115 protein-coding genes, 2 tRNA genes, 1 other RNA gene and 1 pseudogene (2 of these 119 running past the window's edge) are annotated in these 114,924 nt (G+C 53.1%); 69 read left to right on the plus strand and 50 right to left on the minus strand.

Going from position 1 to position 114,924, the window contains the following annotated elements:
* The 3 genes from AC2FAP_RS02990 to AC2FAP_RS03000 all read right to left on the minus strand — a co-directional run.
* Positions 1–13: transfer RNA gene (locus AC2FAP_RS02990), tRNA-Ser, on the minus strand (it extends 75 nt beyond the left edge of the window).
* A 147-nt stretch (positions 14–160) separates the two neighbouring features.
* Positions 161–838 (minus strand): isochorismatase family protein, encoded by a 678-nt coding sequence (locus AC2FAP_RS02995; protein ID WP_020884707.1) that lies wholly within the window; start codon positions 836–838, stop codon positions 161–163.
* Between the two features lie 20 nt (positions 839–858).
* Positions 859–1,719, minus strand: coding sequence for a pirin family protein (locus tag AC2FAP_RS03000; RefSeq protein WP_020884706.1), 861 nt, complete (start codon positions 1,717–1,719; stop codon positions 859–861).
* A 109-nt stretch (positions 1,720–1,828) separates the two neighbouring features.
* Between AC2FAP_RS03000 and AC2FAP_RS03005 the strand changes: the two genes are divergently transcribed.
* Positions 1,829–2,734 carry a LysR family transcriptional regulator gene (locus AC2FAP_RS03005; protein WP_047744312.1) on the plus strand — a complete coding sequence of 302 codons (906 nt, stop codon included), beginning with the start codon at positions 1,829–1,831 and terminating at the stop codon, positions 2,732–2,734.
* A gap of 93 nt (positions 2,735–2,827) precedes the next feature.
* Here AC2FAP_RS03005 and AC2FAP_RS03010 read toward each other — a convergent pair.
* A non-coding RNA gene (locus tag AC2FAP_RS03010) (RtT sRNA) lies at positions 2,828–2,964 on the minus strand.
* A gap of 45 nt (positions 2,965–3,009) precedes the next feature.
* Positions 3,010–3,097, minus strand: a tRNA-Ser gene (locus AC2FAP_RS03015).
* A gap of 232 nt (positions 3,098–3,329) precedes the next feature.
* Here AC2FAP_RS03015 and ghrA point away from each other — a divergent pair.
* From ghrA to AC2FAP_RS03035, 4 genes are all read left to right on the plus strand, one after another.
* On the plus strand, positions 3,330–4,268 hold the full coding sequence (gene ghrA / locus AC2FAP_RS03020; RefSeq protein ID WP_250368772.1) for a glyoxylate/hydroxypyruvate reductase GhrA: 939 nt from the start codon (positions 3,330–3,332) through the stop codon (positions 4,266–4,268).
* An 84-nt stretch (positions 4,269–4,352) separates the two neighbouring features.
* Positions 4,353–5,090 (plus strand): phosphatase, encoded by a 738-nt coding sequence (locus AC2FAP_RS03025; protein ID WP_014169516.1) that lies wholly within the window; start codon positions 4,353–4,355, stop codon positions 5,088–5,090.
* Positions 5,091–5,110: 20 nt separating this feature from the next.
* On the plus strand, positions 5,111–5,665 hold the full coding sequence (locus tag AC2FAP_RS03030) for a TorD/DmsD family molecular chaperone (RefSeq protein ID WP_020884703.1): 555 nt from the start codon (positions 5,111–5,113) through the stop codon (positions 5,663–5,665).
* A 96-nt stretch (positions 5,666–5,761) separates the two neighbouring features.
* A complete protein-coding gene (locus AC2FAP_RS03035; RefSeq protein ID WP_262105449.1) occupies positions 5,762–6,244 on the plus strand; it encodes a DUF1097 domain-containing protein in 483 nt (160 codons plus the stop codon).
* A 43-nt stretch (positions 6,245–6,287) separates the two neighbouring features.
* Here the strand turns inward: AC2FAP_RS03035 and csgG are convergent, their stop codons facing one another.
* The 4 genes from csgG to csgD are packed head-to-tail and all read right to left on the minus strand — an operon-like array spanning position 6,288 to position 8,629.
* The gene (csgG, locus tag AC2FAP_RS03040) at positions 6,288–7,121 is read right to left on the minus strand and encodes a curli production assembly/transport protein CsgG (protein WP_014169519.1); all 834 of its coding nucleotides are present in this window, start codon (positions 7,119–7,121) and stop codon (positions 6,288–6,290) included.
* A gap of 26 nt (positions 7,122–7,147) precedes the next feature.
* Positions 7,148–7,561, minus strand: a complete 414-nt coding sequence (csgF, locus tag AC2FAP_RS03045; RefSeq protein WP_014169520.1) for a curli production assembly/transport protein CsgF — start codon at positions 7,559–7,561, stop codon at positions 7,148–7,150.
* A gap of 23 nt (positions 7,562–7,584) precedes the next feature.
* A complete protein-coding gene (gene csgE, locus AC2FAP_RS03050) occupies positions 7,585–7,974 on the minus strand; it encodes a curli production assembly/transport protein CsgE (RefSeq protein WP_041162532.1) in 390 nt (129 codons plus the stop codon).
* 4 nt (positions 7,975–7,978) lie between these two features.
* Positions 7,979–8,629 (minus strand): biofilm master transcriptional regulator CsgD, encoded by a 651-nt coding sequence (csgD, locus tag AC2FAP_RS03055; RefSeq protein WP_020884699.1) that lies wholly within the window; start codon positions 8,627–8,629, stop codon positions 7,979–7,981.
* A 766-nt stretch (positions 8,630–9,395) separates the two neighbouring features.
* On the opposite strand from csgD, the gene csgB reads away from it, so the two are divergent.
* From csgB to ymdB, 5 genes are all read left to right on the plus strand, one after another.
* The gene (gene csgB / locus AC2FAP_RS03060) at positions 9,396–9,851 is read left to right on the plus strand and encodes a curli minor subunit CsgB (RefSeq protein WP_020884698.1); all 456 of its coding nucleotides are present in this window, start codon (positions 9,396–9,398) and stop codon (positions 9,849–9,851) included.
* 41 nt (positions 9,852–9,892) lie between these two features.
* Positions 9,893–10,348 carry a curli major subunit CsgA gene (csgA, locus tag AC2FAP_RS03065; RefSeq protein ID WP_014169524.1) on the plus strand — a complete coding sequence of 152 codons (456 nt, stop codon included), beginning with the start codon at positions 9,893–9,895 and terminating at the stop codon, positions 10,346–10,348.
* Positions 10,349–10,407: 59 nt separating this feature from the next.
* The gene (gene csgC, locus AC2FAP_RS03070) at positions 10,408–10,740 is read left to right on the plus strand and encodes a curli assembly chaperone CsgC (RefSeq protein WP_014169525.1); all 333 of its coding nucleotides are present in this window, start codon (positions 10,408–10,410) and stop codon (positions 10,738–10,740) included.
* Positions 10,741–10,899: 159 nt separating this feature from the next.
* Positions 10,900–11,220 carry a fimbrial protein gene (locus AC2FAP_RS03075; protein ID WP_014169526.1) on the plus strand — a complete coding sequence of 107 codons (321 nt, stop codon included), beginning with the start codon at positions 10,900–10,902 and terminating at the stop codon, positions 11,218–11,220.
* A 106-nt stretch (positions 11,221–11,326) separates the two neighbouring features.
* Positions 11,327–11,869, plus strand: a complete 543-nt coding sequence (gene ymdB / locus AC2FAP_RS03080; RefSeq protein ID WP_014169527.1) for an O-acetyl-ADP-ribose deacetylase — start codon at positions 11,327–11,329, stop codon at positions 11,867–11,869.
* 34 nt (positions 11,870–11,903) lie between these two features.
* Here the strand turns inward: ymdB and mdoC are convergent, their stop codons facing one another.
* Positions 11,904–13,043, minus strand: coding sequence for a glucans biosynthesis protein MdoC (mdoC, locus tag AC2FAP_RS03085; protein WP_014169528.1), 1,140 nt, complete (start codon positions 13,041–13,043; stop codon positions 11,904–11,906).
* Positions 13,044–13,298: 255 nt separating this feature from the next.
* On the opposite strand from mdoC, the gene mdoG reads away from it, so the two are divergent.
* The 3 genes from mdoG (at position 13,299) to AC2FAP_RS03100 (ending at position 17,682) form a co-directional block, all read left to right on the plus strand.
* Positions 13,299–14,852, plus strand: coding sequence for a glucans biosynthesis protein MdoG (mdoG, locus tag AC2FAP_RS03090; RefSeq protein ID WP_025204472.1), 1,554 nt, complete (start codon positions 13,299–13,301; stop codon positions 14,850–14,852).
* The gene (mdoH, locus tag AC2FAP_RS03095; RefSeq protein ID WP_032681268.1) at positions 14,845–17,373 is read left to right on the plus strand and encodes a glucans biosynthesis glucosyltransferase MdoH; all 2,529 of its coding nucleotides are present in this window, start codon (positions 14,845–14,847) and stop codon (positions 17,371–17,373) included. Before mdoG ends, mdoH begins: the two co-directional genes overlap by 8 nt.
* 81 nt (positions 17,374–17,454) lie before the next feature.
* The gene (locus AC2FAP_RS03100) at positions 17,455–17,682 is read left to right on the plus strand and encodes a YceK/YidQ family lipoprotein (protein ID WP_020884695.1); all 228 of its coding nucleotides are present in this window, start codon (positions 17,455–17,457) and stop codon (positions 17,680–17,682) included.
* Between the two features lie 6 nt (positions 17,683–17,688).
* Here the strand turns inward: AC2FAP_RS03100 and AC2FAP_RS03105 are convergent, their stop codons facing one another.
* The 4 genes and pseudogenes from AC2FAP_RS03105 to AC2FAP_RS03120 form a co-directional block, all read right to left on the minus strand.
* Complete coding sequence (locus AC2FAP_RS03105; RefSeq protein WP_449541556.1) at positions 17,689–18,078, minus strand: MysB family protein; 390 nt, start codon at positions 18,076–18,078, stop codon at positions 17,689–17,691.
* Positions 18,079–18,660: 582 nt separating this feature from the next.
* Positions 18,661–19,780, minus strand: a pseudogene (locus AC2FAP_RS03110) (IS3 family transposase).
* A 294-nt stretch (positions 19,781–20,074) separates the two neighbouring features.
* Positions 20,075–20,701, minus strand: a complete 627-nt coding sequence (locus AC2FAP_RS03115) for a DUF6216 family protein (protein ID WP_149376678.1) — start codon at positions 20,699–20,701, stop codon at positions 20,075–20,077.
* Positions 20,702–20,952: 251 nt separating this feature from the next.
* On the minus strand, positions 20,953–21,789 hold the full coding sequence (locus AC2FAP_RS03120; protein WP_449541557.1) for a DUF4238 domain-containing protein: 837 nt from the start codon (positions 21,787–21,789) through the stop codon (positions 20,953–20,955).
* A gap of 46 nt (positions 21,790–21,835) precedes the next feature.
* Here AC2FAP_RS03120 and AC2FAP_RS03125 point away from each other — a divergent pair, with 46 nt between their 5' ends.
* Positions 21,836–22,027, plus strand: a complete 192-nt coding sequence (locus AC2FAP_RS03125) for a class I SAM-dependent methyltransferase (RefSeq protein WP_449541558.1) — start codon at positions 21,836–21,838, stop codon at positions 22,025–22,027.
* Between the two features lie 652 nt (positions 22,028–22,679).
* Here the strand turns inward: AC2FAP_RS03125 and mdtG are convergent.
* Together mdtG and AC2FAP_RS03135 are read right to left on the minus strand one after the other, a co-directional pair.
* Positions 22,680–23,909 (minus strand): multidrug efflux MFS transporter MdtG, encoded by a 1,230-nt coding sequence (gene mdtG, locus AC2FAP_RS03130; RefSeq protein ID WP_032681267.1) that lies wholly within the window; start codon positions 23,907–23,909, stop codon positions 22,680–22,682.
* 141 nt (positions 23,910–24,050) lie between these two features.
* Positions 24,051–24,977, minus strand: a complete 927-nt coding sequence (locus tag AC2FAP_RS03135) for a Kdo(2)-lipid IV(A) acyltransferase (RefSeq protein ID WP_252069586.1) — start codon at positions 24,975–24,977, stop codon at positions 24,051–24,053.
* A gap of 222 nt (positions 24,978–25,199) precedes the next feature.
* Between AC2FAP_RS03135 and trhO the strand changes: the two genes are divergently transcribed.
* The gene (gene trhO, locus AC2FAP_RS03140) at positions 25,200–26,249 is read left to right on the plus strand and encodes an oxygen-dependent tRNA uridine(34) hydroxylase TrhO (RefSeq protein ID WP_032677865.1); all 1,050 of its coding nucleotides are present in this window, start codon (positions 25,200–25,202) and stop codon (positions 26,247–26,249) included.
* A 41-nt stretch (positions 26,250–26,290) separates the two neighbouring features.
* Here the strand turns inward: trhO and AC2FAP_RS03145 are convergent, their stop codons facing one another.
* From AC2FAP_RS03145 to mdtH, 9 genes are all read right to left on the minus strand, one after another.
* On the minus strand, positions 26,291–26,869 hold the full coding sequence (locus AC2FAP_RS03145; RefSeq protein WP_020884691.1) for a YceI family protein: 579 nt from the start codon (positions 26,867–26,869) through the stop codon (positions 26,291–26,293).
* 1 nt (position 26,870) lies between these two features.
* The gene (locus tag AC2FAP_RS03150; RefSeq protein WP_032670551.1) at positions 26,871–27,437 is read right to left on the minus strand and encodes a cytochrome b; all 567 of its coding nucleotides are present in this window, start codon (positions 27,435–27,437) and stop codon (positions 26,871–26,873) included.
* A 228-nt stretch (positions 27,438–27,665) separates the two neighbouring features.
* The gene (locus AC2FAP_RS03155; RefSeq protein ID WP_032670549.1) at positions 27,666–27,779 is read right to left on the minus strand and encodes a DUF2770 family protein; all 114 of its coding nucleotides are present in this window, start codon (positions 27,777–27,779) and stop codon (positions 27,666–27,668) included.
* A 59-nt stretch (positions 27,780–27,838) separates the two neighbouring features.
* Entirely contained in the window at positions 27,839–28,957 is a 1,119-nt protein-coding gene (solA, locus tag AC2FAP_RS03160) for an N-methyl-L-tryptophan oxidase (RefSeq protein WP_020884688.1), read from the minus strand.
* 116 nt (positions 28,958–29,073) lie between these two features.
* On the minus strand, positions 29,074–29,328 hold the full coding sequence (gene bssS / locus AC2FAP_RS03165; protein ID WP_008500827.1) for a biofilm formation regulator BssS: 255 nt from the start codon (positions 29,326–29,328) through the stop codon (positions 29,074–29,076).
* A gap of 272 nt (positions 29,329–29,600) precedes the next feature.
* A complete protein-coding gene (gene dinI, locus AC2FAP_RS03170) occupies positions 29,601–29,846 on the minus strand; it encodes a DNA damage-inducible protein I (RefSeq protein WP_020884687.1) in 246 nt (81 codons plus the stop codon).
* Between the two features lie 74 nt (positions 29,847–29,920).
* The gene (pyrC, locus tag AC2FAP_RS03175; RefSeq protein ID WP_020884686.1) at positions 29,921–30,967 is read right to left on the minus strand and encodes a dihydroorotase; all 1,047 of its coding nucleotides are present in this window, start codon (positions 30,965–30,967) and stop codon (positions 29,921–29,923) included.
* Positions 30,968–31,093: 126 nt separating this feature from the next.
* Positions 31,094–31,654: a lipoprotein gene (locus AC2FAP_RS03180; protein WP_020884685.1), complete on the minus strand. Its 561-nt coding sequence runs from the start codon at positions 31,652–31,654 to the stop codon at positions 31,094–31,096.
* 124 nt (positions 31,655–31,778) lie between these two features.
* On the minus strand, positions 31,779–32,987 hold the full coding sequence (mdtH, locus tag AC2FAP_RS03185; protein ID WP_252069585.1) for a multidrug efflux MFS transporter MdtH: 1,209 nt from the start codon (positions 32,985–32,987) through the stop codon (positions 31,779–31,781).
* 236 nt (positions 32,988–33,223) lie between these two features.
* On the opposite strand from mdtH, the gene rimJ reads away from it, so the two are divergent.
* The 4 genes from rimJ (at position 33,224) to murJ (ending at position 37,121) form a co-directional block, all read left to right on the plus strand.
* On the plus strand, positions 33,224–33,808 hold the full coding sequence (gene rimJ, locus AC2FAP_RS03190) for a ribosomal protein S5-alanine N-acetyltransferase (protein ID WP_013097146.1): 585 nt from the start codon (positions 33,224–33,226) through the stop codon (positions 33,806–33,808).
* A gap of 9 nt (positions 33,809–33,817) precedes the next feature.
* Positions 33,818–34,468 carry a YceH family protein gene (locus tag AC2FAP_RS03195; RefSeq protein ID WP_020884684.1) on the plus strand — a complete coding sequence of 217 codons (651 nt, stop codon included), beginning with the start codon at positions 33,818–33,820 and terminating at the stop codon, positions 34,466–34,468.
* Positions 34,469–34,470: 2 nt separating this feature from the next.
* Positions 34,471–35,394 (plus strand): Gfo/Idh/MocA family protein, encoded by a 924-nt coding sequence (locus AC2FAP_RS03200; RefSeq protein WP_252069583.1) that lies wholly within the window; start codon positions 34,471–34,473, stop codon positions 35,392–35,394.
* Positions 35,395–35,585: 191 nt separating this feature from the next.
* Positions 35,586–37,121, plus strand: coding sequence for a murein biosynthesis integral membrane protein MurJ (murJ, locus tag AC2FAP_RS03205; protein ID WP_020884681.1), 1,536 nt, complete (start codon positions 35,586–35,588; stop codon positions 37,119–37,121).
* 59 nt (positions 37,122–37,180) lie between these two features.
* On the opposite strand, the gene flgN is transcribed toward murJ, so the two are convergent.
* The 3 genes from flgN to flgA form a co-directional block, all read right to left on the minus strand.
* On the minus strand, positions 37,181–37,606 hold the full coding sequence (flgN, locus tag AC2FAP_RS03210; RefSeq protein ID WP_025204463.1) for a flagella biosynthesis chaperone FlgN: 426 nt from the start codon (positions 37,604–37,606) through the stop codon (positions 37,181–37,183).
* 4 nt (positions 37,607–37,610) lie between these two features.
* On the minus strand, positions 37,611–37,904 hold the full coding sequence (gene flgM, locus AC2FAP_RS03215) for a flagellar biosynthesis anti-sigma factor FlgM (RefSeq protein ID WP_014169554.1): 294 nt from the start codon (positions 37,902–37,904) through the stop codon (positions 37,611–37,613).
* 93 nt (positions 37,905–37,997) lie between these two features.
* Positions 37,998–38,657 (minus strand): flagellar basal body P-ring formation chaperone FlgA, encoded by a 660-nt coding sequence (gene flgA, locus AC2FAP_RS03220; RefSeq protein WP_047366234.1) that lies wholly within the window; start codon positions 38,655–38,657, stop codon positions 37,998–38,000.
* Between the two features lie 157 nt (positions 38,658–38,814).
* On the opposite strand from flgA, the gene flgB reads away from it, so the two are divergent.
* The 11 genes from flgB to flgL all read left to right on the plus strand — a co-directional run bounded on the left by flgB (position 38,815) and on the right by flgL (position 48,669).
* Positions 38,815–39,231, plus strand: a complete 417-nt coding sequence (flgB, locus tag AC2FAP_RS03225; RefSeq protein ID WP_014169556.1) for a flagellar basal body rod protein FlgB — start codon at positions 38,815–38,817, stop codon at positions 39,229–39,231.
* 3 nt (positions 39,232–39,234) lie between these two features.
* Entirely contained in the window at positions 39,235–39,639 is a 405-nt protein-coding gene (flgC, locus tag AC2FAP_RS03230; protein WP_013097138.1) for a flagellar basal body rod protein FlgC, read from the plus strand.
* 11 nt (positions 39,640–39,650) lie between these two features.
* Entirely contained in the window at positions 39,651–40,361 is a 711-nt protein-coding gene (flgD, locus tag AC2FAP_RS03235; RefSeq protein ID WP_014169557.1) for a flagellar hook assembly protein FlgD, read from the plus strand.
* Between the two features lie 26 nt (positions 40,362–40,387).
* Positions 40,388–41,596, plus strand: coding sequence for a flagellar hook protein FlgE (gene flgE / locus AC2FAP_RS03240; protein ID WP_014169558.1), 1,209 nt, complete (start codon positions 40,388–40,390; stop codon positions 41,594–41,596).
* 20 nt (positions 41,597–41,616) lie between these two features.
* Positions 41,617–42,372, plus strand: coding sequence for a flagellar basal body rod protein FlgF (locus AC2FAP_RS03245; RefSeq protein ID WP_014169559.1), 756 nt, complete (start codon positions 41,617–41,619; stop codon positions 42,370–42,372).
* An 11-nt stretch (positions 42,373–42,383) separates the two neighbouring features.
* The gene (gene flgG, locus AC2FAP_RS03250) at positions 42,384–43,166 is read left to right on the plus strand and encodes a flagellar basal-body rod protein FlgG (protein WP_008500810.1); all 783 of its coding nucleotides are present in this window, start codon (positions 42,384–42,386) and stop codon (positions 43,164–43,166) included.
* A gap of 57 nt (positions 43,167–43,223) precedes the next feature.
* Entirely contained in the window at positions 43,224–43,922 is a 699-nt protein-coding gene (gene flgH, locus AC2FAP_RS03255) for a flagellar basal body L-ring protein FlgH (RefSeq protein ID WP_023311139.1), read from the plus strand.
* A gap of 12 nt (positions 43,923–43,934) precedes the next feature.
* Positions 43,935–45,032 carry a flagellar basal body P-ring protein FlgI gene (locus AC2FAP_RS03260; protein ID WP_014169561.1) on the plus strand — a complete coding sequence of 366 codons (1,098 nt, stop codon included), beginning with the start codon at positions 43,935–43,937 and terminating at the stop codon, positions 45,030–45,032.
* Positions 45,032–45,985: a flagellar assembly peptidoglycan hydrolase FlgJ gene (gene flgJ / locus AC2FAP_RS03265; RefSeq protein ID WP_063214591.1), complete on the plus strand. Its 954-nt coding sequence runs from the start codon at positions 45,032–45,034 to the stop codon at positions 45,983–45,985. The genes AC2FAP_RS03260 and flgJ overlap by 1 nt, the downstream gene beginning before the upstream one ends.
* 75 nt (positions 45,986–46,060) lie before the next feature.
* Entirely contained in the window at positions 46,061–47,701 is a 1,641-nt protein-coding gene (gene flgK / locus AC2FAP_RS03270) for a flagellar hook-associated protein FlgK (protein WP_020884676.1), read from the plus strand.
* 14 nt (positions 47,702–47,715) lie between these two features.
* Positions 47,716–48,669: a flagellar hook-associated protein FlgL gene (gene flgL / locus AC2FAP_RS03275; RefSeq protein WP_014169564.1), complete on the plus strand. Its 954-nt coding sequence runs from the start codon at positions 47,716–47,718 to the stop codon at positions 48,667–48,669.
* Positions 48,670–48,744: 75 nt separating this feature from the next.
* On the opposite strand, the gene AC2FAP_RS03280 is transcribed toward flgL, so the two are convergent.
* Positions 48,745–49,959: an MFS transporter gene (locus AC2FAP_RS03280; RefSeq protein ID WP_086463322.1), complete on the minus strand. Its 1,215-nt coding sequence runs from the start codon at positions 49,957–49,959 to the stop codon at positions 48,745–48,747.
* Positions 49,960–50,068: 109 nt separating this feature from the next.
* Here AC2FAP_RS03280 and AC2FAP_RS03285 point away from each other — a divergent pair, with 109 nt between their 5' ends.
* Entirely contained in the window at positions 50,069–51,004 is a 936-nt protein-coding gene (locus AC2FAP_RS03285) for a LysR family transcriptional regulator (RefSeq protein WP_179193671.1), read from the plus strand.
* Between the two features lie 40 nt (positions 51,005–51,044).
* Here AC2FAP_RS03285 and rne read toward each other — a convergent pair whose 3' ends face one another.
* Positions 51,045–54,155, minus strand: a complete 3,111-nt coding sequence (rne, locus tag AC2FAP_RS03290; protein WP_485452838.1) for a ribonuclease E — start codon at positions 54,153–54,155, stop codon at positions 51,045–51,047.
* 572 nt (positions 54,156–54,727) lie between these two features.
* Between rne and rluC the strand changes: the two genes are divergently transcribed.
* Entirely contained in the window at positions 54,728–55,675 is a 948-nt protein-coding gene (gene rluC / locus AC2FAP_RS03295) for a 23S rRNA pseudouridine(955/2504/2580) synthase RluC (protein WP_014169568.1), read from the plus strand.
* A gap of 63 nt (positions 55,676–55,738) precedes the next feature.
* Here the strand turns inward: rluC and AC2FAP_RS03300 are convergent, their stop codons facing one another.
* On the minus strand, positions 55,739–56,323 hold the full coding sequence (locus AC2FAP_RS03300) for a Maf family protein (protein ID WP_214578767.1): 585 nt from the start codon (positions 56,321–56,323) through the stop codon (positions 55,739–55,741).
* A 140-nt stretch (positions 56,324–56,463) separates the two neighbouring features.
* Between AC2FAP_RS03300 and yceD the strand changes: the two genes are divergently transcribed.
* From yceD to ptsG, 14 genes are all read left to right on the plus strand, one after another.
* A complete protein-coding gene (gene yceD, locus AC2FAP_RS03305) occupies positions 56,464–56,985 on the plus strand; it encodes a 23S rRNA accumulation protein YceD (protein WP_014169570.1) in 522 nt (173 codons plus the stop codon).
* A gap of 16 nt (positions 56,986–57,001) precedes the next feature.
* Entirely contained in the window at positions 57,002–57,175 is a 174-nt protein-coding gene (gene rpmF / locus AC2FAP_RS03310) for a 50S ribosomal protein L32 (protein WP_003857964.1), read from the plus strand.
* A gap of 80 nt (positions 57,176–57,255) precedes the next feature.
* The gene (gene plsX / locus AC2FAP_RS03315; RefSeq protein WP_014169571.1) at positions 57,256–58,290 is read left to right on the plus strand and encodes a phosphate acyltransferase PlsX; all 1,035 of its coding nucleotides are present in this window, start codon (positions 57,256–57,258) and stop codon (positions 58,288–58,290) included.
* Positions 58,291–58,296: 6 nt separating this feature from the next.
* Positions 58,297–59,250, plus strand: a complete 954-nt coding sequence (locus tag AC2FAP_RS03320) for a beta-ketoacyl-ACP synthase III (RefSeq protein WP_014169572.1) — start codon at positions 58,297–58,299, stop codon at positions 59,248–59,250.
* 15 nt (positions 59,251–59,265) lie between these two features.
* A complete protein-coding gene (gene fabD, locus AC2FAP_RS03325) occupies positions 59,266–60,195 on the plus strand; it encodes an ACP S-malonyltransferase (RefSeq protein WP_014169574.1) in 930 nt (309 codons plus the stop codon).
* Positions 60,196–60,207: 12 nt separating this feature from the next.
* Positions 60,208–60,942: a 3-oxoacyl-ACP reductase FabG gene (gene fabG, locus AC2FAP_RS03330; RefSeq protein ID WP_014169575.1), complete on the plus strand. Its 735-nt coding sequence runs from the start codon at positions 60,208–60,210 to the stop codon at positions 60,940–60,942.
* Positions 60,943–61,096: 154 nt separating this feature from the next.
* Positions 61,097–61,333, plus strand: coding sequence for an acyl carrier protein (acpP, locus tag AC2FAP_RS03335; protein WP_003857954.1), 237 nt, complete (start codon positions 61,097–61,099; stop codon positions 61,331–61,333).
* Positions 61,334–61,422: 89 nt separating this feature from the next.
* Complete coding sequence (gene fabF / locus AC2FAP_RS03340) at positions 61,423–62,664, plus strand: beta-ketoacyl-ACP synthase II (protein ID WP_014169576.1); 1,242 nt, start codon at positions 61,423–61,425, stop codon at positions 62,662–62,664.
* 121 nt (positions 62,665–62,785) lie between these two features.
* Positions 62,786–63,595, plus strand: a complete 810-nt coding sequence (pabC, locus tag AC2FAP_RS03345; protein ID WP_047744338.1) for an aminodeoxychorismate lyase — start codon at positions 62,786–62,788, stop codon at positions 63,593–63,595.
* Between the two features lie 2 nt (positions 63,596–63,597).
* Positions 63,598–64,620 (plus strand): cell division protein YceG, encoded by a 1,023-nt coding sequence (gene yceG / locus AC2FAP_RS03350; protein ID WP_014169578.1) that lies wholly within the window; start codon positions 63,598–63,600, stop codon positions 64,618–64,620.
* On the plus strand, positions 64,610–65,251 hold the full coding sequence (gene tmk / locus AC2FAP_RS03355; RefSeq protein WP_252069582.1) for a dTMP kinase: 642 nt from the start codon (positions 64,610–64,612) through the stop codon (positions 65,249–65,251). The genes yceG and tmk overlap by 11 nt, the downstream gene beginning before the upstream one ends.
* Entirely contained in the window at positions 65,248–66,252 is a 1,005-nt protein-coding gene (gene holB, locus AC2FAP_RS03360) for a DNA polymerase III subunit delta' (protein WP_252069581.1), read from the plus strand. The genes tmk and holB overlap by 4 nt, the downstream gene beginning before the upstream one ends.
* A gap of 10 nt (positions 66,253–66,262) precedes the next feature.
* On the plus strand, positions 66,263–67,057 hold the full coding sequence (locus AC2FAP_RS03365) for a metal-dependent hydrolase (RefSeq protein WP_252069580.1): 795 nt from the start codon (positions 66,263–66,265) through the stop codon (positions 67,055–67,057).
* Positions 67,058–67,354: 297 nt separating this feature from the next.
* Positions 67,355–68,788 (plus strand): PTS glucose transporter subunit IIBC, encoded by a 1,434-nt coding sequence (gene ptsG, locus AC2FAP_RS03370; RefSeq protein ID WP_014169582.1) that lies wholly within the window; start codon positions 67,355–67,357, stop codon positions 68,786–68,788.
* Positions 68,789–68,846: 58 nt separating this feature from the next.
* Here ptsG and fhuE read toward each other — a convergent pair whose 3' ends face one another.
* On the minus strand, positions 68,847–71,036 hold the full coding sequence (gene fhuE, locus AC2FAP_RS03375) for a ferric-rhodotorulic acid/ferric-coprogen receptor FhuE (RefSeq protein WP_252069579.1): 2,190 nt from the start codon (positions 71,034–71,036) through the stop codon (positions 68,847–68,849).
* A 350-nt stretch (positions 71,037–71,386) separates the two neighbouring features.
* Here fhuE and hinT point away from each other — a divergent pair, with 350 nt between their 5' ends.
* The 8 genes from hinT (at position 71,387) to AC2FAP_RS03415 (ending at position 77,474) form a co-directional block, all read left to right on the plus strand.
* The gene (gene hinT, locus AC2FAP_RS03380; RefSeq protein WP_014169584.1) at positions 71,387–71,746 is read left to right on the plus strand and encodes a purine nucleoside phosphoramidase; all 360 of its coding nucleotides are present in this window, start codon (positions 71,387–71,389) and stop codon (positions 71,744–71,746) included.
* A gap of 1 nt (position 71,747) precedes the next feature.
* On the plus strand, positions 71,748–72,122 hold the full coding sequence (locus AC2FAP_RS03385) for a YcfL family putative periplasmic lipoprotein (protein WP_014169585.1): 375 nt from the start codon (positions 71,748–71,750) through the stop codon (positions 72,120–72,122).
* Between the two features lie 10 nt (positions 72,123–72,132).
* The gene (gene lpoB, locus AC2FAP_RS03390) at positions 72,133–72,780 is read left to right on the plus strand and encodes a penicillin-binding protein activator LpoB (RefSeq protein WP_014169586.1); all 648 of its coding nucleotides are present in this window, start codon (positions 72,133–72,135) and stop codon (positions 72,778–72,780) included.
* A complete protein-coding gene (gene thiK / locus AC2FAP_RS03395) occupies positions 72,761–73,585 on the plus strand; it encodes a thiamine kinase (RefSeq protein WP_252069578.1) in 825 nt (274 codons plus the stop codon). Before lpoB ends, thiK begins: the two co-directional genes overlap by 20 nt.
* Positions 73,586–73,596: 11 nt before the next feature.
* Complete coding sequence (gene nagZ / locus AC2FAP_RS03400; protein ID WP_020884661.1) at positions 73,597–74,622, plus strand: beta-N-acetylhexosaminidase; 1,026 nt, start codon at positions 73,597–73,599, stop codon at positions 74,620–74,622.
* A 34-nt stretch (positions 74,623–74,656) separates the two neighbouring features.
* Entirely contained in the window at positions 74,657–75,199 is a 543-nt protein-coding gene (gene ycfP, locus AC2FAP_RS03405) for an alpha/beta hydrolase YcfP (RefSeq protein WP_013097106.1), read from the plus strand.
* A gap of 238 nt (positions 75,200–75,437) precedes the next feature.
* Positions 75,438–76,742 carry an NAD(P)/FAD-dependent oxidoreductase gene (locus AC2FAP_RS03410; protein ID WP_014169589.1) on the plus strand — a complete coding sequence of 435 codons (1,305 nt, stop codon included), beginning with the start codon at positions 75,438–75,440 and terminating at the stop codon, positions 76,740–76,742.
* A 192-nt stretch (positions 76,743–76,934) separates the two neighbouring features.
* Complete coding sequence (locus AC2FAP_RS03415; protein ID WP_008500779.1) at positions 76,935–77,474, plus strand: glycine zipper 2TM domain-containing protein; 540 nt, start codon at positions 76,935–76,937, stop codon at positions 77,472–77,474.
* A gap of 59 nt (positions 77,475–77,533) precedes the next feature.
* On the opposite strand, the gene comR is transcribed toward AC2FAP_RS03415, so the two are convergent.
* Complete coding sequence (comR, locus tag AC2FAP_RS03420; protein WP_014169591.1) at positions 77,534–78,169, minus strand: TetR family copper-responsive transcriptional repressor ComR; 636 nt, start codon at positions 78,167–78,169, stop codon at positions 77,534–77,536.
* Positions 78,170–78,413: 244 nt separating this feature from the next.
* Here comR and bhsA point away from each other — a divergent pair, with 244 nt between their 5' ends.
* The gene (bhsA, locus tag AC2FAP_RS03425) at positions 78,414–78,671 is read left to right on the plus strand and encodes a multiple stress resistance protein BhsA (RefSeq protein WP_013097102.1); all 258 of its coding nucleotides are present in this window, start codon (positions 78,414–78,416) and stop codon (positions 78,669–78,671) included.
* 79 nt (positions 78,672–78,750) lie between these two features.
* Here the strand turns inward: bhsA and ldtC are convergent, their stop codons facing one another.
* The 3 genes from ldtC to AC2FAP_RS03440 form a co-directional block, all read right to left on the minus strand.
* Positions 78,751–79,716 (minus strand): L,D-transpeptidase LdtC, encoded by a 966-nt coding sequence (ldtC, locus tag AC2FAP_RS03430; protein WP_485452839.1) that lies wholly within the window; start codon positions 79,714–79,716, stop codon positions 78,751–78,753.
* A gap of 149 nt (positions 79,717–79,865) precedes the next feature.
* Positions 79,866–83,312, minus strand: coding sequence for a transcription-repair coupling factor (gene mfd / locus AC2FAP_RS03435; protein WP_113656783.1), 3,447 nt, complete (start codon positions 83,310–83,312; stop codon positions 79,866–79,868).
* A gap of 148 nt (positions 83,313–83,460) precedes the next feature.
* Positions 83,461–84,534 (minus strand): acyltransferase family protein, encoded by a 1,074-nt coding sequence (locus AC2FAP_RS03440; protein ID WP_047366428.1) that lies wholly within the window; start codon positions 84,532–84,534, stop codon positions 83,461–83,463.
* Between the two features lie 256 nt (positions 84,535–84,790).
* Here AC2FAP_RS03440 and lolC point away from each other — a divergent pair, with 256 nt between their 5' ends.
* From lolC to cobB, 5 genes are read left to right on the plus strand one after another with little or no spacing between them, the layout of a single operon-like run.
* A complete protein-coding gene (gene lolC, locus AC2FAP_RS03445; RefSeq protein ID WP_032681244.1) occupies positions 84,791–85,990 on the plus strand; it encodes a lipoprotein-releasing ABC transporter permease subunit LolC in 1,200 nt (399 codons plus the stop codon).
* A complete protein-coding gene (gene lolD, locus AC2FAP_RS03450) occupies positions 85,983–86,684 on the plus strand; it encodes a lipoprotein-releasing ABC transporter ATP-binding protein LolD (protein ID WP_020884656.1) in 702 nt (233 codons plus the stop codon). Before lolC ends, lolD begins: the two co-directional genes overlap by 8 nt.
* Complete coding sequence (lolE, locus tag AC2FAP_RS03455) at positions 86,684–87,928, plus strand: lipoprotein-releasing ABC transporter permease subunit LolE (protein WP_014169597.1); 1,245 nt, start codon at positions 86,684–86,686, stop codon at positions 87,926–87,928. The genes lolD and lolE overlap by 1 nt, the downstream gene beginning before the upstream one ends.
* A gap of 54 nt (positions 87,929–87,982) precedes the next feature.
* On the plus strand, positions 87,983–88,894 hold the full coding sequence (gene nagK, locus AC2FAP_RS03460; protein ID WP_025204444.1) for an N-acetylglucosamine kinase: 912 nt from the start codon (positions 87,983–87,985) through the stop codon (positions 88,892–88,894).
* 14 nt (positions 88,895–88,908) lie between these two features.
* Positions 88,909–89,730, plus strand: coding sequence for a Sir2 family NAD+-dependent deacetylase (cobB, locus tag AC2FAP_RS03465; RefSeq protein WP_014169599.1), 822 nt, complete (start codon positions 88,909–88,911; stop codon positions 89,728–89,730).
* 46 nt (positions 89,731–89,776) lie between these two features.
* Here the strand turns inward: cobB and AC2FAP_RS03470 are convergent, their stop codons facing one another.
* On the minus strand, positions 89,777–91,708 hold the full coding sequence (locus tag AC2FAP_RS03470) for a methyl-accepting chemotaxis protein (RefSeq protein ID WP_032681242.1): 1,932 nt from the start codon (positions 91,706–91,708) through the stop codon (positions 89,777–89,779).
* A gap of 237 nt (positions 91,709–91,945) precedes the next feature.
* Here AC2FAP_RS03470 and AC2FAP_RS03475 point away from each other — a divergent pair, with 237 nt between their 5' ends.
* On the plus strand, positions 91,946–93,175 hold the full coding sequence (locus tag AC2FAP_RS03475) for an EAL and HDOD domain-containing protein (RefSeq protein WP_047955370.1): 1,230 nt from the start codon (positions 91,946–91,948) through the stop codon (positions 93,173–93,175).
* A gap of 47 nt (positions 93,176–93,222) precedes the next feature.
* Here the strand turns inward: AC2FAP_RS03475 and potD are convergent, their stop codons facing one another.
* Genes potD through potA form a run of 4 tightly spaced genes read right to left on the minus strand, consistent with a single transcriptional unit; the run spans position 93,223 to position 97,034 of the window.
* Positions 93,223–94,257 carry a spermidine/putrescine ABC transporter substrate-binding protein PotD gene (potD, locus tag AC2FAP_RS03480; RefSeq protein WP_410384039.1) on the minus strand — a complete coding sequence of 345 codons (1,035 nt, stop codon included), beginning with the start codon at positions 94,255–94,257 and terminating at the stop codon, positions 93,223–93,225.
* Positions 94,254–95,045, minus strand: a complete 792-nt coding sequence (potC, locus tag AC2FAP_RS03485; protein ID WP_014169603.1) for a spermidine/putrescine ABC transporter permease PotC — start codon at positions 95,043–95,045, stop codon at positions 94,254–94,256. The genes potD and potC overlap by 4 nt, the downstream gene beginning before the upstream one ends.
* Positions 95,042–95,899 (minus strand): spermidine/putrescine ABC transporter permease PotB, encoded by an 858-nt coding sequence (potB, locus tag AC2FAP_RS03490; protein WP_020884651.1) that lies wholly within the window; start codon positions 95,897–95,899, stop codon positions 95,042–95,044. Before potB ends, potC begins: the two co-directional genes overlap by 4 nt.
* Positions 95,883–97,034 carry a spermidine/putrescine ABC transporter ATP-binding protein PotA gene (potA, locus tag AC2FAP_RS03495; protein ID WP_449541777.1) on the minus strand — a complete coding sequence of 384 codons (1,152 nt, stop codon included), beginning with the start codon at positions 97,032–97,034 and terminating at the stop codon, positions 95,883–95,885. Before potA ends, potB begins: the two co-directional genes overlap by 17 nt.
* 233 nt (positions 97,035–97,267) lie before the next feature.
* Between potA and pepT the strand changes: the two genes are divergently transcribed.
* Complete coding sequence (pepT, locus tag AC2FAP_RS03500) at positions 97,268–98,491, plus strand: peptidase T (RefSeq protein WP_410384040.1); 1,224 nt, start codon at positions 97,268–97,270, stop codon at positions 98,489–98,491.
* 58 nt (positions 98,492–98,549) lie between these two features.
* Here pepT and AC2FAP_RS03505 read toward each other — a convergent pair whose 3' ends face one another.
* The 8 genes from AC2FAP_RS03505 to rluE form a co-directional block, all read right to left on the minus strand.
* On the minus strand, positions 98,550–99,671 hold the full coding sequence (locus tag AC2FAP_RS03505) for a ribosomal protein uL16 3-hydroxylase (protein ID WP_032677894.1): 1,122 nt from the start codon (positions 99,669–99,671) through the stop codon (positions 98,550–98,552).
* Between the two features lie 91 nt (positions 99,672–99,762).
* Positions 99,763–101,226 carry a two-component system sensor histidine kinase PhoQ gene (phoQ, locus tag AC2FAP_RS03510; RefSeq protein ID WP_032681238.1) on the minus strand — a complete coding sequence of 488 codons (1,464 nt, stop codon included), beginning with the start codon at positions 101,224–101,226 and terminating at the stop codon, positions 99,763–99,765.
* Entirely contained in the window at positions 101,227–101,898 is a 672-nt protein-coding gene (phoP, locus tag AC2FAP_RS03515) for a two-component system response regulator PhoP (RefSeq protein ID WP_032670531.1), read from the minus strand.
* 122 nt (positions 101,899–102,020) lie between these two features.
* On the minus strand, positions 102,021–103,391 hold the full coding sequence (purB, locus tag AC2FAP_RS03520) for an adenylosuccinate lyase (protein WP_449541560.1): 1,371 nt from the start codon (positions 103,389–103,391) through the stop codon (positions 102,021–102,023).
* Positions 103,392–103,410: 19 nt separating this feature from the next.
* Positions 103,411–104,040, minus strand: coding sequence for a high frequency lysogenization protein HflD (gene hflD, locus AC2FAP_RS03525; protein WP_014169611.1), 630 nt, complete (start codon positions 104,038–104,040; stop codon positions 103,411–103,413).
* 27 nt (positions 104,041–104,067) lie between these two features.
* The gene (mnmA, locus tag AC2FAP_RS03530) at positions 104,068–105,180 is read right to left on the minus strand and encodes a tRNA 2-thiouridine(34) synthase MnmA (RefSeq protein WP_032670452.1); all 1,113 of its coding nucleotides are present in this window, start codon (positions 105,178–105,180) and stop codon (positions 104,068–104,070) included.
* Positions 105,181–105,220: 40 nt separating this feature from the next.
* Positions 105,221–105,694, minus strand: coding sequence for an NUDIX hydrolase (locus tag AC2FAP_RS03535; protein WP_049023567.1), 474 nt, complete (start codon positions 105,692–105,694; stop codon positions 105,221–105,223).
* Between the two features lie 9 nt (positions 105,695–105,703).
* Positions 105,704–106,357, minus strand: a complete 654-nt coding sequence (rluE, locus tag AC2FAP_RS03540; protein WP_032681233.1) for a 23S rRNA pseudouridine(2457) synthase RluE — start codon at positions 106,355–106,357, stop codon at positions 105,704–105,706.
* 117 nt (positions 106,358–106,474) lie between these two features.
* Here rluE and icd point away from each other — a divergent pair, with 117 nt between their 5' ends.
* The 5 genes from icd to AC2FAP_RS03565 all read left to right on the plus strand — a co-directional run bounded on the left by icd (position 106,475) and on the right by AC2FAP_RS03565 (position 111,172).
* Positions 106,475–107,725 (plus strand): NADP-dependent isocitrate dehydrogenase, encoded by a 1,251-nt coding sequence (gene icd, locus AC2FAP_RS03545; RefSeq protein WP_014169617.1) that lies wholly within the window; start codon positions 106,475–106,477, stop codon positions 107,723–107,725.
* A gap of 589 nt (positions 107,726–108,314) precedes the next feature.
* On the plus strand, positions 108,315–109,361 hold the full coding sequence (locus tag AC2FAP_RS03550; protein ID WP_309162167.1) for a glycosyl hydrolase: 1,047 nt from the start codon (positions 108,315–108,317) through the stop codon (positions 109,359–109,361).
* Positions 109,362–109,560: 199 nt separating this feature from the next.
* Complete coding sequence (locus tag AC2FAP_RS03555; protein ID WP_020884453.1) at positions 109,561–109,911, plus strand: DUF1304 domain-containing protein; 351 nt, start codon at positions 109,561–109,563, stop codon at positions 109,909–109,911.
* A 76-nt stretch (positions 109,912–109,987) separates the two neighbouring features.
* Entirely contained in the window at positions 109,988–110,233 is a 246-nt protein-coding gene (locus tag AC2FAP_RS03560) for a YmjA family protein (protein WP_449541561.1), read from the plus strand.
* Positions 110,234–110,476: 243 nt separating this feature from the next.
* The gene (locus AC2FAP_RS03565) at positions 110,477–111,172 is read left to right on the plus strand and encodes a hypothetical protein (protein WP_148575879.1); all 696 of its coding nucleotides are present in this window, start codon (positions 110,477–110,479) and stop codon (positions 111,170–111,172) included.
* Here AC2FAP_RS03565 and AC2FAP_RS03570 read toward each other — a convergent pair.
* Complete coding sequence (locus AC2FAP_RS03570) at positions 111,169–112,680, minus strand: EAL domain-containing protein (RefSeq protein WP_047366431.1); 1,512 nt, start codon at positions 112,678–112,680, stop codon at positions 111,169–111,171. The genes AC2FAP_RS03565 and AC2FAP_RS03570 overlap by 4 nt on opposite strands.
* Before the next feature lie 237 nt (positions 112,681–112,917).
* On the opposite strand from AC2FAP_RS03570, the gene AC2FAP_RS03575 reads away from it, so the two are divergent.
* Both AC2FAP_RS03575 and AC2FAP_RS03580 read left to right on the plus strand, forming a co-directional pair.
* Positions 112,918–114,438, plus strand: a complete 1,521-nt coding sequence (locus AC2FAP_RS03575) for an EAL domain-containing protein (protein ID WP_449541562.1) — start codon at positions 112,918–112,920, stop codon at positions 114,436–114,438.
* A 180-nt stretch (positions 114,439–114,618) separates the two neighbouring features.
* On the plus strand, positions 114,619–114,924 hold the beginning of the coding sequence (locus AC2FAP_RS03580) for a sensor domain-containing diguanylate cyclase (RefSeq protein ID WP_032679672.1). The gene runs 1,167 nt beyond the window's last position; 306 of the gene's 1,473 nt are visible here — the first part of the coding sequence; it begins with the start codon at positions 114,619–114,621; the stop codon falls past the right edge of the window.

Consider the following 114,924-nt stretch of genomic DNA (forward strand, 5'->3'; position numbering starts at 1 on the left):
CGGACACCTCACCATATTGTTTTGCTGCCTGACCGCTTGGGGGGCAACGGGGCGCTACTATAGGGAGTTGCGCTAAAACGGTCAAGCAGATTTTCTGCTTTAGTGCTTGTTCGGTTAAGCAATAATCAGCTCCACGTCTTTTTGACCGTGGAGCCGGTGATTAACGCTGTGAATCGAGCACTTCGCTGTTTGTGATCACCTCTTGTGCTCTGGTATAGCTTTCGATCAGCAACTGATAGGCAGGGAAGATATGGGTATACACTTCAGCCCACTCGGCTGCATCTTCCCGGTTCCATGTCCGCTGGATCTCAGAGGCAACCGCCGCGGTATCCATTGGTACCACCCCGGCCTGGACCACGCGCGCCAGGGTGATCTCCTGAGCCATTTTGCTGTAGGTGCCGGAGGCATCAATAACCGCAAACACTTTATAACCCTCCGCGACTGCGCTAATAGAGGGAAACGCCATGCAGACGCTGGTGATGGTGCCGGCGATGATCAACGTTTTGCGCCCCGTGGCTTTCACCGCAGCCACAAACTCCGGGTTATCCCAGGCGTTGATCTCACCTTTACGTGGAACGTATTGCGCATGTGGCGCATTAGCGTGGATCTCCGGGATAAGGGGGCCATTCGGTCCCTGCGGAACAGAAGCGGTGGTGATCACAGGGATCTTCGCCAGGGTAGCGATTTTTGCCAGCGCCGCAGCACGTGCGCGCAACTCTGGCATTGGCATATCCCCCACGGTCTGGAAAAGTCCGCTCTGGTGATCGATAAGTAACATCACCGCATCGTTTACATCAATAACCGGGCGTGAGCCGTTAAAATTTGCAGGTGCAGACATCTTCTTCTCCTTTATTACCATCAGATCTGGCCGAAGCGGCCGGAGTTGAAATCACGAATGGCTTCCGCGATTTCGGTTTTACTGTTCATCACAAACGGCCCATAGCCCACGATGGGTTCATTCAGCGGTTCGCCGGCCATCAGCAGGACTTTGGCATCGAGGCTCGCTTCCAGATGGAGTGTGTCGCCTTGCTGGCTTAATACAACCAGCTGTGCCTCGCCTGCCTGGGCTGTTCCGTTCACCGTAATGGTGCCTTCCATCACAACCAGCGCCGTGCTCCAGCCCTCCGGCTGACTGAGCGTGAGATGGCTACCCTGATTGAGCGCGATGTCCCAGACGTTTAGCGGCGAAAAGGTGTGCGCGGGGCCAGCAACATCCTCGTAGCGACCTGCGATAACCCGCAGCGAGCCGCTGTTATCCGGCAGCGTGACCACGGGGATATCCGCCTTAGTGATGCTCTGGTAGCCCGGCGTCGCCATTTTGTCTTTGGCAGGCAGGTTGACCCACAGCTGCATCATTTTCAGTTCACCGCCTTTCTGCGCGAACGCGCTGGAGTGGAACTCCTCGTGCAAAATGCCAGCGCCCGCCGTCATCCATTGCACGTCCCCGGGGCCTATTACGCCGCCTCTGCCGGTGGAATCGCGATGTTCAACTTCGCCGGAATAGACGAGGGTGACCGTTTCGAAACCCCGGTGCGGATGCTCGCCGACGCCGCGCTTTGCCCCATCCGCCGGGAAGGTGTATGGCCCGGCATAGTCCAGCAGTAAAAACGGGCTGAGCGGTTCGCCGTGCGTCTGGTAAGAAAACATTGAACGTACCGGGAAACCATCACCAACCCAGTGTTGACGGGGAGCGGTATACACGCCTGTTACGTTTTTCATGATGAACTCCTGAAGCGTTGTTGATGTAATTAGCTTATATTCAGCGTTAATATCCCGGTAGATAGTGAAAATGGCATTCACTGTTCTGAAAATAGAACGATGAGGATTTATGCAGGATCTCAATGACTTCGTCTGGTTTGTGAAGGTGGTCGACTACGGTGGTTTTGCTGCAGCGGGGCGTGCGCTCGATTTGCCGAAGTCCCGGCTAAGCCGCCGGATAGCTCAGCTGGAAGAGCGGCTTGGCGTGCGGTTAATACATCGCACAACGCGGCAGTTTACGGTGACAGAAGTTGGCCAGACCTTCTATCAGCACTGTAAAGCGATGATGGTGGAAGCAGAAGCTGCTGAGGAGGCGGTGGCCGCGTTACAGGCTGAGCCGCGCGGTATTGTCAGGATCACCTGCCCGATAACATTGTTGCATGTCCATGTTGGCCCGATGCTGGCGAGATTTATGGCGCGCTATCCAGGGATCGCGCTGCAGCTTGAGGCAACCAACCGGCGGGTAGACCTGGTGGGGGAGGGGATTGATGTCGCGATCCGTGTGCGCCCGCGTCCGTTCGATGACAGCGATCTGGTGTTAAGGGTACTGGCTGACCGGGGACATTGCCTGGTCGCTGGACCGGCGTTGATTCAAAGGATGGGTAAACCGTTGGTGCCCTCTGAACTCAGTGCCTGGCCTGGATTAAGCACGAACGAGGGTAAACACATCCATAAATGGGAACTGAGCGGTCCCGAAGGGGCGAAGGCGGAAATCCATTACCATCCTCGCCTGATCACTACCGATATGCTGGCATTGCGTGAAGCGGCTATAGCGGGTATCGGCGTGGTGCAGTTGCCCATATTAATGGTGAAAGAGCAGCTTGCGTCAGGGGACCTCATTCGCGTACTTGATGCCTGGGAGCCACGACGTGAGGTGATTCATGCTGTGTATCCTTCAAGACGCGGGTTACTCCCGTCTGTCAGGGCACTGGTGGATTTTCTTACCGAAGAGTATGCGCGGATGGTGGAAGATTAATCTTTCGGGAGAGGGGCTCAGGGCGCATGCTGCACTGGCGGAGAATATAAAAGAAAAAAGCCCGTACTTTCGTACGAGCTCTCATCTTAAATATGGCGGTGAGGGGGGGATTGACTCGCTTCGCTCGCCCTGCGGGCAGCCTGTTCGCTGCGCTCTCAGTCTGTCCAACTGGCTGTCGCCCGTTGTCGAACCCCGGTCGGGGATTCTCACCCCCCCTGTCCGGGGAATATAAAAGAAAAAAGCCCGTACTTTCGTACGAGCTCTTATCTTGAATATGGCGGTGAGGGGGGGATTCGAACCCCCGATACGTTGCCGTATACACACTTTCCAGGCGTGCTCCTTCAGCCACTCGGACACCTCACCATATTGTCATCCCGTTGTTGCCGGGACGGGCGCTAATGTAAGGAAAAGCCGAACTGGCGTCAACTCACTTTTTCAGTAAATCAGCGCATTTAGACAAACTTCAGTCAACATGGCTTTTAAATGTGCTGAAAGCGCCTTTTTTATCAACAACGCGGTGGCGGGAAAAATTTGTTATGCTGGCAATCCAGTTGAAAATGAACACAAAACAGCGCAATAAAAGGCAGGAATGACTATGGATATAATCTTCTATCACCCCACTTTTGATACTGCTTACTGGATTAAGGCACTTTCGTCGGCGTTGCCCGGGGCGCGCGTGCGTGAGTGGAAACGTGGTGATAACGAACATGCTGACTACGCGCTGGTCTGGCATCCGCCGGTAGAAATGCTCCAGGGCCGTAAACTGAAGGCCGTTTTTGCGCTGGGCGCCGGCGTGGATTCGATTCTGAGCAAACTGAAAGCACACCCTGAAATGCTGCCGGAAGAGATCCCTCTTTTCCGTCTGGAAGATACCGGCATGGGCCAGCAAATGCAGGAGTATGCTGTCAGCCAGGTGCTGCACTGGTTCCGCCGCTTCGACGACTATCAGGCACTAAAACAGCAATCCCACTGGGAACCGCTGCCGGATTATCAGCGCGAAGATTTTACCATTGGTATCCTCGGGGCTGGCGTGCTCGGCTCAAAAGTCGCTGAAGCACTTGCCCCGTGGGGCTTCCCACTGCGTTGCTGGAGCCGTAGCCGCAAGGATTATCCGGGCGTAGAAAGTTTTGCCGGCGCTGATGAGCTTCCTGCGTTCCTGAACGGTACGCGCGTGCTCATCAACCTGCTGCCAAATACGGCCGAAACGGTGGGGATTATCAATGGTGCACTGCTAAATCAACTGGCTGACCAGAGTTACGTAATGAACCTGGCGCGCGGGGTACACCTTGTTGAGTCCGATCTGCTGCAGGCGCTGAACAGCGGAAAACTGAAAGGGGCGATGCTGGATGTGTACAGCCGCGAGCCGTTACCGGCCGAAAGCCCGCTGTGGGCACATCCGCGTGTGGCGATGACGCCGCACATTGCAGCGGTCACGCGTCCGGCGGAAGCTGTGGCCTATATTACCCACACCATCAGTGAGATGGAGCAGGGCCATCCGGTAACCGGACAGGTCGACAGACAGCGCGGCTACTGAGTGAAACCCGGCGTTAGCCGGGTTTTTGCTAATATTCGCTGCAGATAACTGCTATCCTTTGGAAAAACCGCAGAGGAGAGAAAGATGTATCCCGTTGACCTGCATATGCACACCGTCGCCAGTACCCACGCGTATAGCAACCTCCATGATTATATCGCGCAAGCGAAACGCAAGGGCATTACGCTTTTTGCGATTACCGATCACGGCCCGGACATGGCAGATGCGCCGCACTACTGGCATTTTGTGAATATGCGGATCTGGCCACGTCTGGTGGACGGTATTGGGATACTGCGCGGCATCGAGGCAAACATTAAAAATACAGACGGTGAAATCGACTGTACCGGACCGATGCTGACCTCTCTGGATCTGATCCTTGCCGGTTTCCACGAGCCGGTTTTCGCGCCGCAGGATAAAGAGACGAACACCCGAGCGATGATTGCTGCCATAGCCAGCGGCAACGTGCACATTATTTCTCATCCGGGTAATCCTAAATACCCGATTGATATCGAGGCTGTTGCCCAGGCGGCAGCGAAACACCGCGTGGCGCTGGAGATCAATAACTCTTCTTTTGTTCACTCGCGTAAGGGCAGTGAAGCAAACTGTCGCGCCGTGGCAGCTGCGGTACGGGATGCAGGCGGCATGGTGGCGCTGGGTTCTGATTCCCATACCGCGTTTACGCTGGGTGATTTTAGTGAATGCCTGAAAATACTGAATGACGTGGATTTCCCGGAAGACAGGATCCTTAACGTTACCCCACGCCGCATGCTTGATTTCCTCGAGTCACGCGGAATGGATCCGATTGATGAATTTGCCGATCTTTAATTGTGTAATGGAATAAAAAAATGAATGAGTTTTCCATCCTTTGCCGCGTGCTGGGTACGCTGTTCTATCGTCAGCCGCAAGACCCGCTGTTGGTTCCACTCTTTACCCTGATTCGTGAAGGGAAACTGGCGCAAAACTGGCCGCTGGAACAGGATGAGTTGCTGGAGCGTCTGCAAAAAAGTTGCGATATGCAGCAGATTTCAACGGATTACAACGCACTGTTTATTGGCGACGAATGCCGCGTTTCGCCGTACCGTTCAGCCTGGCAGGAAGGGGCGACGGAAGCGGAAGTGCGCGCGTTTCTCTCTGAACGCGGAATGCCGCTGACGGATACCCCTGCGGACCATATCGGAACGCTGCTGCTGGCTGCGTCCTGGATTGAAGATCACGCCGCTGATGATGAGAACGAGGCTATCGAAACGCTCTTCGAAGCGTATCTGCTGCCGTGGTGCGGTACTTTCCTCGGCAAAGTTGAAGCACATGCGACCTCGCCGTTCTGGAGAACGCTGGCTCCGCTGACCCGCGACGCCATTGCGGCAATGTGGGATGAGCTGGAAGAAGAGGATGAAGAGTGATTTAGGTCACATAAATTCTGCAACCATACATTTCACCTTGCACGTAATGTGCATCTGATCGCATTTCCATGGCGCGCTTCTGCTAAGATGCGCGCCATGAACATATTACTGTGTATTGCATTCACGACAGGCATTCTCTCCGGACTATGGGGATGGGTGGCGGTCTCTCTCGGGTTGCTCAGCTGGGCCGGGTTTCTGGGTTGTACGGCCTACTTTGCCTGCCCGCAGGGCGGCATAAAAGGGCTTTTCATCTCTGGCTGTACCCTGATGAGCGGTGTTATCTGGGCACTCGTGATTATGAAGGGCAGCGCGCTGGCCCCGCATCTGGAGATCCTGGGCTATATCATGACCGGCCTAGTCGCGTTTTTGATGTGTATCCAGGCAAAGCATATGCTGCTGTCGTTTGTACCCGGTACCTTTATGGGCGCATGCGCGACGTTTGCAGGGCAGGGGGACTGGGCGCTGGTGCTTCCCTCGCTAATGCTGGGGTTGGTGTTTGGCTATGCCATGAAGAACAGCGGCCTCTGGCTGGCCGCCAGACGGGATAAAGCGCAAAACATCAGTGCGGTAAGTGAATAAAAAAAGGCGAGATGATGATCTCGCCTTTTTTATGCGCTTCCTGTCAGGATTCCGGAGGCACTGACATATCGCGGTATTTAACCAGTATCGGGTTTTGCGCCTCTGCTTTGTTCTGCAGGTCCCACAATCCACGATCGATACCATCATTAATCAGGAAGATTACCCCGGTTTCTATGGCTGACATCAGACACATCATGACCGGTTCGTTAGAGGTATACCCGATTTCACCCTCCAGCAAACGCTGGTAATCGATGAAGCGGAAAACCCCGGCCTGCACTTCATAAGAAAGAATGGTTTTGCTGGTCGTTACCGAAGAGAGCACTTCGCCCGTGCTGACGTTGACGACACGCAGGTTTACGGCGATTTGGTCGAGCTGATATTGCGTATCAGCACCGATACCAAAGTAACGCGCGCCCACACCACCCGATTTAACGTTGCTTTCATAACCGATAATCGATCCCTCGATCATGACGTTCGCCGCAGCCAGTGATTCCAGCGGCATGCGGTTATTATTCGCAACGGTGCCATTTTCCTGCGCAGCGCGAATAATTTTCCGTTCATTTAACAGGTTCTGCAGACCCTGACGTTCCAGAGGAATAAACCAGTGCGAATCTTTCAGGGCGGTCACCAGCATGGCGGTGGCGCTCTGTGGCACTGCCGTAGAGAAGTTACTTGCCGGATAAGGTTTAAATTGTCCCGTTTCATCCTGAATGTTGTAAACCGAGACAAATATTTTACCGGTCGGCGCAGGTAAATGTGTTAAATCTCGATAGCTTTGAGCCCGAGGCATTAATGTTGGTTTTGCAGCTTCTTTAGGTGGAGCAGTTAAACAACCGCTCAATAAGCACACTGCAACAAATATCAGGAAGCGCTGCATGATCGTTGTCCTTATTTCGTTGTTGTTTAAAAGTTCGTTGAATCACTTTGTAGACCGGAAACCTGAATGGTGGAGGTTTTCCCGGTTTTTCGATCGGTAACGTTCAACTGGAGTTGTCCGTCCTTGTTGGCGATGTCGACAATGAAGTCGTTGGTCACCATTCGGCCGGGTTTGCCGGTATTAATGTTGGTCAGCAACCCTCCCAAAATCTGCGACTGGATAGCCTGCGTGAAGTTGTCCAGTGCCGATGGGGTATCGACGCTAAAATCCTTAAAGCTGGGATCCTTATAGGAGTTTTGCGCCTGGGCTTCGTTCAACAGAAACGCCCCATTATTGGGATTACCGCCAAAGTTAGGGTTACGGAACTGGAACGTCATATTTCCGGCCCAGCTTAAAGGGGTTATTAGCATTATCGAAACAACTGCATATGCAATACGCATGACAGCCTCCGGATATAGGTTCGCTAGAATTCGTCTTTTGCTAAATCGCTGGTGCTTAATAGCGCTTTATCAATTTGCAGGCGATTAATAGCATCTTCTGATTGAGCCAATGCTAAGGCTACGTTTTTATCGAAGTCTATTTTCGTGGGGAATAAAAATGTTTGATAAATAACGTCCTGATTAGCCGTTATTGTTATCCAACTTCCCCATCGTGCACTGGGCCGCTCGTTGATTGTAATATTTCCAGTAAATGTACTGTCCCATTTGTCACTGAATGCACGATAAAAATTGTGCCCGACCGAGGAGACAGTGTGGTCTGTTAACAATCCGGGAACTTCGACCTCGACGGCCCGTCCGTTCCCGGCAGCGAGCATGAAACTCGCTGCGGCGATCCAACTCAACGTGCGTTTCATTTGATTAACGCCTGAGGTTATCGTTTGCCCATGAAACAGCCTGAGTTCGGTTCTTAACAGCTATCTTCTTGAAAAGATTATAAAGGTGCGTCTTTACCGTATTTTCGCTGATAAATAACGAACGGGCGATTTCAATATTTGAAGCACCAATGCGCAATTTGTTCAGGATCTCTTTCTCACGGTGCGTTAGCAGCGCTGACTCTGAACTGTTATAGCGGTAATTTCCGGAGTGCGTGATGAGGTAGCTGGCAAGTTTTTGCGAAAAATAACACTCGCCACGCAATATACCCTGCAGACCTTCGACCAGCCGATCTTCTTCTTCCGTGATATAGAACACACCATTGATATGCGGCCAGCTTTCAATATCTCTGAAGGGATACTCATCAGGGGTATTCAATAATAACACGCGGATATTATTGTTTTTCCTGCTTAAATTATCTTGCCAGTAATGGATAAGCTTTTTATCTGCTTCCATCATATCAATCAGAATGATACTGCCAGGTGCAATATCATCAAAAGAACGTTGAATATTATGTAATTTCCCGTGCAGAGACAGCGATTGCTTTAAATGTTGTAATAAAGCGGTCGCTTGCAACGAAGGTTTTGTGATCAACAGTAACGTATGACCATGTAAACTTTGGACTTCATTATACATGATGAAACCCCACTTTTTTATGACACCTGACAGCGGTCCTCCAGATAAAAAAGAGGACCCCAGAAGTACTGACAGATGTTGCACTGCTGTGTGAAGAAAAAAACCATAACCTCCAGCAGGAGGTAAATATAAAACAAATTTCGTACATCTGATTTCAATCTAGCTATTACTAACTTTAAAGCAAGTGTTAAACGTGTAACAGGATGTAAAAATCAATATTAATTTGTGAAAATGGACTCTTTTAAATGTTGTGGAATGATAAGAAAGTTGTACATGTAAATAACCCTGCACAGATTTTAAAAATCATACAAATATTTATAATTGTTTGATTTTTATGAATATTAATTATTTATTTCTTCCCGTAAAGAGGTATGAGTCACAGAGATTTTCTAAGTCCTGGAATGAACGATGCTGCGTCTTAAGAAAACAGGTCTCGTGTCACGTGTTGTGTAAAATGTCCTCCTGGCGTTTCGTTTAGCGTCCGTTGCATGGGGGCTTTACCCCTCTCGTCCCGCTGCACAATCGATTATTAAGAAAGGCTTAATAGAAAAATAAGAACCCCGATCTATAACGTTTTTTTGCATGGAATTACTACTTTGAGGTGACGTGATAAATAAAAATAAGCCACGCGGGTGAGATATTTAAAATGTTTCGGCAGACATACTCATCACCGTAACGACGCGTTAACAAATTACGAGTCGTTCTAACACGAAGTCACAGTAACAAGGTTATGGCGTTATCAAATAGCCAGGTCCAGGGTGACAACATGAAAAATACATCGTTATTTATGATGTTTACATTACTGGGTGCGCCTGGATTTGTAATCGCGGCTGATTCAGATTTGGCTAACGCTGAATATAACTTCACGGTTAATGAATTAAGTCGTTCATCATTAAATCAGGCAGCCATTATTGGTCAGCAGGGCATGTTAAATGATGCTCAGGTTCGCCAGGACGGGTCAAAATTATTGTCCATTGTTTCTCAGGATGGAGCAGGCAACAGAGCGAGAGTTGATCAATCAGGGACTTATAATATTGCCTGGATCGATCAGAGCGGTAGCGCGAATGATGCAGGTATTACGCAAGATGGATATGGTAATAGTGCGAAAATTATCCAAAAAGGGTCGGGTAATAGAGCAAATATTACGCAGTACGGTACGCAGAAAACCGCAGTTGTAGTGCAGAGACAGTCGCAAATGGCGATTCGCGTTATTCAGCGTTAGTTATTTAGCGGCGACTTTAATCAATCCGATGGGGGTTTACCATGAAATTTATCAAAGTGGCAGCAATTGCAGCAATCGTAGTTTCTGGTAGTGCTATGGCCGGTAGTATTAATCAAGGCGGTTGGGGTAACGGGCATGGCCACGGTGGTCATGACAGTGGTCCAAATTCAACGCTGAGCATTTACCAGTACGGTGGCGGTAACTCGGCTCTCGCTTTGCAAACCAGTGCGAGAAATTCCACACTGACCATTAATCAGAGTGGCGGCGGTAACGGTGCTGACGTTGGTCAGGGCTCTGATGACAGCTCAATTAGTCTGACTCAGAATGGTTTCGGTAACAGCGCAACGCTTGACCAGTGGAATGGTAACCACTCGGTGATGAACGTTAGCCAGTACGGTGGTGGCAACGGTGCTGCTGTTGATCAAACCGCATCCGGATCCACTGTGACTGTTCAGCAGGTTGGTTTTGGCAACCACGCGACTGCACATCAGTATTAATTTCCAGTCTGTGCTACAAAAAACAGGGCATTTGCCCTGTTTTTTTTCGGGAGTTCATCATGAATACCTTAATTCTCCTCGCGGCGCTTTCCAGTCAGATCACGTTTAAAACATCGCAACAGGGAAATATGACCACCATTATTCCGCAGGTTATTCTGACGGAACCGTGTGAATGTCAGGTGCAGATTGTCTCTTTGCGACAGGGGCAGGGGGGGCAAAGTTCTTCACGGCAACAAAACACACTTTTTATTCCCGCTAATCAGACGATTGATTTAATGCGGCTGAGTTTAAATATAGATTCCGGAGACAAGGTGAACATTACTGTCACTGTCTCTGACGGGAAATCGCTTCATTTATCACAGCAATGGTCCCCGGCGGGAAGTGCGCTCTAATGATTATGAAATCAAGACGTTGTGGATATGGCGGGCGTGCGCGGTTGAGCTATGCTGTTATCAGGAACTGTGCAGTGCTGTTCCATAACGTGATGCTTTGTTTCCCCTAACGGAGCGCGTTTACCCCTCAAGGACGACTTTCATTGAGGAGTACATATAGTGACCAAATATTTAGCCCGACGGGTTTATGGTTTAGGTTTGATCCTCTCTGCATTTATTACTCCCGCTTTTTCAGCCACGATTGTCGATGGTGGTGTGATTCATTTTCGCGGCGCTATTGTCGCAGACCCCTGCGTGGTGACACCGCATCATGACGCGTTTGCAATGACATGTCCGGATAATAATCGGATGCAAACGCGCAGGGTCAGCTATGAAGATGTACTTAACGGTCAGGTCAACGATTCCAGCCTCGCAACTCTCAGCATGAAGTACCTTAATCCCGAAAAAACGCTCGCGGTTGTTCAAATTCAGTATCGTTAATTCTCGCTCTTCCGCTCCCCGGCGGAAGAGGTTTTTCCCCGATAGTTTTTTATCCATACCTCCTCTGCGATACACTTAAGAAAAAGGCGGGTAGCAGAGGGTACGTATGAAACCGCAAATTGAAGTCATTCATGGCGATATTACGACGATGCACGTCGACGTGATCGTTAATGCGGCCAATCCATCACTGATGGGCGGGGGCGGTGTTGACGGCGCAATCCACCGGGCTGCAGGACCGCAGCTCCTTGAGGCCTGTAAAGCTGTGCGTCAGCAGCAGGGTGAATGTCCCCCGGGTCATGCGGTGATTACCCTCGCGGGAGATCTTCCTGCCAAAGCGGTGATTCACGCTGTGGGGCCTGTATGGCATGGCGGCGATCGGCATGAGGCGAGTATTCTGGAGGAGGCGTACCGCAACTGCCTGCGCCTGGCAGCGGATAACGGCTATAAGACGATGGCTTTTCCGGCTATCAGCACTGGGGTATACGGATATCCAAAACCTGCCGCTGCCACGATCGCGGTAGAGACCGTTTACCGATACCTCTCCCTCAAGCCGATGCCTGAAAAGGTGATTTTTGTCTGTTTCGACGAAGAAACCACGCACCTTTATCAGCGGCTTCTCACGCAGCGTGGACAGGACGTAGAGAGCTAAAACAAACGCGGCGCACTCAGTGCGCCGCGTTTGTTTATGAGGCTTTAGCCTGTGGTTTTCCTGAAAAGAGGAAACGCAGGAGCGGGATCCGCAGATGGATTTCATAGAGCACGATGGCAATCCCAATCACAAAGACCAGTCCGGTAAAGAAACCCAGCGTGTTGGACGCAATATGTGGCGTGATATAAGCGCCGAAGAATAGCGTCAGCGGGTGGTGCACCAGGTAAATAAACAGTGAAGCATTGACGAAGTAGGTCACGCGGCTGGACTTAAAGTTCAGCAAGCGGTGTCCCAGCGCGAAGACCACATTCACCATCCACAGGCCCAGCAGCATGGTGATCACGCTTTCTGTTTCATACATCCAGCCATCGCCGCTGCCATAGCGCTGATTTAATAGATAGGCCGCAAACGCGATAGCGGCACCCAGGGCGCACCATGGCGACGGGGTGGTAAACAGCGATTTAAGTTTGGGATGAATAAATGCCAGCGCACCGGCTAAAAAGAAGGGGATGTAAAACAGCGACTGCATCACGACGAAATTGAACAGCCCGTCACTCAGTATCGGCGGATACACGATAAATAGCGTGCGTCTCACGGCCGCATAGGCGATACCCAGCAGCAAAAAGAGCAGAGACAGTTTACCCAGCGTAATATTGGCGAAGAAGGTATCGGCCTGGGTACTCAGGCGATGGCGCAGGCGGCTGAAAATGACCAGGCTGACCGTGGTGAGCACCACCAGGACCAGCAGGAACCACAGGTGAGACACCAGTTCCCAGACCAGGGTATTGTACTTTTCATACAGCGTCAGATTTGGCCAGTTCTCCGCCTTGCCTTTGACGTACTGCAACATAATAAACTGCGGCAATGTCAGCAGGGGAATGGCGGTCAACATCGGAATGCCCACACGCTCCACGCGCACTTTCCACCAGCGTTTTACCGGGTAGCGTAAGAACAGCATGTAGGAGAAATAGCCGGATATGACAAAAAACACCTGCATACGGAAGGCATGGATAAAGTCATTAAACAGCGTGAGCCACCATGAGGGCATCTGGCTATTCACATGCCAGGTGTGGCTGGAGTAAATCAATGAAATGTGAAAGGGGATCCCCAACAGCATCAGCCATGCCCGGATCGAGTCGAGGAAATATTCACGTTCTACAGGTGTTGAGCTCATATAACTTTGTGCATTCTCAGACTTTTCGCCTTATCCCTAAGACTCATAATGGTTACATTCGAAGCCAACCCTACACCAAGACCGACACCCTGTCTCCAGGATAAGCACGCAAAGTGAAAAGCGGGTTCTTTCATTTGCTTAATCCATGAGCCAGCGAGCTGAACAAAGCAGTGATAATGTTGTCGGATTGCCTGAGTTTCCATTAAAATGGATCGGATCGATATAAGCACACAAAGGGGGAAGTGCTTACTTATTATGAAACATAAACCACAGATGATGAAAATGCGTTGGTTGGGTGCTGCAGTGGTGTTATCTCTGTATACCTCATCGGCACTGGCCTTTAACATCGACGATGTCGCAAAACAGGCAAAATCGATGGCAGGCAAGAGCTACGAAGCGCCAAAAAGTAACTTGCCCTCCGTTTTCCGCGACATGAAGTATGCGGACTATCAGCAGATCCAGTTCAACCATGACAAAGCGTACTGGAACAACATTAAAACCCCGTTCAAGCTTGAGTTTTATCATCAGGGAATGTACTTCGACACGCCTGTTGCCATTAATGAAGTGACGGCGACCGCGGTACGTAAAATCAAGTACAGCCCGGATTACTTCAATTTTGGCAATGTTCAGCACGATAAAGATACGGTTAAAGACCTGGGCTTCGCTGGCTTCAAGGTGCTTTACCCGATCAACAGCAAAGATAAAAACGACGAAATCGTCAGCATGCTCGGTGCCAGCTACTTCCGCGTGATCGGGGCAGGGCAGGTGTACGGGCTTTCTGCGCGTGGCCTCGCCATTGATACCGCGCTGCCATCAGGTGAAGAGTTCCCGCGTTTCCGCGAGTTCTGGATTGAACGTCCAAAACCAACCGACAAACGCCTGACTATTTATGCACTGCTGGATTCCCCGCGTGCGACCGGTGCTTATCGCTTTGTGATTATGCCTGGCCGTGACACGGTCGTTGACGTGCAGTCCAAAGTTTACCTGCGCGATAAAGTCGGCAAACTGGGCGTTGCACCGCTGACCAGTATGTTCCTGTTTGGGCCGAATCAGCCGTCACCGGCGACGAACTTCCGCCCGGAACTGCACGATTCCAACGGTCTTTCTATTCATGCAGGTAATGGTGAGTGGATCTGGCGTCCGCTGAATAACCCGAAACATCTGGCTGTTAGCAGTTTTGCGATGGAAAACCCGCAAGGTTTCGGCCTCCTGCAGCGTGGCCGTCAGTTCTCCCGATTTGAAGATCTGGATGACCGCTATGACCTGCGCCCAAGTGCCTGGGTCACGCCGAAAGGTGACTGGGGTAAAGGTAAAGTTGAGCTGGTTGAAATTCCAACCAATGACGAAACCAACGATAACATCGTTGCTTACTGGACGCCGGATCAGCTGCCGGAAGCCGGTAAAGAGATGAACTTCAAATACACCATTACCTTTAGCCGCGACGAAGACAAACTGCATGCGCCGGATAACGCGTACGTCATGCAGACTCGCCGTTCTACGGGTGATGTGAAGCAGTCTAACCTGATCCGTCAGCCTGATGGCACCGTGGCCTTTGTTGTGGACTTCGCGGGCCAGGACATGAAAAAACTGTCCCCGGATACCGCCGTTGCGGCTCAGGCCAGCATCGGTGATAACGGTGAAATCGTTGAGAACACCGTACGCTATAACCCGGTAACGAAAGGCTGGCGTCTGACGCTGCGCGTGAAAGTGAAAGATCCGAAACAGACCACTGAAATGCGTGCTGCGCTGGTCAGTAACGATCAGCCGCTGAGTGAAACCTGGAGCTATCAGCTACCTGCCAATGAATAATACATCTGAATATATTGATGCCATGCCGCTGACGGACATTGAAAAAGCGGCGCTGCCTAAAAGCGACATCCGCGCGGTGCATACCGCGCTGGATGGCGAACATCGTCCGTTTTCCCGTGACGATGATACGCCGCTGGGGTCAGTAAAGGCGCGTCTGGAGCAGGCATGGCCAGACTCGCTGGCAGAAGGGCAGTTGATTAAAGACGACGAAGGACGCGATCAGCTTCAGGCAATGCCGAAAGCCACGCGTTCCTCAATGTTCCCTGACCCGTGGCGCACCAACCCGGTTGGACGCTTCTGGGATCGCCTGCGTGGGCGTGATGTTACGCCGCGCTATCTGTCGCGCCTGACGAAAGAAGAGCAGGCCTCCGAACAGAAATGGCGGACCGTGGGGACCATTCGTCGCTACATTCTGCTGTTACTGACGCTGGCGCAGACCGTGGTCGCCACCTGGTACATGAAAACCATTCTGCCTTACCAGGGCTGGGCACTTATCAACCCTGCGGACATGATGGGCCAGGATATCTGGGTCTCCTTCATGCAGCTGCTGCCGTATATCCTGCAGAGCGGCATTCTTCTGCTGTTTGCCGTTCTCTTCTGCTGGGTGTCAGCCGGTTTCTGGACCGCGCTGATGGGCTTCCTGCAGCTGCTGATGGGACGGGACAAATACAGCATTTCAGCCTCAACGGTCGGGGATGAACCCCTTAATCCTGAGCACCGTACGGCGCTGATCATGCCTATCTGTAACGAAGACGTTGACCGCGTATTTGCGGGTCTGCGTGCGACCTGGGAGTCCGTAAAGGCAACCGGTAACGCGGCGCATTTTGACGTCTATATCCTGAGTGACAGCTACAACCCGGATATTTGCGTTGCCGAGCAAAAAGCCTGGATGGAACTGATCGCGGAAGTGCAGGGTGAAGGCCAGATCTTCTACCGCCGTCGTCGTCGTCGCGTGAAGCGTAAAAGCGGAAACATCGATGACTTCTGCCGTCGCTGGGGGAATCAGTACAGCTACATGGTCGTGCTGGATGCTGACTCCGTAATGAGCGGCGACTGCCTGAGCGGTCTGGTGCGTCTGATGGAAGCCAACCCGAACGCGGGGATCATCCAGTCTTCGCCAAAAGCGTCCGGTATGGACACGCTTTATGCGCGCTGCCAGCAGTTCGCAACCCGCGTCTACGGGCCGCTCTTTACTGCCGGTCTGCACTTCTGGCAACTGGGTGAGTCTCACTACTGGGGCCACAACGCCATTATCCGCGTGAAGCCGTTCATTGAGCACTGTGCGCTGGCTCCGCTGCCGGGTGAAGGTTCGTTTGCGGGGTCTATTCTGTCGCACGACTTCGTGGAAGCGGCGTTGATGCGTCGTGCTGGCTGGGGCGTCTGGATTGCTTACGACCTGCCGGGATCTTACGAAGAGCTGCCGCCGAACCTGCTGGATGAGCTCAAGCGTGACCGCCGCTGGTGTCACGGTAACCTGATGAACTTCCGCCTGTTCCTTGTTAAAGGGATGCACCCGGTTCACCGTGCTGTGTTCCTGACTGGCGTAATGTCTTATCTCTCCGCACCGCTGTGGTTTATGTTCCTTGCGCTCTCTACTGCGCTACAGGTGGTGCATGCTCTGACGGAACCGCAATACTTCCTGCAACCGCGCCAGCTGTTCCCGGTGTGGCCGCAGTGGCGTCCGGAGCTGGCGATTGCGCTGTTTGCCTCCACCATGGTGCTGCTGTTCCTGCCTAAGCTGCTCAGTATCATTCTGATTTGGTGCAAAGGCTCGAAAGAGTACGGTGGTTTCTGCCGCGTGACGCTCTCGCTTCTGCTGGAAGTGCTGTTCTCCGTGCTGCTGGCGCCGGTGCGTATGCTGTTCCATACCGTGTTTGTGGTCAGCGCGTTCCTCGGCTGGGAAGTGGTCTGGAATTCTCCGCAGCGTGATGATGACTCCACGCCGTGGGGGGAAGCCTTCATGCGTCATGGCTCGCAGCTGCTGCTGGGTCTGGTATGGGCAGCAGGTATGGCCTGGCTGGATCTGCGCTTCCTGTTCTGGCTGGCACCGATTGTCTTCTCGCTGATCCTGTCACCGTTTGTGTCAGTGATTTCGAGCCGCTCAACGGTGGGGCTGCGTACCAAACGCTGGAAACTGTTCCTGATCCCGGAAGAGTATTCGCCGCCACAGGTGCTGGTGGATACCGACACGTATCTTGAGCAGAACCGCAAACGTTCGCTGGAAGATGGTTTTATGCACGCGGTGTTTAACCCGTCATTTAACGCTCTGGCGACGGCCATGGCGACAGCGCGTCACCGTGCAAGCCAGGTACTGGAGATTGCCCGCGATCGTCACGTTGAGCAGGCGCTGAACGATACGCCGGAAAAACTCAACCGCGACCGTCGTCTGGTGCTGTTGAGCGATCCGGTTACGATGGCACGCCTTCACTACCGTGTGTGGTCTGCGCCGGAAAAATACTCTTCGTGGGTCAGCCACTATAAAGAGATTAAAATTAATCCACTCGCGCTGAAGGCGAAGTAAGCCTTCTGTGCCCGGCGGCGTTATGCTACCCGGCAAATAAAAATACCGGCTGAAAAGCCGGTATTTTTTTAGAGGTCATTGATGAAAATAATCCTCGCCGTGATGATGGCGTGTTTACTCAGCGGCTGTGGCAGCATCATCAGCCGCACCATTCCAGGGCAAGGCCACGGTAATCAGTACTACCCCGGGGTAAAATGGGATGTACGTGACTCAGCGTGGCGCTATCTCACCGTGCTCGATTTACCGTTTTCACTGGTATTCGATACGCTATTGCTGCCGATCGACGCTCAGCACGGCCCTTATGAATAGGGGAAATTAACGCTCATCCCACTCATCGGCTGCGGTCTGTCCTTCTTCCGTATCCAGCGGCGGCTCGAGCTGAAATTCGCCCTCATCCCACTCGTGCAGGGTGTTTTCTTCAAGCCATTCCTGCCGTAGTTCGATTTCGTCATAGTCGCCATCAAAGACGGCCTGCGCACCTTCTCCGCTCAGGACCGGCAAACATTCTCCTTCCTCGCTATCATCAGCAAAGAATTCGGCCTGCCACATAATATCCCCGTCCTGCAGAACGTATTTCTGGATATTAAGTTGTTGCACGTCAGCATTTTCTTCCTCAACGCCGGGATTATCGGCGAGGAACTCTTCACGAGCGGCATCAATAGCTTCTTCCAGCGTACTATAGAATACATATTCTTTATCGGACATAATGAGTTCCTCAATGATTATGTTTATCAAATGTATAGGTGCATGAATGCGAACTGTCAAAGCCTACATTTATAGTAGGGTATCGATCTTGTAGTAGGTTGATGCTTTTGGCTTAGATCGCCAGATTAGTACAGTATTAGACTTCCTCGAAAACGCTAAACTGCCCCCCAATTAGGGTATCAACTCGATCCAAGCATTTACGAAGTACTAGAAAGTGATAAAGGTCTGTCAGGGCACAAAGGGCATAACTTCACCAAAGGTTCTTTAGGTCAGTTTAAGCAGCGTGTAGAGGCTGGGGAGATTACCGAGGGTTGCTTGCTAATCGAGACTGTAGACCGCTTTTCACGTAAGTAAGGCTACGAAGCTATCGATGAGTTTACTTTTTTGATCAAACGTAACATTGATATTGTAGGGGTTGAGACAGGACAAATTTACAGCTACAAACTCGACCACAAATTATCCGCATTATCCACTACTATCGAACGTGCTCACCAGGAGTCGAAAAGAAAAGCCCGTATCAGTAAAAAATCATGGAACAGACGCAAAGAAGAATTGACCTGCCCCCAAGATTAGATACAACCTTCAGCTAGTAATGTCGGTTGTTTTTTCTTCATATTTCCCGTTTCTCCAGTCCGCTGCAAATTCAGCCGGAGTCTGGTAGTTCAGCGAAGAATGTGGACGGCACTCGTTATAATCCTGTCGCCAGTCATTAATCGTTTTCCTGGCATGAACAATATCGCTGAACCAGTGCTCGTTCAGGCACTCATCTCTGAATCGTCCGTTAAAACTCTCAATAAATCCGTTCTGAGTCGGCTTGCCGGCTGGATAAGACGCAGTTCCACGCCATGCTCAAAGGCCCATTGATCCAGTGCGCGGCAGGTGAACTCCGGTCCCTGATCGGTTCTTATCGTAGCCGGATAACCACGAAACAGCGTGATACTGTCCAGAATACGCGTGACCTGCACGCCTGAAATCCCGAATGCGGGGGTAATCGTCAGGCACTCCTTCGCGAAATCATCCACACAGGTCAGGCACTTGAACCTGCGACCGTTGGTCAATGCGCCCATAACAAAATCCATCGACCAGGTCAGGTTCGGTGCATATGGGCGCAGAAGCGGAAACCGTTCGGTCGCCAGCCCTTTACGGCGTCGCCTGCGTTTTACGTTCAGTCCATTAAGGTGGTAAATGCGGTATACCCACTTGTGATTGACGTGAAGATCCTCCCGACGCAGTAGCTGCCAGATGCGCCGATAACCAAAACGTCGGCGTTCAAACGCCAGCTCAGTGATACGCTCTGATAAATGCGCATCAGAAGATGGACGCTGAGCATCATAACGGCAGGTCGACAGAGACAAACCTGTAAGCCTGCAGGCACGACGTTTCGACAGACCGGTCGCATCACACATCATCACCACGGCTTCCCGTTTCTGGCCTGTCGTCAGTACTTTCGCCCAAGAGCCACCTGAAGCGCCTCCTTATCCAGCATGGCTTCGGCAAGTAACTTTTTGAGTCGGCGTTCTCCTCTTCAAGCGACTTAAGCCGCTTCACCTCAGGAACTTCCATTCCACCAAACATTCTTGCGCCAGGTGTAGAAAGTGGCGTCTGAAATAGCGTGCTTACGGCAGAGTTCCCGGGCAGAAACACCGGCTTCTGCCTCGCGGAGAATACTGATGATCTGTTCGTCGGAAAATCGCTTCTTCATAGGGATGTCCTCATGTGGCTTATGAAGAAATTACTAACATCACGGTGTATTAATCAACGGGGAGCAGGTCAGAACATGTAGTACAACCTGAAGCGAACAAGAAGCTAACAGCGTTTCTTGATAAACATGAAGGTGGTAGTACTTCTGGTGATGTGATCATTAACGCACCGTTGATCATTCAAGGTGATGTAGTTGGTGATGATAAGAAATTCAATGAAATGTTGAATAAACACTCTAATAGTGTTGCTCAGGCTGTTAGAAGCTCACAGAAACGTAATACATAAGAAAGCCCAACTAGGGCTTTCTATTTCTCATATATTCTTTTTTGATTTTATATACAACTTTACGCATTCTATTTGCTTTTATCTTTCTAAGTAATTCACTGAAACTGAATATTGTGCTAATCGCTATGAGAAAAGTGTACACGAAAAGATTAATTAACTTTCCGCTTTCAAAGTCCCAAAAAGGTTTAAATATGAAAACCCCAACAAATAGCGGAAGTAAAAAGCATCCAATCAATAAGCTAACAACAGCAACACTAAGAATATCACCTTTTGAACTTTTCTTGATTTTACCATTCTTTGGATTGTAAGCATCTCGTAATCCTTTATACATTTTCAGTTCTAAGTTGAATTTCTCCAATTGAGAATAAAAATTCTCAATTTGTTTGATGGTTGTGAATTTTAAATTCGTTTTGAAGTTAAATTTTGCTATGTCATGTTCAGCTTGCTCTATTTTAGCTAATTTTTCATTGAAATATTGCTTTTCACCAATGAATATACCCCATATTTTATTAGCGACTATAGCCATGCTTCCACTACGATAGACAATATAAAGTGTGACCACAACAATCATCACATTAAGTAGTATAGCGGTTATTGCTGGAAATGATTTTATAAAAAGTTCAAAAGAATCTTTCATGGATAAATACTCTAAGCAAGGACGTAGAGGACATTATGGCATCTTTTTCAAATAATGTGAAGGTAACAAACTTTCAGATTAAAAGTACTGGACTGATTTATTCAAATCAAACTTGGACAGGTCAGCGTATTATGCGATCTACAGGTATTCAGTACTACAATATTCAATTCGCACTTAATTTCAATCCTTCAGTATTAACTGAAGTTAATAGCTTTTTAGCTCAGTAAGTACAAGGTAAACCATTTACTTTCTTACTCGGTGTGGTTCGGATATTTTATGACATCATCTTCATTATCAAGAATATAGATATGGTCATTATTCGAATATATTTTTTCATTAGCGGAAGCCATTATCATTGTGTTCAAATTTGCAATTTCCCAAATGGTTACTTTGCGTAAAGCCGGGAGTTTAATTTCTTTACTCCCAATAATATAAGTTGATTTGTTGAGGGGTGCAATTATCATTGTACCTTTAGATTCAAAGCCGAATATTTTTTTATTAAGGCTATTGGCTAAAATCATTGGGGCATCGCTGGTTATTACATTAATTCCATCGGGTGCTTTCAATATACAGTAGTTGTATAAAGGCAGGTATTTAGATAGTGCTTTTGTTTGTTGAATTTCATATTCGATAATGTCATCTTTGCTATAGCTTATCCATTCAATATGTAAATTTATTCCTTTTTCTTTATGATCTTCTTGCATTGATTTAACTACTCGCTCTGCATGAATTAGTGGTGATTCTATCATTTCCCTATGTTGTGGGTTTCTTAATAATAGTGAAGCTAACAACCATGCAAGCCCTTCATTCTGAGAATCGATTTCATTGAGTTCATCTACTTGTTTTAAAAAATCACCAATTTTAGGTTCGACTACACTGCCGTACCAATTCTCTATTAAAAGAGAGTCGTTAATATTTTCAACTTTGTAGTAATTATTTTTTACGCAAGAGTCATTAGGACTGGCTCCATGTTTTTTACCAGGTTTATTGATCGGGAACGCCCAAAACAATGACGTGCGTTTGCCGCCATTAGTGAAACCCTTTAAATAACATGCAGGTATAAAATGATGCTTTTTAGATATAGACATTTTTTTATTCCTAAATACCCGTACAACTACTGTACAAGAGTATCTTATGGCAAGAATTACTAAAAAGGAATCAGCATTACACATTCAGGTTATGGATCTCATTCACTCTGATAAGCAACTCACACAAGACAATAAAGAGTTTATCTTCAACGACTACAAAGGTGATGGGATAGGTGCTACTGGTGCTTTCTTCACACCTGAAATGCTCGCATGGGATTTGATACTTGATGCTGGCTGAACTGGTCAGTGTATCGAACTATGTGCGGGTATCGGTCGTCTCAGTTACTGCCAGTACTTGAGGAATAAACCAACACACATCACATGTGTAGAACTTAATCCTGAATACGTAATGATCGGGAGGAGGGTACTGCCAGAAGCGGAATGGATCACTGGTGACGCTCTACAGTGCTTACCAGACCGCTTCTATGACGTTGCTTATGGCAATCCCCCAACACATCATAAGCGTATGCAGGGCGTTATACAGCCTCAGAATTCGAATACAAGGTGATTGAACCTGCGAGTACTTTCGCGTCCTATGGGGCATGGATAGTTCCTCAGGGTTCAGCAGGGGTTAAGTATTCTGGACATAGGTACTATGACACTTCAGTACAAACAGCTAAGTACCAGAAGTTTGTTAATGATACTGGCTATGAGTTACATCCGGGAGTTGGCATCGATACGATTATCTACCGCGATGAATGGAATGGTACAAAGGTGATTTGTGAAAGCGTTTCTGTTGACTACGACGGAACAAATTTATGATGTATTTTGCTTTACGCTGCTTCCAGTGTGGCGTACATGGTCATTGGTGTCTCCCTGTTTTCCTGAAGGTTTCAGGGAAAGAATAGCTGAATATCGGGTTCTGCAAGTATGAATGCAAAAATAAGCTGTCACGCGTTTGTCTTATTAACGACCGGTCGTAAAGCCCTCGATAAACTGAACCACGAATAAATCGCATTAAACAGCACCACGCCCGCGGTGACGATAAACACGGCGCGGAAACCAAAACTGGCGGAAATCCCGGCTCCGACAAGCGGTCCGGTGACGTTGCCGATATCGCGAAATGACTGGTTATAGCTAAAAATGCGGCCGGCTATCTGGTTCGTTGAGTTGTAAACCAGCAGGGTCTGAACCGCAGGCAGTAACGCGCCGTCTGCCGCTCCCAGTAAGAAACGCAGCAGGCCAAGCTGCCACGGTGCTTGTACCATTGACATCGGAATAAGGAGCAGAACGGAAATCACCAGGGCGCATATCAGGATTTTTTCCGGGCCCACGCGGTCCCCCAGTTTTCCCAGCCTCGGGGCGCTGAGCAGCGCTGCCACGCCGGGTACCGACGCGATAAGCCCGCTGATAAACGCAATATTACTGACGTCACCGGCCAGATCGCGAACGTAGAGCGTCAGAATAGGGGCAATCGACCCGGTTGCTACCTGAATAATCAGGGTCGTGACGAACAGGCTTAGCACCAGCCTGGGATTTTTAAGCGAGGTCAGCACATCCCGTGCGTGGAGCATCTCTTTTCGGGGGACCGGGGTGAAACGTTCACGGATACAGAGCAGCGTGACGATAAAGCAGAGAAAAAGGACGCTGGCAGTAATAAAAAAGACCGGACGCAGGCCGTAGTTATCCGCCAGCAGTCCGCCTGCCAGCGGTCCCAGCAATGCGCCGCTCACGCCACCGGTGGAGAGCGTGCCGAGCGCCCAGCCGCTTTTGTGTCGCGGAATTTGGGTGGCGATGAGCGCATTTGCGTTAGGAATAAAGCCCCCCAGCAGGCCCAGTAACGCGCGCAAAATCAGAAATTGCCAGACGTTCTGCGCAAGGCCCATCAGCGCCATGATGATGGCCATCCCCAGTGCCGAACGCAGCAGCATGATCTTTCGTCCTTTGCGATCGGCAAGGCCACCCCAGAAGGGCGAAGCAATCGCGGAAAAGAGAAAGGTGATACTGAAGACCAGGCCAGACCACATATTGAGCGCACTGTGACCGGTGACGCCAAGTTGTTCAACGTAAAGCGGCAGGAAGGGCATCACCAGGCTAAACGCCGCACCGGTGAGAAAACAACCAAGCCACGCAACCGTGAGGTTACGCTTCCAGTTTATGGGGGCATCTGAGGGTGACATAACAATCCGCATAATGAGGTGCAGAGCACCATAGGCCTGAAGTAATAAGCCTGCTAAGTATGCGCCTGGGTTATGATCGCTGCAATGCGGAGGCGCTTTTAAAGCTAAATGAGCGTGCGGCCCTGATGGCCGCACGGAAAATTAATAGCGCGACGGCATACCCTCTGGCCGCGTTTTGAAGCGACGATGGAGCCACATATACTGCTCCGGCGCGAGCATGATGCATTTCTCAACCACTCTGTTCATCCAGCGAGCGGTCGTTTCCGCATCGTCCAGCGGCGGTGCGAGTTCCGGCTCGAGCATCATTAACTCGTAGCCTGAGCCATCCGGCTTGCGACGCGGGACAAACGGGACGATCGCGGCTTTGGACATTTTCGCCAGCATCCAGGTACCGGTGGTTGTGGCCGCCTCTTCAACGGCGAAGAACGGGACAAATACGCTGGATTGTGGGCCATAATCGTGGTCAGGGGCATACCAGATCACTTCACCTGATTTCAGCGCGCGGATCATCCCCTTCAGGTCTTTACGGTCGATCATATTTTTGTTGGAGCGCATACGGCCGTTGGTCTGGATTAAATCGATCACCGGGTTATCGTTAGGGCGATAAACACCAATACCGGGTGCCTGCATGCCAAACATACGCGCACCGATCTCCAGCGTCAGAAAATGCACGCCAATCAGCAGTACGCCTGTCTTATTGGCCTGAAGCGTATGCACAGGCTCCATACCTGTCCCGGTGACTTCACTCCAGCGGGCCATGCGTTTGTCTGGCCAGAACCATGCCATACCGGTTTCCATCAGCCCCATGCCAACGGATTCGAAATTCCTGGTAACCATCTCATGACGTTCCGCCTCGCTCATCTGCGGGAAGCACAGCTCAAGGTTGCGGTAGGCAATCCTGGCGCGGCGTTTCATGAATTTTTGACCAATACGACCCACACATTTGCCCACACGGAAAATCACAGGGTAAGGGAGTTGGACCATCAGCCATAAAAAACCAATGCCAAGCCAGGTCAACCAATAGCGGGGATGCAAAAGGGCGACAGTAAATTTCGGTAACTGGGTCATGTCTTTCCTGTGTTCTAACGTCCTGTTTAGCTATTGTCTCATTTTTTGAGGCGTAGCCAAAATGTCTGTCTTCGAAACGTGTACGAATGCAGCAATTGTTAAGTCTGACTAACTAGGGTGTGTGAAATGTAGCGTAAATTGTGTGGATGTAAATTGTCATTGTTTGCTATATGATGCCGACCGATTTTTCATTCTCTCTAACGATTGCAGGACTTGTACACCATGCCAGTGTTACACAACCGCGTTTCGAATGAGATGTTAAAGGCGCGTATGTTGGCTGAAACCGAACCGCGCACGACAATCTCATTCTACAAATACTTCACCATCAACGATCCACAAGCGACCCGCGATGCGCTTTATCAGGCCTTCACGACGCTGAATGTTTTCGGGCGCGTCTATCTTGCCCGTGAAGGCATCAATGCCCAGATCAGCGTACCGGAAAGCAAAGTAAACGCCTTCCGCGACCTGCTTTACGGGTTCGATCCGGCTCTCAACGGTGTACGCCTGAACATTGCCCTGGATGATGACGGTAAATCATTCTGGGTGCTGCGCATGAAAGTGCGTGAACGCATTGTCGCGGACGGTATTGACGATCCGGCGTTTAACGCCGCTGATGTCGGGGAATACCTGAAAGCGGCGGAAGTGAATGCGATGCTGGACGATCCGGATGCGGTGTTCATCGATATGCGTAACCACTATGAGTATGAAGTGGGGCATTTCGAAAACGCGATGGAAATTCCGGCTGATACCTTCCGCGAGCAACTGCCAAAAGCGGTTGAGATGATGCAGGAACATAAAGATAAAAAGATCGTGATGTACTGCACCGGTGGGATCCGCTGTGAGAAGGCCAGCGCCTGGATGAAGCACAACGGGTTTAATAAGGTCTGGCACATTGAAGGCGGCATTATTGAGTACGCCCGTCGTGCCCGTGAGCAGGGTTTACCGGTGCGTTTTATCGGTAAGAACTTTGTCTTTGACGAACGAATGGGCGAGCGTATTTCAGAGGATGTGATTGCCCACTGTCACCAGTGCGGTACGCCGTGTGATACTCATACCAACTGCAAAAATGACGGATGTCATTTGCTGTTTATTCAGTGTCCGACCTGTGCCGAGAAATTTAACGGATGCTGCAGCGAACTGTGCAGTGAAGAGAGTATGCTGCCGGAAGAGGAGCAGCGCCGTCGTCGTGCAGGACGGGAAAACGGTAACAAGATTTTTAATAAATCCCGTGGCCGTCTGAACACCAAACTGGGTATTCCCGACCCTGAATAAGGCTGATGCCCGGCAGTGTGAAAGCCTGCCGGGCGTCGTTATTAAGACTTCTGCTGAACGCCTTCAACGGAAATAATCAGTTCGACATCCTGAGATGCCGGGCCCAAATCGGTAGTAATATTAAAGTCTTTCAGGTGAATTTTACCTGCGGCTTCAAATCCGGCACGTTTACCCCCCCACGGATCGTCACCCTGGCCCATTAATTTTGCATTCAGCGTAACCGGTTTTGTCACGCCGTTGAGCGTCAGATTGCCGGTAATATCCAGCTTATCGCCATCTTTTTTCACTTCCGTGGAGGTGAAGGTGGCCTGTGGAAATTTAGACACGTTCAGGAATTCCGCACTGCGCAAATGTTTATCGCGTTCTGCATGATTGGTGTCGACGCTGTTGGTATTAATGGTCACGTTGACTTTATCGGCGGCAGGATTTTTTTCGTCAAAGCTGAATGTGCCGTCAAAATCATTAAAGGTGCCATACAGCCAGCTATACCCGAGATGCTGAATACGGAAATTGACGAAAGCATGTTGGCCCTCTTTATCAATTTTATAGTCAGCAGCAACGGCTGAGCCAGTGGTAAATAACAGAGAACCCAGTGCGATACCCAGCAGGTGTTTTTTCATTTTAAGCTCCAGAGTCAACTGACGAGCGGCCAAGCATGCGCTTTAGCGTATCGTCTTTATCGATGAAATGATGTTTAAGGGCGGCAAGCCCGTGCAGCACGGACAGGATAACCACGCTCCATGCCAGCCAGAGGTGAATCACCCCGGCAATATCGGCCTGTGATCCCGCATCGGCAAGCGTTGCCGGGACATCAAAAATGCCAAAAACGCTTATTGGCTTACCCTCTGCTGTCGAGATGAGATAGCCGCTGATCAGAAGCGCGAAGAGCAGCGCATAAAGCGTAATATGCGCGGCAACAGCGCTGATACGGGTAAATTTACTGTGGGTCTTTGGCGCGGCAGGCGGCGGTGAAATGTGTCGCCAGATCACGCGAATAACCAGCCCCATCATCAGCAGCACGCCGATGCTCTTATGCAGCTCCGGGGCCTGGTGATACCAGCCATCGTAATAGCTGAGCGTCACCATCCAGAGGCCAAGTCCGAACATGGCATAGACCGCAATAGCAAATATCCAGTGCAAGCTTATGGATATTATTCCATAGCGCCGGGAGGTGTTACGCAATTGCATCAGGATTACCATTATCAAATAAACAGAGCAGTAAAAATGAACGGGAAGGAATGATATTGCAACTGAAATAAGTCGATATTGATTTTTATTTTATTTATTTCAGCGGTTTTGAAAATGATCCGCAAAGGTAATTCAATGTCTTCGTGCAAGACTTAACAAAGGGCTAATTGAGGAATTGTTCTAACTTAAGTAAATATAAAGTAATGTCAATAAATGTCAGGCAGGCTTTCAGTAAAATACAATGTAAATAAAATCAATGATGGCCAGCAGCGCCCACAATAAGATATAGAGCATCAAATGCTCACGAATATTATTGATGAGAAAACCCACAACTTTGCGCATAGCGCCCCGCAAACCGTAACAAAAAGACGGGCTCCGGAACGTCCGAAGCCCGTGGTGGATTATCCGTTAAAACGTGAAAGAGAGAAGGGCGTCAGATCAAACTGCGGTGTAATACCCTGGGCAAACTGCGCGGCAATTTCACCCAGCACCGACGCGAACTTAAAGCCGTGACCGCTCAGACCGGTGATGAGCAATGTGTTCTCATGCCCGGGCAGCGTGTCGATAATAAAGTCTTCGTCCGGCGTGTTGTCGTAGGTGCATGCCGCGCCATAGAGTAAGCCACCGACGCCCGGCAGAATATTTCGCAGGAACGAGAAGGCTTCAGAGCCATCCTGTGGGTAGGCGCCAAACGGTTTACGTTCTTCAGGAGAGGAGATAATTTGTCCCCCATTGTGTTTCCCGATTTTGAGCGCGTCTTTATCCGAAGGGAAGCCGTAGAACTGATCGCCGTTGGGTAACTCGCCGGTGAACGCCGGGAATTTATTCTGCGTACTGTAACGGCCATCAGACTGGAACCAGGAGAAGACCTTGCGCACCGGCTGTACGGGCAGGTCTGGCAGCAGACGGGTTACCCAGGTACCCGCACTGATGAGCAATCGGGAGGCCGTGTATTCTCCGTCCAGGGTTGTCACCGTGACGCCGTCAGCGTCATGTTTAATGGCCTCGACCGGGCAATTGAAAAGCTGGGCGCAGCCTGCTTTCGCGGCCAGCGCTATCCATGTTTTTATTGCTGTTTCGCAATGCAGCACGCCGGAATGGGCTTCAAAGAGACCAACATAATCGTCCGGGACGGTGATTTCCGGCCAGCGTGACATGATCCCCGCCGCGTCGAGCTTCTCAACGTCCAGGTTAAATGTCTTCGCGCTGCGTTCGACGCTGGCGAGAAAATCAGAGCGGGCAGGACCAAGGTTAATGATGCCCGTGCGTTCGAAAATGCGCTCCTCAGTCTGTTTAGCCAGTTCGTCCCAGAGCGCTTGCGCGCGAAGTACCAGCGGGACATAGCGCTCGCCTTCACCATAGGCGTGACGAATGAGGCGAGTATCGCCATGATGGCTTCCCTCTGAATGAGGGGGAAGATGGGCATCTATCATCAGAACCTTGAGGCCAGCCTGGGTGGCATAATATCCGGCGGCAGAACCAACGGAGCCGCTACCAATAATAATCAGATCATATTTCATGGGCATCTCTTAAACTAACGCTTTGTTAGCAGAGTAATTAACATCGGGGGCTTATACAAGGGAGAAATAAATAAGGCACCCCGAGGGTGCCTGTAGAGTGAAAAGTGGGCTAAACGCTAATGCCGTTTATACTCATTTTCCTGGTAGTCGCCAGATTCTATTTTTGCGATGCCTGCTTCCAAAATAGAAATAAACTGACGGGCGACGTCTGTCGTAAGCCACAGCGTCTGTCCAACTTCCGCTTCTTCACGGTTCAGCTGATTTGGGGTCTGGTAGTGCAAACGCAGCATCAGTGCATCGTAGCTGTCTACGGTACTGATATCCCAGCCAACGAGTGGGTGGGTCTGGATGACTTCGCTATTCTTTTCCATTATAACCCCCATAATGCGTGTTAGAAGACAACGACTTCGAGGTTCAATGCATGTTTTTCTGAAGCAACTTCAGTATACAAGTAATAAGGGTTCCTAAGGGAAAAATAAACAGCTAGCAACACATTTTTCTGCTTTTTAGGATTGTTCGAACAATAAAACACCATGTTGTTCACGATTTTTAAAGAAGTTGCCGAATTAATTTGAACTTTCTGGATTTTCAGGCGAAAAAAAGCCGGGGCGACCCGGCAAAAAAACACAATGAGGGAGCAGTGTTAATCTGTGATGAACCAGTCGTCGGCGCTTTCCCACGTTTCCTGCAGGATTTCGGTGATACGCGCTTTATCTTCTTTCGCGCCGCCAATGACGGAGAGGTTGTTTGCGGCCGCATAACGCACCGTTACGGCACCGTCGTTTTCGGGAAAGGTGTTGTTAATACGACGGGATAATTCGCCTGCAAGCGCATCAAGCGCGCCGGCAGGCAGAACAGTAGTTTTGGCTATGGTGACTTCAATACGCATAAATGCCCCCTGTGTAATATACTGTTTATTTATACAGGTATATTATCGGTTTGACAACAAGGGGCACTGATTTTTTAGCGTTTTACCGTCCAGCGAACGGTTTCACCTGCCAGGAATGGGATCAGCGTGTCATCGGTCAGTGGAATGGCTTCCTCAACCTGGCTCTCTTTACGTTCCAGCTCAATGAAGGTCTCATTGACCGGCAACCCATAAAAACGGGGGCCATTGAGTGAGCAGAACGCCTCGAAATGCGGCAGGGCATTCATCTCTTCAAACACGGTTGCATAGCTGGCGAGAGCGGTTGGGGCATTAAAGCAGCCCGCACAGCCGCAGCTTGCTTCTTTGCGATGACGCGCATGAGGTGCGGAATCCGTGCCCAGAAACGCGCGGGAGAAACCGCTGGCAACCAGTTCGCGCAGCGCCTGCTGGTGAATGTTACGCTTGAGGATCGGCAGGCAGTACAGATGCGGACGTACACCGCCAACCAGCATGTGGTTACGGTTAAACATCAAATGCTGTGGCGTGATGGTGGCGGCGATAAGCTCGTTACCGTCGCGGACATACTCAGCGGCATCTTTGGTGGTGATGTGCTCGAAGACCACTTTGAGCGCGGGAAGGCGCTGACGCAGGGGCTCCATCACGGAGTCGATAAAACGGGCTTCACGGTCAAAGATGTCGATCTCGGCATGCGTGACTTCACCGTGAACCAGCAGCGGCATACCCAGTTTCTGCATACGCTCCAGCACCGGCATGATGGCATCAATGCTGGTAACGCCGTGGCTGGAGTTGGTGGTGGCATTGGCCGGGTAAAGTTTCGCAGCGGTGAATACGCCTTCGTTAAACCCGCGCTCCACTTCGTTTGGATCCAGGGAATCGGTCAGGTAGCAGGTCATCAGCGGGGTGAAATCATGGCCCGCCGGGACGGCATCCAGAATGCGCTGGCGATACGCCATTGCGGCATCGACGGTGGTGACTGGTGGCACCAGGTTAGGCATGACAATCGCGCGGCCATAAATTTCGCTGGTATAAGGCACGACGGTTTTGAGCATATCGCCATCGCGCAGATGGATATGCCAGTCGTCAGGGCGGCGGATTTTAAGAACCTGGGGTTGTGCAGTCATGGAAGCTCCGGCTTGTCAGGAATCAGTCATTCGGATGGCTGTTTTTGCCGGACACAAATCATAAGCGGAAACGTTTTCGTTTGCACACTTTTCCGTAAAAAAAAGGGCGCCTCGGCGCCCTACGGATTAATCAGTGAAGGGAATAATGATTTCTCCCGGTTTCACCTCTATCCCTTTAGCATACTTTTTCGCAAGCGCTTCACCCTTGCTCTTGTCTTCACTTAAGACATAGGCTGGCTGCTGATTAAAATAGTTACGCAGCGACTGATTCAGATAAGGCATCAGGGTTTGCAGCACAGATTTCATCTTGTCCGGCGTGACTTCCGCATCGACGACTTCCATCTCCTGCAGGTAAATAGCCCCTTTCTCTTTGTTAAAGACCGGCAGCGCTTTTAGCTTCAGCTTGATATTGGCTTTCTGGTTGCCGAAGAGGGAGGTCATATCGAGGTTCGCATCCCCGTTCAGCGTCACTTTGTTTGGCTCTTCACGTCCTATCTGGCTGGTCAGGTTGCTGAGGACGATATGCGCATCGGCAAGCCCGGGCACGCCGATGTCTTTTGAAAAGTTGTTATGTTTTTCCAGCGCCTGATTAATTTCCTGTTCACTGACGGTGTATTGCGTAAGCTGGTTACAGCCCACCAGCAGACCGCTGACAATGAATGCAGCGGCAATGACAATTTTCTTCATAGTGTTCCTCAACGAAAAATCGGCGCTTCTGTCCTGTTACGTCAGTATGTCAGTGTGAAATGGCAGAAACCAGCAGAAAAAACTGAGAAGTGAGGCGGGAGGGACCTCCCGCCAGAGGGAAGGGCTACGCGCCCGGTTCGAGCATGCCGCTTGCGCTGCGCTTCTGGCTGAACTGCCACCAGAGGGCCAGCAGCGTCATAAAGCCCACCGCGCCGAGCATCATCCACGGCAGTTCCGGTTGATTCAGCGCTTTGCCTGCATCAAACAGCCAGCCGCCGCCGGCGTAACCCAAAGCCCCACCAAAGGCCAGACCGAGTCGGCTGAACCCCATATAGCTGCCGCGGGCACGCGCATCTGCAAGCGAGGCGCTCAGCGTCTCACGAGCCGGCTCGGCGATGATAGAGCCGATATAGAAGGTGCAAATCAGCGTAAACAGCTGCTGGAGAGAATTCACCAGACCGATGGGCATCATGCTCAGCGTCATTAAAAACAGCCCGGCCATCAGACGATGCTCCAGGCGAAAACGCCGTTCGCTCCAGCGGGCAATCGGATAGAGCAGCGTCAGCGAAAGCGCGGTTTCGATGGCGTACATCCATTTCACGGCGGCCGGGGTTCCCGCAATATCATTCACCATGATAGGCAGCATCAGCATCACCTGCACGGCAAGCATGTAGTAACCCGTCAGGGTCAATACGTAGGTGACAAAACGTTTGTCGTGCAGGACGCGGCCCAGCCCTTCGCGTACCGGTGCTTTTACCGTCGACAATTTCCATGCTGGCAGATACAGGCCATTAAAGAGGGCGCACAGAATAAAGAGCACCGCGCCAGCCGCGCAGACCAGACGGAAATCGTACTGCAGCAACCAGCTCCCCAGAAGCGCGCCAATTACCGCGCCCGCGCTGTCCTGCATCATCAAAATCGAGAAGAAACGTCCGCGGTGCTGCGGGCGAATTAACTTCACCACCAGCGCGGTACGCGGCGGGTCAAACAGGGTTCCGCCGATCCCGGAGAGAAAGCAGGAGAACCACAGAAGCCAGGGCTCATGGGCAACCGCCATCGTGGCAAAGCCTGCCGCACGAAGCAGCATACCGGTCACAATCATCGGTTTCGCGCCGAAGCGGTCAGCAATGGCGCCGCCAAACACCCCAAGGCCTTGCTGGACAAACTGGCGTAAACCCAGCGCGATGCCAACCATCAGCGCCGCCCAGCCCATTTGATCGACAAAGCGGATCGAGATAAGAGGAAACACGACAAAAAAGCCGAGCACGACCAGCATGTTATCGACTAGCAGGAAATATTTACCCAGGCTCCTCGCCTGTGATACGCGGGACATTTTCCCTCCAGGGAAAACAGGATGGTGAGCACGCTAACATTCTGCGGGGTTACTGCGCGTTTTCCCACCCCTGGGCGTGACAATATTTTTTTATCAAAAGAGCGCTTTGATAGAGAGTTCTCATCGAAAAATGTGAAAAGAGGTCAAAATGGTATGTCACTGTTTTCACAGACGGCGCAGGCACAGGTATAGTAAAGCTAATGGGTCAGCAGAAGTGACGGGAAGGAGTGGTATCGATGTTTGGCTATCGCAGTAATGTGCCAAAAGTGCGTCTGACAACGGACAGGCTGGTCGTTCGTCTGGTGCATGAGCGTGATGCCTGGCGTCTGGCGGATTATTACGCCGAGAATCGCCAGTTTTTAAAACCCTGGGAACCCGTTCGGGATGAGAGCCATTGTTACCCATCCGGCTGGCAGGCGCGCCTCAGTATGATTGCGGAATTTCATAAGCAGGGAAGTGCGTTTTATTTTGCGCTGCTGGATCCCGAAGAAAAAGAGATTATCGGCATCGCCAACTTTTCAAACGTCGTGCGCGGATCGTTTCACGCCTGCTACCTCGGCTACTCCATCGGTCAGAAATGGCAGGGGCAGGGGCTGATGTATGAAGCATTAACGGTGGCGATCCGTTATATGCAACGCACGCAACATATCCATCGTATTATGGCGAACTATATGCCGCATAATCAGCGTAGCGGTAATTTGCTGGCGCGTTTAGGGTTTGAGAAAGAGGGTTACGCCAAAGACTATCTGCTGATAGATGGAGAATGGCGCGACCATGTCCTCACGGCATTAACCACCCGGGACTGGACAGCGGGTCGCTAAGGAGAAGAGATGAAATATCAGTTAAGCGGTGCAGAAGCGCGCGTCGTCGGATGCCTGCTGGAAAAACAGGTCACGACGCCGGAGCAATATCCGCTCTCTGTCAACGCCGTCATGATGGCCTGCAATCAAAAGACCAACCGCGAGCCGGTAATGAACCTCAGTGAGCATGACGTTCAGGATGTGCTGGATGAACTGGTGAAACGCCATTATCTGCGCACCGTCAGCGGCTTCGGAAATCGCGTCACCAAGTACGAACAACGTTTTTGTAATTCCGAATTCGGCGACCTGAAGTTGAGCGCCGCGGAAGTGGCGGTGATCACGACCCTTTTACTGCGCGGGGCACAAACTCCCGGCGAGCTGCGCACGCGGGCTTCCCGTATGCATGAGTTTGCGGATATGCAGGAAGTGGAACAAACCCTGGAAGGGCTTGCAACCCGCGAGGATGGCCCTTACGTGGTGCGTCTGGCACGCGAACCGGGCAAGCGTGAGAGCCGCTATATGCATCTCTTCAGTGGCGAGGTGGATACCGCGACGCTGGCAACGGAACAAGAGTCCACTGTTGTCAGCGGCAGCCTGACGGCGCGCGTGGACGCGCTGGAAGAGGAGGTCGCTGGGCTGAAACAGCGCCTGGACGCACTGCTGGCACATTTGGGAGATTAACAGTGAAAAAATTACGTGTAGGCGTGGTGGGGCTTGGCGGTATTGCGCAGAAAGCCTGGTTACCGGTATTAGGCGCGGCAACGGACTGGACGCTTCAGGGCGCGTGGTCACCTACCCGCGAGAAGGCTGAACGCATCTGCGCAACCTGGCGGATACCATACGCCGCTTCGCTGTCTGATCTTGCCCGCGAGTGCGATGCGGTATTTGTGCATACCTCAACGGCAACGCACTATCAGGTGGTCAGCGAACTGCTGAATGCCGGTGTTCACGTCTGTGTGGATAAGCCCCTGGCGGAGAACGTTCAGGATGCCGAGCGACTGATAGAGCTGGCGGCACGCAAGAACCTGACGCTGATGGTGGGCTTTAACCGCCGCTTCGCTCCGCTTTATCAGCAGCTGAAGGCACAGCCGGGCGCGCTGGCCTCTCTGAGGATGGATAAACACCGTACCGACAGCGTCGGGCCAAACGATCTGCGCTTTACGCTTCTCGATGATTATCTGCACGTGGTGGACACGGCGCTCTGGCTGACAAACGGCCAGGCTCAGCTGAAAAGCGGGACCCTGATGACCAACGATCTGGGCGAGATGGTCTACGCCGAGCACCACTTTGCGCTGGAACATCTGCAGGTGACCACCAGCATGCATCGTCGTGCGGGCAGTCAGCGGGAGTTTGTCCAGGCCGTCACTGACGGTGCGCTGTATGACATCACCGACATGCGGGAGTGGCGTGAAGAGAAGGGCAGCGGTGTGGTCACGCTTCCGGCGCCGGGCTGGCAGAGCACTCTGGAGCAACGCGGCTTCGCGGGATGCGCCCGTCACTTCATTAGCTGTGTGCAAAATCAGACGGTTCCGGAAACCGCCGGTGAACAGGCCATCATGGCGCAACGCATCGTGGAACGGCTCTGGCGAGAGGCCATGAGTGAATAACCCTCTGTAACATCTGCCGATAGTAATTCCCTTAAATCCGGGTAGACTAAGCGCCGATTGTTGGTTTCGCCGGGAGGCGTTTCGCCTACCCGGCCTGCAAATCCGAAGGCCTGCGCAAGCGCAACGCCGTCGGGCATTCATTACGCCTGCTCTGCAGGCGTTTTGCCGTATGGTTGTGGAAATTCACATTAATGAACTTATTAAAATCGCTGGCAGCCGTCAGCTCGATGACCATGTTTTCTCGCGTACTGGGTTTTGCGCGCGATGCCATTGTGGCAAGGGTTTTTGGTGCTGGGATGGCAACGGACGCCTTTTTCGTCGCGTTCAAACTGCCGAATTTATTGCGCCGTATTTTTGCTGAGGGGGCTTTCTCGCAGGCCTTCGTTCCAATTCTGGCGGAATATAAAAGCAAGCAGGGCGAAGATGCTACGCGGGTGTTTGTCGCCTATGTCTCCGGGCTACTGACGCTGGCGCTGGCTATAGTGACAGTCCTGGGGATGCTGGCTGCGCCCTGGGTGATTATGGTGACCGCGCCGGGGTTTGCCGACACCGCCGATAAATTTGCGCTTACCACCCAGCTGCTGCGCATTACCTTTCCTTATATCCTGTTGATCTCGCTGGCCTCGCTGGTGGGGGCAATCCTCAATACCTGGAACCGCTTCTCCGTTCCGGCGTTTGCGCCGACGTTTTTGAATGTCAGCATGATCGGCTTTGCCCTGTTTGCCGCACCGCATTTCAACCCGCCGGTACTGGCGCTGGCCTGGGCGGTGACCGTGGGCGGCGTCCTGCAGCTGGCATATCAGCTGCCGCATCTGAAGAAAATTGGCATGCTGGTTCTGCCGCGCATTAATTTCCGTGATGCCGGCGCAATGCGCGTCATGAAGCAGATGGGACCTGCAATCCTCGGGGTTTCTGTCAGCCAGATCTCACTTATCATCAATACCATCTTTGCCTCTTTCCTGGTGTCCGGTTCGGTCTCCTGGATGTACTACGCTGACCGTCTGATGGAGTTTCCTTCTGGCGTACTGGGCGTCGCGCTGGGGACGATTCTGCTGCCGTCGCTCTCTAAAAGCTTTGCCAGCGGCAACCATGATGAGTATTGCCGCCTGATGGACTGGGGCTTACGCCTCTGTTTCCTGCTGGCACTGCCAAGCGCGGTGGCGCTGGGGATCCTCGCGAAACCGCTGACCGTCTCGCTGTTCCAGTACGGTAAATTTTCAGCCCATGATGCGTCCATGACTCAGCAGGCGCTGGTGGCGTACTCGGTGGGATTGATGGGGCTGATTGTTGTTAAAGTGCTGGCACCAGGGTTCTACTCCCGTCAGAACATTAAAACGCCGGTGAAGATTGCCCTGGTGACGCTGGTGATGACCCAGTTGATGAACCTGGCGTTTATTGGCCCGCTGAAGCACGCGGGTCTGGCTCTGTCTATTGGTCTGGCGGCCTGTCTGAATGCCGGGCTGTTGTACTGGCAGCTGCGTAAGCAGGATATCTTCACGCCGCAGCCGGGCTGGGCGAGTTTCCTTGTGCGACTGGTTATCGCGGTGCTGGTGATGGCAGCGGCGTTGCTCGGCATGATGCACGTGATGCCGGAGTGGTCGCTCGGCACCATGCCTTATCGTCTGCTGCGACTGATGGCCGTGGTGGGTGTTGGGGTTGTGGCTTACTTTGCCACCCTCGCCGTGTTGGGCTTCAAAGTGAAAGAGTTTGCCCGCCGTACGGCATAAACGCCAAAAGGGGAGTTCACCTTATGGTGCTCCCCACTGCTTGATTTGTCGCTTATGCTTCAAATCGAAATCTTTTTCCCGCCCGTAATACGTGCCGTCGCTGTCTGCCCATCCGCACCGTACAGCCCGGTTTCTTTATGCGGTTTTAACACCTCAAGCGCTTGCTGATTACGCTCTATCTGACCTTCAAGCAGCCAGCCGTTATGCTGGTTGAGATCGCGAAGGTGCTGGGTTTTTTCTGTAATAGTCTGCCAGCGCTCAACGATATCGTCGTTAGCACTGCGCTTAGGATCCTGCTCAGCGCGACGTTGCTGCTCAAGGTAATCCAGCGTCGCCAGAAGCGAGCTTTTGTCTTCAGTAATACGCTGCAACGCGCTGCCGTTGATGTGACCGGAAGAGAGGTGCTGTTGCTCAGCGTCCATTACCGTTTTCAGGTCGTTCAGGACAACCGTCATTTGATCCAGTATTTCTGACAGTCGACTCATACGGTTAGTTACTCTGTAAGAAACTCTGCGCTTCCTGAATCAGGGCGTCAGCAATTTTGCTGGTGTCCATTTTCAGCTCGCCGTTACGAATAGCCGTTTTCAGCGCTTCAACGCGTTCCATGTTGATATCGTTGCCGCCTGGCTGCATCAGTTTTGCCTGGGCATCGCTCAGGGTTACGCTGGTGCTGTTAGACGTTGACGGTTTTTCCAGACGCGTTTTCTGCGGCGTAGCGTCATTCGTTTCGCGAGGTTGTACAGCGCTTACCGGCTTCAGGGCTGATGTACGATCAATGCTCATAGTGTTGTCCTCATCGAGGGTTCGCGGCGTTGGCGCCTGACATCATCAATAGTTGAATATTTATCGGCAGCTGCAGCGAAATCTTTAAAAAGATTATAGGTTAATCAGAATATTCCCATCAGAATCGACGGTTCCGCTAACCACCTGCCCTGAGGACATTCTGACGCGGGCATTTTGCGCCACCGCGGCATTGTTTAACGCTTTCCCTTCACTGTTGATACTGAAGCCATCTCCATTGGCCACCACCATCACCTGCTGACCCGCCTTGACGCGCCACGCCTGGCGCAGCATCGACAGCTGTATCGGCTGACCCGGTGCGACATCTCGCAGGCTGATGGCGTCCTGCGCCTGGTTAATTTCAAGCATTGTCCGTGGCGGCAGCTGATCCAGACGGCCGCGCTTCAACGTCACGCTGTTGGCCTGCAGTGCGGTACCCCGGGCAATGGGGACAGCGGCGACAACATAATTGCCTGTCGCCTGGACTGCAACCTGTAAATACCGTTTTTCGTTGGCGCAGCGTGCCAGCACGTTCACGTTCCCCCACAGTCTGGTGGTGCCGGTCACGGTAAATGACGGCTGCTCACAGGAGGGATACAGATTTGGTGGCGTGCGTACCGTGACGACAACTTCATCGCTAAAGCCCGCCAGCTTCTGGGCAAAAAAGGTGTTTAGCTGATCCTGTAAACCATCCGCCTGCACCAGGGGGCTAAAAAGCAAGAAAGTTGCCATCAGGCCACGTTTTAACGTTTGCATCGCAAGTTCCACCGTTTCCAGAATTGAGTGAATTCTACCTGCAGTGGTTTTTCATCAACGCAATAAATAGCGACGCATTTTGCGCTTATTCCGTCGATAAGGCGGATGGGTTGAGATTTAAGCTGTGAACTGAAATTTTGCCATCAGCGGAGGAGACATGCTCGATAAACTCGACGCCGCGTTACGTTTTCAGCAGGAAGCGCTCAATTTACGTGCCCAGCGGCAGGAAATTTTAGCCGCCAATATCGCTAACGCCGATACGCCAGGGTATCAGGCGCGCGATATTGATTTTTCCAGTGAGCTTAAAAAAGTGATGGAGCGTGGACGCGCAGAAGGGAGCGGTGTCGCGCTCGCGCTGACCTCCTCACGTCATATTCCCGCTCAGACGATGACCGCACCAACGACCGATTTGCTTTATCGCATTCCCGACCAGCCTTCACTCGACGGTAACACCGTGGACATGGACCGGGAGCGTACACAGTTTGCCGATAACAGCCTGAAGTACCAGACAGGCCTGACCGTTCTCGGCGGACAAATCAAAGGCATGATGAACGTCCTGCAGGGGGGCAACTGATAAATGGCCTTGCTGAATATTTTTGATATCGCCGGCTCGGCGCTTACCGCGCAGTCCAAACGTCTGAACGTAGCCGCCAGTAACCTGGCGAACGCCGACAGCGTGACCGGACCAGACGGTCAGCCTTATCGTGCGAAACAGGTCGTCTTTCAGGTCGATGCGGCGCCAGGCGCGGCCACCGGCGGTGTGAAAGTCTCTGATGTGGTTGAGAGCCAGGCACCGGACAAGCTGGTGTATGAGCCTGGCAACCCGCTGGCGGATGCGAACGGTTACGTAAAAATGCCTAACGTGGATGTGGTGGGTGAGATGGTGAACTCCATGTCGGCGTCACGCAGTTACCAGGCAAACGTCGAAGTGCTTAATACCGTGAAGAGCATGATGCTCAAAACACTCACTCTCGGCCAGTAAAGGAGACATGCATGTCCATCGCCGTAAATGTGAATGATCCCACGAACTCAGGTGTTAATGGCGCCAAAAGTTCGACGGGTTCCAACGCCCTGACGGGCAGTAACGCGTCCGATCTGCAGAGCAGCTTTCTGACGCTGCTGGTAGCGCAGCTGAAGAACCAGGATCCCACCAATCCGATGCAGAACAACGAGCTGACCACGCAACTGGCGCAGATCAGTACCGTCAGCGGCATTGAAAAACTCAACACCACCCTTGGCTCCGTTTCCGGTCAGATTGACAACAGCCAGTCTCTGCAGGCTGCGAATCTGATTGGTCATGGGGTGATGATCCCGGGGACCACGATCCTTGCCGGCACCAGCACTACCGAGGGGACGTCAACCACGACCACCACGCCGTTTGGCGTTGAGCTGCAGCAGCCGGCTGACAAAGTGACTGCGACGATCAGCGATGCGAGCGGGGCAGTGGTACGCACCATTGAGATTGGTGAGCTGAAGGCAGGCGTACACACCTTTACCTGGGACGGCAGCCTGACCGACGGCACGAAAGCACCAAACGGTTCTTACAAAGTGGCGATCAGCGCCAGCAACGGAACCACCCAACTGGTGGCGCAGCCGCTGCAGTTCGCGCTGGTTCAGGGCGTGATTAAAGGCGCCGGCGGTAACAAACTGGATTTGGGTACCTCGGGTACCACCACGCTCGACGAAGTTCGGCAGATTATCTAAGCCTTAACACTTATCAGGAGTAAGTCATGGCCTTTTCTCAAGCGGTCAGCGGCCTGAATGCTGCGGCCACCAACCTGGATGTCATTGGCAACAACATCGCCAACTCCGCGACCTATGGTTTTAAATCCGGTTCTGCCTCATTTGCAGATATGTTTGCCGGTTCCAAAGTAGGTCTGGGCGTGAAAGTTGCGGGCATCACTCAGGACTTTACCGACGGTACGACGACCAATACCGGTCGTGGTCTGGACGTCGCCATCAGCCAGAACGGTTTCTTCCGTATGGTCGATTCCAACGGCTCTGTGTTCTACAGCCGTAACGGTCAGTTCAAACTGGACGAAAACCGTAACCTGGTGAACATGCAGGGTCTGCAATTAACCGGTTATCCTGTTGCGGGTACCCCACCAACGGTTCAGACCGGCGCTAACCCGCAGGCGATCAATATCCCAACGACCTTGATGGCGGCGAAATCCACCACCACCGCGTCCCAGCAGATCAACCTGAACTCTACTGACACCGCGCCAACCACGGCCTTTGATCCGACCAACCCTGACAGCTACAACAAAAAAGGGACGGTGACGGTCTTTGACAGCCAGGGTAATGCGCACAACATGAACCTGTTTTACGTTAAAGACGCGACTCCGGCAAACTCCTGGAAAGTCTATGCCCAGGACGGCAGCGTTGCAGGAAGCACGCCATCCCTGGCGACCACGCTGACCTTCAACACCAGCGGCGTACTGACCGGCGGCGGCAGCATCAATATCACTACCGGCACCGTTCCAGGTGCAACGCCAGCCACGTTTGCGATGAGCTTCGCCAATTCCATGCAGCAGAACACCGGCGCCAATAACATCGTGGCAACCAACCAGAACGGTTACAAACCGGGTGACCTGGTGAGCTACCAGATCAACGACGACGGCACCGTGGTGGGTAACTACTCCAACGAACAGACCCAGGCCCTGGGCCAGATCGTGCTGGCTAACTTCGCCAACAACGAAGGTCTGAAGTCTGAAGGCGATAACGTCTGGTCTGCCACCCAGTCTTCTGGCGTGGCGCTGCTGGGTACCGCGGGCTCCGGTAACTTCGGTACGCTGACCAACGGTGCGCTGGAAGCGTCTAACGTGGATCTGAGTAAAGAGCTGGTGAACATGATCGTCGCGCAACGTAACTATCAGTCGAACGCGCAGACCATCAAAACCCAGGATCAGATCCTCAACACGCTGGTTAACCTGCGTTAAGCGGCTGACAGGAAAGCGCAATGGATCACGCAATATATACCGCGATGGGCGCGGCAAGCCAGACGCTCAATCAGCAGGCTGTTACTGCCAGCAACCTGGCAAACGCCTCTACACCGGGCTTTCGTGCGCAGCTTAATGCGCTGCGTGCGGTCCCGGTGGAAGGGCTCTCCCTGCCGACGCGTACGCTGGTCACGGCCTCCACGCCGGGTGCGGATATGACGCCAGGGCAGATGGATTACACCTCACGCCCGCTGGACGTTGCCCTGCAACAGGACGGCTGGCTGGCGGTGCAGACCGCTGACGGCGGTGAAGGATATACCCGTAACGGTAACATCCAGGTGAGTGCCACGGGCCAGCTGACGATTCAGGGTCATCCGGTAATGGGTGAAGCGGGTCCGCTGACGGTGCCGGAAGGGTCTGAGCTGACTATCGCGGCCGACGGGACCATTTCGGCATTGAACCCGGGCGATCCGGCCAATACCGTTGCGCCCGTCGGGCGTCTGAAGCTGGTGAAGGCGGAAGGCAAAGAGGTGCAGCGTGGCGATGACGGGATGTTCCGTCTGACCCAGGCGACCCAGGCCACTCGGGGGGCCACGTTACAGGCCGATCCGAGCATCCGCGTGATGTCCGGCGTTCTGGAAGGCAGTAACGTCAAGCCGGTCGAAGCGATGACCGACATGATCGCCAGTGCCCGTCGTTTTGAAATGCAGATGAAGATTATCAGCAGCGTTGATGAGAACGCGGGCAAGGCTAACCAACTTCTGGCTATGAGTTAACAGGACTCCTTATGATCAGTTCTTTATGGATCGCGAAAACTGGCCTGGACGCGCAGCAAACCAACATGGATGTGATTGCCAACAACCTGGCAAACGTCAGCACCAATGGTTTCAAGCGTCAGCGTGCCGTTTTCGAAGATTTGCTTTATCAAACCATCCGCCAGCCTGGAGCGCAGTCTTCTGAACAAACGACACTGCCATCCGGTCTGCAGATTGGTACCGGTGTTCGTCCGGTAGCCACCGAGCGTCTGCATAGCCAGGGCAACCTGTCTCAGACCAACAATAGCAAAGACGTGGCAATCAAAGGCCAGGGGTTCTTCCAGGTGCAGTTGCCTGACGGTACTTCTGCCTATACCCGCGACGGATCGTTCCAGGTCGATCAGAATGGCCAGCTGGTGACGGCGGGTGGTTTCCAGGTTCAGCCTGCGATTACCATCCCGGCGAATGCCCTGAGTATTACTATCGGGCGTGACGGCGTGGTGAGTGTGACGCAGCAGGGGCAGGCCGCACCTGTTCAGGTTGGACAGCTGAACCTGACCACCTTCATGAACGACACCGGTCTGGAAAGCATTGGTGAGAACCTCTACACCGAAACGCAATCCTCCGGTACGCCAAATGAAAGCACCCCGGGCCTCAACGGTGCGGGTCTGTTATATCAGGGTTATGTGGAAACCTCGAACGTGAACGTTGCGGAAGAGCTGGTGAATATGATCCAGGTCCAGCGCGCGTATGAAATTAACAGTAAAGCAGTGTCGACGACCGACCAGATGCTGCAGAAACTGACGCAACTCTAAGGTGTAGCCCGGTGCGGTCAACGCCGCGCCGGCTCCCTGTTTTCGAAGATGAAGGCAATGCAAAAAAACGCGGCGTTTCGTTATCCGATACTGACTGTTCTGGCTGTCACCCTCAGTGGGTGTGCCTTGATCCCGTCTAAACCTTTAGTGCAGGGTGCGACTACCGCCCAACCCGTTCCTGGCCCGGCGCCAGTGGTGAACGGCTCCATTTTCCAGACCGCGCAGCCAATCAATTATGGCTATCAACCGCTGTTTGAAGATCGCCGCCCGCGTAATGTCGGCGATACGTTGACCATTGTGCTGCAGGAAAACGTCAGCGCGAGCAAGAGCTCGTCGGCGAATGCCAGCCGCGATGGCAAAACCAATTTCGGTTTCGATACCGTTCCACGCTATCTGCAGGGCCTGTTCGGCAATGCGCGTGCTGATGTCGAGGCCTCTGGCGGCAATACCTTTAACGGTAAAGGTGGCGCGAATGCCAGCAATACCTTTAGCGGCACGCTGACGGTGACGGTTGACCAGGTCCTGGTTAACGGCAATTTACACGTTGTGGGTGAAAAACAGATCGCCATCAATCAGGGCACTGAGTTCATTCGTTTCTCGGGCGTGGTTAATCCTCGCACCATCAGCGGCACCAACACCGTTCCGTCCACCCAGGTGGCGGATGCGCGCATCGAGTACGTCGGTAACGGCTACATCAATGAAGCGCAAAATATGGGTTGGCTGCAGCGTTTCTTCCTTAACTTATCGCCGATGTAAGCGAGGTGACCCATGTTTAAATCGATCTTCGCCGTGGCGCTGGCGCTGGTGGCAACGTTTGCCCAGGCTGACCGTATTCGCGATCTCACCAGCGTTCAGGGCGTGCGCGAAAACTCGCTGATTGGCTATGGCCTGGTGGTGGGTCTGGACGGAACGGGCGACCAGACCACCCAGACGCCATTCACGACTCAAAGTTTGAACAACATGCTTTCCCAGCTCGGTATTACCGTCCCGGCGGGAACCAACATGCAGCTGAAAAACGTGGCCGCGGTCATGGTCACCGCCTCCTACCCGGCGTTCGCGCGCCAGGGGCAGACGATTGATGTCGTGGTCTCGTCAATGGGTAACGCCAAAAGCCTGCGTGGCGGCACGCTGCTGATGACTCCGCTGAAAGGGGTCGACAGCCAGGTTTATGCGCTGGCGCAGGGGAACATTCTTGTCGGCGGTGCCGGCGCGTCTGCGGGCGGCAGCAGTGTGCAGGTGAACCAGCTGAACGGCGGGCGTATCACCAATGGTGCGATCATTGAGCGTGAACTGCCGACCCAGTTTGGCGCAGGCAACACCATTAACCTGCAGCTGAATAATGAAGACTTCACGATGGCGCAGCAGATTGCCGACACCATCAACCGTAGCCGCGGCTACGGCAGCGCCACGGCGCTGGATGCCCGTACCGTGCAAATCCGTACTTCTACCGGCAGCAGCAACCAGGTCCGTATGCTGGCTGATATCCAGAATATGGAAGTGAATGTTCCGGTTCAGGATGCCAAAGTGATTATCAACTCGCGCACCGGTTCGGTCGTAATGAACCGCGAAGTGTCGCTCGACAGCTGTGCCGTGGCGCAGGGTAACCTCTCCGTGACGGTCAACCGCTCCGCCAACGTCAGTCAGCCTGATACCCCGTTCGGGGGTGGCCAGACCGTGGTGACGCCACAAACGCAGATTGATTTGCGCCAGAGCGGTGGATCGCTGCAGAGCGTACGCTCCAGCGCGAACCTCAATAGCGTGGTTCGGGCCCTGAATGCCCTGGGGGCGACGCCGATGGATCTGATGTCGATTCTGCAATCCATGCAAAGCGCGGGCTGTCTGCGCGCCAAACTGGAAATCATCTGATGCTGACCGATAGCAAGCTGTTGACCGGTGCTGCCTGGGATGCCCAGTCGCTCAACGAACTGAAAACCAAAGCAGGTAAGGACCCGGCGGCGAATATCCGCCCGGTCGCCCGCCAGGTTGAAGGGATGTTTGTACAGATGATGCTGAAAAGCATGCGTGAAACCCTGCCGAAAGACGGGATGTTCAGCAGTGATTCAACCCGTCTTTACACCAGCATGTATGACCAGCAGATTGCGCAGCAGATGACCGCCGGGAAAGGCCTCGGTCTGGCTGATATGATTGTCAAACAGACCGAAGCCGCGCAGGGCATCCAGCCGGATGATAAGCCACAGCAGGTGCCGATGAAGTTCGACCTGCAAACGGTGACCAGTTATCAGAATCAGGCCCTGACGCAGATGGTGCGCAAAGCCATACCGAAGGCCACGAGTACCAGCGATGAGCCACTTTCTGGCGACAGCAAAGACTTCCTGGCGCAGCTCTCGCTGCCGGCACGTCTTGCCAGTGAACAGAGCGGCGTGCCTCACCACCTGATCCTCGCGCAGGCGGCGCTGGAGTCCGGCTGGGGTCAGCGGCAGATCCGTAAAGAAAACGGCGATCCGAGCTTTAACATCTTCGGCGTGAAGGCCACGTCGAGCTGGAAGGGGCCGACCACCGAGATCACCACAACTGAATATGAAAACGGTGCGGCGGTGAAGGTTAAAGCCAAATTCCGCGTCTATAGCTCCTATCTGGAAGCCTTATCCGACTATGTGGGCCTGTTGAGCCGAAATCCGCGTTACACCGCCGTTACACAGGCGGCAACCGCGGAGCAGGGCGCTCAGGCACTGCAGAACGCGGGCTACGCCACCGATCCGAACTATGCGCGTAAGCTCACCAGTATGATTCAGCAGCTGAAATCGATGGGCGAGAAGGTCAGTAAAGCCTATAGCACAGATATCGAAAATCTGTTCTGAAAGTTCTCAAGTCCCGGTGGAGGCTGCCGATAACCTTCATCAGGACTCGTGTCTGAACGTATAAAAGGAACCCCCATGTCCAGTTTGATTAACAGTGCCATGAGTGGCCTCAGTGCTGCGCAGTCGGCACTCAATACCGTCAGTAATAATATTTCAAGCTATAACGTGGCAGGTTATACCCGCCAGACGACAGTGCTGGGCGCGTCAAACAGCACGCTGACCGGCGGTGGCTGGGTAGGTAACGGGGTTTATGTCTCCGGTGTCCAGCGTGAGTATGATGCATTCATTACCAACCAGCTGCGCGCCGCGCAGACCCAGAGCAGCGGCCTGACTACGCGCTATCAGCAGATGTCAAAAATCGACGATGTGCTCTCGGATACCACCAACTCGCTCTCTACCACGCTGCAGGACTTCTTCAAAAGTCTGCAGACGCTGGTGAGCAACGCAGAAGATCCGGCTGCGCGCCAGACGGTGCTGGGCAAAGCGGATGGCCTGGTCAATCAGTTTAAAACCAACGATCAGTATCTTCGCGATCAGGATTCGCAGGTGAATACCGCGATTTCTGCCAGCGTCGATCAAATTAATAACTACGCCAAACAGATTGCGAACCTGAACGATCAGATTTCCCGTCTGACCGGCGTGGGTGCTGGCTCATCACCAAATGACCTGCTCGATCAACGCGATCAGCTGGTGAGCGAACTGAATAAAATTGTCGGTGTTGAAGTTTCAGTGCAGGATGGCGGCACGTATAACGTCTCATTTGGCACCGGTTACAGCCTGGTACAGGGGAGCAAAGCGAACCAGCTGGCTGCGGTGAATTCCAGCGCAGACCCAACCCGTACAACGCTGGCCTATACCGATGACGTTTCCGGGAATATCGAAATTCCTGAGAAGCTGATTACCACCGGCACCCTTGGCGGTTTACTCACCTTCCGCTCTGAAGATCTGGATAAAGCGCGTAATAGCCTTAACCAGATGGCGCTGGCCTTTGCTGACGCGATGAACAAGCAGCATGAAGCGGGTTTTGATGCTAACGGCGATGCTGGCGGCAAGCTCTTTGACTTTGGCTCGCCTGCGGTTGTGTCCAACAGCAAGAATTCAGGTACCGCCGCGCTGACAGCCTCCGTGGCTGACAGTACTAAAGTCCAGGCAACCGATTATAAGCTGCAGTTCAACGGAACCGACTGGACCATTACGCGTACGTCGGATAAGACCAGTTTCACGATGAGTCCGGATGCGAGCGGCAATCTGTCTTTCGACGGCCTGAATGTCAACGTGAGCGGTACCGCGAATAACAAAGACAGTTTTGTTGTGAAGCCCGTTTCTGATGTCATCGTAAACATGGAACTCAAGTTTAATGATGAGTCCAAACTGGCGATGGCATCGACAAGCGCCGGTGGCGAAAGTGACAACCGCAACGGTCAAAAATTGCTGGATCTGCAAAATAGCAAGCTTGTCGGCGGGAATAAGTCTTTCAATGATGCTTATGCTTCCCTCGTCAGTACCGTTGGTAGCTCAACAGCGGCACTGAAAACCAGCAGCGAAACGAAAGCGAATGTGGCGACGCAGTTAACCAAACAGCAGCAGTCGATCTCAGGGGTAAACCTTGACGAAGAGTACGGCAATTTGCAGCGCTATCAGCAGTATTACCTCGCTAATGCGCAGGTTTTACAAACTGCCAGCTCGCTCTTTGATGCAATCATTAATATTCGCTAAGGCTGAGGTGAAACATGCGTATTAGCACCCAGATGATGTACGACCAAAACATGCGCGGGATCACCGATTCCCAAAGCAAGTGGTTGAGTTATGGTGAACAAATGTCCACCGGCAAGCGTGTCAATCGTCCGTCGGACGATCCCATCGCGGCGTCGCAGGCTATTGTTCTGTCACAATCACAGTCACAAAATAGCCAGTTTGCGTTGGCAAGATCGTTCGCATCACAAAAAGTTTCTCTCGAAGATAATGTGCTTAACCAGGTCACTGCAGCCATCACCAGTGCTAAAGAGAAATTAGTCTATGCCGGAAACGCAACCTTAAGTGATGACGATCGCCTGTCGCTGGCGAGCGATTTGCAAGGTATTCGCGATCAATTGATGAATCTTGCAAACACCGCGGATGGTAATGGTCGGTTTATCTTTGCCGGCTTTAAGACTGAAGTGCCACCGTTTGATTCCGTTACCGGTGACTACAAAGGCGGTACTGAGGCTATTTCGCAGCAGGTTGATACCGCGCGTAATATGGTCATTAGCCACACGGGTCAGCAGATCTTCGAAAGCATCACCAGTAACGCCAAAGAACTGCCTGGTGGCGGATATGGCGAGACGAACATGTTCAAGATCCTCGATACGGCGATTACCGCGCTTAAGGTTCCCGTCGATACCGACTCTGCTGCAGCTGAAGCACAGGGGAAAATCATTTCTGATGCTCAAACCGGCATCACAAATACCCAGAACAACATTCTTACTGTCGCTGCTGATGTAGGTACCAAGATGAACGAGCTTGAAAAGCTGGATAACCTTGGTGACGATCGTGCACTGGGCCAGACTAAGCAGATGAGCGACCTGGTTGATGTGGACTGGAACGCAGCGATCTCCTCTTACACCATGCAGCAGGCCGCGCTGCAGGCATCTTATAAAGCGTTTAGCGATATGCAGGGCATGTCCCTGTTCCAGCTGAACAGATAACATCTTGACCTCTTGGAACATGTCTTGAAACTGGGCATGTTTTACTGCCCAATCCGTGTGGATTGGGCATTTTTTTTACGCGATTTCTGCCGGTGCGGAGGCGACGCGTGCACTTTCAATCAGACGTATTGCCAGCGCAATGACACCGCATACCGTTGCCAGGGCAACCACGCCCGTCCAGCCAGCCAGTGTGTAGATTTTACTCCCCGCAGCCGAACCCAGCGCCATGCCGATAAAGACCACCGTAAAGAGCAGGGCATTAAGACGCCCCCTGGCCTGAGGCTCAAGGCTATAGACCAGATTTTGGTGCGCCACCAGACTGGACTGCAGGCCCAGATCAAACCCGATGGCTGAGACAGCAATCAGAATCAGTTGTCCATGAAGACCCAGCGCGGGCATCAGGAACATCAGGGCAAACGAGACGGTAACCAGTGCCGCGCCAAGCTGCGTGACTTTTCCGGCGCCCAGCTTGTCCGCCAGACCTCCCGCCAGCGGGGCGGCTAAGGCCCCCGCGGCCCCGGCAATACCATAACCACCCGCGACGGCGCTCCCCAGGTGATAGCTCTCCAGCAGCATAACCGCCAGCGTTGACCAGAAGGCGCTAAAGGCAATCGACAGAAAACCCTGTGCCAGTGCTGCACGACGCAGAGCCGGATAACGACGCCACAGATGTTCCATTGAGCGCATCAGGGCGGGATAACTCAGCGTGGAGTGAATGGCAAAACGCGGGAGTACCCGCCACATCACCGCCCCAATGAATGCGATACTTACAGCGGCCAGCTGATACATGACGCGCCAGCCAAAAGCTTCACCCACCACACCGCTGACGGTTCGCGACAGCAAGATGCCCATCAGCAACCCTGTCATCACGGTTCCCACGGTTTTTCCCTGCTTCCCTTCGGGGGCGAGGATAGCCGCTGCGGGAACGATATCCTGTGCCATGGTCGCGGCCATGCCAATCAGCAGGCTTGCCATCAGCAGTGAGTGCTGCTGCCCGGTCAGGCTGCAGCCCAGCAGAAACAGTGCCAGGGCGGCGCTTTTTATCAGGATTAACGTCCTGCGGTCGTGACGATCGCCAAGCGGCAACAGAAAAAGAATACCGAGCGCGTAGCCTGCCTGGGTCAGCGTCGGGACCAGCCCCATCCCTTCAATACTAAGATGAAGGTCGGCGCCTATCAGCGGCAGCAGCGGTTGCGCGTAGTAAATGGATGCGACGCTAAAGCCAGCCCCAAGAGCCAGCATAAAAATCACCCAGCGACTGGCGGCATGGGGAGCAGTTGTTGTGTTCATAAGACGTTCCTCACTCATAGTGTGCCGCTATTTTTTATCACTATGCCTTGCGACGGTAGAGGGCCTGGTGGTAAAACGCTTATACGTTTGGCGTATAGCAGGGAAAATGATGAAGCGAGTTGAGCGTATAGACAGGGTGGAACTCATGCGCACATTTGTTCGTATTGTGGAAAGCGGATCGCTATCCGGGGCGGCAAGACTGCTTGCGACGAGCCAGGCCACGGTGAGCCGCCGCCTTCAGTCTCTGGAAACGCTGCTGGGGGTACGGCTTTTATTGCGAACCACCCATGCAACAAAACTTACCGATGACGGCGAGCGCTGCTATCAACATGCCCGGCGGGTCATTGATAGCTGGCTGGCACTGGAAGATGAAATCGGCCAGACGGAGGACGAGCCGGTCGGCGTGTTACGGGTACGCGCACCGCACGCCTTTGGGCAGGATCAGCTTCTGAGGCCGTTAACGGAGTTTTTGCAGCGTTATCCTCAGCTGTCGGTGGAGTGGATGCTCAACGATAAGTCGGTGGATTTTCTGAGCGACAATCTGGATTGTGCTATTCGAGTTGGCGCAGAGGTGGATCCGGCAACCGTCTCCGTGCTGCTGGCGGAAGTGCCACGCTGTGTGGTGGCTTCGCCTGCGCTGCTGGACCAGTTTGCGCCGGTTCACACACCGGAGGATCTGCAGGCGCTTCCCTGGATTGCCATCAGCACGTTCTATCAGCGACATGTGGAGTTGTGGGATGATCTTGCGCAGGTAAAACGCATCTCCATTGCGCCACGACTAAGCACGGATAGCCTGCATGTTGCGCGCAATACCGCCCTGACAGGATTAGGGGTGGCGATGGTTTCAAGCTGGACGGTCAAGGAGGATATCCAGGAAGGGCGCTTAGTGCATTTGCTTCCACAGTGGCAGCCCGCCGCGCTCCCGGTTCATCTGGTTTATCCGTGGTCGCGTTATTATCCGGCGCGTTTACGCCGTTTTCTGGAGATGATGAAGAGGGTAATGCCGGACATTGCGGGTATGAGAAAGCCAGCACGCGAGCAATAAAAAAGCCGACCCGAAGGTCGGCTTTTTACGCTAAGTGTCGTTACTCAACAGACTGCGGACGGGTAGCCGGTGCCGTCGCCTGATGCGTTGCACTGTGGCCACCGGCAGAGCCTTTACCGTCAAAGTTGAACGCAGGGCGGACCCAGTCACTGTGACGCGGCGCTTCCGGCACATATTCCGGCGCTGGTGCGCGAGTCATCGGGGCTGTCGCAACGTGAGCAGGGGCCGGCGCTGTGATTACCGGCTCGGCTTTCACTTCTGGCTCTTCTGCTTTCGCGGCTTCACGCACCGGTTCGACGTCAATTTCAACGTCCTGAACCACGTCTTCAGTCACGGTTTCAACAACCACGTCCGGGGTCTCTTCTACCGCTGCTGCTGGCTGAACCTCAGCAACAACGTCTTCAGCGACCACGGTGTCTTCTTCAGCAATAAGCTGCGGTGCGGCGTCAACCGGCGCGGCAATCACTTCTGGGTGCGTGGTTTCAACGTCTACTGCATGAGGCGCTTCTGACTCAACGGCCTGTGGCTCAACCACGATAGCGGCTTCATTTACCGCTTCTTCAGTTGCGGCTACCGGGGCAATCACCTCTTCGGTGACAGACTGTTCTTCCACAACCTGTTCCTGACGAGCAACCGGGTAGCGGATCCAGACTTTACCGGATGCCATTTCAGGAGACGCGCACGCTACGGTTAATGGCATTGGCGACTGTGTCGGGTAACGCTCATCGCGATAACGACGACGACGTTGACCGCTGACGCGCAGGTGACGCGGAGAACGGCGTGAACGACGTGGCATACCCGCGTTATCACGGCCTTCACCGTTATCGTCTTGCTCAGCGTTGTTTTCGACGACGGCCGGCAGATCCACTTTCGCCAGTTGAGTGCCTGGTGCAGTGTCACTTGCTTCTGCAGGGACGATGACGGTCTCTTCCACCTGCAGAGCACCTACACGTACTTTCTGTGACAGCTGGCGCTGCTTACGACGCGGCATAACCTGAGTACGTTCTTCCTGCTCGCTTTCCTGTTGTTCAACAGGCTCTTCGCGGTTCAGGTTTTTGACTTCCTGCTGCGCCTGGCGCTTCTCGTCGTTACGACGACGGCTACGCTCACGGCGTGGCTGCTGCTCGTCGCGCTGTTTGCTCTTCTCAGACTCATCGCCCGCCTGCTGGCGAATTTCACGATCTTCAACATTCTGCGGTTGCTTCTCGCGACGGTTGCGACGGTTGTCTTCGCGTTGCTCGCGACCCTCATTATTGTCCGAACGGTTGTCACGGCGTTCGTTACGGTCATTACGATCGTTACGGTCACGGCGGTTGTTCTGACGTTTACGACGGTCCTGCTGACGTTCAGGTTTCGCTTCTTTCGGTGCTTCTTTCGGTTGCTCAGGCTGCTGGACTTCTTCGCCTGCAAACATCTTCTTCAGCGCACCGAAGAGGCGGCTCAGCAGACCCGGTTGTTCTGGCTGGGCTTTGACCGCAACGGCTTCTGGTTTTTGCGCAACCGGTTTGGTCACAGGTTTTTCCAGTGCCGTTTCTGGCGGAGCTTCAGGCATGATGAAGGTCGCTAAGGCTGGCTGCTCTGGCAGTTTGCGCTCGGCAGGTTCTTCATCGGAAGGCAGCGCCATCTCTTCTTCATGCAGCTTAGGCAGCAGATAGCTGAGCGTGCTGGTCTCTTCACCCTTACGGACACGCAGCACGTGGTAGTGCGGAGTTTCCATCTGATCGTTAGGCACGATGATGCAGCGAACATCGCCCTGGCGTGATTCAATTGCGCTGACGGCTGCACGTTTTTCGTTCAGCAGGTAGGACGCAATTGGCACGGGAACAATGGCATGAACCTCTTTGGTGTTCTCTTTCAGCGCTTCTTCTTCAATCAGACGCAGAATAGAGAGGGACAGAGATTCGTTATCACGAACGGTACCGGTACCGGAGCAGCGCGGACAGACGTGATGGCTGGATTCACCGAGTGAAGGGCTCAGACGCTGACGGGACATCTCCAGCAAGCCGAAGCGTGAGATATGGCTAATCTGGATACGAGCACGATCCTGACGTACCGCTTCGCGCAGACGGTTTTCAACCGCACGCTGGTGGCGAACAGGGGTCATGTCGATAAAGTCGATAACAATCAGACCACCCAGGTCACGCAGGCGGAGCTGTCGGGCGATTTCATCAGCGGCTTCAAGGTTGGTGTTGAAGGCGGTCTCTTCGATATCACCACCGCGCGTAGCACGTGCGGAGTTGATGTCGATGGCGGTGAGCGCTTCGGTCGTATCAATAACGATAGACCCACCGGATGGCAGACGCACTTCACGCTGGAAAGCGGATTCAATCTGCGATTCGATCTGATAATGGCTGAACAGCGGGATTTCACCGGTGTACAGTTTAATTTTGCTGGTGAAATCCGGACGACCCAGCGCAGCGATGTGCTGGCGCGCCAGCTCAAGCACTTTCGGGTTATCGATCAGAATCTCACCGATGTCCTGACGCAGGTAGTCACGGAAGGCACGCACAATCACGTTGCTTTCCTGGTGAATCAGGAACGGCGCTGCGCGGCTTTCTGCCGCTTTCTGGATTGCTTCCCAGTGCTTCAGACGGAAGCTTAAGTCCCACTGCAGCGCTTCGGCAGATTTGCCGACGCCTGCGGTACGGACGATAAGCCCCATGCCGTCAGGCAGCTCAAGACTTGCCAGCGCCTCTTTCAGCTCGGTACGGTCATCACCTTCGATGCGGCGAGAGATACCACCGGCACGCGGGTTGTTTGGCATCAGAACCAGATAACTTCCCGCAAGACTGATAAAGGTGGTTAGTGCGGCACCTTTGTTGCCACGCTCTTCTTTATCAATCTGAACAATGACTTCCTGACCTTCACGCAGCACATCTTTGATGTTTGGGCGGCCATGGGAGTTATAGTTTGCAGGGAAATATTCGCGGGCGATTTCTTTCAGAGGGAGGAAACCGTGACGCTCAGCACCGTAATCGACAAATGCAGCTTCAAGGCTTGGTTCAATGCGGGTGATTTTACCTTTGTAAATGTTCGCTTTTTTCTGTTCGTGTCCAGGACTTTCGATATCCAGATCGTACAGGCGCTGCCCATCCACAAGGGCGACACGCAACTCTTCTTGCTGAGTTGCGTTGATTAACATTCTTTTCATCGTAACTTACTCGTTATTCTTACATTGACGACAAAGCTGCGGGCAAGGTGACGCTTTCCGGGGTATGAACCGATGGCCTCGTGTCTATTCACGTCGCCAACCTCACGGTTGTCGCTCGCTTAAGAGGCGCAGAGTGTCGGTTGCCTGTATTTCATACGGAAACACAGCGCAATTATCAGGGGAATTGCCTGGGTAGAACTCTCCAGAGAACAATCCTTATACCGGGAAGTACTGCAACCCGCAGCCCGCTAACTGCCTGAAAGATCAATACGTCTTACGCCATTGCTGCGTGGATGATCGGTCAGACAAAATTGGTCATTCCGTCGAGATCCTTACTTAACCAGGATTTAACACGGAAAACGAGTTCATTATTCCACTGCTCGCCGGGTTATAGCAAGATGACTTTTACCAATTATCACCCGGTTACTCACAGTTTCTTCACTTCAAGGTGGTGATTGGTTTAATAACCACCAAATCGATTGCGTGAAACAGGGGACAGGCCGGATAAAAGTAAATATAAGCATAGAAAAATGAGTGGCGCTAATGGCTGACGATATTTAGAATCGCCAACCATGAAAACAGAGACTCCAGCCGTAAAAATGGTTGCCATCGCGGAAGACGACGCGGGGCAACGTATCGATAACTTTTTGCGCACCCAACTCAAAGGCGTGCCAAAGAGCATGATTTACCGCATCCTGCGCAAGGGTGAAGTGCGGGTTAACAAAAAACGCGTGAAGCCTGAGTACAAACTCGAAGCCGGTGATGAAGTGCGTATCCCGCCGGTCCGTGTTGCGGAACGCGAAGAAGAGGTCGTTTCACCCAGGTTGCAGAAAGTGGCCGCCCTGAGTGACGTTATCCTTTATGAGGATGATCATATCCTGGTGCTGAATAAACCGTCAGGTACCGCTGTCCATGGCGGGAGTGGTCTCAGCTTTGGTGTGATTGAAGGCCTGCGTGCGCTGCGTCCTGAAGCCCGTTTCCTTGAACTGGTTCACCGTCTCGATCGCGATACCTCCGGCGTGCTGCTGGTCGCAAAAAAACGTTCTGCGTTGCGTTCCCTGCATGAGCAGCTGCGTGAAAAAGGGATGCAGAAGGATTATCTGGCGCTGGTTCGCGGCCACTGGCAGTCCCACGTTAAGGCGGTGCAGGCACCTTTGCTGAAGAATATTTTGCAAAGCGGTGAGCGCATTGTACGTGTGAATCAGGAAGGGAAGCCGTCTGAGACGCGTTTCAAAGTGGAAGAGCGCTATGCGTTCGCCACGCTGGTGCGCTGCAGCCCGGTAACCGGCCGTACCCACCAGATCCGCGTACATACGCAGTATGCCGGTCATCCGATCGCATTTGATGACCGCTATGGCGACAGGGAGTTTGATAAGCAGCTGGCGGGCACCGGGTTATCACGCCTGTTCCTGCATGCGGCGGCACTTACGTTCACTCACCCGAATACCGGCGAAACAATCCGCATTGAAGCCCCCCTTGATGAGCAGTTAAAACGCTGCCTGAAGGTGCTGCGCGGCTGATTTGGCTGGCACTTACCGGCCTGAGGTCTCCCAGGCCGGTAAGTGATGCATCAACCGTAATACTCACATCTTCAGCGGATTACACTCCTCGCGTCTGAGCATCTGGCACAATGCTATCAGCGGCAACCCAACCAGCGTGTTCGGGTCACGTCCGTCCAGCTTGTCGAACAGGGCAATCCCCAGACCTTCACTTTTGAAGCTTCCGGCGCAATTGAGCGGTCGCTCCCGACGCACATAGTCGGCGATTTCCTGCTCACTAAGATGGCGAAAATGGACGTCGAAAGGTTCGCATTCGGTTTGCAGGTGACCCGAGGCGGAGTTGTAGAGTGCCAGACCCGTATAAAAGGTGACGATATTGCCCCGCGCTTGCATAAGCTGCTGGCAGGCATTCGCTTCAGTGTGCGGCTTTCCGGTGATAGCACCGTCCAGCACACAAACCTGATCGGAGCCTATAATCAAATGCGAAGGGTAGCGTGCGGCAAGTGATTGCGCTTTCTCCTTCGCAAGACGGGTGACCAGGTGACGTGGTGATTCGCCCGGCTGTGGCGTCTCGTCAACCTCCGGCGCCGCGCATTCAAACGGGATCCCGAGCTTTTCCAGCAACATTCGGCGGTAGGGTGAGGTGGAGGCAAGAACGAGATTTGGCATATTTTTATCACCAGATATAGCGTATCGATGCCAGCCATTTTAAACTACAGGCCGCAATGTGTGCGAATAATTGGCAAAAGGCAGCTGTGGTTGCCTTTTTCTTTGACTATATGACGTTACAAAGTTAATATGCGCGCCCTATGCAAAAGGTAAAATTACCCCTGACTCTTGATCCGGTTCGCACGGCTCAAAAACGCCTCGATTACGAAGGTATTTATACTTCCGATCAGGCTGAGCGTGTCGCCGAATCCGTAGTCAGTGTGGACAGTGATGTAGAATGCTCCATGTCGTTCGCTATCGATAACCAGCGTCTCGCCGTTTTAACCGGTGATGCAAAGGTGACGGTAACCCTCGAATGTCAGCGTTGCGGGAAACCGTTTGTACAGCATGTTCACACAACGTATTGTTTCAGTCCGGTCCGTTCTGACGAACAGGCTGAAGCACTCCCGGAAGCGTATGAACCGATTGAAGTTAATGAATTCGGTGAAATCGATCTTCTGGCTCTGGTTGAAGATGAAATCATCCTCTCCTTGCCAGTCGTTCCGGTGCATGAATCTGAACACTGTGAAGTGTCCGAGGCGGACATGGTCTTTGGGGAACTGCCTGATGAAGCGCAAAAACCAAACCCATTTGCCGTATTAGCCAGCTTAAAGCGTAAGTAATTGAGGAGTAAGGTCCATGGCCGTACAACAGAATAAACCAACCCGTTCCAAACGTGGCATGCGTCGTTCCCATGACGCGCTGACTGCAGTTACCAGCCTGTCTGTAGACAAGACTTCTGGTGAGAAACACCTGCGTCACCACATCACCGCTGACGGTTTCTACCGCGGCCGCAAGGTTATCACTAAGTAATCACGCGTCAGCGTGATTAGGCTTAGTGAGGATTTCCCCGTGCAAACGGGGAATTTACCGAACCAGGCTGTGACGATACCTTGACACGTCTAACCCTGGCGTTAGATGTCATGGGAGGGGATTTTGGCCCTTCCGTGACAGTGCCTGCAGCTTTGCAGGCACTGAATTCTAATTCGCAACTCACACTTCTTTTAGTCGGCAATCCCGACACAATCACGCCATTACTTGCAAAAGCTGACTTCGAACAACGTTCGCGTCTGCAGATTATTCCTGCGCAGTCAGTTATTGCCAGTGATGCACGTCCATCGCAGGCGATTCGCAATAGCCGGGGCAGTTCTATGCGAATGGCGCTGGAGCTGGTGAAGGAAGGACGCGCGGAGGCTTGCGTCAGTGCGGGAAATACCGGCGCGCTGATGGGGCTGTCGAAATTGTTGCTCAAACCTATTGAAGGTATTGAGCGTCCGGCGCTGGTGACGGTATTACCGCATCAGCAGAAGGGCAAGACCGTGGTGCTCGATTTGGGTGCTAACGTCGATTGTGATAGTACAATGCTGGCTCAGTTTGCCGTGATGGGGTCGGTGCTGGCAGAAGAAGTGGTCGGGATAAACAATCCCCGTGTTGCGTTATTGAACATCGGTGAAGAAGAGACCAAAGGCCTGGACAGCATTCGCGAAGCTGCCGAATTGCTCAAACAGGTTCCCTCCATCAACTATATTGGTTATCTCGAAGCCAATGAGTTGCTGACGGGGAAAACGGATGTTCTGGTGTGTGATGGCTTCACCGGGAACGTAACGTTGAAGACCATGGAAGGGGTCGTGCGAATGTTTCTCTCACTGCTTAAATCGCAGGGAGAAGGCAAAAAAAGCGCCTGGTGGTTGATTTTATTAAAGCGTTGGTTACAAAAAAGCCTGACGCGGCGATTCAGTCACCTCAACCCCGACCAGTATAATGGCGCCTGTCTGTTAGGATTGCGCGGCATTGTGATTAAGAGTCATGGTGCCGCCAATCAGCGAGCATTTACTGTCGCCATTGAACAGGCAGTGCAGGCGGTGCAGCGACAAGTCCCTCAGCGGATTGCCGCTCGCCTGGAATCTGTATTAGCTAAAAGTGACTGAGCGTACATGTATACGAAGATTTTAGGTACCGGCAGCTACCTGCCAAAACACGTGCGTACCAACGCCGATCTTGAAAAAATGGTAGATACGTCTGACGAGTGGATTGTCACGCGCACAGGTATCCGTGAACGTCGTATTGCCGCGCCAGACGAAACCGTTTCGACCATGGGTTACGAAGCCGCGCAGCGTGCTATCGAAATGGCGGGCATTGATAAAGATCAGATTGGCTTGATCGTGGTTGCCACGACCTCTGCCACGCATGCCTTCCCAAGCGCAGCGTGCCAGGTGCAAAACATGCTCGGCATTAAAGGCTGCCCGGCATTTGACGTTGCTGCAGCGTGCGCTGGGTTCACCTATGCGCTGAGCGTTGCCGATCAGTATGTTAAATCCGGTGCCGTGAAATATGCGCTGGTCATCGGTGCTGACGTGCTGGCACGTACCTGCGATCCAACCGATCGTGGGACGATCATTATTTTTGGTGATGGTGCGGGCGCGGTACTGCTCGGTCAGTCCGAAGAGCCGGGCATCATCTCTACGCATCTGCATGCCGATGGCAGCTACGGCGAATTACTGACCCTGCCTAACGCCGATCGCGTTAATCCGGATAACGCTATTTACCTGACGATGGCCGGTAATGAGGTGTTCAAGGTGGCGGTGACTGAGCTTGCGCACATTGTCGATGAAACGCTGGAAGCGAATAACCTTGACCGCTCCGCACTCGACTGGCTGGTGCCGCATCAGGCGAACCTGCGCATCATCAGCGCGACCGCTAAAAAGCTGGGCATGTCGATGGATAATGTTGTGGTGACGCTGGATCGTCACGGCAATACCTCTGCGGCGTCAGTACCGTGCGCATTTGATGAAGCGGTACGTGACGGACGAATCAAACGGGGCCAGTTGGTCTTGCTTGAAGCCTTTGGTGGCGGGTTCACCTGGGGTTCCGCGCTGGTTCGTTTCTAGTATAAGGATTAAATAATGACGCAATTTGCTTTTGTGTTCCCGGGCCAGGGTTCTCAGGCCGTTGGGATGTTGTCTGAAATGGCAGCAAAGTATCCGGTTATCGAAGAGACTTTCCGTGAAGCTTCCGCTGCGCTGGGTTATGATTTGTGGGCGCTGACCCAACAGGGACCGGCCGAAGAGCTGAACAAAACCTGGCAGACTCAGCCAGCGCTGTTGACGGCGTCCGTTGCGCTGTGGCGTGTCTGGCAGCAGCAGGGCGGTAAAGCGCCAGCGCTGCTCGCGGGCCATAGCCTGGGTGAATACTCTGCGCTGGTGTGTGCCGGTGTTATCGCGTTTGCTGACGCGGTGCGTCTGGTTGAACTGCGCGGTAAGTTCATGCAGGAAGCAGTACCTGAAGGCACCGGTGGCATGTCTGCTATCATCGGCCTCGATGACGCTGCGATTGCAAAAGCGTGTGAAGAATCCGCTGAAGGTCAGGTGGTGTCTCCCGTTAACTTCAACTCGCCAGGCCAGGTGGTTATCGCCGGTCATAAAGACGCGGTTGAACGTGCTGGTGCAGCCTGTAAAGCTGCAGGTGCGAAACGCGCTCTGCCGCTGCCCGTCAGCGTACCGTCCCACTGCGCACTGATGAAACCTGCTGCCGATAAACTGGCCGTTGAGCTTGAAAAAATTACTTTTAACACACCGACAATCTCCGTTGTGAACAACGTCGATGTGAAATGCGAAACCTCGCCGGACGCTATCCGTGATGCGCTGGTTCGCCAGCTCTACAGCCCGGTACAGTGGACCAAAACCGTTGAGTTTATGGCCTCTCAGGGCGTTGAGCATCTGTATGAAGTCGGCCCAGGTAAAGTCCTCACCGGTCTGACAAAACGTATTGTTGACACCCTGACTGCTTCGGCAATTAACGAGCCGGACGCGATGTCAGCGGCACTCTCGCAATAAAAGAGGAATACCATGAGTTTTGAAGGAAAAATTGCCCTGGTCACTGGCGCAAGCCGCGGTATCGGGCGTGCAATTGCTGAAACACTGGTTGCGCGCGGCGCGAAAGTGATTGGTACAGCAACCAGCGAGAATGGCGCTAAGGCCATCAGCGAGTATCTGGGTGCGAACGGTAAAGGTCTGGTTCTGAATGTGACCGAACCTGCATCTATCGAATCTGTTCTGGAAAATATTCGCGCAGAATTTGGCGAAGTGGATATTCTGGTAAATAATGCCGGGATCACTCGTGATAACCTGTTAATGCGAATGAAAGACGACGAGTGGAACGATATCATCGAAACCAACCTGTCATCTGTATTCCGTCTGTCAAAAGCGGTAATGCGCGCTATGATGAAAAAGCGTCATGGTCGTATTATCACTGTCGGTTCTGTGGTTGGTACCATGGGAAATGCTGGTCAGGCTAACTACGCTGCGGCGAAAGCAGGTCTGATCGGTTTCAGTAAGTCGCTGGCACGTGAAGTTGCGTCCCGCGGTATTACTGTAAACGTTGTTGCTCCGGGCTTTATTGAAACGGACATGACGCGTGCGCTAACTGATGAGCAGCGTGCGGGTACGCTGGCAGCTGTTCCAGCGGGCCGCTTAGGCGACCCTAAAGAAATTGCCAGCGCGGTTGCATTTTTAGCCTCTGACGAAGCGGGTTACATCACTGGTGAGACCCTCCACGTCAACGGCGGGATGTACATGGTTTAATCACGATGAAAAATATTTGCGTTATTAGGGCGAATGGCCTCAAAATAACGTAAAATCGTGGTAAGAACTGCCGGGATTTAGTTGCAAATTTTTCAACATTTTATACACTACGAAAACCATCGCGAAAGCGAGTTTTGATAGGAAATTTAAGAGTATGAGCACTATCGAAGAACGCGTTAAGAAAATTATCGGCGAACAGCTGGGCGTTAAGCAGGAAGAAGTTGTGAACTCCGCTTCCTTCGTTGAAGACCTGGGCGCAGATTCTCTTGACACCGTTGAGCTGGTAATGGCTCTGGAAGAAGAGTTTGATACTGAGATTCCGGACGAAGAAGCTGAGAAGATCACCACCGTTCAGGCTGCCATTGATTACATCAACGGTCACCAGGCGTAAGTGAACATCTCCAGGCGGTCATTCGACCGCCTGAGTTTTATCTTTTTTGTCCCACGAATCCCTTTTTTATCCCTCCCTGGAGGACAAACGTGTCTAAGCGTCGTGTAGTTGTGACCGGACTTGGCATGTTGTCTCCTGTCGGCAATACCGTAGAGTCCACCTGGAAAGCTCTCCTTGCCGGTCAGAGCGGCATCAGCCTAATCGACCATTTCGATACTAGCGCCTATGCAACGAAATTTGCTGGCTTAGTAAAGGATTTTAACTGTGAAGAGATCATCTCGCGCAAAGAACAGCGCAAGATGGATGCCTTCATTCAATATGGAATTGTCGCTGGCGTTCAGGCCATGCAGGATTCTGGCCTTGAGATTACGGAAGAGAACGCAACCCGTATCGGTGCCGCTATCGGTTCCGGGATTGGCGGTCTGGGTCTGATCGAGGAAAACCATACATCTCTGATGAATGGTGGCCCGCGTAAAATCAGCCCGTTCTTCGTTCCGTCCACGATTGTTAATATGGTGGCAGGTCATCTGACCATCATGTTCGGCCTGCGTGGGCCAAGCATTTCTATCGCTACCGCATGTACCTCTGGCGTGCATAACATCGGCCAGGCCGCGCGCATGATTGCGTACGGCGATGCAGATGCTATGGTTGCGGGCGGTGCGGAAAAAGCCAGTACTCCGCTGGGAGTGGGTGGCTTTGGTGCAGCGCGTGCGCTGTCTACCCGCAACGATAACCCGCAGGCGGCAAGCCGTCCGTGGGACAAAGACCGTGACGGTTTCGTGCTGGGTGACGGTGCGGGTATGATCGTACTTGAAGAGTACGAACATGCTAAAAAACGTGGCGCGAAGATTTATGCTGAAGTTGTCGGCTTCGGGATGAGCAGCGATGCATACCACATGACGTCACCACCAGAAAATGGTGCGGGCGCCGCGCAGGCAATGGCCAACGCGATTCGCGACGCGGGTCTTACCCCGGAGCACATCGGTTACGTTAACGCGCACGGTACTTCTACGCCTGCAGGCGATAAAGCAGAAGCTCAGGCTGTTAAGTCTATCTTCGGCGAATACGCCAGCCGCGTGCTGGTGAGCTCCACGAAATCCATGACCGGTCACCTGTTGGGGGCGGCGGGTGCAGTAGAGTCTATCTACTCTATCCTTGCGCTGCGCGATCAGGCTGTTCCGCCAACCATCAACCTGGATAATCCGGATGAAGGTTGTGACCTGGACTTCGTTCCTCACGAAGCGCGTCAGGTAAGTGGTATGGAGTACACCCTGTGTAACTCCTTCGGCTTTGGTGGTACTAACGGTTCACTGATCTTCAAAAAGATCTGAGCCTGACTGCATCATGGCGATTAAAAAAGGTCCGCTTGTCGGGCCTTTTTTATTCAGCCTAATCTTCTTGTCGGCTGCATGGCATCCTGCCAGACTAAATGCCCACGCATAAGGAGCCACCATGTTTTTAATCAATGGCCTTGAGCAAAACACGCTGCCTGCTGGTGACAGGGCAACTCAGTTTGGTGATGGCTGCTTTACGACAGCGCGCATTCTCGACGGCAATGTCTGCCTGCTCGAGGCGCACCTTCGTCGTCTTCAGCAGGGTTGTGAAGCCTTGATGATCCCCTTCACGCACTGGGACACATTGCGTCAGGAGATGTGCCAGCTGGCGGCCGGGAAGCAAAGCGGTGTTCTGAAGGTGATTATCAGCCGCGGCAGCGGTGGCCGGGGATACAGCGGTACAGCTTGCCAGCACCCAACGCGGATCCTTTCGGTGTCTGCCTGTCCTGCTCATTATCTGCGCTGGCGTGAAGAGGGCGTTACGCTGACGCTCAGCCCGGTACGTCTGGGGCGAAACCCCATGCTTGCCGGTATAAAACACCTCAACCGCCTTGAACAGGTACTGATTCGCACTCATCTTGAACAGACGGACGCTGATGAGGCGCTGGTTCTTGACAGCGAAGGGTTTATTACGGAATGCTGTGCGGCTAATTTACTCTGGCGACAGGGGAGCGATGTTTATACGCCGTCGCTTGAGCAGGCCGGCGTCAACGGGATTATGCGTCAGTTTTGTTTGCAGCAGCTGGCACACTCTGGCTTTCGCGTTGTCGAAGTGAGCGCGCGAGAAGAGGCGCTGCACCAGGCTGATGAAATTATCATCTGTAATGCGCTGATGCCGGTTGTACCCGTCCGCGCGTATGGTCAATACAGCTTGTCCTCGCGCGAGCTGTTTCAGTTTTTAGCCCCGATATGTGAGCAAACCCGATAGTCATGAAGAAAATGTTGCGCTTTGTCCTCCTCCTTATCGTTGCGCTGGGTGTTGCCGGCGGAGCGGGAGTGTGGAAAGTTCGTCAGCTGGCGAACAGTAAGATCCTGATTAAAGACGAGACGATTTTTACCCTGAAAGCGGGGACGGGCCGCCTGGCGCTTGGCGAACAGCTTTATGGCGACAAGATCATTAACCGTCCGCGCGTGTTTCAGTGGCTGTTACGTATCGAGCCTGAACTGTCTCATTTCAAAGCCGGTACCTATCGCTTTACGCCGGGGATGACCGTCAAAGAGATGCTGCAGCTGCTGGAAAGCGGTAAAGAAGCGCAGTTCCCGCTGCGTTTTGTTGAGGGGATGCGCCTGAGCGATTATCTCGAGCAGCTGCGCGATGCTCCGTACATTAAGCATACCCTGAAAGATGACCGCTATCAGACGGTGGCCGAAGTACTGAAATTTGAACACCCTGAGTGGGTGGAAGGCTGGTTCTGGCCAGACACATGGATGTACACCGCAGGCACGACCGATGTGGCTATCCTCAAGCGGGCGCATAAAAAGATGGTTGCAGCCGTCGATTCCGCCTGGGAAGGGCGCATGGACGGTCTGCCATACAAAGATCAAAACCAGTTTGTCACGATGGCCTCAATTATTGAGAAAGAGACGGCCGTCGCCGCCGAACGCGATCAGGTGGCATCGGTCTTCATTAACCGTCTGCGTATCGGCATGCGTCTGCAAACGGACCCCACCGTCATCTACGGAATGGGCGAGAGTTATACCGGTAAGATTTCAAGAAAAGATCTGGAGACGCCAACGGCGTATAATACCTACGTGATTAGCGGTCTGCCGCCGGGCCCGATTGCCACGCCGAGCGAGGCTTCCCTGCGTGCGGCTGCGCATCCTGCTAAAACACCGTATCTCTATTTTGTGGCTGATGGAAAAGGGGGGCATACCTTTAACACCAACCTTGCCAGCCATAATCGCTCTGTTCAGGACTATCTGAAGGCACTTAAGGAAAAAAATGCGCAGTAAATACATTGTCATTGAGGGACTCGAAGGGGCGGGTAAAACCACGGCCCGCAACGTGGTGGTGGATACGCTCAAATCGCTTGGCGTTGCGGACATGGTATTTACCCGCGAGCCCGGCGGTACGCAACTGGCCGAAAAGCTGCGAAGCCTGGTGCTGGATATCAAATCCGTTGGTGACGAGGTCATCACAGATAAAGCCGAAGTATTGATGTTCTACGCGGCGCGCGTGCAGCTGGTGGAGACGGTCATTAAACCGGCCCTGGCTAATGGCAAGTGGGTAATTGGCGATCGTCACGATCTGTCGACCCAGGCTTATCAGGGCGGTGGACGTGGTATTGACCAGCCGATGCTGGCCACGCTGCGCGATGCGGTGCTGGGTGATTTTCGCCCTGACCTGACGCTCTATCTGGATGTGACGCCGGAAGTGGGTCTCAAGCGCGCCCGTGCTCGCGGTGAGCTGGACCGCATTGAGCAGGAGTCCCTTGATTTCTTTAACCGTACCCGCGCGCGCTATCTGGAACTGGCGGATCAGGATGGTAGTATTCGCACCATTGATGCGACGCAATCCCTGGAAGAGGTCACCCGCGCTATTCAGAAGACGGTTACGCAGTGGCTACAGGAGCAACAGGCATGAAATGGTACCCATGGTTGCGCCCGCACTTTGAAAAGCTGATCGAAAGCTATCAGGCTGGTCGGGGGCATCATGCGTTACTGATTCAGGCACTGCCGGGAATGGGGGATGATGCATTGATTTACGCCATCACCCGCTTCCTGATGTGTCAGCAGCCGCAAGGCCATAAAAGCTGTGGTAAATGCCGTGGCTGCCAATTAATGCAGGCGGGCACGCACCCTGACTATTACACGCTCGAGCCTGAGAAGGGCAAAAGCGCGCTCGGTATTGATGCCGTGCGAGAAGTCAGTGAAAAATTGTACGAACATGCGCGGCTCAGCGGCGCAAAAGTCGTCTGGCTCAAAGACGCAGCACAGCTTACCGAGGCGGCGGCGAATGCGCTGCTTAAAACGCTGGAAGAACCGCCGGAGAAAACGTGGTTCCTTCTCTCCTGTCGTGACCCGGGGCGTTTGCTGGCAACGCTGCGCAGCCGTTGCCGTCTTCATCACCTCGCGGTGCCTCAGGAATCATGGGCGCTGAGCTGGCTTGAGCGAGAAGTGACAACGTCACAGGAAGGGGCGCTCTCTGCGTTGCGCCTGAGCAGCGGTGCGCCCGCGGCGGCGCTGGCATTACTGCAGCCAGAGGTCTGGTCACAGCGAGACGCGCTCTGCCGGGCCGTTGAGTCTTCCATCACCAGCCGCGACTGGCTAAGTTTATTGCCTGTGCTTAACGGCGAGCAGGCCGCGGAACGTCTGCACTGGCTGGCTTCCTTACTTCTGGATGCGCTCAAACTCCAGCAAGGGGCAACGCTACTGACCAACCCGGACGTCTGGCCGCTGGTTAACACGCTGGCGAACAGCCTGTCAGGCGCATCATTACACGCTATCCTTCACGATATCTGTCAAAGTCGTGAACAACTTTTAACAGTGACTGGTCTTAATCGCGAGCTTTTACTGACCGACCAGTTGCTGCGTATCGAACATTACCTGCAACCCGGCGTGACACCGCCTGTTTCCCATCTCTGAGAGAGACATTATGTTTTTAGTCGACTCACACTGCCATCTTGATGGCCTGGATTATCAATCCCTGCATAAAAACGTGGACGACGTGCTGGCCAAAGCCGCTGCCCGTGATGTGAAGTTTTGCCTTGCCGTGGCGACAACGTTACCGGGGTATCGCGGCATGCGTGAGCTGGTGGGCGAGCGCGAGAACGTTGTTTTCTCCTGTGGCGTGCATCCGCTCAATCAGGATGAAGAGTACGACGTTGAGGAACTGCGCCGGCTGGCCGCAGAAGAGGGCGTCGTGGCGATGGGGGAAACCGGGCTGGATTACTACTACACGCCGGAAACGAAACCGCGCCAGCAAGCGTCGTTCCGCCATCATATTCGCATTGGTCGCGAGCTCAACAAGCCGGTGATTGTCCATACCCGTGATGCTCGCACCGATACGCTGGCGATCCTGAAGGAAGAAAAGGTGACGGATTGCGGTGGCGTACTACACTGTTTCACAGAAGACAGAGAAACAGCGGGTAAACTGCTTGATTTAGGGTTTTATATCTCGTTTTCGGGGATCGTGACGTTCCGTAACGCTGAGCAACTCCGCGAGGCTGCGCGCTATGTTCCGCTCGATCGCATCCTCGTGGAAACAGACTCTCCGTATCTGGCACCGGTGCCGCATCGCGGTAAAGAAAATCAGCCAGCCATGACGAGAGACGTAGCCGAGTACATGGCCGTGCTTAAAGGCGTCAGCATTGAAGAGCTGGCCCGCGTCACGACGGACAACTTCTCTACGCTGTTCCATATCGACCCCGCCCGCCTGCAATCTGTTTGATACGCCTGTTTTTTTTAGGCTCGTAATTAATACATAAAACGAGTAAAGTTCACCGCCTCATTTGGGGCGGTGAAGGTGTATTTAGACACATCCAGAAACGCTTTTTGTAAATAACTGAAAGTTTTTCGACCGTCTTAAGCTGAAACGTGATAGCCGTCAAACAAACTCAGAGGGAATTATTTTACTCTGTGTAATAAATAAAGGGCGCTTAGATGTCCTGTCCACGGCACGGTACTCCCCCCGGGCCAATGCGTGAAAGCGTAAAAAAAGCACAAATACTCAGGAGCACTCTCAATTATGTTTAAGAATGCATTTGCTAACCTGCAAAAGGTCGGTAAATCGCTGATGCTGCCAGTATCCGTACTGCCTATCGCAGGTATCCTGCTGGGTGTCGGTTCTGCTAACTTCAGCTGGCTGCCAGCCGTAGTTTCCCACGTGATGGCCGAAGCAGGCGGTTCCGTCTTTGCTAACATGCCTCTGATCTTCGCTATCGGTGTGGCGCTGGGCTTCACCAATAACGACGGCGTTTCTGCGCTGGCTGCAGTTGTTGCCTACGGCATCATGGTGAAAACCATGGCAGTGGTTGCGCCACTGGTTCTGCATTTACCGGCAGAAGAGATCGCTGCGAAACACCTGGCAGACACCGGTGTTCTGGGCGGTATCATCTCCGGTGCGATTGCAGCGTACATGTTCAACCGCTTCTATCGCATCAAGCTGCCTGAGTATCTGGGCTTCTTCGCGGGCAAGCGTTTTGTTCCGATTATTTCTGGTCTGGCAGCGATTTTCACTGGTGTGATCCTGTCCTTCATCTGGCCACCAATCGGTTCCGCTATCCAGACCTTCTCTCAGTGGGCTGCTTATCAGAACCCGGTTGTGGCGTTTGGTATCTACGGCTTCATCGAGCGTTGCCTGGTACCATTTGGTCTGCACCACATCTGGAACGTTCCATTCCAGATGCAGATTGGTGAATTCACCAACGCAGCAGGTCAGGTATTCCACGGCGATATCCCACGTTACATGGCGGGTGACCCAACTGCAGGTAAACTGTCTGGTGGCTTCCTGTTCAAAATGTACGGTCTGCCGGCAGCGGCAATTGCTATCTGGCACTCTGCTAAACCAGAGAACCGTGCAAAAGTGGGCGGTATCATGATCTCCGCAGCGTTGACCTCGTTCCTGACCGGTATCACCGAGCCGATCGAGTTCTCCTTCATGTTCGTTGCGCCGATCCTGTACATCATTCACGCGGTTCTGGCGGGTCTGGCGTTCCCAATCTGTATCCTGCTGGGTATGCGTGACGGTACGTCCTTCTCTCACGGCCTGATCGACTTCATCGTTCTGTCCGGTAACAGCAGCAAACTGTGGCTGTTCCCAATCGTTGGTGCGTGCTATGCCGTTGTTTACTACACCATCTTCCGCGTGCTGATCAAAGCACTGGACCTGAAAACACCAGGTCGTGAAGATGCGTCAGAAGACAGCAAAGCCACCGCGACAAGCGAAATGGCTCCGGCTCTGGTTGCCGCATTCGGCGGGAAAGAGAACATCACTAACCTGGACGCGTGCATCACTCGTCTGCGTGTTAGCGTTGCCGACGTCGCGAAAGTAGACCAGCCGGGTCTGAAAAAACTGGGTGCAGCAGGGGTTGTTGTTGCTGGTTCGGGCGTTCAGGCAATCTTCGGGACTAAATCCGATAACCTGAAAACCGAAATGGATGAGTACATCCGCAACAGCTAAGCTGTGACCTGGGGAGACTAAGGCAGCCGAATGGCTGCCTTTTTTATGGGTAGAATACTTAAAAAGAGTAATTCGCGCTGACGGAGACGTTCAGCGGCGCGCCATAGACAACGTATGACCCGACGTAGTCGTAGTATTTTTTATCAAACAGGTTGTTAACGTTGGCCTGCAAGGCCAGATCCCTGGTGACCTGATAACGGCTGAAGAGATTCACCAGCGCATAGCTGCCCTGTTCTGCACGGGACTGGCCTGCCGGGCCACCCTCTACATCCGTCCACACTTTATTCTGCCAGTTCACCCCGCCGCCCACCGCCAGTTCTGGCAGCATAGGCAATTGATAACGGGTAAACAGCTTCATGGTCGTGCGTGGCTGATCGGAACTGATGGCATTCCCGCGCTTATCTTCTGCAATAAACCGTGTCGCCCCGAAGGTTAACTGCCAGTTGTCGGTCAGTGCACCGTTTAGCTCAAATTCAATCCCTTTGCTGACCACGCCATCCAGTGATTCATAAATAGATTCACCGCTCGGCATATAGGTGTAGGTATTGCTTGCCACGTTATCCTGTTCAATACGGAAAACGGCCAGTGAGGTGGTCAGGCGGGTGTTGAACCAGTCCGCTTTCACCCCCGCTTCGTAGCTTTTCCCGGTCGTAGGGTCGAGGTAACGACCGCTCGCGTCACGCTTGTCCTGTGGCTGGAAAATAGAGGTGTAGCTGACATAGGTCGACCAGTCTTCATTGATGTCATAAACCAGTCCTGCATAAGGCGTTACGTCATCTTTGGAACTTTCCAGACGGGTATCCGGGGAACCTGCCGGGTTGTAGCGAATGTTATAGTTGGTGTAACGCGCGCCAAGGATCAGATGCAGCGGGTCGGCCAGCGAGAATCGGGCCGAGGTATACGCCGATGACTGGCGAATGTCGTCCTGGCTATAGAGCTTCCACGGTGTCCACTGCGGGTCGGCGATATTGCCATTCCAGTTTTTAAAATTACCCACATCCACCATACCGTATAACGCATCCGGCATGCTGTTATCGTAATGGTTACGCTGGCGGCTGAAGCTCCCGCCAAACATCATCTCATGCTGACGACCAAAAAGGCTGAAATTGCCACGCAGGAAGGCGTCGATGGCATCCTGCTTACGTTCACCGCGGTTCCAGCCGCCGTAGCCGACCATGCCCGCCCCGGTCTCTTTATCCGGATAGCCGGACATATACATCAGTTTGCTGTCGAAATGGGTTTCCGCATGCATGCCGTTGATATGGGCTTCCCAGCCGTTGTCAAAACGTTGGGTCAGGTTGGCAAAGATACGGGTGTTGTCTTTATCCGAGTAAGCCCAGTCAGGCGCAACGGTCTGGCTGCGGTTGTAATGGGTTTTGCTTCCATCGCTATACCAGGTTGGCAGCCCGCCCCAGGTGGGATCGGCGGTGTGACTTTCCTGGTATTCATAGCCTACGGAGAGGGTCGTGCTGTCGGTGACGTCGGCATCCACCACGCCATAGAGGAATTTTTTACGGTAGTGGTAGTTATCCACAGCGCTGTCGTTGTCCTGGTAACCGGTGATCAGACGACCGCGCACCTTGCCGGATTCTACCAGCGGGGCCTGTAAATCCAGCACATAGCGCTGCTTGTCCCAGCTGCCGTAGCTGGCGGAGACGTTCCCTTTGAATACGTTACTGTCTGCGTGCTTGCGCACCATATTGACGTAGGCGGATGGGTTACCGGTGCCGGACATCAGCCCGGTAGCGCCGCGAACGACCTCTATACGGTCATAAATGGCGGTGTCGGCGGCGGTGTCGCCGAAGTTCCATACTTCGCTGATGGAGGTCGGCAGGTCATCGAACGCATAGTTACTGACGAAGAATCCGCGCGAGTAAAATACGGTGCGGTCGCTGTCCTGCACCTGGGCCGTTACGCCGGTGGTGTTGGTTAACACCTGGCCGACTGACTGCAGGTTCTGATCTGCCATGCGCTGCTGGCTAATCACGCTGACGGACTGGGGGATATCGCGGGGAACAAGTAACAGTTTGGTCCCGGTGGTGGTGGTTTTTACGCTGTAGTCCTGATCCTGTCCGCTGGAGGGATCCTGTGCGTTATCAAAGCCACCCTCCACAACTACCGTATCTTCGGTCGTGGAGGCGGCAAAACTGACGGTTGGCATCAATGCCATAGCAATACAGGCTGCCAGCAACGAAGGTGTTGCGACAGGCTGGCGTTGCCCATCCCTGGTATGAGTAATGAAAGACATCATCAAACCCTTAATGAATGGTGAAGGTGGTCTGCATCAGTCCCGCGTGTGCGGGCTGATGTCGTTTTCTATGTTGAAAATGCGCATGAAAATGCAAATGCGAAATATACGCATTGAGATTAGCGGTGTAAACAGATGTGTCAAAAGGAACTGAAATAATGTTTCAGGCGATCGCGACGCGTCAGCGCTCACTCTCCAGGCAGCTGGAGGACATTCAGGAAAGAAATCGGTGGAGAAGGTTGAAAGGACAGGAGAATCTCGCTCATACTCTTGTGTTGTGTCACACAGTAATACTGAGAATGTGTTAATGGCGGCGCACTACGCCAGATTAAACAAAAAAGGAAAAGGTCATGGCTGAAGAAACGATTTTTAGTAAAATTATCCGCCGCGAAATCCCTTCGGATATCGTTTATCAGGATGAGCTGGTGACGGCTTTTCGGGACATTTCTCCTCAGGCTCCGACACATATCCTTATTATTCCTAATATTCTGATTCCGACCGTAAACGACGTAAAAACCGAGCATGAAGTAGCGTTAGGTCGTATGCTGACAGTGGCCGCAAAAATTGCTGAGCAGGAAGGGATTGCTGATGACGGTTACCGTCTCATCATGAACTGTAATCGCCACGGTGGTCAGGAAGTTTATCATATTCACATGCATCTGCTGGGTGGACGTCCTCTGGGGCCGATGCTGGCACATAAAGGTCTTTGACATGCTTAAAGGGCGTATTGCAGCGCTGGTAATGACGATGTTGATCGTAGGGTGCAGCACGCGTCCGGCGATCCCCGTCAGCGATGAACAGACGCTGGTGATGGAATCCTCCGTACTTGCTGCGGGTATCACGGCGCAACAACCTGCGTTGTCGATCAGTGAAATCAACTCTTCTGCTTCCTCTACGCTCTTTAATGAAAGACAAGAACCAGTGACGGTGCACTACCGTTTTTTCTGGTATGACGTACGAGGTCTTGAAATGCATCCGCTGGAAGCGCCGCGCAGCGTCACTATTCCGGCAAGATCGTCGGTAACGCTCTATGGCAGCGCCAACTATCTGGGTGCACATAAGGTGAGACTTTATCTTTATTTGTAAGGGGTGAACCTTGATTAAAAATTTGAGCCGTTATGCGCTCGTGACTGCTTTCGCTCTGTTCCTCGCAGGGTGTGTGACCCGAACTGAAGAACCTGCGCCTGTGGAAGAGGCCAAACCGGGTACCGAGCAGCCGACACAGCCAACGCAGCCGCCGCCAACCGTACCGACTGTGCCGTCTATTCCGTCGCAGCCTGGTCCAATTGAACATCCGGATCAGACATCGCAGCCTGCGCCGCGCGTTCGCCATTACGACTGGAACGGTGCGATGCAACCAATGGTCGGCAAAATGCTGCAGGCTCAGGGTGTGACCGCGGGCAGCGTATTGTTGGTTGATAGCGTGAATAACCGTACCAACGGTTCGCTGAACGCGGGCGAGGCGACAGAAACCCTGCGCAATGCCCTGGCCAATAACGGTAAGTTTACGCTGGTCTCGGCACAGCAGCTCGCGGTAGCCAAGCAGCAGTTGGGCCTGTCACCGCAGGACAGCCTCGGTTCACGCAGCAAGGCGATTGGGATTGCCCGTAACGTCGGTGCGCAGTATGTGCTTTACTCCAGTGCCACCGGTAACGTGAATACGCCAGCCCTGCAGATGCAGCTGATGCTGGTTCAGACAGGCGAGATTATCTGGTCAGGTAAAGGTGCCGTTACGCAACTCTGACTGTACGCGTGAAGAGATCCTGACGCGTTATTTTCCACAGTATCGCCTTATCGCGCCGCAGGCCCCTTCCGGGCTTGGCGGCGCGAGTTGCATTATAGAGCAGGGCGAGCAACGTCTGGTATTGCGGCAGAATCACGATCCCTCAGCGTCTGCATCCCATTTCCGCCGTCAGTTTCGGGCACTGAAACGCCTTCCGGCGGATCTGGTGCCAAAGCCCCGTTTTTACCGCCAGGGCTGGATGGCCGTGGAGTATCTGGCAGGGGAGATCGGCAACACGCTACCGGAAACGGCAGTGCTTGCGGCTATGCTCTGTCATCTGCACCAGCAACCGCGTCTGGGGTGGCGGGTGACGCTGCTGCCGTTGCTTGAACAATACTGGCAGCAGGCTTCAGCCGACAGGCGAACCCCATTCTGGCTGGCACAGCTAAAACGGCTGCGTAAAACGGGCGAACCGCAGCCGCTTCGGCTCTCGCCGCTGCATATGGATGTTCATGCCGGAAATATTGTTCATACGTCCCTCGGTGCGAGGCTTATCGACTGGGAGTATGCCGGTGACGGAGACGTGGCGCTGGAGCTGGCGGCAGTCTGGTCGGAAGATGCTACTGCGCGGCAGCGGCTCATCACCGACTACGCCCGGATAGCGCACATGAATGCCGACGCCCTGAGGCGTCAGGTGAGGCGCTGGCGACCGTGGGTCGTCATGCTGATGGCTGGCTGGTTTGAAATGCGCTTTCAGCAATCCCGAGACAAACAATTTATTGCGCTGGCAGATGATGCCTGGCGTCAGTTACAAACTAAAGGATAAGAGAGGTTGGTGTGGGTCCAGTCATGTTGGATGTAGAAGGGTTTGAACTGGATGCGGAGGAGCGTGAAATACTGGCGCACCCGCTGGTGGGAGGCTTGATCCTGTTCACCCGCAACTATCACGATCCAGCGCAGCTGCGAGAACTGGTGCGCCAGATCCGTGCTGCATCGCGCAATCATCTGGTGGTGGCCGTCGATCAGGAAGGCGGACGCGTACAGCGTTTCCGCGAAGGCTTTACTCGCCTGCCTGCCGCCCAATCTTTTGCGGCATTACTGGGCACGGAAGAGGGTGGCAAACTGGCGCAAGAGGCCGGCTGGCTGATGGCCAGCGAGATGATTGCCATGGATATCGACATCAGTTTTGCGCCGGTTCTGGACGTGGGGCATATCAGCGCCGCCATTGGCGAACGCTCATACCATGAAGATCCGCGTATTGCGCTGGCGATAGCGAGCTGTTTCATTGACGGTATGCACGACGCGGGAATGAAAACCACCGGGAAACATTTCCCGGGACACGGTGCGGTGACCGCCGACTCGCACAAAGAGACGCCGCGCGATCCGCGTCCGGAAGCTGATATTCGTGCCAAAGATATGTCGGTGTTCCGCTCCCTGATCACCGATAACAAGCTGGACGCCATCATGCCAGCGCACGTGATTTACAGCGACGTCGACCCGCGTCCTGCAAGCGGGTCCGCGCACTGGCTGAAAACCGTTTTGCGTCAGGAGCTGGGGTTTAATGGCGTGATTTTCTCTGACGATTTGTCGATGGAAGGGGCGGCGATTATGGGCAGCTACGCGGAGCGCGGTCAGGCGTCGCTGGACGCAGGTTGCGATATGATCCTCGTCTGCAATAATCGTAAAGGTGCCGTCAGCGTGCTGGATAACCTGTCGCCGATCAATGCACAGCGTGTTACACAATTGTATCATAAAGGTTCATTTAGCCGTCAGGAGCTGATGGACTCGGCGCGCTGGAAGACGGTCAACGCGCAGCTTGAAGCCCTGAATGAACGCTGGCAGGCACATAAAGCCAGCCTGTAAATCCTCCCGGAAGGCGTAGCGTGGTGAGAAGACAATGATCATCTATTTACACGGTTTTGACTCAAACAGTCCTGGTAATCATGAGAAGGTCCTGCAGCTGCAGTTTATCGATCCGGATGTCCGGCTGATCAGTTACAGCACACGCCATCCAAAGCATGATATGCAGCACCTGCTCAAAGAGGTGGACAAGATGTTGCAGCTCAACATCGATGACCGTCCGCTGATTTGTGGCGTGGGATTAGGTGGCTACTGGGCAGAGCGAATTGGATTCCTGTGCGATATCCGCCAGGTGGTGTTCAATCCTAATCTTTTCCCGAATGAGAACATGGAAGGCAAAATTGACCGCCCTGAAGAGTATGTCGATATTGCCACCAAGTGCGTCAGTAATTTTCGGGAGAAAAACCGCGACCGTTGTCTGGTGATCTTGTCGCGTAATGATGAAGCCCTTAACAGCCACCGGGCGGCTGAGCTGCTGCATCATTACTACGAAATTGTCTGGGATGAAGAACAGACCCACAAATTCAAGAACATCTCCCCGCATTTGCAGCGGATCAAAGCCTTCAAAACCCTGGGCTAATCCACTGCGTACGACCTGCCAGGCCCGGCCGCGAAAGCGCGCCGGGCTTTCTTTTTGTCCAGAATTGTCTACTTTTAAGCCATCAAAACTTGATGCATATCAATTTTGGTATGACCAATGCGCCTGACGTGGTATTCTCAATGCACCTGAATGGTTTCAGTGCTGTAACCTGTTGTTAATTAAGGGTTATTTTTATAACTTTTAATTAACAATTGGTTAATAATTTGAGGGGGTCACGTTGACTACGCCATTGAAAAAGATAGTGATTGTCGGCGGTGGTGCTGGCGGGCTGGAGCTGGCTACACAGTTAGGCAAGAAGCTCGGTCGCGGCAAAAAAGCCAAAATTACGCTGGTGGATCGTAACCATAGCCATCTGTGGAAACCGCTGTTGCACGAAGTGGCGACCGGTTCACTGGATGAGGGCGTGGACGCGCTGAGCTATCTGGCACATGCGCGCAATCACCATTTCCAGTTCCAGCTGGGCTCCGTGGTGGATATCAATCGTGAGAGCAAAACCATTACCCTGGCAGAGCTGCGCGATGAAAAAGGGGAACTGCTGGTCCCTGAGCGCAAACTGCCGTATGACACGCTGGTCATGGCGCTGGGCAGTACCTCCAATGACTTCAACACACCAGGTGTAAAAGAGCACTGTATCTTCCTCGATAACCCACATCAGGCACGTCGTTTCCACCAGGAAATGCTGAACCTGTTCCTGAAGTACACCAGCAATATGGGTGCGAACGGGAAGGTTAATATCGCGATTGTTGGTGGGGGGGCGACGGGCGTCGAGCTTTCTGCTGAGCTGCACAACGCGGTGAAACAGCTGCACAGCTACGGCTATAAAGGCTTAACCAATGACGCGCTGAACGTGACGCTGGTTGAAGCGGGTGAACGTATTCTGCCGGCGCTGCCTCCGCGCATTTCCGGTGCGGCGCATAATGAACTGACCAAGCTGGGCGTGCGGGTTCTGACCCAAACCATGGTAACCAGCGCGGACGGCGGCGGCCTGCATACCAAAGATGGCGAGTACATCAAAGCAGACCTGATGGTCTGGGCTGCTGGCATCAAAGCACCTGATTTTATGAAAGAGATTGGCGGGCTGGAAACGAACCGTATTAACCAGCTGGTGACCGAGCCGACCCTGCAAACCACACGCGATCCGGACATTTTCGCCATCGGCGACTGTGCTTCCTGCGCGCGTCCGGAGGGCGGTTTTGTGCCTCCGCGTGCTCAGGCAGCGCACCAGATGGCAAGCCTGGTACTGCACAATATTCTGGCGCAGTACAAAGGTAAGCCGATGAAAGCCTATGTCTATAAAGACCATGGTTCTCTGGTATCGCTCTCGAACTTCTCTACTGTCGGCAGCCTGATGGGTAACCTGATGCGCGGCTCTATGATGGTGGAAGGGCGTATTGCACGCTTTGTCTATATCTCGCTCTATCGTATGCACCAGATTGCCCTGCACGGTTACTTCAAAACCGGGCTGATGATGCTGGTGGGACGAATCAACCGCGTTATTCGACCACGCCTGAAGCTGCACTAATATTCTCTCCCTCCGGGGCCTCCGGAGGGAATTTTTAGCATATCATGCTGCTCAACGTACATTGAGTGCTTAAGAGTTCTCCTAAACACGATATATCTCTCCTCCACGTCCACTTTTTGATCCTTTGTCTTATTGGCGAAGCGCGACCTGCATTGCAAAATTGTTACCAATAGCAACAAAGGAGGAAGTCCCGTGAATAAATCAATGTTGGCGGGTATAGGGATTGGCGTCGCTGCTGCGTTAGGTGTGGCTGCCGTTGCCAGTCTCAACGTACTGGATCGCGGCCCACAATACGCTCAGGTCGTGTCTGCTACCCCGATTAAAGAAACCGTGAAAACGCCTCGTCAGGAGTGCCGTAACGTCTCCGTGACCCATCGCCGTCCGGTACAGGATGAAAACCGTATCGCCGGTTCAGTACTGGGTGCGGTTGCCGGTGGTGTGATTGGCCATCAGTTTGGTGGTGGTCGTGGTAAAGATGTGGCGACCGTGGTCGGCGCGCTGGGCGGCGGCTATGCCGGTAACCAGGTGCAGGGCGCTATGCAGGATAACGACACGTACACGACGACTCAGCAGCGCTGCAAAACCGTCTATGACAAGTCGGAGAAAATGCTGGGTTACGACGTGACGTACAAAATTGGCGATCAGCAGGGCAAGATCCGCATGGATAAAGACCCGGGCACTCAAATTCCGCTGGATGGAAACGGCCAGCTGGTACTGAATAACAAAGTGTAAAAAAGATGTTCTCTGAACTTAGCTCCTCAAGCGCTCAGGCTGAGGAGCTTTTTTTTGCGTCAGATTTTGAGCAGTTCAGGCCACAGTTTCAGCGTGGTCGCGGTAATTGTTTGCAGTTTTTCCAGCGTAGCCCCTTCACGGGCGCTTATCGACATACCCTGCAAAATACAGTTCAGGTATTGCGCCAGCATCTGTGGATTGCAATGCGCAGGAATTTCACCTCGTTGTTGGCGCTGAGACAGGAACGCGCTTAGCGTCTCTTCCTGCATGGCATGGCGCGATTTCACCGTGTTGGCAATCTCTTTTGAGGAGGCCGCAAGGGTGGCAGAGGTGTTAATCATAAAGCAGCCCGCAGGGGTATCTTTACTGGTGAAGCAGGTCGCGACGGTGGTGAAGTAGTCCCGTAGCGCCTGTTCTACGCTTTTCTCTTCACAAAACAGCTGGGCTTCGTGTTTCGCCGCAAAGCGCGAAATGTATCTGTCCAGCACTGCCCTGAACAGCCCCTCTTTATTGGTGAATTCAGCATACAGCGTGGGTGCTTTGGCACCGGTAGCTTCCACCAGATCGGAAAGCGAGGTCGCTTCATACCCATGTTGCCAGAAGAGAGTCATGGCCTTATCAAGCGCTGCATCCCTGTCGAACACTTTTGGTCGGCCACGGCTTTTCTTCGCGCAACTCGTCACGTCGGTTGTCATTTGCCGTTGGTCCTCTGTTGGTTTGTTGAATAATCATTATAAAAATAATCGCGGGTGACCACCAGCACTGATGAGAGAAAAATAAATTAATCATATGGGTATGAAAAATAACGAATTTAAAATTTAATTAATGTTCGTTATAAAAAGATGTTGACGCGTGAGCTGGATCACATTTATTATTTACCTATCGATCGTTAACTAAATGGCTAACGACCTCCAAATCATCTGCCCAAAGGTAAAAATCATGAAAAACGTAAAAACCCTCATCGCTGCTGCTGTTCTGAGTTCACTTTCTTTTGCAAGCTTCGCTGCGGTTGAAGTGCAATCAACCCCTGCTGATCAGCATAAAGTCGGGACTATCTCTGCTTCTGCCGGGACTAACCTGGGCTCACTGGAAGATCAGCTGGCGCAGAAAGCTGACGAGATGGGTGCAAAATCTTTCCGCATCACCTCAGTGACCGGTCCTAACACCCTGCACGGCACCGCTGTTATCTACAAATAAGCCGGGCTAAACCCTCATTTATGCCACTGCGATGCCACTGTAAAAAAGCCCTGCTCAGCAGGGCTTTTTTTATTGGGGATCACATCGACTGCTGGGTGACATCCTGATGCCGGGTGACATCGGTGGGCATCCCGGAACGCGCCTCCATCGCACGCTCCATCACGATGCCATCCGTGCGGGCATTCGTTTTAAAGCTCACCATCGCGGCATTCAGATTAATTGGCAGTGTCTGCGGATCGTCGCCAATGTTTTTCGATAACGGCTGGTGAATTTCAACCAGTCTTACGCCACCCGGCTCCTCAGAAACCTTAATGGGCGTATTAATAATATTCACTCGGGTACCAGGCGCGATCACGCTATAGAGCGTCTTGATATCATCATCGCGCAGACGAATACAGCCGGAACTGACGCGCATCCCGATACCGAAATCCGCATTTGTTCCATGCAGAAGGTAAACGCCACCATAGGCCGCAAGACGGATCGCGTGGTGACCCATCGGATTCTCCGGACCCGCTGGCACCACAGCCGGCAAATCAATCCCCTGTGCTTTATAGCGAGCACGAATATTAGCCGTTGGCGTCCAGGTTGGGTTGGCACGTTTATCCGATACGGTGGTGACCATTGTTGGGGTCAGCGTGTCGCCGCCCAGTTGGCCAATACCGATTGGATAAACGGTGACTTCATTTTTACCCGGTGGGTAATAGTAAAGACGCAGCTCGGCAAGGTTTATCACGATCCCTTCGCGCGCGACATCCGGGAGAATGGTCTGCAACGGGATGGTCAGGACGCTGCCAGCACGTGGCACATAGGGGTCGACGCCAGGGTTAGCCTGCAGCAGAGCCAGAAAGCCTACGTTATATTTTTTGGCAATCGCTTCGAGCGATCCCCCATTATTTTCAACCACATGAAAACGGTTTTCGCCCACGACCTTGCTGCCAGCAGGGGGAAGAGGCCAGGTATTTGCGCGTGCAGGAAGCGCAACAGCGACCGTTGCTGCCAGCGCAAACACGGTTATCAAGCGGGTAAAACGCGAAAAGGTCATCATCACCATAATCCATATAAATAATAAGGTTATTGTTTTATAAGGCGTTAACGATAATTATGGCGAATGGGTATGTCGGGAAATCCAGGTGAAGTGCAAAGAGTTTGTAAATTGTCCCCCCGTAAGCATTGCGCCAACGGGGGGAAGGGGAATTATGCGACAGCGTTCTCTTCCAGCTGACGCATAAAGTGACGAACCCACTCCATCCGGTTTTTACGATCCGTCAGCTCCTGCGTAAATTTCAGACGCGTTGGACCATCCAGACGGAAATGCTGCGGCTGTTTCTGGAGCAGACCGATTAGCCACATCGGATTAACGTGATTCTTCTCGGCAAATTCAATCACGCCACCTTTTTCATTGCCTTCGAGCTTACGAATGCCCAGCTTTTGTGCCTGCTGGCGCAGCCTCGCAATATCCAGCAGGTTTCTCGCGGCATCCGGCAACAGGCCAAAGCGATCGATCAGCTCTACTTTAATTTCATCCAGTTCGTTCTCATTTTTCGCACTGGCGATACGTTTGTAGAACGACAGACGTGTGTTCACATCCGGAATAAAATCATCCGGTAGCAGGGAAGGCATGCGCAGTTCCACCTCAGTTTGCTGGCTGGTCAGATCTTCCAGCGATGGCTCACGTCCGGCCTTCAGGGCATCGACCGCATTTTCCAGCAGCTCCATATAGAGCGAGAAGCCGATGGTTTCCATCGAGCCGCTCTGGTCTTCGCCCAGAAGTTCACCTGCACCGCGGATCTCAAGGTCGTGTGTCGCCAGCGCGAAGCCCGCGCCCAGATCTTCCAGCGATGCGATAGCCTCCAGACGTTTTTGCGCATCGGTAGTCATCGCTTTCGGATGCGGGGTCAGCAGCCAGGCGTAGGCCTGATGGTGCGAGCGGCCAACGCGGCCACGCAACTGGTGAAGCTGCGCCAGTCCAAAGTGATCCGCGCGCTCAATAATGATGGTATTGGCCGTCGGAATATCGATCCCGGTCTCAATGATGGTGGTACACACCAAGACGTTAAAGCGCTGGTGGTGGAAATCGTTCATCACCCGCTCCAGCTCGCGCTCGCGCATTTGACCGTGACCGATAGCGATGCGCGCTTCCGGCACCAGTTCTGCCAGCCTGTCCGCCGCTTTCTGGATATTTTCCACGTCGTTGTAGAGATAATAGACCTGACCCCCGCGCAGTACTTCACGCAGAATAGCCTCGCGGACGACCAGGTTGTCGTACTCACGAACAAAGGTTTTTACCGCCAGACGACGTGCCGGCGGCGTGGCGATAATCGACAGGTCGCGCATGCCGCTCATCGCCATATTCAGCGTTCGCGGAATCGGTGTGGCGGTGAGGGTGAGGATATCGACGTCGGCACGCATCGCTTTAATACGCTCTTTATGACGGACCCCGAAGCGGTGTTCTTCATCGACGATCAACAGCCCCAGATCTTTCCACTTCACATCACTCTGCAGCAGCTTGTGGGTGCCGATCAGAATATCGATCTTACCCTCGCTGGCCTGTTCCAGAATCTGCGTCTGCTCTTTGGTACTGCGAAAACGTGACAGCATCTCAATACGAACCGGCCAGTTGGCGAAACGGTCACGGAAGTTGTCAAAATGCTGCTGGGCGAGCAGGGTGGTAGGCACCAGCACCGCGACCTGTTTGTTGTTTTCTACCGCGAGGAAGGCGGCGCGCATCGCCACTTCGGTTTTGCCGAAGCCGACATCGCCGCAAACCAGCCTGTCCATCGCCAGCGGCTGGCACATGTCGCTCAGCACAGCATTAATGGCCTGAGCCTGATCCGGCGTGGTTTCAAACGGGAAGCTATCGCAGAACATCTGGTACTGTTGTTTATCATGCCTGAAGGCAAAGCCTTCTTTGGCCGCGCGTTGGGCGTAGATATCCAGCAGTTCTGCCGCCACATCACGCACTTTTTCCGCGGCTTTCTGCCGCGCGCGCGCCCAGGCGTCGCCGCCCAGTTTATGTAATGGCGCATGATCTTCTGCACCGCCGGCATAGCGGCTGATGAGATGCAGGGAAGAGACCGGCACATAGAGTTTGGCGTCATTGGCGTAGGTCAGCATCAGGTATTCGCCCTTGATGCCACCGGCTTCCAGCGTCGTCATGCCCTGATAACGGCCAACCCCGTGCTCGAGGTGAACAATCGGCTGGCCGGGGTGCAGTTCGGCGAGGTTACGGATCAACGTGTCCGGATTAATGGTGCGACGGCTGTCCTGACGGCGGCGCGCCACGCGTTCCCCCAGCAGGTCGCTTTCGCAAATCAGCGCCAGATTGTTGAGGGTATCCACAAACCCGTGCTCGGCGGAGCCAATCATCAGATAACGGCCATTATCGGTGGCTTCACTCAGGCGCAAAATACGTTTCGGCGCAATTTTGATCCGCCCCAGCAGTTCACCCAGCGCTTCCCGACGGCCTTCACTTTCAACGGAAAACACGACCGGCCCGGTAAAGGACTCGAGGAACTTGCGCAGATTATCCAGCGGCGACTTCTGCTGCGCCTGAACGGATAAATCCGGTAGCGTGCGGAAGGCGAGGTTGGTATTGGCGGCCTTGTCGGCGAGCGAATCGGTTTTGAGCTGCATACGCGGCCAGCGTTTGAGCTCGGCGTTCAGCTCATCAGTGCGCAGCCACAGCACTTCCGGTGGCAACAGCGGACGCATCGGGTCCACGCCCCGGTTTTCAAAGCGGGCGCGGGTTTCGCTCTCAAAACGGCTGGCGCTGGCGTCGATATCACCGGTGTTAACAATCAGCGTATTGGCCGGGAAATAGCTGAACAGCGCGGGCAGAGGCTCGTTAAAAAACAGCGGCTGCCAGTATTCAATACCCGCCGGCAGCGTCCCTTTGCTGACCTGCTGATAGATATGTTCGGCATCGCGTTTGACGTCGAATCTGTCGCGCCACTGGCTGCGGAACAGCTCGATTGCGGTTTTGTCGGTCGGGAACTCATGTGCGGGCAGTAAATTGATGGAGTCCACTTCTTCCAGCGTGCGCTGCGTGTCGGCGTCGAACACGCGCAGGCTGTCGATTTCATCATCGAAGAAATCCAGACGATACGGCTGGTCGCTGCCCATCGGGTAAAGATCGAGCAGTGCACCACGCGTGGCATATTCCCCGTGCTCCATCACCTGATCGACATGGCGATAACCGGCGCTGTCGAGCTGCGCGCGCAGGGCGTCCCGGGACAGGCGCTGGCCTTTTTTCATCACCAGCGCATGGCCATGAAGATAGCTGTGCGGACAGACGCGCTGCATCAGGGTGTTTACGGGGACGATCAGCACGCCGCGCTGCATCGTCGGTAACTGATACAGGGTCGACAGACGAGAGGAGATGATCTCCTGGTGCGGCGAGAAACTGTCATACGGCAGCGTTTCCCAGTCGGCCAGACTGAACACCAGATTGTCAGTGAACTGGCGGATTTCATCATGCAGACGCAGGGCATTTTGCATATCCGGGGCAACCAGTACCACCGGACCCGGGTGTCGCTCAGCGATTTCTGCCACCAGCGTGGCGCACGCCGCGCCAGTAAGTTCGCCCAGCTGGCGCTGATCGCCCGCTTTGACAGGCAAGGAATATCGATAGTGTTCAGGCATGGCTATGTCAGAGTCTCTTGGGGATATACCAACAGTATTGGGGCATATCACTGATACGCAATGTCTTTATTATCCTCGATCGTTTTACATAATCAAACCGGAACCGCACAGGGAGGAAATTCGCCCCCAAAAGGGGGCGAAAAGCGCATCAGCGGCTGGCCGATGACGGAGAAAGCGTGGAAGGCGGGGAGAAGAACACATCACCAAACAGTGCGGTGGAGATCTTACGGACCCCAAGCCCGGCAACGGTGCAGAGCAACAGGCTGGCAAACGGGTAGACCAGAATCAACGTCAGTTCCGCCCAGACCGGCCAGTATGCGGCATTCATCTCACCAATCAGGAACAGGCTAAAGGCCTCAATCAGGATGCGATGGGTGGTATAAATCGCGATGGTATTAGAACCGATCACGTTAAGCAGATTATTAGGATGGACGGCATAACGTTGCTCAATGCTGTAGAAAAGCTTCATGATTAACACAATCGACAGCAGGGAGAGCAGCAGCGGGACGTTAGCAAACCACAGCACCACAGAAACGGCAGCGAACGCGGCTAATGCCAGCCAGGCGCGACGCAGATTGAACCCTTTCATCCACGCCATCAGCTCAGCGCCATACCACGCGCCGAGGCTGTAGTAGATCATGTTGCGCACCACGCTGTTCATTCCCCACCACGGCAGCGGCAGGAAGTTTATCGCGACGCTCGCCAGTGCCAGCAGCCCCAGTACCGGCAGCTTCCAGCGGCTCAGCAGTTTACACAGCGTGAAATAGACCACCAGGGCATACAGATACCAGAGACTGGTGCTGGCGGTGAGCATTCCCTTCACAAACCCGGAAAGGGAATCGGCATAGGCCGCATTGGAGGAAGTGGCCAGTTCACGCTCGGGAGCAAGCCAGGCGTTGAGGTGGCTCAGCGCCTGCCATTGCAGAACGCCCCACAGCGCCAGCACCCAGACAATACTCCAGATCCGTTTATCGAGACTGGTACGCCAGTCCACCTCATCGATGTAACGTCGAATCAGATAGCCGGAAATGAAGAAAAACACCGGCATGCGGAAGGGAGCAAGATAGAGATTAAAATAGACCCAACATTTGGCGAGAAGACCGGATAACGGATGTTGTAACCCATTGAGATGGGGATAAAAGGTGATGACTGAATGGTAGATAACCACCAGGCAGATACACAGCCCTTTTATCTGGTTAATCCATAATGCTTTTTGCTTCATTGTTCGCGACTACCTTTTTGCCATAAACGAACGAACAATTGTTGTTAAACAAAACCGTGATGTAACGGGTAACAGTCTGTATCAGGAGGTTTTTCGGAAAAGGTGGAGGCTGTACAGGGAGGTTTCAGAGAGTAGTACCCTGATTTATCTGAATTTTTCAGAAAAATGATTACCAAAGCTTACGGTTTCAGTCATTTACGCTTAAGGGATTCGCTTATATACTCGTGGGTCTGCTATCAGCAAACAGACGGATTTCATGTACCAACCTGTCGCACTCTTCATAGGCTTACGTTATATGCGTGGGCGCGCCGCGGACCGCTTCGGTCGCTTTGTCTCCTGGCTTTCGACTATTGGCATTACGCTTGGCGTAATGGCTCTGGTGACGGTTCTTTCCGTCATGAACGGCTTTGAGCGCGAGCTGCAAAACAACATCCTGGGGCTGATGCCGCAGGCTATCCTCTCCTCAACCAACGGTTCCGTTAACCCACAACAGCTCCCGGAAAGCGCGGCGAAGTTACAGGGTGTCACGCGCGTTGCGCCGTTAACCACGGGCGATGTGGTGCTGCAAAGCGCCCGTAGCGTGGCGGTCGGCGTGATGCTGGGCATTGACCCGGCGCAAAACGACCCGCTGACGCCGTTCCTCGTGAACGTGAAGCAGACCGACCTGGAAGCCGGCAAATATAACGTGATCCTCGGCGAGCAACTGGCCGGGCAGCTTGGCGTCAACCGTGGCGACCAGCTGCGCGTAATGGTGCCGTCGGCCAGTCAGTTTACGCCGATGGGACGTTTGCCAAGCCAGCGCTTGTTCACGGTGGTTGGCACGTTTGCCGCCAACAGCGAAGTCGATGGTTATCAGATGCTGGTGAATATTCAGGACGCGTCACGTCTGATGCGCTATCCGGCGGGGAATATCACCGGCTGGCGCCTGTGGCTCGACGCCCCGCTAAAAGTGGATACCCTCAGCCAGCAAACGTTGCCGGAAGGGACCAAATGGCAGGACTGGCGTGAACGCAAGGGCGAGCTGTTCCAGGCCGTGCGGATGGAAAAAAATATGATGGGGCTGCTGCTGAGCCTGATCGTGGCGGTCGCGGCCTTCAACATCATCACCTCACTGGGGTTGATGGTGATGGAAAAGCAGGGTGAGGTCGCCATTCTGCAGACTCAGGGGCTAACGCCGCGCCAGATCATGGCGGTATTTATGGTGCAGGGTGCCAGTGCCGGGATTATCGGTGCGCTACTCGGTGCGGCGCTGGGGGCGCTGCTCGCCAGCCAGCTTAACAATTTAATGCCGATCATCGGCGCTCTGCTTGATGGTGCGGCGCTGCCCGTGGCTATCGAACCGTTACAGGTGATTGGAATTGCGCTGGCTGCGATGGCCATTGCGCTGCTTTCTACGCTTTATCCTTCCTGGCGCGCTGCCGCCACTCAACCCGCTGAGGCTTTACGTTATGAATAAGATCCTGTTGCAATGCGACAACCTGTCCAAACGCTATCAGGAAGGCACTGTGCAGACTGACGTGTTGCACAACGTGAGCTTCAGCGTAGGCGAAGGTGAGATGATGGCGATTGTGGGCAGTTCCGGCTCCGGGAAAAGTACGTTATTACACCTGCTCGGTGGGCTGGATACACCCACCAGCGGTGACGTGATTTTCTCCGGCCAGCCGATGAGCAAAATGTCATCTGCGGCAAAAGCGGAGCTGCGTAACCGCGAGCTGGGCTTTATCTACCAGTTTCACCACCTGCTGCCGGATTTCACGGCGCTGGAAAACGTGGCGATGCCGCTGCTGATTGGTAAAAAGAAACCCGCAGAAATTAACACCCGCGCCAGCGATATGCTGAAAGCGGTTGGGCTTGGGCATCGCGGTAATCATCGTCCTTCTGAACTTTCCGGCGGTGAACGCCAGCGTGTGGCCATTGCGCGTGCGCTGGTCAACAATCCGCGCCTGGTACTGGCGGATGAGCCAACGGGTAACCTGGACGCCCGCAACGCGGACAGTATTTTCCAGCTGCTGGGTGAGTTGAATGCCTCGCAGGGAACCGCGTTTCTGGTGGTAACCCACGATCTCCAGCTGGCAAAACGGATGGGACGTCAGCTTGAGATGCGCGACGGTCATCTGAACCCAGAACTGACCCTGATGGGGGCGGAGTAATGGCTTCACCGTTATCGTTACTCATAGGGTTGCGTTTTAGCCGCGGACGTCGTCGCGGCGGCATGGTGTCACTGATCTCGGTGATCTCCACCATCGGTATTGCGCTGGGGGTGGCGGTGCTGATCGTGGGCCTTAGCGCCATGAACGGTTTTGAGCGTGAACTGAATAACCGCATCCTGGCGGTGGTCCCGCACGGTGAAATCGAACCGGTGAATCAGCCGTGGACGCACTGGAGCGATGCCCTGAGCAAAATCGAAAAAGTGCCAGGCATCGTGGCGGCCGCGCCTTACATTAACTTTACCGGGCTGGTCGAGAGCGGCGTTAACCTGCGCGCCATTCAGGTAAAAGGGGTGAACCCGGTGCAGGAAGAGCGCCTCAGCGCGTTGCCGAAATATGTGCAAAACGGCGCGTGGGCAAACTTTAAGGCCGGTGAACAGCAAATTATTATGGGCAAAGGCGTTGCCGAGGCCCTGAAGGTTAAGCAGGGCGACTGGGTCTCTATCATGATCCCGAACGCCAGTGCCGACCACAAGCTGCAGCAGCCTAAACGCGTACGTCTGCACGTCACCGGTATTCTTCAGTTAAGCGGCCAGCTCGATCACAGCTTTGCGATGGTGCCGATGGAAGATGCGCGCCAGTATCTCGACATGGCCGACAGCGTGACGGGGATTGCCATTAAGGTCAACGACGTCTTCAACGCCAATAAGCTGGTGCGTGATGCCGGCAGCGTGACCAATAACTATGTCTACATCAAAAGCTGGATTGGCACTTACGGTTATATGTACCGTGATATCCAGATGATCCGCGCCATTATGTATCTGGCGATGGTGCTGGTGATTGGGGTCGCGTGCTTTAATATCGTTTCGACGCTGGTGATGGCGGTCAAAGACAAGAGCGGCGACATCGCCGTCCTGCGTACCCTGGGGGCAAAAGACGGTCTTATTCGCGCCATCTTTGTCTGGTACGGTCTGCTGGCTGGACTGTTCGGGAGCCTCTGTGGCGTGGTGATTGGCGTGGTGGTTTCTCTGCAGCTGACGCCAATTATCAATGGCATCGAGGCGCTTATTGGCCACCAGTTCCTGTCAGGTGATATCTATTTTATTGACTTCCTGCCGTCTGAATTGCACTGGCTGGACGTTTTTTATGTGCTGGTAACGGCACTTTTACTGAGTCTGCTGGCAAGCTGGTATCCGGCGCGTCGCGCAAGCCGAATTGATCCGGCGAGGGTACTAAGTGGCCAGTAATTACGTCATGATTTAGCGGTCGTCAGGCCGCCAAATCAAAAAGAGGAATGCGTGATGTATTATGGATTTGATATTGGCGGCACCAAAATTGCGCTGGGCGTGTTTGATAAAAACCTCAAACTGCAGTGGGAAACCCGCGTTCCCACACCACGCGAAAGCTATGATGAATTTTTAACTGCCATTGCCGCGCTGGTGGCGCAAGCTGATTCACGTTTTGGCGTGAAAGGCAGCGTCGGCATTGGTATTCCGGGAATGCCCGAAACTGACGATGGTACGCTGTATGCGGCCAACGTTCCTGCTGCCAGCGGTAAACCGCTGCGCGCCGATCTCTCCGCTCTGCTTGAACGCGACGTGCGTTTAGATAATGATGCCAACTGTTTTGCACTCTCCGAAGCCTGGGACGATGAGTTTCAGCGCTATCCGCTGGTGATGGGGCTGATCCTCGGCACGGGCGTAGGGGGAGGGATCGTCATCAACGGTAAGCCGATTACCGGGCGCAGTTACATTACGGGAGAGTTCGGCCATATCCGCCTGCCGGTTGATGCCCTGGCGGTCGTCGGGCGCGACTTCCCGCTGACCCGCTGCGGTTGCGGTCAGCATGGCTGTATTGAGAACTACCTCTCCGGACGTGGGTTTGCATGGCTTTACGAACACTTCTATCATCAGAAACTTGAAGCCCCTCAAATCATTACCTTGTGGGAGCAGGGGGATGCGCAGGCGCGAGAGCACGTTGAGCGCTATCTGGATCTGCTGGCGGTGTGTCTGGGAAATATTCTCACCATCGTCGACCCGGATCTGCTGGTGATTGGGGGAGGGCTTTCAAACTTTAGCGCGTTAACGGAACAGCTGTCCGGGCGTTTGCCCCGACATTTATTGCCGGTTGCCCGCGTGCCGCGTATTGAACGTGCGCGACACGGGGACGCAGGAGGGATGCGCGGAGCCGCATTCCTTCATCTCACCGATTAGTTTACGAGGTTTTTATGCTGTCGCGTCGCTTAGGTCGACTCAGCCGTTTTCGCAAAAATAAACGCCGCTTACGTGAGCGCTTGCGCCAGCGGATCTTTTTCAGAGACAGAATGATGCCAGAAGCGATGGATAAACCCAGAGTGGTGGTGCTGACCGGGGCGGGGATCTCCGCAGAGTCAGGTATTCGTACTTTCCGCGCTGCGGACGGGTTATGGGAAGAGCACCGTGTTGAGGATGTGGCGACGCCGGAAGGCTTTGCCCGCGATCCGGATCTTGTGCAGGCGTTTTATAACGCCCGCCGTCGTCAGCTGCAGCAGCCAGAGGTTGTGCCTAATCCGGCGCATCTGGCGCTGGCGAAGCTGGAAGAGGCGCTTGGCGATCGTTTTTTACTGGTTACGCAGAATATCGACAATCTGCATGAACGGGCCGGTAACAAAAACATCATCCATATGCACGGTGAACTGCTGAAAGTTCGCTGCGCCTGGAGCGGTCAGGTGCTGGACTGGAAAGAGGACGTGCTGCCTGAAGATAAGTGCCACTGCTGCCAGTTTCCGTCGCGCCTGCGCCCGCATGTGGTCTGGTTTGGTGAAATGCCGCTTGGTATGGATGACATCTACAGCGCGCTGGCCATGGCGGATGTCTTTATCGCCATTGGCACGTCTGGCCATGTCTATCCGGCGGCCGGCTTTGTTCACGAAGCGCGGCTGCACGGCGCGCATACGGTTGAGCTGAATCTTGAGCCGAGCCAGGTGGGCAGCGAGTTCGAAGAGAAGCACTATGGCCTGGCCAGTACCGTCGTACCGGAGTTTGTCGATAAGCTCCTGAAAGGGCTGTAATCGCGATAGCCTGAAAAGGCACCCGTCCTGCGGGTGCCTTTTTTGTTTATGGCGTAAAGTACGCCAGCGTTTTCTCCAGCGATTTCGCCTGCTCGTCCAGTGACAGGGCCGCTGCCGAGATCTGTTGTACCAGGGACGCGTTTTGCTGGGTCGTGCTGTCCATCTGATTGACGGCAATGCTGACCTGGCTAATTCCCCGATTCTGCTCATCCAGAGCCTGAACAATATCGTTAATCACCAGATGCACATGCGACACGGCCTCAATGACCTGCTTCATCATGACGCCGGTTTCATTGACCAGCTCAACGCCTTTGCTGACACGGCCTGAAGACTCGGCTATCAGCTGGGAGATCTCTTTTGCCGCGTTGGCGCTTCGCTGGGCAAGGTTGCGCACTTCACCCGCCACCACTGCAAAACCGCGCCCCTGTTCGCCCGCGCGCGCCGCTTCTACGGCGGCATTTAGCGCCAGAATATTGGTCTGGAAGGCGATACCGTCCACAATGCTGTTGATCTCTCCAATCTTACGGGCGCTTTCGTCAATTTCCCCGATCACCACCACGACATCGTTGACCAGCGTCTCGCCATGTCCGGCAAGGGTCGCGGCGCGATCGGTAAGGGTGGTAGCTTTGTGCGCATTGTCGGCGTTATTTTTCACCGTGACCGAAATCTCTTCCATGCTGGCCGCGGTTTCGACAATCGCCGCTGCCTGTTCTTCGGTGCGTGAGGCCAGATCGAGATTGCCTGCCGAAATTTCACTGGTGCCACCGTGAACGGAGTGGCTGGCTTCGCTGATGTTACCCACGATGCGCTTGAGCTGCATCTGCATGGTGTGCAGGGCGTAAAAAATACTGCTGGTATCCCCGGGACGCACCGGGATAGCGTTGTTCAGGTCGCCTCCGGCCACGGCCAGCGCGATCCCGGCGGCATCTGACGGTTCGCCCCCCACCGGGCGGTCCACTTTACGGGTAAAGATTTGCGCCATGACCAGGCTGACAACCACAATGCTTAACACCATCAGGAGGATGGCTTTCAGTAAAAATTGTCTTGCCTCGGCCATCACTTCGCTGACCGGGGTGACAATAGCCAGCTTCCAGGGCGTCTGACTGTTGCCGATGGTAATCGCCTGCCAGGTGATAAACGCCTCTTCCTTCAGTTGAGGATCGTTTGTGCGTATCACCTCATCCCCTGTGACGGTTCCAGTGTAAGGCTTGCCTACGGCACGTTTATCCGGGCTGGAAACCACGTTGTTGCCCGCCGACAGAAGCAGGGCGTAGCCTGTACCGTTCCACGGTTTAATCGCCCCGATCATCGATTGCAGGGTAGCGAGTGAGAAATCCGATGTGACGGACCCCAGGAACTGACCCTCACGCATGATGGGGGCGGCAATCGAGGTGAGCATTACGTCCACCCCATTGTAGGGATAAATATAGGGTTCGATGATGACATCTTTTTGCCGTTGCTTCGGCAGCAGATAATAATCACCGCTGCCGGGCGTTTCGATGTCCGTCAGCAGATGTAATGCCGGTTTGCCTGTGGCGTCGCGGTCAACGTAGCGGGCGTAACGTCCGGCGGGATCTTCACCGCTCTGACCGGCAAAGGTGGCATCGTTGCCATCGAAGGCATCAGGTTCAAAGGCCATCGACATTGAAAGAAACTGAGGGTGCGCTGAGAGATAATGGATTAGCAGCTGGTTGAGCCCCTGTCGATCAGCGATGCCCGCGTCGCGCAGTGCCTGAGCGCTATTTCCCATGTCACGCGCGGCCGTCAGGGCGGAATCCATCTGTTTACTGACCTGCAAAGACTGCACTTCAGCAATCTGACGGATGTGTTTTTTAGCCAGCACTTCTTGCTGATCCATCCACTGCCACATCATAAAACCGATCGTTGCCGTAAAGCCCACCGTCACGGTGAGGAAAATGGACAATAGCATCAACGTCTTGACTCTTATTTTTTGTTTTCGGACCATGGCGTCTTTCATTCTCAACTCCCGTAATGACGTGCATGTCGGGCAGGCACAGATCACTTATCGGATATTTCGCCATGTTTCTGTAGAGCACCGGGTATATTTAATTTAAATTTTTGATCGCTAATTCCCGTTAATTAGTGTGGATGCTTTTATTTTGTGCATTCAATCAAATTAGTGTTCGATAATGCTCGTTATCGTTGTGCAGATAGGGGATGCTAATAAATATAAAGACGTTCAGGAGGATGGGATATGTATGGATTTATCGCGAGACAACCCATTTTTAACCTCGATATGAATACCGTGGCCTATGAGCTGCTTTTCAGAGACGGAATGACCAACCGTTTCCCCGATGTGTCGGCGGAATATGCCACGTCCAGAATGATATCAGACCAGTTCTTATCCGTGCCGTCCCAGCGCATCGCCGGAGAACATACGTCGTTTATCAATTTTCCTTCCCGGATGATCATTGACCGCAGCGCTGAGGCGCTGGACAAAAACAACGTGGTCATTGAGATCCTTGAGGATGCTGACCCGGGTGAGGCGCTTTTGCAGGCCGTGAGAGAAATGTATGAGCACGGGTACTGCTTTGCGCTCGATGATTTCACTCTCGCACCGGAATGGGATGTTTTCTTGCCCTATATTTCCATCATCAAATTCGATGTCCAGAATTACACCTTAGCGCAAATTCAAAATTACCTGAGTGAGCATAAAAGCCTGACCGGGCATATTAAATATCTGGCTGAAAAAATTGAGACTAAAGAGGAATTCAAACAATACAGCGATGCCGGATTTTCTCTTTTTCAGGGATATTTTTTCTGTCGTCCGGAGGTGATTAAATATAAACGGCTATCGCAAAATCAGCTTGCAATTTTCCGTCTGCAAATGGAAGTAGGACGCAATAAACCTGACTTTCGGATCATCGAGGCGTTAATCAAAAGCGACCTCACGCTGTCCTATAAAATCATGCGCTATATGAAGCACACCGCTTTTAAACACATGGGGGCCTGTAATTTCAGCAAGTTAACCCTGAGTGAAGTGCTGAGGTATCTTGGAGAAAATCAGCTCAGAAGGTTTGTAGCCGTTGTAGTGCTGGCAAGTGCAGCCAACGACACCGTCACCGAGCTTTACCCGATGAGTATGATGCGCGGGAAATTCTGTGAACTGATTGCCGAGAAACTGAACGAGCCGATGCTGGCTGAGAATGCGTTCATGTGCGGTCTGTTCTCACTGCTTGATACCCTGCTTGAGCTGCCGATGGCAGAGCTGATGACGCAAATTGCTGTCCCGCAGAGCGTGAGTAATGCGTTGTGCCATCAGGAAGGGCAGTTAGCGGACATGGTTCGCCTCTGCCATTACTACGAGCAGCAGCAGTGGGATGAGGCAAGCAGAATAAGTCACGCGCTGGGGCTGGCAGAGGAAGAGATCGTAGAGGCGATGAGGAAGGCCACGATCTGGGCCGGGGAGAACGCCGTCAGTTAATCGTTCCTCACTCCGCTAAGACGGAGTGAGGAAGAAAGCCTGGCCGCTTACCGGCCCGCTTTTAATTTCTGGTAATACTCTTCATAGATGCGGCTTGCGTCACCGACATCGTTTTGCCACTCGCCTTTACTGATGGTTTGCGCATCCGGATAGAGCGATTTGTCGTTCGCGACGGCCGGGCTGAGCAGCTTGCGCGCAGCGAGGTTCGGGGTGGGATAACCAATGGTCTCCGCAACTTGTTTCGCGACGTCCGGGCGCAGCAGGAAGTTAATCAGCTTCAGGGCACCGTCAACGTTCTTCGCGTTTGCAGGAATAGAGAGGCTATCCATCCAGAAGATCCCGCCTTCTTTCGGCCACACTACCTCCAGCGGCGTACCGGCCTGACGGGCAACATACGCGGAGCCGTTCCACACCATGCCCAGATTCACTTCGCCTTCCATATACGGGTTTGCCGGGTTATCAGAGTTAAATGCCGCCACGTTAGGCATCAGCTTTTTCAGCTCGTTATAGGCCGTTTCAATCTCTTTCGGGTCCGTCGTATTGCCTGAGTAGCCGAGCTTACGCAGCGCTACCTGGAACACTTCGCGCGCGTCGTCGGTTAACAGCAGGCTGCCTTTGTATTCCGGTTTCCACAGATCGGCCCAGCTTGTAACGGTTTTCGGATCGATAGCCTCGCTGTTGACACCAATGGCGGTTGCGCCCCAGATGTAAGGAATGGAGTAGTCATTATTCGGGTCAAACGGCTTATTGAGCATCTCCGGATCGAGATTGTTGAAGTGAGTGAGCTTCGTTTTATCGATCTTCTGAATCATGCCCTCTTTGCGCATTTTATCGACGAAATAGGTCGACGGGACGACCAGATCGTACGCGCCTTCTTTGTAAGTTTTGAGCTTGGCGTACATGGTTTCATTCGACTCATAGGTAGAATAGATAACCTTGATGCCCGTCTCTTTCGTGAACTGCTCCAGCAGGCCAGGTGGCACATACTCGGTCCAGTTATAGAAATAGAGCGTTTTGCTGTCATCAGCGTGCGCGGCACCCATTCCGAGCACCAGTGCCGCAGCGGCAAGCATTTTTTTCATTTCATTGTCCCCTGAGATTTTGTTTTATCACGAGCAATAACCTGGCTGGCAATCACCAGCACCAGCGAGAACACTAACAGTATGGTCGCCAGCGCGTTCACCTCGGGCGAGACGCCGACTTTCACCATTGAATAGATCTTCAATGGCAGAATTTCATAACTCGGGCCGGTGACGAAGGAGGAGACCACCACATCGTCCATCGACAGGGTAAAACTCAGCAGCCATCCGGCAGCAACGGCGGGCATCGCCAGCGGCAGGATGATTTTGCGCAGGATGGTCATCTCACTGGCACCCAGATCTTTTGCGGCTTCCAGCATGCGCACGTCAAACCCTTTCAGGCGTGCGAAGACGGTGACCACCACAAACGGCAGGCAGAAAGTGATGTGGGAGAACAGCAGTGACCAGAAGCCCAACTGGACGCCCAGCAGCATAAACAGCACCAGCAGCGAAATCGCCATGACGATATCCGGCGACATCATCACCACAAACAGCATCCCGCTGACGAACGGTTTACCCCGGAAGCGATAGCGGTAGAGCGCCACGGCGGTAAGCGAACCAATCAGCGTGGCGAAGGTGGCGGAGAAAATCGCCATCGTCAGGGAGTGCTGAGCAGCCTGCAGCAGGCTGTCGTTGTTCATCAGCAGGCTGTACCAGTTGGTAGTGAAACCTTGCCAGTTGATGCCGAAACGCGAGCTGTTAAACGAGTTCACGATCAAAATAATGATCGGAATATAAAGATAGGCATAGATGGCGGTCATAAAACCGCCGCGAAGCAGTCGACCGATCATTCGAGTTCCACCTTTTTATTCAGTAATCGTGAAGCACGCCAGTAGATCAACAGCATCAGGCCCATCACCACCGTGAGCGTAATGCTGGTAGCGGAACCGAACGGCCAGTCGCGAATGTTCAGGAACTGACTCTTAATCACGTTGCCGATAAGCAGGTTTTTCGCGCCGCCCATCAGGTCGGACACGTAGAACAAGCCCATTGCCGGCAGCATTACCAGCAGACAACCTGCAATGATGCCAGGCATGGTCAACGGAATGATAATCCGGATAAAGGTCTGCAGTTTGCTGGCGCCCAGGTCTCTCGCAGCTTCCAGCAGCGGTTTATCCAGCTTCTCAATGCTGGAATAGAGCGGCATCACCATAAAGGGCAGCAGGATATAGACCAGACCCACAATGACCGCACCCGGCGTAAACATGATGCGCACTGGCGTATCAATCACGCCCAGCCACAACAGGAACTCGTTCAGATAGCCTTTGGTGCTGAGGAAAATTTTCAGCCCGTAGATGCGGATCAGGGAGTTGGTCCAGAAAGGCACGATCAGCAAAAAGAGCAGCAGTGGACGCACTTTTTGCGGCAGACGTGCCAGAAACCATGCAAAGGGATAGCCCAGCACCAGGCAGGCAACGGTGGCGATCAGCGCCATATTAAGCGAGTGCAACAGCACGTCAAAATAGAGCGGATCGAGCAGACGCGAGTAGTTGTCCAGCGTAAAGACCAGCTTTACGAAGTCAGTATCGTCGCGGGTCAGGAAGCTGGTGGCGATGATCATCAGGTTGGGTAAGAAGACAAACAACACAAGCCAACCGACGATAGTAGCAATCACCACATTCTGGAATTTACTTGTGTTCTTCATCAGCCAGTACAACCTCCCAGCTTTCTACCCAGTTGATAACCATTTTCTGGTCGAGGGAGTGGTCGAAATCAGGGTCGTCCTCATTAAAGAACTCGCTGACCATCACCATCTTACCGTTTTCCAGTTCGACGACAGACTCCAGCGTCATCCCTTTATAGTTGCGCTCCCGGATATAGCCAATCAGGCCCTCGGCATCAGTATTGCCGTGGATCTCTTCAACGCGCAGATCCTCCGGGCGCAGCAGGACGTTGAGCTTTTGCCCTTTTTCGACGGCGAAATTCACGGTGATATTGCACTCGCGGCCTTCTACGTTGGCCCGCACGCGCTGTTCGTCCAGGCGTTCAATCACCGTGGCGTTGAAAATGTTGATCTCCCCAATGAAGCTGGCCACGAACAGGTTTTTCGGCTCTTCATAGATTTCACGTGGCGTGCCGTCCTGCTCGATTTTGCCGTCACGCATCACCACGATACGGTCCGACATGGTGAGTGCCTCTTCCTGATCGTGGGTAACGAAGACAAAGGTAATGCCGAGCTTGCGCTGCAGGGCTTTAAGCTCGTTCTGCATCTGCTTGCGCAGTTTGTAGTCCAGCGCGGAAAGTGACTCATCCAGCAGGAGCAGACGCGGTTTATTGACCACAGCGCGGGCGATAGCAACGCGCTGCTGCTGGCCGCCGGAAAGCTGGTGTGGCTTACGCTGGGCAAATTCTTCCAGCTGCACCATGCGCAGCGCGTCGGTAACGCGAACAGGGATCTCGCTGGCCGGTGTTTTTTGCATCCGCAGGCCAAATGCGACGTTCTCGAACACGGTCATGTGCGGAAACAGGGCATAGCTCTGAAAGACGGTATTCACGTGCCGCTCTTCGGCGGGGACCTGGGTGATATCCTGGTTTTCAAGGTGGATGTGACCGCTATCGACGTTTTCCAGTCCGGCGATAAGGCGCAGTACGGTTGTCTTGCCGCAGCCAGAGGGGCCAAGCAGCGTGAGGAACTCACCGTCATTGATGGTCAGGTTGAGCCCGGAAATAACATCTTTACCATCAAAACTTTTACGAATTCGTTCCAGTTGCACCAGCGGTGAACGTGAACGGGATTGTGTATTCAATTTTTGCGCTGTCCCATATAGACGCTCCGGGATGCAGACCGAAGCGGGGTTTGTGTGTAACCACCTTGGTGACTCGTAATGAGGGCGGACATTCTACGGCAAACCACTGTAATCGCCAATCCTTGTCACTGATTCATAAGCTACATTTACTAACGGATACGATATAAACGGAAAATATTCTCGTTTGCGGGATAAAAGTGACCTGACGCAATATTTGCCTTTTGATGCTTATTGATAATGTTGTCACAAAAAGTGAGGGTGACTGCATGGATAAATTACTTGAGCGTTTTTTACAGTACGTTTCGCTGGATACCCAATCTAAACCGGGTGTCCGCCAGGTGCCAAGCACCGAAGGCCAGTGGAAGTTATTAAACCTGCTCAAAGAGCAGCTCGACGCCATGGGGCTGGTTAACGTCACGTTAAGCGAGAAAGGCACTGTGATGGGAACGCTGCCTGCGAATGTCTCCGGTGATATCCCGGCGATTGGCTTTATCTCTCATGTCGACACCTCTCCGGATTTTAGCGGTAAACATGTCAACCCGCAGATTGTTGAAAACTACCGCGGCGGCGACATTGCGCTGGGGATTGGTGACGAAGTACTGTCGCCGGTGATGTTCCCGGTGCTGCACCAGCTGCTCGGTCAGACGCTCATCACCACCGACGGCAAAACGCTGCTGGGTGCCGATGACAAAGCGGGGATTGCCGAGATCATTACGGCGCTGGCGGTGCTGAAAGAGAAAAATATCCCGCACGGGGATATCCGTGTCGCCTTTACGCCGGATGAAGAGGTCGGCAAGGGGGCAAAACACTTCGACGTAGATGCCTTTAACGCAAAGTGGGCCTATACCGTCGACGGTGGCGGCGTAGGGGAACTGGAGTTCGAGAATTTCAACGCCGCGTCCGTGACAATCAAAATCGTCGGAAACAACGTTCATCCTGGCTCCGCCAAAGGGGTCATGGTGAATGCGTTGTCGCTGGCGTCGCGTATTCATGCGGAAGTTCCGCCAGAAGAGAGCCCGGAACAGACCGACGGTTATGAAGGTTTTTATCACCTGACCAGCATTAAAGGCACCGTAGACAGTGCGCAGATGCACTACATCATTCGCGACTTTGACCGTAAAGCATTTGAAGCGCGTAAACGTAAGATGATGGAGATAGCCAAAAAGGTCGGTAAGGGCCTGCATCCGGATTGCTATATCGAGCTTATTATTGAAGACAGCTACTACAATATGCGCGAGAAAGTGATGGCGCATCCGCATATCCTCGATATCGCGCAGCAGGCAATGCGTGACTGTGATATTGAACCGCTGTTAAAACCGATTCGTGGCGGCACAGACGGTTCGCAGCTGTCGTTCATGGGGCTGCCTTGCCCGAATCTGTTTACCGGTGGCTACAACTATCACGGCAAGCACGAGTTCGTGACGCTGGAAGGAATGGAAAAAGCGGTGAAGGTGATTGTGCGAATTGCGGAGCTGACCGCGGCGCGGTAATGACAAAAAAAAGGCCGGGTCAGGCGAAGCCGCCCCCCGGCACGCTTTTCTTTACGGTTTAGTCCTCAAAGAACCAGTACCCGCTGTTCACCAGCGCGGCGAGCATCGCGAGGAAAGAGGGATCTTCCAGCGCATCGCCAAAGGTATCAGCCGTTAAGGTCAGGTGGCTGGCAATAGCCTCCAGCGCCGGACGGTGAGGGGAGTCCAGCTTCTCGCCGTTAACGAAAACATCTTCACCGATGCGCAGTACGCGCAACCCGCCCAGACGAACCAGTTTGTCGCCCTGCTGCAGTGCGTCATAAATCTCGTCGGCCTGGTATGGCGGCTCTGGCGGTGCCACATCCAGCTCATGGCGTGACTGGCTGATAAACTCACCAAACCACTGGCTGAAATGCGCCGGTTCATTGATCAAATCCAGCATCATGCCGCGAAGCTTGTCCAGTTCGGCTGGCACAATATCGGCCGGGTGCTCGCGTGCAGGCACATCCGGATCGCTGTAACGATGGCTGCCCAGTTCACGCTGCAGCACGTAGTCAGCAAAGCCACTGATCATTTCGCGACCGCTTGGTGCGCGGAATCCGACGGAGTAGTTCAGCGAGTTTTCCAGCGAATACCCTTCGTGCGGGAACCCTGGTGGGATATAGAGAATATCACCCGGCTCCAGCTCTTCATCGATAATCCCTTCAAACGGATCGACCTGAAGCAGGTCCGGATGCGGGCAGTGCTGTTTCATCGGCACTTTGTCGCCCACGCGCCAGCGGCGGCGGCCTGTTCCCTGAATGATGAACACGTCGTACTGGTCCAGATGCGGACCAACGCCCCCTCCTGGCACGGAGAAGGAGATCATCAGATCGTCCATTCGCCAGTCGGGCAGGGCGCGGAACGGACGCATTAACGCCGCAGTCGGTTCATGCCAGTGGTTAACCGCCTGAACCAGTAATGACCAGTTGTTTTCACCGAGGTGATCGTAGCTTTCGAAAGGACCGTGGCTGACCTGCCATTTCCCGTCCTGGTGGCTTACCAGGCGGCTGTCGACTTCGCTCTCCATGGCCAGGCCGGCCAGTTCGTCAGGGGAGAGGGGATCGACAAAATTGCTGAACCCGCGTTTAAGAACGACCGGGCGTTTCTGCCAGTAACGTTCAATAAATTCGGGCCAGTTAAGTGTTAAGTGATAATCCATATTTTTTTATTCCGCAGGCTCTTACTGACTCGGATTATAACGGAAGCACAGGAGCCTGGGTGCGAGATCCTCGCATTTTTCACATAACGGGTTAACTATCGTTCGATGTGGGCTGCTGGCGACCGAAAATGACCTCCATTCTGGCGCCTCCGAGTAAACTGTCTTCGGTTTCAATTTTTCCGTCGTACTGGTCGACGATTTCGCGTGCCACCGCTAACCCAACCCCCTGGCCGGGGCGCAACGTATCCGCACGCTGACCGCGGTCGAATACCACATCACGTTTATTGCGCGGGATCCCCGGGCCATCATCCTCAACGATAATATGCAATTCGTTATCCGTCTGACGCGCGGAAACTTCCACGAATTCCAGGCAATATTTACAGGCGTTATCCAGCAGATTGCCCATCACTTCCATGAAATCATTTTTTTCACCAACAAAGCTGATTTCGGGAGAGATATCGAGGCTGATATTGACTCCTTTGCGCTGGTAAACCTTGTTAAGCGCGGAGGTGAGGTTATCCAGAAGCGGTGCCACAGGATGCAGTTCGCGGCTCAATAACGCGCTGCCGGAACGCATGCTGGCACGGTGCAGATAGTAACCAATTTGCTGAGAAATACGGCTGATCTGTTCCAGCATCACCGGCTCGGCGTCATCAACGCTCAGCTTTGAGCTGCGCATCGAACGCAGGGTACTTTGCATCACCGCCAGCGGCGTTTTCAGGCTATGCGTGAGGTCGGTGAGGGTGGTGCGGTATTTATCATAGCGCTCACGTTCGCTTTTCAGCAGACGGTTGAGGTTACGCACCAGGCTTGTCAGCTCGCGGGTAGTCTCCGGGTTGAGCTTCTCACGATGATGTTCTTCCAGCTCGCGCACCTCTCTCGCCAGCGATTCGATGGGGCGTAAACTCCACCACGCGGCGAGCCACAGCAGCGGGATCACCAGCAGCAGATTCGCGGCCAGAACATAGACGAACCAGTTCCATACCATATAAGAACGTTTAAGCTCGACCGGGATGGTATCGACCACCACGATGGTTAACTGCGGCATGTTCATCGTGGCCGGGTAGAGGTTAATCGCCACGGAGTGCGTCATTTCTGTTTCGGCATCGTCTGCGCGAATCTCATTCAGCTTTTGCTGCAGGGACCGGTCCTCGCGCAGCAGCGAGCTGGTGGTGTTCAGATCGGCTTCAAGTTCGTGGAAACCATTGGTCTTAAGCCATTCCGGACGAATACTTTTAACCAGCCATGGGATATCGCGTTGTGCCCAAAGTAGTTTTCCCTTTTCGTTATAAATCAGGGCCAGCGTCGGGCTTTGCTGGTTAAGGTTTTCCGGCATTTCGACGGTGATCGTGTTGTTTTCCCATTTCGCCAGGGTATAAAACAGGTTGCTTTCACCACGCAACAGTCGAAAAGTTGTTTTATCAAAACTGACGCTGTAGCCCACCAGAGCCACCATGCCGTAGGAGAGGGATAACACCAGCACGACGGCGGCCGTTGCCAGTAAAAAGCGAACCCGCAGCGAGAGGGGCAGAATATGACGCAAGATCCCTTTCATTTAGCGTATTTCGAACAGATAACCCTGACCACGGACGGTCGTGATCACGTCCTGCGGGTACTCCGCCTGAATTTTCTTGCGCAGACGTCCCATCAACACATCAATCGTGTGGCTCTCACGCAGCTCGGCATCCGGATAAAGCTGAAGCATTAAGGAGTCTTTGCTCACCACTTTGCCGCTGTTGCGGATTAACGTTTCCATGATGGTGTATTCAAACGCGGTCAGCTTAATGACTTCATTATTGATCGAGAATTCACGACGGGAGAGATCAACCTGGAAAGGGGGAATCGAAATCACCTGGGAGGCCAGGCCGCTGTTGCGGCGTAGCAGTGCCTGCATGCGTGCCGCCACTTCTTCGATGTGAAACGGCTTGGTGACGTAATCATCCGCGCCCGCGCTGAGCACTTCAACCTTGTCCTGCCAGCCTTCACGTGCGGTCAACACCAGAACCGGAAGGGAGACATCATGGCTGCGCCAGCGACGAATCAACGACAAACCGTCTTCATCAGGCAATCCGAGATCGACGATGGCGATGTCCGGCAGGTGCTCATTGAGATAATAATCGGCTTCTTTTGCATCTTCGGCATCGTCCACCTGATGTCCCATCTCCTGAAGCTGAACCTTCAGGTGATGGCGTAGCAATGCGTTATCCTCAACAACCAGTACGCGCATCATCTTTTCTCCCTATATGAATGGTATGAATAGTTTAACGCTGATTATGTTGTTGTGGGGATAAACATTAAGTAAACCGGGGAAAAGCAGCCCCCTTTCCAGGCGGAAAGGGGGAAGGAATGTTACTTCAGCTCGTCAACCATGGTGATGGCACGGCCGATATAGTTTGCCGGGGTCATCGCTTTCAGGCGGGTTTTCTCGTCTTCTGGCAGTTCCAGACTGTCGATAAACTGTTTCATGCCTTCGGCGTCTACGCGTTTGCCGCGCGTCAGCTCTTTCAGTTTCTCGTATGGTTTTTCAATGCCATAACGACGCATGACGGTCTGAATGGGCTCTGCCAGCACTTCCCAGTTGTGATCCAGCTCGTCCAGCAGACGGTCGCGGTTCACTTCCAGTTTGCTTACACCTTTCAGGGTGGACTGATACGCGATCAGCGCGTAGCCGATACCCACGCCCAGGTTACGCAGCACGGTGGAGTCAGTCAGGTCGCGCTGCCAGCGGGAAACCGGCAGTTTGCTCGCCATGTGCTGCAGCACCGCATTCGCCAGACCCAGGTTGCCTTCGGAGTTTTCGAAGTCGATTGGGTTGACTTTGTGCGGCATGGTTGAGGAGCCAATTTCACCGGCGATGGTCTTCTGTTTGAAGTGGTTCAGCGCGATGTAACCCCACACGTCACGATCGAAATCGATCAGAATGGTGTTGAAGCGAGCGATGCAGTCAAACAGTTCCGCGATATAGTCGTGCGGCTCAATCTGGGTGGTGTACGGGTTCCACTGAATGCCCAGAGAGGTCACGAACGCTTCGCTGAACTGATGCCAGTCCACTTCCGGGTAGGCGGCGATGTGGGCGTTGTAGTTACCTACCGCACCGTTGATTTTACCCAGAATCTCGACCTGCTCCAGCTGACGATACTGACGTTCCATACGGTGCGCCACGTTTGCCATCTCTTTACCCATCGTGGAGGGAGTGGCCGGCTGACCGTGGGTACGGGACAGCAGCGGAATATCACGATATTCGACAGACAGTGCTTTTACCGCGTCGATGATTTTACGCCAGTAAGGCAGCACCACGTCTTTACGTGCGGTGGAGAGCATCAGTGCATGAGACAGGTTGTTAATGTCTTCTGAGGTGCAAGCGAAGTGAATGAATTCAGACACGGCATGCAGCGCAGGCACGCTTGCCACTTTCTCTTTCAGGAAATACTCAACCGCTTTTACGTCATGGTTGGTGGTGCGCTCAATAGTTTTAATGCGCGCAGCATCGTCTTCGTTGAAGTCAGCAACGATTTTATCGAGGTAATCGTTTGCCTGGGCGTCAAAAGCAGGAACTTCCTTGATTGCTGCCTGGGCGGCCAGCTTTTGCAGCCAGCGTACTTCAACCTGAACACGGAACTTCAGCAAACCATATTCGCTGAAGATCCCGCGCAGCGCGCTGACTTTATCGCCGTAGCGTCCATCTACAGGGGATACGGCGGTCAGTGAGGATAATTCCATAATTCGCAACTCCGGGAGGTTAACAATGAGCAAGAATTTGTTTTGCCTGAGTCGTCAGGCGATTACGAGAAAACATTAACTGCAGGCGGCCACCGCCAACCTGATGCCACAGCACGGCGGCACGAATACCTGCCAGCAGGGAGGCGCGTACTTTTGCCTGAACCTGCGGGCTTTGCAGCACGGCAGGAGAGCCGGTGACCTGAATACGTGGGCCCAGCGGGCTGATGACGTCAACATAAATGCCGGCCATGGCACTGAGCAGCGTTTCGGACTGCAGATCAAAATGGTCGAGCTGGCGCTGCAGCCCGGCAATGCGGTCACCGAGCGTATCAAGCGCGCCTTTAGCCGCGCTGAGCTTACGCTCCAGCACCATCAGGCTTAACGTGTAGCGGGTCAGCTCCGCGTTCAACCCCTGACGGCTACTGGCGTTAAGCACGCCAAGCAAAGTTTCAAGACCGAGACGAAGATTGGTTTCACTCCCACCGAAGACACCCAGAGTCGAACCGGGGTTGAGGTCGATAACGCTGTTGAGTGAAACGTGCAGCGCGTCAGCATCGCAATGACCCTGATGCGCCAGCTGTTGCACCAGACGGGCAGACTGGCAAATTCCAGCCAGTGCCAGGGTGATGTCATAATAGTTCTTCGCCACACGTTCTCCTTTATGTGTGCAATCGTGTTAAACGGCCGGCAGCGGCAGGCGCTGTTCAATGATCCCGCCGCCCAGACAGATTTCGCCGCTGTAGAATACGGCGGACTGGCCTGGGGTGACCGCCGCAACCGGCTCGTCGAAACGCACATCAATGCGTTCATCATCCAGCGCGGTGACGGTACAAGGGATATCGGTCTGGCGATAGCGTGTTTTTACCGTACAGCGCAGCGTACCCTTCAGCGGCTCACGATCGACCCAGTGCAGCTGTTGTGCGATGAGGCCGACGGACATCAGACGCGGATGGTCGTGGCCCTGAGCAACAACCAGAATATTGTTTTCGACATCTTTATCTACGACGTACCACGGATCTTCGCTGCCTTCTTTGGTGCCGCCAATACCCAGCCCTTTACGCTGGCCCAGCGTGTGGTACATCAGCCCCTGATGTTGACCAATTTCATCACCGTCGACGGTAACGATTTTGCCCGGCTGTGCCGGCAGGTAACGACCAAGGAAATCGCGGAATTTACGCTCGCCGATAAAACAGATACCGGTGGAGTCTTTTTTCTTCGCGGTGATCAGATCCAGCTCTTCGGCGATTTTACGCACCTGCGGCTTTTCAAGCTCGCCTACCGGGAACAGGCTTTGCGCAATCTGTTCGTGGCTGAGTGTATACAGGAAGTAGCTTTGATCTTTGTTGCCATCCAGACCGCGCAGCAGCTGGCTTTTGCCATTCACATCGGCACGACGCACGTAGTGCCCGGTCGCAATATAGTCTGCGCCCAGATCTTCTGCGGCGAATTCCAGGAAGGCTTTAAATTTGATTTCTTTGTTGCACAGAATGTCCGGGTTCGGGGTACGACCGGCTTTGTACTCTTCCAGGAAAAGCTCGAAGACGTTGTCCCAGTATTCTGCGGCAAAGTTAACGGTGTGCAGTTCAATGCCCAGCTTATCGCACACCGCCTGCGCATCGGCGAGATCCGCAGCAGCAGTGCAATATTCCTCGCCATCATCTTCCTCCCAGTTCTTCATGAACAGGCCCTCCACCTTATAGCCCTGTTGTTGCAACAGGTAGGCGGAAACGGAGGAATCGACACCGCCGGACATGCCGACGATCACTTTTTTCTGGCTGTTATCTGACATGGAATACTCACGACATTGAACTTCAAGGCGGCGTATTCTATCACGCCCCCCCACCATTGGCACCCTCTGTAAACGGCCAGTTAAATTCTCCAATCACCTCAAGCGGCAGGCGACCAGCAGACTGCCAGCAGCGGATACTCTCGGCAACCAGCGGCGAGCGCAGGTTTGGCGCATTTAGGATATCTTCGGCAGTGACCCACAGGCAGCGATCGATATCATCGTCCTGCGGCTCTGTGGCGCACGTTTCGCTAAGCTCGACGGCAAATAAAAAGCGCAGGAACGGGGTGTGATCAGGGGCAATCCACTGGTGCATACGGATGAAGTGCTGCGGCTCCGCGTGGATACCGGTCTCTTCCCACAGTTCTCGTTTAGCGGCCTGCAGTAAGGTTTCATTGGCTTCAAGGTGCCCGGCTGGCTGGTTCCACAGCGCCTTGCCGTTAATACTCTCTTCTACGACCAAAAACTTACCTTGCGCGTGAACCACGCAGGCGACCGTGACATGCGGTTTAAACATAGTGACTCCTTAAGGGGTAACGTCCCGCCATTCACCGTTTGCCAGTGAATCCAGGGTGTAGTTGCCCATGGCGTAGCGAATAAGTCGCAGGGTAGGGAAGCCCACGTGTGCGGTCATCCGACGCACCTGGCGATTACGGCCTTCATAAAGGGTGATCTTGAGCCAGCTCGTCGGGATAGATTTGCGCTCGCGGATCGGCGGCGTGCGTGGCCACAGCCATTCCGGCTCGCTGACGAGCTCAATACCTGCAGGCAAGGTAGGACCATCGTTTAACGTCACGCCGCGGCGTAATGTCGCCAGCGTCTCTTCATCCGGTTCACCTTCAACCTGGACGAAGTAAATCTTTCCCGTGCGTTTGCCCGGCTGAGTGAGCCTGGCCTGTAAGGCACCATCGTTGGTTAAGACCAGAAGTCCTTCGCTATCCCGGTCCAGACGGCCGGCGGCGTAGACGCCCTGAACAGGAATGTAATCCTTCAGCGTGCTGCGTCCGGCTTCGTCAGTAAACTGCGGCAAAACATCGTAGGGTTTATTGAACAAAATAACCCGCTTTGGCTGGGATTCTTGTGGTCTTCTGGCGGCTTGTCGTGAGCTGAATCGCTCAACCCGGTGTTTTGTAAAAGAAGTTTTCTTCATGGTATTTTCAGACGTTATCAATTGCCGCATTATAGCCTATTAACGAAGACCTTTCATGGCGTCGGACAATCAGGTACTATCGAAGGGCTCATTACAATTTATTAACATAAGATCAGTAACAACCAGAAGCGCTCGAAGGAGAGGTTAATGGAAAGCAAAGTAGTTGTTCCGGCGGAAGGTAAAAAGATCACCCTGCAAAACGGCAAGATTAACGTTCCTCACAATCCGATTATCCCGTTCATCGAAGGTGACGGTATCGGTGTAGACGTTACCCCGGCAATGCTGAAAGTGGTTGATGCCGCTGTTGAGAAAGCCTACAAAGGCGAGCGTAAAATTTCCTGGATGGAAATTTACACCGGTGAAAAATCTACTCAAGTTTATGGCCAGGACGTTTGGCTGCCAGCTGAAACGCTGGACCTGATCCGCGACTACCGCGTTGCTATTAAAGGCCCTCTGACAACTCCAGTCGGTGGCGGTATTCGTTCCCTGAACGTTGCGCTGCGTCAGGAGCTGGATCTGTACGTGTGTCTGCGTCCGGTTCGTTACTATCAGGGCACCCCAAGCCCGGTTAAGCACCCTGAACTGACCGACATGGTTATCTTCCGCGAAAACTCAGAAGACATCTACGCGGGCATCGAGTGGAAAGCAGACTCTGCTGACGCAGAGAAAGTGATTAAATTCCTGCGCGAAGAGATGGGCGTGAAGAAAATTCGCTTCCCTGAACATTGCGGTATCGGTATCAAGCCTTGCTCCGAAGAAGGGACTAAACGTCTGGTGCGTGCGGCTATTGAATACGCGATCACCAACGACCGTGACTCTGTGACGCTGGTTCACAAAGGCAACATCATGAAGTTCACCGAAGGCGCATTCAAAGACTGGGGCTACCAGCTGGCGATGGAAGAGTTCGGTGGTGAGCTGATTGACGGTGGTCCATGGCAGAAGATCAAGAACCCGAACACCGGCAAAGAGATCATCATTAAAGATGTGATCGCCGATGCGTTCCTGCAGCAGATCCTGCTGCGTCCTGCTGAATATGACGTTATCGCCTGTATGAACCTGAACGGTGACTACATCTCCGACGCCCTGGCGGCGCAGGTTGGCGGTATTGGTATCGCTCCTGGTGCGAACATCGGTGACGAGTGCGCACTGTTCGAAGCGACCCACGGTACGGCACCAAAATATGCCGGCCAGGATAAAGTGAACCCAGGTTCTATCATCCTGTCTGCAGAAATGATGCTCCGTCATATGGAATGGTTCGAAGCCGCAGACCTGATCGTTAAAGGTATGGAAGGCGCGATTAACGCCAAAACCGTAACGTACGATTTCGAACGTCTGATGGAAGGCGCTAAGCTGCTGAAATGTTCAGAGTTTGGCGACGCGATTATCGCGAACATGTAATCCAGAGTCTGGGTTAAACAAGAACGGGAGCCGATGGGGTCCCGTTTTTTATTATCCTATTTCGTAAGGTTATCAAAACCCTCACTTAAATAGCATTTACCGTCCACGCTTTACCGGGCCATCATGCGCTTTCGCCGTTTGATTCGGCGATGTATGCCCCAAAATTTCTTGAATATCTTAATTCCACGTCTCACTAAATTCATTGTTATGGTGTCCGGCCTCACCCGGTGCCGCGCTCATGAATACCTGATCTGACTTATCGGGTACGACGCGATTACGGTGAAACCCTCATTAATTCTGTTGTCAGCATAACTTTCTGGTGTGCGGAATATCACTCGTATTACGGGAGATAGCACAACGTGAATTAGCATCATTTTAAGCAGACGGCTGATATAAATATCCCTGTCGCAGCAAGTTGTTTAATCAAACGGTATTGCTGCGCTGGCACTTTCCGCGGTAGTGGGAAAAGTGAGACAAACTGTACGAAAAAATAAAGCCGGGTAATGTCGGTTTTATTGTGTACATAGCAAACACGCATGGTCATTCATTGCCATGTATTTTCCAATCGAGACGTAAGGATATTCTACAAATGAGTACTTTTACTGTAATACCCGCAAATCAGTCTGCAGATAATAATGCGAAAATGATTTATCAGTGGTTGAGTGGTCTGTCCGAACGACAGGGTAAAAAGCTCATTTCAGGTATTTTTGGTGGCTATAGCAATATCGGCGGCGTCGATGCTTTTTCCCTGCAACAAGGAAAAGACCTGCAGGCCCTGACCGGGAAATTCCCCGCTATTTATAGCGCTGACTATGCCCGTGGCTGGGATGCCTGTACCCCAGGAGAGGAAGCCAGTTTGATCGATTTTGGTTGTAATGCCGATCTGATCGACCACTGGAAAAAAGGCGGACTGGTCGCGATCAGCCACCATTTACCAAACCCTTGTTTTGCGGGGAATAATCCTGGTGATGGAAAGGGGGCTCTCAAGCATCCTGTGAGTAATGATGAATTTTCTGCAATCTTACAGTCTGGAACACCGTCGCGTGGACGCTGGTTGGCAATGCTTGATAAGGTCGCTCAGGGCCTACAGCAACTGAATGAGAAAGGTGTCACCGTCTTTTATCGACCCTTGCATGAGATGAATGGCGAGTGGTTCTGGTGGGGGGCAACCGGTGAGAATACAAACGATACTGTACGTATGGATCTGTATCGACGCCTGTATCAGGATATCTTTAACTATTTCGTTAAAACGAAAGGGTTAAACAATTTACTCTGGGTCTTCTCTCCTGATGCAAACCGGGATTATAAGACATCTTATTACCCTGGCGCAGAGTATGTTGATATTACTGGCCTGGACTTGTATACAGACAATCCTGCCACTGTAAACGGTTACGATGAAATGGTGGCATTGAATAAGCCGTTTGCCTTTGCTGAGGTGGGGCCATCAACAATTAACGGCCAGTTTGATTATGCAAATTTAGTGAGTGTTATTCTTCAGAAATACCCTAAAGCAACCATGTTTATCCCCTGGAACAATGACTGGAGCCCGCTGAAAAACCTGAATGCCTCTGGTGCATACAATAATGACCGGGTAATAAATCTCGGAGAGGTATGGAACGGAAGCGTTCTGAGTTAATGTACGTTCCGGTGTCACGTTGATGCGCCATATAAAATGGTTGAAGTCGCTGGCCCGATCGTTAACGCTATAGAAGATGCTAAAATGTTCAGAGTCTGGCGACGCGATCATCGCGAATATGTCATCCAGATTCTGGGTTAAACGTGAACGGGGGCCAGAAGGTCCCCGTTTTTTTCCTCTGCCTGCGGGAGACTGCAAGATGTTAGCTACGATCCTTGTCGCTATTGTTGCATTAATTCATCTCTACATACTTGTGCTGGAAATGTTCCTGTGGAACACAAAAACAGGCCACAAGGCATTTAATCTCAGCCCTGATTTTGCACGCGATACCCGTGTGCTGGCCGCAAATCAGGGGTTGTATAACGGTTTTCTGGCGGCGGGACTGCTCTGGGGACTGTGGCTTGGTGAAAGCGGTGTTCCTGTGGTCTTCTTCTTTTTGACCTGCGTGCTGATTGCGGGCATTTACGGTGCCATGACCGCCAGCCGAAAAATACTCTATGTTCAGGCTTTACCGGCGCTGGCTGCATTGATTGCATTGTGGTTGCGTTGATTAACAAGGCTTTGGTCTAAGAGTGCCGTCCGATATACTTACGCATTACCCTTAAAGGTCAGAGAAGAGACTGTTTATGCCCAATGAAATTCCACTTAAGTATTATGACATCGTCGATGAATACGCGTCGGAAGCCGCGGAGCCGGTAAGTGAGGCAGAGCGCGATCCTCTTGCCTGTTATTTCCAGTTGCTGCTCACCCGTTTATCGAACAATGAAGAGATCAGCGAGGAAGCCCAGCAAGAGATGGCGAGTAAAGCCGGCATCCGTAGCGCGCGCATTGATGATATTGCGAACTTCCTCAATCAGTGGGGAAATGAATAGTCCGCCTCAAAAACCGTTGTGATGATGCTTTGCTAAACAGCTCAGCATCACGCTATCGGACCACATGCATTTTTTATCCGGGATGTGCGTTGAGGGTTTACCGATGAGCAGGGCGAAAATAACGATCAGGAAAAAGAGTACCAGCGGAAACAACAGAGAATTTTTCACGTTTTAACCAAATGAGAGTGTGCTTCAGGGTAATCTACGGTCTGAATGTGACGACTATATGTTTTTAGGAAAGAAATGGAAACGTCTGATCTGGAAAAACATTACCACGACACCAACGCTAAGACGCTGGCGCTCTGGGAAAAGCGGGACGGTATCGGAGCGGTAAGGGAGCCGTTTTATGCTACGCAAAAGCTCGCACTGGCGACAGGTTTCCAGCCGGAAATGACCGCGTCTCTCGACATGTTGTTTCGGGAACTGCGGGCGTTGACCCGCCACGACTCGTTAGTAGACCTCCAGCCGCCATCCGGCTTCCATTTCACCTTCGTACCCATAACGCTCCCTCTCTACGACGAGAATGCACCGTTACCGGCGAAGACGCATCAGCTTATCGACGCATGGACCCCTTTTGCCGGTCTGGGCATCACGGTTCGGGAACTCAGGCTGGTGGCATTGCCCAACCAGCTCTTGCTTGCAGGCATACCCGATACACTTGCCTTGAGGCAGCGGCAGGCGTTTTGTGAACGTCTGTTAACCACGGACTGGCAAGCGGCGTTGCGCTTACGCCATGGCAATACCCCTTTGCCAGCGCCGTTCTGGCACACTACGCTGTTGCGCTACCAGGCAGACTGTCTGCCTGAATCACTGAGGGCGTTTTTCCGGGAGCGCCGCATGCAGCGTTACGGTGAGGTTTGCGGAGAGCTAAAACTCAACGTCGTGAATTATAACTGGACGCTATGCAGAGCCGTCACGTCGTCAATGTTGACACGTTAACGCGCTGGTTTTTGCTTATCGTTGTTAAGTTGCTGCGTCAGTTCACCAATGGTCAGTGATTTAGAGAAATACCACCCCTGAATCAGGGCATCAGGATACCGGTCAGCGATAAAGCGATATTGCGTTTCGCTTTCCACACCTTCAAAGACGAGCGTTTTATTCAGTCTGGCGAGGGCGTCACTAAAGATGACGAATATATTCTGTTTATAATGCTCATTAATACCATCTACCAGCGATTTGTCTATTTTGATCTCATCGTATTCCAGAAGCGATATGCGGGCGAGGTTAGAGTTTTGTACTCCAAAATCGTCAATTGATATTCTCACACCCAATGATTTTAACGCCTGACAGAACCCTTCGAGAACATCCGCAGTGGAAACCGCCTTTTCAGAGAGTTCGACTTTTATCAAGGAGAGTGGAATGCTATTCACTAAACACTCACGACACAGAATCTTAATGAATTGCCCGTCTTCAATCTCGGTTCGGCCAATATTTAATGAAATCACCAGCTGATGTTTAATCGCCAGCGAGGCGATTTCTGCCAGGGATTTTTCGATGATATTGATATAATACTTTTGATACAGGCCAATTTTCTTAATTAAGGGAATAAAGAGCTCAGGCGAGACCTCTCCATGATTGTTATCGCGCCATCTCGACAGAACTTCAACGCCCACCATTTTTTTATCCTGGATTCGAATAATGGGCTGGTAGTTAACGCTGATGGTATTGGCTTTTACCGCGTTAACCAGCGTGCGCTCCAGTGAGAACCGATCTTCATAGATGCGGAAGAAAAACAGAGTGATCGCTATCCAGATGAAAGCCAGAATTGCCGTGAGAAGGGTAAACACCACCAGAGACAATGAAGCCAGCCCTGCGTTGTGATGCTTCACGATCACACACAAATCCCATACGGCGCTGCACTGCGTCAGGGTTAAGGTAAACAGATTCGAATGCAGCCAGCTCTGTTCTTTTATCACCGGGGAGGCTGAGAAAAATGTTCTGCCGAAATCTTTGGTCGTCGTACTCAGTGAATAGTTCGCCGTAATCGGCGTGAACTTATCGTAAGCATAGCGGGAGGTGAATATAATCACGTTATTATAAATTGCCGCATTGCCTGTAAAAAAATCTTTTCTGGAAAACTGAGCCAGAAGAAAACCCCGTGGCGTTTTATGCAGCTCTGCAGGAAGGGCAACGGGAGTGGCGAGTTTACCCCAAAAAGCAGTACAGGCTATTTTCCCCTTTTCAATAAAACCGATATCCCCGAAATAGAGGCTATCTAACTTTATCTGCCTGTAACTATCGAGACTGGTTTTATCACAACCCTGTGTAGTAATGCTTTTGAGCGCCTGCGCCACACTTTGAGAGAGGCCTTCTGAATATTGCAAAAGGGAATGGGAAACCTCGAGCTGTTTGCTCTTTTGCTGGGCCACGATAACCGCATTAACCGCGTAGAGAGAGAGGGCGACCAGCAACGTTGAAATGATAGCAACGGCAATGATCTTTTTCATTTTCCAGTTGTCCCGTTCGCTCCCTGATTTGACAAATCTTAACACAGCCAGGGCAAGGCACAAGCCTGATAATAACGGAGGTTTATCTTATTCAGTCAGAGTAACTCATGCGGAAGTACCAGTTTTTTAAGATAAATCTTAACTAAACTTTTCACATTGCTTTAAGCAGCGCAGAGTTTGCCAGGCGATCGCCTTATACAGGTCATAAATGAGCGTTTTTCTCTTAAGGAAAAAATCGTGCGCAACGTTATGCTCCCCATTCTGTGTGCCTTATTTGTGTTTCTGAGTGGCATGCTGATCATTAACTGGCAGTTGTGGCATATGGCCCGGTCAAATTATGCCGAAACCGCCGCCGCAAGCACGCGTAAAATTGAGGCCATTCTTGCTGAGGCTGTCAGTGCTGCAGATACAGCAAAACGGGTCGCCGCTGCAGGGTGTACCGACACCGGACAGCGTGAACTGGGTTCGGAAGCTGCGCTGAAACCGCATCTTCGCGCCATTATGATTGAGCAGCAGGGTAGGATCGTCTGTACCTCCCTTCCCGGAAACGGCGTATTGATTGTTCGCCCGCAGACGCTGCCCAACAAAGGATTGATGCTGCTCCCCGGTAATCGCCTGGTGAACGGCATTCCGGTGTTACTTTTTCAGATGCCCGTCGCGAAAGGGCGCGTTATCGTAAGCGTTAGCGACGCGCATTTGCGGGATGTTATTGCGAGTGCAGCAAACAACACGGGACTGAGGCTGGTTGTTGGCGATAAAGCAATAGCCGGCGCGGGCGATGTGACCGGCTGGCCCCCCGTGAAGTGGGCGGGTTCCTTAACAGCATCGGCACATTTTCCGTTTAGCATGGCCTGGCAGCCTCCCGCCTTTTTCAGCCTGACGCGTTTACTGCATCAGGGATGGAGCCTCATACTGCTTATCCTTGCGTTATCTGTAGCTGTTGGCATTCTTATCCGTCGCTACAGGGGGAAAAGCAGCTCGTTTGAAGACGATCTGCGTAAAGCCATCATCCACGGCGAGATCGTTCCGTACTATCAGCCGATCGTGAATGGCGATACCGGCGGTTTGTATGGCGTGGAAGTGCTGGCAAGGTGGAAGCACCCAAAATCAGGCTTTATCCCACCGGATGTTTTTATTCCGATTGCCGAGCGCAGCGGTCTGATAATTCCGCTGACCAAAAATTTAATGGCGAAAGTGGTGACCGAGCTTAAGCCGCTTTTGCCTAAGTTGCCGGACGGATTTTACATCGGGGTGAACATCAGCGCCAGACACATCAATGCGCCTTCTTTTATCGCTGACTGCCGGGTCTTTGGAAAAGGCTTTTATGGTAAAGAGGTCAAACTGGTTCTCGAAGTGACCGAGCGTGAACCGCTGATCGATAATCCTCATCTGGTGGAAAATCTCACTGCGTTACATAACGCCGGTTTCGTCATTGCGCTTGATGACTTTGGGACCGGGTATTCCGGACTCTCCTGTCTGCACGCGCTGGCGATTGATTATATTAAAATCGATAAAAGTTTCGTGAACCGGGTATCAGAGGCGAAAGACTCTACGATCCTGCTGGAATGTGTGATTGACCTGGCGAAAAAACTCTCACTGCATATCGTGGCTGAAGGGGTAGAAACGAAGGAGCAACTGGACTATCTCAACCGTAATCAGATTACCCTGTTGCAGGGATACTATTTTGGTAAACCGGTCTCGTATAAAGAATTTATTAAAGTCATCTTATCTAAGCCCCTGGAGAAGGTCAGTCTGTAAGAGATTTTTTCTGTGAAAGGGGCCCAGTAATAATATCTGATGCCCGTTTGCGAAAAGCGAAATATCATCAGATTTCTGTTGTATGCTTAAGTGCAATTCATTTTCCTCTTATCCTGAGCTTTGTTACAGTGACTCTAGTTGTCAGCCAGGGATGTCAGGCGTGATAAGGTGGAAGAGCTCGTGCATGTGAAAAATACTTTTTACACAACAACTATTACCGTCATCATTGTCTCATTGATCATTTCGCTGTCGCTTGCCGTCCAAATTACCACGTCCAGGCAGCAGTCAATCCAGCAAATAAACACCAGCGTTGCCAACCTGAGCCATACCTTAGACGTGTACAGCGAAGGGATCATGCGCCAAAGTGAAATGTTGATTACTTCGGTTTCCGACATAATCAAAATTTATGGCATGACCCCACAACAGGCCAAAAATATCCAGCGGATGATAAGCAATCAGGATAATCTTCTTATCCAGATAAATAAT

The sequence above is a fragment of the Enterobacter cloacae complex sp. 394I7 genome, from assembly GCF_057320345.1.

Coding starts and splice junctions, on each gene's coding strand:
- rluE (WP_032681233.1), bottom strand. CDS start 106,357: ATGCGGCAATTGATAACGTCTGAAAATACCATGAAGAAAACTTCTTTT.
- rne (WP_485452838.1), bottom strand. CDS start 54,155: ATGAAAAGAATGTTAATCAACGCAACTCAGCAAGAAGAGTTGCGTGTC.
- fhuE (WP_252069579.1), bottom strand. CDS start 71,036: ATGTCTTTCATTACTCATACCAGGGATGGGCAACGCCAGCCTGTCGCA.
- AC2FAP_RS03505 (WP_032677894.1), bottom strand. CDS start 99,671: ATGGATTATCACTTAACACTTAACTGGCCCGAATTTATTGAACGTTAC.
- flgN (WP_025204463.1), bottom strand. CDS start 37,606: ATGAGTCGACTGTCAGAAATACTGGATCAAATGACGGTTGTCCTGAAC.
- mnmA (WP_032670452.1), bottom strand. CDS start 105,180: ATGTCAGATAACAGCCAGAAAAAAGTGATCGTCGGCATGTCCGGCGGT.
- AC2FAP_RS03025 (WP_014169516.1), top strand. CDS start 4,353: ATGTATCCCGTTGACCTGCATATGCACACCGTCGCCAGTACCCACGCG.
- bssS (WP_008500827.1), bottom strand. CDS start 29,328: ATGGAAAAGAATAGCGAAGTCATCCAGACCCACCCACTCGTTGGCTGG.
- mdtH (WP_252069585.1), bottom strand. CDS start 32,987: ATGTCCCGCGTATCACAGGCGAGGAGCCTGGGTAAATATTTCCTGCTA.
- cobB (WP_014169599.1), top strand. CDS start 88,909: ATGCTGTCGCGTCGCTTAGGTCGACTCAGCCGTTTTCGCAAAAATAAA.
- AC2FAP_RS03125 (WP_449541558.1), top strand. CDS start 21,836: ATGGCAAGAATTACTAAAAAGGAATCAGCATTACACATTCAGGTTATG.
- acpP (WP_003857954.1), top strand. CDS start 61,097: ATGAGCACTATCGAAGAACGCGTTAAGAAAATTATCGGCGAACAGCTG.
- yceG (WP_014169578.1), top strand. CDS start 63,598: ATGAAGAAAATGTTGCGCTTTGTCCTCCTCCTTATCGTTGCGCTGGGT.
- comR (WP_014169591.1), bottom strand. CDS start 78,169: ATGACAACCGACGTGACGAGTTGCGCGAAGAAAAGCCGTGGCCGACCA.
- AC2FAP_RS03555 (WP_020884453.1), top strand. CDS start 109,561: ATGTTAGCTACGATCCTTGTCGCTATTGTTGCATTAATTCATCTCTAC.
- flgA (WP_047366234.1), bottom strand. CDS start 38,657: ATGCAAACGTTAAAACGTGGCCTGATGGCAACTTTCTTGCTTTTTAGC.
- csgB (WP_020884698.1), top strand. CDS start 9,396: ATGAAAAATACATCGTTATTTATGATGTTTACATTACTGGGTGCGCCT.
- csgG (WP_014169519.1), bottom strand. CDS start 7,121: ATGCAGCGCTTCCTGATATTTGTTGCAGTGTGCTTATTGAGCGGTTGT.
- rluC (WP_014169568.1), top strand. CDS start 54,728: ATGAAAACAGAGACTCCAGCCGTAAAAATGGTTGCCATCGCGGAAGAC.
- AC2FAP_RS03285 (WP_179193671.1), top strand. CDS start 50,069: ATGAAGCGAGTTGAGCGTATAGACAGGGTGGAACTCATGCGCACATTT.
- flgM (WP_014169554.1), bottom strand. CDS start 37,904: ATGAGCATTGATCGTACATCAGCCCTGAAGCCGGTAAGCGCTGTACAA.
- lolD (WP_020884656.1), top strand. CDS start 85,983: ATGAATAAGATCCTGTTGCAATGCGACAACCTGTCCAAACGCTATCAG.
- flgE (WP_014169558.1), top strand. CDS start 40,388: ATGGCCTTTTCTCAAGCGGTCAGCGGCCTGAATGCTGCGGCCACCAAC.
- AC2FAP_RS03180 (WP_020884685.1), bottom strand. CDS start 31,654: ATGAAGAAAATTGTCATTGCCGCTGCATTCATTGTCAGCGGTCTGCTG.
- fabG (WP_014169575.1), top strand. CDS start 60,208: ATGAGTTTTGAAGGAAAAATTGCCCTGGTCACTGGCGCAAGCCGCGGT.
- ymdB (WP_014169527.1), top strand. CDS start 11,327: ATGAAACCGCAAATTGAAGTCATTCATGGCGATATTACGACGATGCAC.
- AC2FAP_RS03440 (WP_047366428.1), bottom strand. CDS start 84,534: ATGAAGCAAAAAGCATTATGGATTAACCAGATAAAAGGGCTGTGTATC.
- purB (WP_449541560.1), bottom strand. CDS start 103,391: ATGGAATTATCCTCACTGACCGCCGTATCCCCTGTAGATGGACGCTAC.
- potC (WP_014169603.1), bottom strand. CDS start 95,045: ATGATCGGTCGACTGCTTCGCGGCGGTTTTATGACCGCCATCTATGCC.
- nagK (WP_025204444.1), top strand. CDS start 87,983: ATGTATTATGGATTTGATATTGGCGGCACCAAAATTGCGCTGGGCGTG.
- AC2FAP_RS03280 (WP_086463322.1), bottom strand. CDS start 49,959: ATGAACACAACAACTGCTCCCCATGCCGCCAGTCGCTGGGTGATTTTT.
- ldtC (WP_485452839.1), bottom strand. CDS start 79,716: ATGATGACCTTTTCGCGTTTTACCCGCTTGATAACCGTGTTTGCGCTG.
- flgB (WP_014169556.1), top strand. CDS start 38,815: ATGCTCGATAAACTCGACGCCGCGTTACGTTTTCAGCAGGAAGCGCTC.
- dinI (WP_020884687.1), bottom strand. CDS start 29,846: ATGCGTATTGAAGTCACCATAGCCAAAACTACTGTTCTGCCTGCCGGC.
- mdoH (WP_032681268.1), top strand. CDS start 14,845: ATGAATAATACATCTGAATATATTGATGCCATGCCGCTGACGGACATT.
- flgC (WP_013097138.1), top strand. CDS start 39,235: ATGGCCTTGCTGAATATTTTTGATATCGCCGGCTCGGCGCTTACCGCG.
- murJ (WP_020884681.1), top strand. CDS start 35,586: ATGAACTTATTAAAATCGCTGGCAGCCGTCAGCTCGATGACCATGTTT.
- AC2FAP_RS03135 (WP_252069586.1), bottom strand. CDS start 24,977: ATGACCCAGTTACCGAAATTTACTGTCGCCCTTTTGCATCCCCGCTAT.
- AC2FAP_RS03115 (WP_149376678.1), bottom strand. CDS start 20,701: ATGAAAGATTCTTTTGAACTTTTTATAAAATCATTTCCAGCAATAACC.
- lolE (WP_014169597.1), top strand. CDS start 86,684: ATGGCTTCACCGTTATCGTTACTCATAGGGTTGCGTTTTAGCCGCGGA.
- AC2FAP_RS03105 (WP_449541556.1), bottom strand. CDS start 18,078: ATGTCCGATAAAGAATATGTATTCTATAGTACGCTGGAAGAAGCTATT.
- pepT (WP_410384040.1), top strand. CDS start 97,268: ATGGATAAATTACTTGAGCGTTTTTTACAGTACGTTTCGCTGGATACC.
- AC2FAP_RS03100 (WP_020884695.1), top strand. CDS start 17,455: ATGAAAATAATCCTCGCCGTGATGATGGCGTGTTTACTCAGCGGCTGT.
- AC2FAP_RS03195 (WP_020884684.1), top strand. CDS start 33,818: ATGAAATATCAGTTAAGCGGTGCAGAAGCGCGCGTCGTCGGATGCCTG.
- AC2FAP_RS03470 (WP_032681242.1), bottom strand. CDS start 91,708: ATGAAAGACGCCATGGTCCGAAAACAAAAAATAAGAGTCAAGACGTTG.
- holB (WP_252069581.1), top strand. CDS start 65,248: ATGAAATGGTACCCATGGTTGCGCCCGCACTTTGAAAAGCTGATCGAA.
- potB (WP_020884651.1), bottom strand. CDS start 95,899: ATGAAGAACACAAGTAAATTCCAGAATGTGGTGATTGCTACTATCGTC.
- AC2FAP_RS03320 (WP_014169572.1), top strand. CDS start 58,297: ATGTATACGAAGATTTTAGGTACCGGCAGCTACCTGCCAAAACACGTG.
- AC2FAP_RS03565 (WP_148575879.1), top strand. CDS start 110,477: ATGGAAACGTCTGATCTGGAAAAACATTACCACGACACCAACGCTAAG.
- AC2FAP_RS03365 (WP_252069580.1), top strand. CDS start 66,263: ATGTTTTTAGTCGACTCACACTGCCATCTTGATGGCCTGGATTATCAA.
- flgK (WP_020884676.1), top strand. CDS start 46,061: ATGTCCAGTTTGATTAACAGTGCCATGAGTGGCCTCAGTGCTGCGCAG.
- flgD (WP_014169557.1), top strand. CDS start 39,651: ATGTCCATCGCCGTAAATGTGAATGATCCCACGAACTCAGGTGTTAAT.
- solA (WP_020884688.1), bottom strand. CDS start 28,957: ATGAAATATGATCTGATTATTATTGGTAGCGGCTCCGTTGGTTCTGCC.
- csgC (WP_014169525.1), top strand. CDS start 10,408: ATGAATACCTTAATTCTCCTCGCGGCGCTTTCCAGTCAGATCACGTTT.
- mfd (WP_113656783.1), bottom strand. CDS start 83,312: ATGCCTGAACACTATCGATATTCCTTGCCTGTCAAAGCGGGCGATCAG.
- ghrA (WP_250368772.1), top strand. CDS start 3,330: ATGGATATAATCTTCTATCACCCCACTTTTGATACTGCTTACTGGATT.
- AC2FAP_RS03535 (WP_049023567.1), bottom strand. CDS start 105,694: ATGTTTAAACCGCATGTCACGGTCGCCTGCGTGGTTCACGCGCAAGGT.
- AC2FAP_RS03120 (WP_449541557.1), bottom strand. CDS start 21,789: ATGTCTATATCTAAAAAGCATCATTTTATACCTGCATGTTATTTAAAG.
- AC2FAP_RS03475 (WP_047955370.1), top strand. CDS start 91,946: ATGTATGGATTTATCGCGAGACAACCCATTTTTAACCTCGATATGAAT.
- AC2FAP_RS02995 (WP_020884707.1), bottom strand. CDS start 838: ATGTCTGCACCTGCAAATTTTAACGGCTCACGCCCGGTTATTGATGTA.
- rpmF (WP_003857964.1), top strand. CDS start 57,002: ATGGCCGTACAACAGAATAAACCAACCCGTTCCAAACGTGGCATGCGT.
- mdoG (WP_025204472.1), top strand. CDS start 13,299: ATGAAACATAAACCACAGATGATGAAAATGCGTTGGTTGGGTGCTGCA.
- AC2FAP_RS03030 (WP_020884703.1), top strand. CDS start 5,111: ATGAATGAGTTTTCCATCCTTTGCCGCGTGCTGGGTACGCTGTTCTAT.
- AC2FAP_RS03570 (WP_047366431.1), bottom strand. CDS start 112,680: ATGAAAAAGATCATTGCCGTTGCTATCATTTCAACGTTGCTGGTCGCC.
- mdtG (WP_032681267.1), bottom strand. CDS start 23,909: ATGTCACCCTCAGATGCCCCCATAAACTGGAAGCGTAACCTCACGGTT.
- ptsG (WP_014169582.1), top strand. CDS start 67,355: ATGTTTAAGAATGCATTTGCTAACCTGCAAAAGGTCGGTAAATCGCTG.
- flgL (WP_014169564.1), top strand. CDS start 47,716: ATGCGTATTAGCACCCAGATGATGTACGACCAAAACATGCGCGGGATC.
- mdoC (WP_014169528.1), bottom strand. CDS start 13,043: ATGAGCTCAACACCTGTAGAACGTGAATATTTCCTCGACTCGATCCGG.
- pyrC (WP_020884686.1), bottom strand. CDS start 30,967: ATGACTGCACAACCCCAGGTTCTTAAAATCCGCCGCCCTGACGACTGG.
- flgG (WP_008500810.1), top strand. CDS start 42,384: ATGATCAGTTCTTTATGGATCGCGAAAACTGGCCTGGACGCGCAGCAA.
- tmk (WP_252069582.1), top strand. CDS start 64,610: ATGCGCAGTAAATACATTGTCATTGAGGGACTCGAAGGGGCGGGTAAA.
- flgH (WP_023311139.1), top strand. CDS start 43,224: ATGCAAAAAAACGCGGCGTTTCGTTATCCGATACTGACTGTTCTGGCT.
- ycfP (WP_013097106.1), top strand. CDS start 74,657: ATGATCATCTATTTACACGGTTTTGACTCAAACAGTCCTGGTAATCAT.
- icd (WP_014169617.1), top strand. CDS start 106,475: ATGGAAAGCAAAGTAGTTGTTCCGGCGGAAGGTAAAAAGATCACCCTG.
- lolC (WP_032681244.1), top strand. CDS start 84,791: ATGTACCAACCTGTCGCACTCTTCATAGGCTTACGTTATATGCGTGGG.
- AC2FAP_RS03245 (WP_014169559.1), top strand. CDS start 41,617: ATGGATCACGCAATATATACCGCGATGGGCGCGGCAAGCCAGACGCTC.
- fabD (WP_014169574.1), top strand. CDS start 59,266: ATGACGCAATTTGCTTTTGTGTTCCCGGGCCAGGGTTCTCAGGCCGTT.
- potD (WP_410384039.1), bottom strand. CDS start 94,257: ATGAAAAAAATGCTTGCCGCTGCGGCACTGGTGCTCGGAATGGGTGCC.
- AC2FAP_RS03560 (WP_449541561.1), top strand. CDS start 109,988: ATGCCCAATGAAATTCCACTTAAGTATTATGACATCGTCGATGAATAC.
- phoQ (WP_032681238.1), bottom strand. CDS start 101,226: ATGAAAGGGATCTTGCGTCATATTCTGCCCCTCTCGCTGCGGGTTCGC.
- csgE (WP_041162532.1), bottom strand. CDS start 7,974: ATGAAACGCACGTTGAGTTGGATCGCCGCAGCGAGTTTCATGCTCGCT.
- AC2FAP_RS03550 (WP_309162167.1), top strand. CDS start 108,315: ATGAGTACTTTTACTGTAATACCCGCAAATCAGTCTGCAGATAATAAT.
- phoP (WP_032670531.1), bottom strand. CDS start 101,898: ATGCGCGTACTGGTTGTTGAGGATAACGCATTGCTACGCCATCACCTG.
- AC2FAP_RS03145 (WP_020884691.1), bottom strand. CDS start 26,869: ATGAAAAAACACCTGCTGGGTATCGCACTGGGTTCTCTGTTATTTACC.
- flgJ (WP_063214591.1), top strand. CDS start 45,032: ATGCTGACCGATAGCAAGCTGTTGACCGGTGCTGCCTGGGATGCCCAG.
- AC2FAP_RS03035 (WP_262105449.1), top strand. CDS start 5,762: ATGAACATATTACTGTGTATTGCATTCACGACAGGCATTCTCTCCGGA.
- AC2FAP_RS03000 (WP_020884706.1), bottom strand. CDS start 1,719: ATGAAAAACGTAACAGGCGTGTATACCGCTCCCCGTCAACACTGGGTT.
- csgD (WP_020884699.1), bottom strand. CDS start 8,629: ATGTATAATGAAGTCCAAAGTTTACATGGTCATACGTTACTGTTGATC.
- rimJ (WP_013097146.1), top strand. CDS start 33,224: ATGTTTGGCTATCGCAGTAATGTGCCAAAAGTGCGTCTGACAACGGAC.
- bhsA (WP_013097102.1), top strand. CDS start 78,414: ATGAAAAACGTAAAAACCCTCATCGCTGCTGCTGTTCTGAGTTCACTT.
- trhO (WP_032677865.1), top strand. CDS start 25,200: ATGCCAGTGTTACACAACCGCGTTTCGAATGAGATGTTAAAGGCGCGT.
- csgF (WP_014169520.1), bottom strand. CDS start 7,561: ATGCGTATTGCATATGCAGTTGTTTCGATAATGCTAATAACCCCTTTA.
- pabC (WP_047744338.1), top strand. CDS start 62,786: ATGTTTTTAATCAATGGCCTTGAGCAAAACACGCTGCCTGCTGGTGAC.
- yceD (WP_014169570.1), top strand. CDS start 56,464: ATGCAAAAGGTAAAATTACCCCTGACTCTTGATCCGGTTCGCACGGCT.
- AC2FAP_RS03260 (WP_014169561.1), top strand. CDS start 43,935: ATGTTTAAATCGATCTTCGCCGTGGCGCTGGCGCTGGTGGCAACGTTT.
- AC2FAP_RS03150 (WP_032670551.1), bottom strand. CDS start 27,437: ATGCAATTGCGTAACACCTCCCGGCGCTATGGAATAATATCCATAAGC.
- AC2FAP_RS03300 (WP_214578767.1), bottom strand. CDS start 56,323: ATGCCAAATCTCGTTCTTGCCTCCACCTCACCCTACCGCCGAATGTTG.
- AC2FAP_RS03385 (WP_014169585.1), top strand. CDS start 71,748: ATGCTTAAAGGGCGTATTGCAGCGCTGGTAATGACGATGTTGATCGTA.
- AC2FAP_RS03005 (WP_047744312.1), top strand. CDS start 1,829: ATGCAGGATCTCAATGACTTCGTCTGGTTTGTGAAGGTGGTCGACTAC.
- hinT (WP_014169584.1), top strand. CDS start 71,387: ATGGCTGAAGAAACGATTTTTAGTAAAATTATCCGCCGCGAAATCCCT.
- AC2FAP_RS03155 (WP_032670549.1), bottom strand. CDS start 27,779: ATGCGCAAAGTTGTGGGTTTTCTCATCAATAATATTCGTGAGCATTTG.
- csgA (WP_014169524.1), top strand. CDS start 9,893: ATGAAATTTATCAAAGTGGCAGCAATTGCAGCAATCGTAGTTTCTGGT.